The 110,579-nt window shown below is 44.0% G+C and carries 82 protein-coding genes, 2 tRNA genes and 1 pseudogene; 21 read left to right on the top strand and 64 right to left on the bottom strand.

Annotated elements, in window-relative coordinates:
• Nucleotides 1-16: 16 nt before the first annotated feature.
• Together ACVBIK_RS06735 and ACVBIK_RS06730 are read right to left on the bottom strand one after the other, a co-directional pair.
• Nucleotides 17-514 carry an SPFH domain-containing protein gene (locus ACVBIK_RS06735; RefSeq protein WP_447169339.1) on the bottom strand — a complete coding sequence of 166 codons (498 nt, stop codon included), beginning with the start codon at nt 512-514 and terminating at the stop codon, nt 17-19.
• A gap of 101 nt (nt 515-615) precedes the next feature.
• Complete coding sequence (locus tag ACVBIK_RS06730; RefSeq protein WP_447169338.1) at nt 616-2,043, bottom strand: class II fumarate hydratase; 1,428 nt, start codon at nt 2,041-2,043, stop codon at nt 616-618.
• 775 nt (nt 2,044-2,818) lie between these two features.
• Here ACVBIK_RS06730 and ACVBIK_RS06725 point away from each other — a divergent pair.
• From ACVBIK_RS06725 to ACVBIK_RS06715, 3 genes are all read left to right on the top strand, one after another.
• Nucleotides 2,819-4,786, top strand: a complete 1,968-nt coding sequence (locus tag ACVBIK_RS06725) for an alkyl/aryl-sulfatase (RefSeq protein ID WP_447169337.1) — start codon at nt 2,819-2,821, stop codon at nt 4,784-4,786.
• 568 nt (nt 4,787-5,354) lie between these two features.
• The gene (locus ACVBIK_RS06720; protein WP_012156237.1) at nt 5,355-5,612 is read left to right on the top strand and encodes a YfhL family 4Fe-4S dicluster ferredoxin; all 258 of its coding nucleotides are present in this window, start codon (nt 5,355-5,357) and stop codon (nt 5,610-5,612) included.
• Nucleotides 5,613-5,860: 248 nt separating this feature from the next.
• Nucleotides 5,861-7,615: a pseudouridine synthase gene (locus ACVBIK_RS06715; RefSeq protein ID WP_447169341.1), complete on the top strand. Its 1,755-nt coding sequence runs from the start codon at nt 5,861-5,863 to the stop codon at nt 7,613-7,615.
• A 316-nt stretch (nt 7,616-7,931) separates the two neighbouring features.
• Here the strand turns inward: ACVBIK_RS06715 and ubiT are convergent, their stop codons facing one another.
• Nucleotides 7,932-8,444 carry a ubiquinone anaerobic biosynthesis accessory factor UbiT gene (gene ubiT, locus ACVBIK_RS06710; protein WP_447160080.1) on the bottom strand — a complete coding sequence of 171 codons (513 nt, stop codon included), beginning with the start codon at nt 8,442-8,444 and terminating at the stop codon, nt 7,932-7,934.
• Between the two features lie 132 nt (nt 8,445-8,576).
• On the opposite strand from ubiT, the gene ubiU reads away from it, so the two are divergent.
• On the top strand, nt 8,577-9,578 hold the full coding sequence (ubiU, locus tag ACVBIK_RS06705; RefSeq protein WP_447160081.1) for a ubiquinone anaerobic biosynthesis protein UbiU: 1,002 nt from the start codon (nt 8,577-8,579) through the stop codon (nt 9,576-9,578).
• 9 nt (nt 9,579-9,587) lie between these two features.
• Nucleotides 9,588-10,445 carry a U32 family peptidase gene (locus tag ACVBIK_RS06700; RefSeq protein WP_447160082.1) on the top strand — a complete coding sequence of 286 codons (858 nt, stop codon included), beginning with the start codon at nt 9,588-9,590 and terminating at the stop codon, nt 10,443-10,445.
• 33 nt (nt 10,446-10,478) lie between these two features.
• Here ACVBIK_RS06700 and ACVBIK_RS06695 read toward each other — a convergent pair whose 3' ends face one another.
• Nucleotides 10,479-11,114, bottom strand: coding sequence for a DUF998 domain-containing protein (locus ACVBIK_RS06695; RefSeq protein WP_447160083.1), 636 nt, complete (start codon nt 11,112-11,114; stop codon nt 10,479-10,481).
• Nucleotides 11,115-11,528: 414 nt separating this feature from the next.
• On the opposite strand from ACVBIK_RS06695, the gene ACVBIK_RS06690 reads away from it, so the two are divergent.
• The 4 genes from ACVBIK_RS06690 to ACVBIK_RS06675 all read left to right on the top strand — a co-directional run bounded on the left by ACVBIK_RS06690 (nt 11,529) and on the right by ACVBIK_RS06675 (nt 17,624).
• On the top strand, nt 11,529-13,073 hold the full coding sequence (locus ACVBIK_RS06690; protein ID WP_447160084.1) for a methyl-accepting chemotaxis protein: 1,545 nt from the start codon (nt 11,529-11,531) through the stop codon (nt 13,071-13,073).
• Nucleotides 13,074-13,430: 357 nt separating this feature from the next.
• Complete coding sequence (locus ACVBIK_RS06685) at nt 13,431-14,786, top strand: YjiH family protein (RefSeq protein WP_447160085.1); 1,356 nt, start codon at nt 13,431-13,433, stop codon at nt 14,784-14,786.
• 158 nt (nt 14,787-14,944) lie between these two features.
• A complete protein-coding gene (locus ACVBIK_RS06680) occupies nt 14,945-15,829 on the top strand; it encodes a UDP-2,3-diacylglucosamine diphosphatase (protein ID WP_447169336.1) in 885 nt (294 codons plus the stop codon).
• A 46-nt stretch (nt 15,830-15,875) separates the two neighbouring features.
• Nucleotides 15,876-17,624, top strand: coding sequence for a GNAT family N-acyltransferase (locus ACVBIK_RS06675; RefSeq protein WP_447169335.1), 1,749 nt, complete (start codon nt 15,876-15,878; stop codon nt 17,622-17,624).
• A 143-nt stretch (nt 17,625-17,767) separates the two neighbouring features.
• On the opposite strand, the gene ACVBIK_RS06670 is transcribed toward ACVBIK_RS06675, so the two are convergent.
• Nucleotides 17,768-19,126, bottom strand: a complete 1,359-nt coding sequence (locus ACVBIK_RS06670) for an NCS2 family permease (RefSeq protein ID WP_447160088.1) — start codon at nt 19,124-19,126, stop codon at nt 17,768-17,770.
• 386 nt (nt 19,127-19,512) lie between these two features.
• Nucleotides 19,513-20,754: a DEAD/DEAH box helicase gene (locus tag ACVBIK_RS06665; RefSeq protein ID WP_447169334.1), complete on the bottom strand. Its 1,242-nt coding sequence runs from the start codon at nt 20,752-20,754 to the stop codon at nt 19,513-19,515.
• Nucleotides 20,755-21,220: 466 nt separating this feature from the next.
• Between ACVBIK_RS06665 and ACVBIK_RS06660 the strand changes: the two genes are divergently transcribed.
• Complete coding sequence (locus tag ACVBIK_RS06660) at nt 21,221-21,766, top strand: YgjV family protein (protein ID WP_447160090.1); 546 nt, start codon at nt 21,221-21,223, stop codon at nt 21,764-21,766.
• 175 nt (nt 21,767-21,941) lie between these two features.
• On the top strand, nt 21,942-22,307 hold the full coding sequence (locus ACVBIK_RS06655) for a PilZ domain-containing protein (RefSeq protein ID WP_447160091.1): 366 nt from the start codon (nt 21,942-21,944) through the stop codon (nt 22,305-22,307).
• Nucleotides 22,308-22,559: 252 nt separating this feature from the next.
• On the opposite strand, the gene radA is transcribed toward ACVBIK_RS06655, so the two are convergent.
• Nucleotides 22,560-23,933: a DNA repair protein RadA gene (gene radA / locus ACVBIK_RS06650; protein ID WP_447160092.1), complete on the bottom strand. Its 1,374-nt coding sequence runs from the start codon at nt 23,931-23,933 to the stop codon at nt 22,560-22,562.
• Between the two features lie 164 nt (nt 23,934-24,097).
• Here radA and ACVBIK_RS06645 point away from each other — a divergent pair, with 164 nt between their 5' ends.
• Nucleotides 24,098-26,521 carry a PilZ domain-containing protein gene (locus tag ACVBIK_RS06645; protein ID WP_447163347.1) on the top strand — a complete coding sequence of 808 codons (2,424 nt, stop codon included), beginning with the start codon at nt 24,098-24,100 and terminating at the stop codon, nt 26,519-26,521.
• A 103-nt stretch (nt 26,522-26,624) separates the two neighbouring features.
• On the opposite strand, the gene ACVBIK_RS06640 is transcribed toward ACVBIK_RS06645, so the two are convergent.
• The gene (locus tag ACVBIK_RS06640; protein WP_447169333.1) at nt 26,625-27,104 is read right to left on the bottom strand and encodes a DUF2127 domain-containing protein; all 480 of its coding nucleotides are present in this window, start codon (nt 27,102-27,104) and stop codon (nt 26,625-26,627) included.
• A 525-nt stretch (nt 27,105-27,629) separates the two neighbouring features.
• Here ACVBIK_RS06640 and ACVBIK_RS06635 point away from each other — a divergent pair.
• Nucleotides 27,630-28,385 carry a DedA family protein gene (locus tag ACVBIK_RS06635; protein WP_447160095.1) on the top strand — a complete coding sequence of 252 codons (756 nt, stop codon included), beginning with the start codon at nt 27,630-27,632 and terminating at the stop codon, nt 28,383-28,385.
• Nucleotides 28,386-29,137: 752 nt separating this feature from the next.
• Here the strand turns inward: ACVBIK_RS06635 and nrfD are convergent.
• The 4 genes from nrfD to ACVBIK_RS06615 all read right to left on the bottom strand — a co-directional run bounded on the left by nrfD (nt 29,138) and on the right by ACVBIK_RS06615 (nt 35,109).
• Nucleotides 29,138-30,085: an NrfD/PsrC family molybdoenzyme membrane anchor subunit gene (gene nrfD / locus ACVBIK_RS06630; RefSeq protein ID WP_447160096.1), complete on the bottom strand. Its 948-nt coding sequence runs from the start codon at nt 30,083-30,085 to the stop codon at nt 29,138-29,140.
• Nucleotides 30,082-30,654, bottom strand: a complete 573-nt coding sequence (locus ACVBIK_RS06625; RefSeq protein WP_447160097.1) for a 4Fe-4S dicluster domain-containing protein — start codon at nt 30,652-30,654, stop codon at nt 30,082-30,084. Before ACVBIK_RS06625 ends, nrfD begins: the two co-directional genes overlap by 4 nt.
• Before the next feature lie 12 nt (nt 30,655-30,666).
• The gene (gene phsA / locus ACVBIK_RS06620) at nt 30,667-32,943 is read right to left on the bottom strand and encodes a thiosulfate reductase PhsA (RefSeq protein WP_447169332.1); all 2,277 of its coding nucleotides are present in this window, start codon (nt 32,941-32,943) and stop codon (nt 30,667-30,669) included.
• Between the two features lie 375 nt (nt 32,944-33,318).
• Nucleotides 33,319-35,109, bottom strand: coding sequence for a sensor histidine kinase (locus ACVBIK_RS06615; protein WP_447163343.1), 1,791 nt, complete (start codon nt 35,107-35,109; stop codon nt 33,319-33,321).
• A 248-nt stretch (nt 35,110-35,357) separates the two neighbouring features.
• On the opposite strand from ACVBIK_RS06615, the gene ACVBIK_RS06610 reads away from it, so the two are divergent.
• Entirely contained in the window at nt 35,358-35,969 is a 612-nt protein-coding gene (locus ACVBIK_RS06610; protein ID WP_447163342.1) for a response regulator transcription factor, read from the top strand.
• A gap of 102 nt (nt 35,970-36,071) precedes the next feature.
• On the opposite strand, the gene ACVBIK_RS06605 is transcribed toward ACVBIK_RS06610, so the two are convergent.
• Nucleotides 36,072-36,980 carry an alpha/beta fold hydrolase gene (locus tag ACVBIK_RS06605; protein ID WP_447169340.1) on the bottom strand — a complete coding sequence of 303 codons (909 nt, stop codon included), beginning with the start codon at nt 36,978-36,980 and terminating at the stop codon, nt 36,072-36,074.
• A gap of 284 nt (nt 36,981-37,264) precedes the next feature.
• Nucleotides 37,265-38,272, bottom strand: a complete 1,008-nt coding sequence (gene serB / locus ACVBIK_RS06600; protein ID WP_447169331.1) for a phosphoserine phosphatase SerB — start codon at nt 38,270-38,272, stop codon at nt 37,265-37,267.
• A 78-nt stretch (nt 38,273-38,350) separates the two neighbouring features.
• Between serB and ACVBIK_RS06595 the strand changes: the two genes are divergently transcribed.
• Entirely contained in the window at nt 38,351-39,649 is a 1,299-nt protein-coding gene (locus ACVBIK_RS06595; RefSeq protein WP_447169330.1) for an AhpA/YtjB family protein, read from the top strand.
• Nucleotides 39,650-39,763: 114 nt separating this feature from the next.
• Here ACVBIK_RS06595 and deoD read toward each other — a convergent pair whose 3' ends face one another.
• The 11 genes from deoD to pnp form a co-directional block, all read right to left on the bottom strand.
• Nucleotides 39,764-40,474, bottom strand: a complete 711-nt coding sequence (gene deoD / locus ACVBIK_RS06590) for a purine-nucleoside phosphorylase (protein WP_447160103.1) — start codon at nt 40,472-40,474, stop codon at nt 39,764-39,766.
• Between the two features lie 100 nt (nt 40,475-40,574).
• A complete protein-coding gene (locus ACVBIK_RS06585) occupies nt 40,575-41,795 on the bottom strand; it encodes a phosphopentomutase (RefSeq protein ID WP_447160104.1) in 1,221 nt (406 codons plus the stop codon).
• 13 nt (nt 41,796-41,808) lie between these two features.
• Entirely contained in the window at nt 41,809-43,140 is a 1,332-nt protein-coding gene (deoA, locus tag ACVBIK_RS06580; protein ID WP_447160105.1) for a thymidine phosphorylase, read from the bottom strand.
• Nucleotides 43,141-43,302: 162 nt separating this feature from the next.
• Nucleotides 43,303-44,076: a deoxyribose-phosphate aldolase gene (deoC, locus tag ACVBIK_RS06575; RefSeq protein WP_447169329.1), complete on the bottom strand. Its 774-nt coding sequence runs from the start codon at nt 44,074-44,076 to the stop codon at nt 43,303-43,305.
• Nucleotides 44,077-44,655: 579 nt separating this feature from the next.
• Nucleotides 44,656-45,489 (bottom strand): nucleoside-specific channel-forming Tsx family protein, encoded by an 834-nt coding sequence (locus ACVBIK_RS06570; protein WP_447169328.1) that lies wholly within the window; start codon nt 45,487-45,489, stop codon nt 44,656-44,658.
• A 340-nt stretch (nt 45,490-45,829) separates the two neighbouring features.
• On the bottom strand, nt 45,830-47,089 hold the full coding sequence (locus tag ACVBIK_RS06565; RefSeq protein ID WP_447160108.1) for a NupC/NupG family nucleoside CNT transporter: 1,260 nt from the start codon (nt 47,087-47,089) through the stop codon (nt 45,830-45,832).
• A gap of 179 nt (nt 47,090-47,268) precedes the next feature.
• Complete coding sequence (locus ACVBIK_RS06560; protein ID WP_447169327.1) at nt 47,269-48,063, bottom strand: TatD family hydrolase; 795 nt, start codon at nt 48,061-48,063, stop codon at nt 47,269-47,271.
• Nucleotides 48,060-48,395 (bottom strand): hypothetical protein, encoded by a 336-nt coding sequence (locus tag ACVBIK_RS06555; protein ID WP_447160110.1) that lies wholly within the window; start codon nt 48,393-48,395, stop codon nt 48,060-48,062. The genes ACVBIK_RS06560 and ACVBIK_RS06555 overlap by 4 nt, the downstream gene beginning before the upstream one ends.
• Before the next feature lie 155 nt (nt 48,396-48,550).
• Nucleotides 48,551-50,131 (bottom strand): peptide chain release factor 3, encoded by a 1,581-nt coding sequence (gene prfC / locus ACVBIK_RS06550; protein ID WP_447160111.1) that lies wholly within the window; start codon nt 50,129-50,131, stop codon nt 48,551-48,553.
• Nucleotides 50,132-50,290: 159 nt separating this feature from the next.
• Nucleotides 50,291-51,181 carry a lipoprotein NlpI gene (gene nlpI / locus ACVBIK_RS06545; RefSeq protein ID WP_447169326.1) on the bottom strand — a complete coding sequence of 297 codons (891 nt, stop codon included), beginning with the start codon at nt 51,179-51,181 and terminating at the stop codon, nt 50,291-50,293.
• A 169-nt stretch (nt 51,182-51,350) separates the two neighbouring features.
• Complete coding sequence (pnp, locus tag ACVBIK_RS06540) at nt 51,351-53,456, bottom strand: polyribonucleotide nucleotidyltransferase (protein ID WP_447169325.1); 2,106 nt, start codon at nt 53,454-53,456, stop codon at nt 51,351-51,353.
• Between the two features lie 202 nt (nt 53,457-53,658).
• Here pnp and ACVBIK_RS06535 point away from each other — a divergent pair, with 202 nt between their 5' ends.
• On the top strand, nt 53,659-55,695 hold the full coding sequence (locus tag ACVBIK_RS06535; protein ID WP_447160114.1) for a putative bifunctional diguanylate cyclase/phosphodiesterase: 2,037 nt from the start codon (nt 53,659-53,661) through the stop codon (nt 55,693-55,695).
• 148 nt (nt 55,696-55,843) lie between these two features.
• Here ACVBIK_RS06535 and rpsO read toward each other — a convergent pair whose 3' ends face one another.
• From rpsO to rlmE, 14 genes are all read right to left on the bottom strand, one after another.
• Nucleotides 55,844-56,113, bottom strand: a complete 270-nt coding sequence (gene rpsO, locus ACVBIK_RS06530; protein WP_012156278.1) for a 30S ribosomal protein S15 — start codon at nt 56,111-56,113, stop codon at nt 55,844-55,846.
• 121 nt (nt 56,114-56,234) lie between these two features.
• Complete coding sequence (gene truB / locus ACVBIK_RS06525; RefSeq protein WP_447163337.1) at nt 56,235-57,182, bottom strand: tRNA pseudouridine(55) synthase TruB; 948 nt, start codon at nt 57,180-57,182, stop codon at nt 56,235-56,237.
• Nucleotides 57,182-57,610, bottom strand: a complete 429-nt coding sequence (gene rbfA / locus ACVBIK_RS06520) for a 30S ribosome-binding factor RbfA (protein WP_447160116.1) — start codon at nt 57,608-57,610, stop codon at nt 57,182-57,184. The genes truB and rbfA overlap by 1 nt, the downstream gene beginning before the upstream one ends.
• 60 nt (nt 57,611-57,670) lie before the next feature.
• The gene (infB, locus tag ACVBIK_RS06515) at nt 57,671-60,361 is read right to left on the bottom strand and encodes a translation initiation factor IF-2 (protein WP_447169324.1); all 2,691 of its coding nucleotides are present in this window, start codon (nt 60,359-60,361) and stop codon (nt 57,671-57,673) included.
• 28 nt (nt 60,362-60,389) lie between these two features.
• Nucleotides 60,390-61,889, bottom strand: a complete 1,500-nt coding sequence (gene nusA, locus ACVBIK_RS06510; RefSeq protein ID WP_447160118.1) for a transcription termination factor NusA — start codon at nt 61,887-61,889, stop codon at nt 60,390-60,392.
• Between the two features lie 27 nt (nt 61,890-61,916).
• Nucleotides 61,917-62,372 carry a ribosome maturation factor RimP gene (rimP, locus tag ACVBIK_RS06505; RefSeq protein ID WP_447160119.1) on the bottom strand — a complete coding sequence of 152 codons (456 nt, stop codon included), beginning with the start codon at nt 62,370-62,372 and terminating at the stop codon, nt 61,917-61,919.
• A 159-nt stretch (nt 62,373-62,531) separates the two neighbouring features.
• Nucleotides 62,532-62,608, bottom strand: a tRNA-Met gene (locus ACVBIK_RS06500).
• A 103-nt stretch (nt 62,609-62,711) separates the two neighbouring features.
• Nucleotides 62,712-62,798: transfer RNA gene (locus ACVBIK_RS06495), tRNA-Leu, on the bottom strand.
• Nucleotides 62,799-62,912: 114 nt separating this feature from the next.
• Complete coding sequence (gene secG, locus ACVBIK_RS06490) at nt 62,913-63,248, bottom strand: preprotein translocase subunit SecG (protein WP_447160120.1); 336 nt, start codon at nt 63,246-63,248, stop codon at nt 62,913-62,915.
• A gap of 1 nt (nt 63,249) precedes the next feature.
• The gene (tpiA, locus tag ACVBIK_RS06485) at nt 63,250-64,032 is read right to left on the bottom strand and encodes a triose-phosphate isomerase (protein WP_028769143.1); all 783 of its coding nucleotides are present in this window, start codon (nt 64,030-64,032) and stop codon (nt 63,250-63,252) included.
• Nucleotides 64,033-64,228: 196 nt separating this feature from the next.
• Entirely contained in the window at nt 64,229-65,566 is a 1,338-nt protein-coding gene (gene glmM, locus ACVBIK_RS06480) for a phosphoglucosamine mutase (protein ID WP_447160121.1), read from the bottom strand.
• Nucleotides 65,567-65,662: 96 nt separating this feature from the next.
• The gene (gene folP, locus ACVBIK_RS06475; protein ID WP_447163335.1) at nt 65,663-66,505 is read right to left on the bottom strand and encodes a dihydropteroate synthase; all 843 of its coding nucleotides are present in this window, start codon (nt 66,503-66,505) and stop codon (nt 65,663-65,665) included.
• A 58-nt stretch (nt 66,506-66,563) separates the two neighbouring features.
• Nucleotides 66,564-68,507 (bottom strand): ATP-dependent zinc metalloprotease FtsH, encoded by a 1,944-nt coding sequence (ftsH, locus tag ACVBIK_RS06470; RefSeq protein WP_447160123.1) that lies wholly within the window; start codon nt 68,505-68,507, stop codon nt 66,564-66,566.
• Between the two features lie 69 nt (nt 68,508-68,576).
• The gene (rlmE, locus tag ACVBIK_RS06465) at nt 68,577-69,206 is read right to left on the bottom strand and encodes a 23S rRNA (uridine(2552)-2'-O)-methyltransferase RlmE (RefSeq protein WP_012278226.1); all 630 of its coding nucleotides are present in this window, start codon (nt 69,204-69,206) and stop codon (nt 68,577-68,579) included.
• A 93-nt stretch (nt 69,207-69,299) separates the two neighbouring features.
• On the opposite strand from rlmE, the gene yhbY reads away from it, so the two are divergent.
• Complete coding sequence (gene yhbY / locus ACVBIK_RS06460) at nt 69,300-69,599, top strand: ribosome assembly RNA-binding protein YhbY (protein ID WP_447160124.1); 300 nt, start codon at nt 69,300-69,302, stop codon at nt 69,597-69,599.
• Nucleotides 69,600-69,694: 95 nt separating this feature from the next.
• Here yhbY and secF read toward each other — a convergent pair whose 3' ends face one another.
• The 11 genes from secF to dnaK form a co-directional block, all read right to left on the bottom strand.
• Nucleotides 69,695-70,603 (bottom strand): protein translocase subunit SecF, encoded by a 909-nt coding sequence (gene secF / locus ACVBIK_RS06455; RefSeq protein ID WP_447160125.1) that lies wholly within the window; start codon nt 70,601-70,603, stop codon nt 69,695-69,697.
• A gap of 1 nt (nt 70,604) precedes the next feature.
• A complete protein-coding gene (secD, locus tag ACVBIK_RS06450) occupies nt 70,605-72,419 on the bottom strand; it encodes a protein translocase subunit SecD (protein ID WP_447160126.1) in 1,815 nt (604 codons plus the stop codon).
• Between the two features lie 372 nt (nt 72,420-72,791).
• A complete protein-coding gene (locus ACVBIK_RS06445; protein ID WP_447160127.1) occupies nt 72,792-73,247 on the bottom strand; it encodes a hypothetical protein in 456 nt (151 codons plus the stop codon).
• Between the two features lie 216 nt (nt 73,248-73,463).
• Nucleotides 73,464-73,940, bottom strand: a complete 477-nt coding sequence (gene greA, locus ACVBIK_RS06440) for a transcription elongation factor GreA (protein WP_447160128.1) — start codon at nt 73,938-73,940, stop codon at nt 73,464-73,466.
• A gap of 326 nt (nt 73,941-74,266) precedes the next feature.
• Nucleotides 74,267-77,488 carry a carbamoyl-phosphate synthase large subunit gene (gene carB, locus ACVBIK_RS06435; protein WP_447160129.1) on the bottom strand — a complete coding sequence of 1,074 codons (3,222 nt, stop codon included), beginning with the start codon at nt 77,486-77,488 and terminating at the stop codon, nt 74,267-74,269.
• 28 nt (nt 77,489-77,516) lie between these two features.
• Nucleotides 77,517-78,689 carry a glutamine-hydrolyzing carbamoyl-phosphate synthase small subunit gene (carA, locus tag ACVBIK_RS06430; RefSeq protein WP_447160130.1) on the bottom strand — a complete coding sequence of 391 codons (1,173 nt, stop codon included), beginning with the start codon at nt 78,687-78,689 and terminating at the stop codon, nt 77,517-77,519.
• 173 nt (nt 78,690-78,862) lie between these two features.
• A complete protein-coding gene (dapB, locus tag ACVBIK_RS06425; protein ID WP_447160131.1) occupies nt 78,863-79,678 on the bottom strand; it encodes a 4-hydroxy-tetrahydrodipicolinate reductase in 816 nt (271 codons plus the stop codon).
• A gap of 62 nt (nt 79,679-79,740) precedes the next feature.
• A complete protein-coding gene (locus ACVBIK_RS06420; RefSeq protein ID WP_447160132.1) occupies nt 79,741-80,358 on the bottom strand; it encodes an FKBP-type peptidyl-prolyl cis-trans isomerase in 618 nt (205 codons plus the stop codon).
• An 83-nt stretch (nt 80,359-80,441) separates the two neighbouring features.
• On the bottom strand, nt 80,442-81,242 hold the full coding sequence (locus ACVBIK_RS06415) for a M48 family metallopeptidase (RefSeq protein ID WP_447160133.1): 801 nt from the start codon (nt 81,240-81,242) through the stop codon (nt 80,442-80,444).
• 135 nt (nt 81,243-81,377) lie between these two features.
• The gene (gene dnaJ, locus ACVBIK_RS06410; RefSeq protein ID WP_447160134.1) at nt 81,378-82,511 is read right to left on the bottom strand and encodes a molecular chaperone DnaJ; all 1,134 of its coding nucleotides are present in this window, start codon (nt 82,509-82,511) and stop codon (nt 81,378-81,380) included.
• A gap of 90 nt (nt 82,512-82,601) precedes the next feature.
• Entirely contained in the window at nt 82,602-84,518 is a 1,917-nt protein-coding gene (dnaK, locus tag ACVBIK_RS06405) for a molecular chaperone DnaK (protein WP_447160135.1), read from the bottom strand.
• Between the two features lie 306 nt (nt 84,519-84,824).
• On the opposite strand from dnaK, the gene ACVBIK_RS06400 reads away from it, so the two are divergent.
• Nucleotides 84,825-85,739 carry a DMT family transporter gene (locus tag ACVBIK_RS06400; RefSeq protein WP_447160136.1) on the top strand — a complete coding sequence of 305 codons (915 nt, stop codon included), beginning with the start codon at nt 84,825-84,827 and terminating at the stop codon, nt 85,737-85,739.
• Between the two features lie 453 nt (nt 85,740-86,192).
• Entirely contained in the window at nt 86,193-86,540 is a 348-nt protein-coding gene (locus ACVBIK_RS06395; protein WP_447169323.1) for a hypothetical protein, read from the top strand.
• 70 nt (nt 86,541-86,610) lie between these two features.
• Here ACVBIK_RS06395 and ACVBIK_RS06390 read toward each other — a convergent pair whose 3' ends face one another.
• The 7 genes and pseudogenes from ACVBIK_RS06390 to ACVBIK_RS06360 form a co-directional block, all read right to left on the bottom strand.
• Nucleotides 86,611-87,879 carry a glutamate-5-semialdehyde dehydrogenase gene (locus tag ACVBIK_RS06390; protein ID WP_447160138.1) on the bottom strand — a complete coding sequence of 423 codons (1,269 nt, stop codon included), beginning with the start codon at nt 87,877-87,879 and terminating at the stop codon, nt 86,611-86,613.
• Nucleotides 87,876-88,994: a glutamate 5-kinase gene (gene proB, locus ACVBIK_RS06385; RefSeq protein ID WP_447160139.1), complete on the bottom strand. Its 1,119-nt coding sequence runs from the start codon at nt 88,992-88,994 to the stop codon at nt 87,876-87,878. The genes ACVBIK_RS06390 and proB overlap by 4 nt, the downstream gene beginning before the upstream one ends.
• Nucleotides 88,995-89,237: 243 nt before the next feature.
• Entirely contained in the window at nt 89,238-90,527 is a 1,290-nt protein-coding gene (locus ACVBIK_RS06380; protein ID WP_447169322.1) for an NCS2 family permease, read from the bottom strand.
• Nucleotides 90,528-91,577: 1,050 nt separating this feature from the next.
• Nucleotides 91,578-91,904 carry a hypothetical protein gene (locus ACVBIK_RS06375; RefSeq protein ID WP_447169321.1) on the bottom strand — a complete coding sequence of 109 codons (327 nt, stop codon included), beginning with the start codon at nt 91,902-91,904 and terminating at the stop codon, nt 91,578-91,580.
• Between the two features lie 22 nt (nt 91,905-91,926).
• Complete coding sequence (locus ACVBIK_RS06370; protein ID WP_447169320.1) at nt 91,927-92,457, bottom strand: HlyD family efflux transporter periplasmic adaptor subunit; 531 nt, start codon at nt 92,455-92,457, stop codon at nt 91,927-91,929.
• A 273-nt stretch (nt 92,458-92,730) separates the two neighbouring features.
• Nucleotides 92,731-93,725: pseudogene (locus ACVBIK_RS06365) on the bottom strand (transposase).
• A 253-nt stretch (nt 93,726-93,978) separates the two neighbouring features.
• A complete protein-coding gene (locus ACVBIK_RS06360; protein WP_447163327.1) occupies nt 93,979-95,730 on the bottom strand; it encodes a sulfatase-like hydrolase/transferase in 1,752 nt (583 codons plus the stop codon).
• A gap of 174 nt (nt 95,731-95,904) precedes the next feature.
• Here ACVBIK_RS06360 and ACVBIK_RS06355 point away from each other — a divergent pair, with 174 nt between their 5' ends.
• Nucleotides 95,905-96,882 (top strand): helix-turn-helix domain-containing protein, encoded by a 978-nt coding sequence (locus ACVBIK_RS06355; protein WP_447163326.1) that lies wholly within the window; start codon nt 95,905-95,907, stop codon nt 96,880-96,882.
• Here the strand turns inward: ACVBIK_RS06355 and ACVBIK_RS06350 are convergent.
• The 4 genes from ACVBIK_RS06350 to ACVBIK_RS06335 form a co-directional block, all read right to left on the bottom strand.
• A complete protein-coding gene (locus ACVBIK_RS06350; RefSeq protein WP_447169319.1) occupies nt 96,869-97,720 on the bottom strand; it encodes a bile acid:sodium symporter family protein in 852 nt (283 codons plus the stop codon). The two genes, ACVBIK_RS06355 and ACVBIK_RS06350, sit on opposite strands and share 14 nt — an antisense overlap.
• 83 nt (nt 97,721-97,803) lie before the next feature.
• Nucleotides 97,804-100,041 carry a multiheme c-type cytochrome gene (locus tag ACVBIK_RS06345; RefSeq protein WP_447163324.1) on the bottom strand — a complete coding sequence of 746 codons (2,238 nt, stop codon included), beginning with the start codon at nt 100,039-100,041 and terminating at the stop codon, nt 97,804-97,806.
• Between the two features lie 166 nt (nt 100,042-100,207).
• Complete coding sequence (locus ACVBIK_RS06340) at nt 100,208-100,993, bottom strand: class I SAM-dependent DNA methyltransferase (RefSeq protein WP_447169318.1); 786 nt, start codon at nt 100,991-100,993, stop codon at nt 100,208-100,210.
• 1,983 nt (nt 100,994-102,976) lie between these two features.
• Nucleotides 102,977-104,512 (bottom strand): M17 family metallopeptidase, encoded by a 1,536-nt coding sequence (locus ACVBIK_RS06335; protein WP_447169317.1) that lies wholly within the window; start codon nt 104,510-104,512, stop codon nt 102,977-102,979.
• 309 nt (nt 104,513-104,821) lie between these two features.
• Here ACVBIK_RS06335 and ACVBIK_RS06330 point away from each other — a divergent pair, with 309 nt between their 5' ends.
• Nucleotides 104,822-106,282, top strand: a complete 1,461-nt coding sequence (locus ACVBIK_RS06330; RefSeq protein WP_447169316.1) for an aminoacyl-histidine dipeptidase — start codon at nt 104,822-104,824, stop codon at nt 106,280-106,282.
• 235 nt (nt 106,283-106,517) lie between these two features.
• On the opposite strand, the gene dinB is transcribed toward ACVBIK_RS06330, so the two are convergent.
• The 3 genes from dinB to ACVBIK_RS06315 all read right to left on the bottom strand — a co-directional run bounded on the left by dinB (nt 106,518) and on the right by ACVBIK_RS06315 (nt 110,265).
• On the bottom strand, nt 106,518-107,594 hold the full coding sequence (gene dinB / locus ACVBIK_RS06325) for a DNA polymerase IV (RefSeq protein WP_447163320.1): 1,077 nt from the start codon (nt 107,592-107,594) through the stop codon (nt 106,518-106,520).
• A 211-nt stretch (nt 107,595-107,805) separates the two neighbouring features.
• Nucleotides 107,806-109,806 carry a methyl-accepting chemotaxis protein gene (locus ACVBIK_RS06320; protein WP_447169315.1) on the bottom strand — a complete coding sequence of 667 codons (2,001 nt, stop codon included), beginning with the start codon at nt 109,804-109,806 and terminating at the stop codon, nt 107,806-107,808.
• A gap of 240 nt (nt 109,807-110,046) precedes the next feature.
• The gene (locus ACVBIK_RS06315) at nt 110,047-110,265 is read right to left on the bottom strand and encodes a hypothetical protein (protein WP_447163318.1); all 219 of its coding nucleotides are present in this window, start codon (nt 110,263-110,265) and stop codon (nt 110,047-110,049) included.
• Between the last annotated feature and the right edge of the window lie 314 nt (nt 110,266-110,579).

Genomic DNA, 110,579 nt, shown 5'->3' with positions numbered 1-110,579 from the left:
AACAGACTTTGCGATATCAAGACCAATTGTAGTAATGTTCATAGTGGACCCGTCCTCTTTCTGATGAGTTTAAGCAAATACATCGTGGCCCATTGCGAGGCCGATTAAAAGTGGATGGGTCCATTCCATTATCCATGGAGCCTTGAAAGGGATCTCTGGCTCCAGGGGTAGTAAAACCAAACTCTTGCTTTAACTGTCGCTTGACCGGAACAATCGTCGCTTTATCAATACCTAAAGGAAATTTGAAGTGTAGACCCGGTTGTATTTCTAAATGGAACTTACCAAAACGCTGCACAACTGCGACAGAGTCACTAGGGACGGTATAAACAGCCTGCCAAAAGAGCGTAACGATAATCAAAAGTAATGCGATTAAGAGCACATTTTTCATACCGCTGCGGGTGAAAAACTGTTGAGTCTCTATCGCATGGTTTTTTACGCTTTTTACAAAGCTGCTATAGGGAGCGGCATTGTCTGAACTGTCTTCAGGTGGGAGAGGGTCATTAGGTGACGACATGATTGTGACCTTGAGGCTATGGCAAGAAAATCTTGTCATAGTAAAGTCAGGTTCACTTTAGGTGATTTATCAAGCTAGCCGGCTGACTTGTAAACTTGTCACTACTTAGGCAACATTTCATCTAGTTGTTTTTGTAATAACAATTGGAATTGTTTCTGGTCCATCAAATTTAGATATTCAGCCGCTTGAGCGAGAGTGATATTCCTATGTGCTGCAGTCTGAACAATTTTCGTCGCTTTATCATATCCCAATATGGGCATTAGCAATGTTATGACAGATAAATTGTTCGACATATTCTTGTCAATTTGATCCAGATTCTGCCGTAGCCCTCGCACGCAATTTTTAGCAAAAGACACCATAGCGTCAGATAACAGCTCTATACTTTGCAATACATTATGGATAATTACCGGGCGGTAAGTATTCAGTTGCAATTGTCCATTGGAACTCGCTAGCGATACCGTAAGGTCGTTGCCAAATACTTGCAAACACACCATGCTTAATGCCTCACATTGAGTAGGGTTAACCTTACCTGGCATGATTGAGCTCCCAGGCTCATTTGCGGGCAATAACCATTCGTTTAAACCACAACGTGGCCCACTGCCGAGTAAGCGGAAATCATTTGCGACTTTCTGTAATACTGCAGCTAATTGCTTAAGGGCGCTGCTGTAGCGCAATAACGCATCCTCACCCGATACTGCAGCATACAAATTAGCTGATTGCATGAATGGCTGACGATAATGTTTAGCCAGTAAACTGATGACCTGTTGGCCAAATGATGGCGGAGCATTCGATCCAGAACCTATCGCCGTTCCCCCTAGCGCCAATTGATATAAACCCTTCAGGCTCTCTTGTATCGCTTGCTTTGCAAAAGTAAGTTGACTCCCATATGCCGATAGACAGGAGCTGGCATTGATAGGTAGCGCATCCATTAAGTGTGTTCGTCCAACTGTATACTCCCCCTTGAATTCATTTTGCTTTGAGGAGAACTCGCACTCAAGTAAGTCTATGGCAGGTAAAAGAACATCTTGAGTTTGCTGCGCCACGATAATATGCATAGCAGTGGGAAACACATCATTAGAAGATTGAGATAAATTGACGTGATCATTAGGGTGAATACTGTTGCTTGGCTGCCCTATAGCTTGACCATTAAGCTCTGCAGCAACTAAATGGTCACTAGCCAGGCGACTTATCACTTCATTGACATTCATATTGGTCTGGGTACCAGAACCTGTCTGCCAAATAGAAAGTGGAAACTGAGCGCCATAGTCACCCTGTATAATTTCATCGCAAGCAAATAAGATTGCACTGTGTTGGCTAGCAGAGAGTAAGGAGTGACTGTAATTTATTTCAGCGCAAGCACGCTTAATGTTAACAAGCACTTTAATGAAGCCTAGATCAAAATGCTGACTTCCAATGTTAAAAAATGCTAGCGAGCGCTGTGTTTGCTCGCCCCACAAAGCACCTTTTTGGACGTTAATTTTTGCAAAGCCAACCTGCTCTGACGTGTTTCTTTTCGATGTTTTCCTCATACTTAACCACTCTCGTTTTGATGCATCAAAAAGTACTCAGCAATATTGCAGCCAACCTCTAACACTAATTTGGATTATGACCAAAACGACTTAACTAAATTATGTCCATCTGTTTGTATGAGGTCGCATTGTCGCCGTTACGTGTTGGTAGCGCGGAGTTCATGATGATGAACCTCTTAACGGAAACTCATTAAGCGCTATAAAGGCCTATGTTTACCTGTACTTCACCTAACACGACTCACTGTGAGCACCTAGTAACGACTAATCACTTACAGGTACAGTCGATAGAGTCTCATCTTGCACTTATCACTTATAGCTGAGGATGGGAGAGTAACCCAAATAAAGCAAGTCTTGGGCTTGTTGTTTACTGCCCGAAATTGCCCCCAATGTTGAACAAGACAATTGTATGTTCAGCCATTAATCGGGGCAGCCACCGTTCACAGATAGATGGTGAGCGGGCTTAAGCGTGTTACAAGGGAGATTGCCACAAGGCCAAGCACCCCGAGTCCACATCATGCGAGTAACACCCTAGATTAATGCTCTAAATTAATATCCTATTTTTATTAATGCTTTAGATTAATGCTCTGGCTTACTTCAGAATAAAAAAGACCGCCCCCCATTAAACTGCAAATATGTATCCCTTTCCCAAAAAGTCACGATAGAGAAGACTAAGCTACATTAGCTATTGATAATTCAATCACTTCCGGCTAAGTTGATTATACTTTGTGCACATTTTTAAATAGCTTTCCGTTATCCGTTATAAAAGGAATTTGTAATGAATAGATCCAAGCTTCCCCTACTGGTCGCATTTTCTCTGGTGCTATCTAACTCGAGTATCGCAGCGACACAATCAAAACCCGCAACCGAATTTACCAAAACAGAAAATGCTGCCGTCCTTAAGGCACTGCCCTTCAGTGACAAACAAGATTTTATCAATGCGCAGCGTGGGTTTATCGCCAAACCCGACACGGTCACCATTAAAGATGCACAGGGCAACATCGTCTGGGATCTAGAACAATATAAAAACTATATCAGTATCGATAAAGAATCCCCTGATACTGTGAACCCTAGTTTATGGCGTAATTCTCAACTTGTAATGCAACATGGTTTATTTGAAGTCACTGACAATATTTACCAAATTCGCGGGTTCGATCTAACCAATATCACTTTTATTAAAGGCAAAACAGGTTGGATAGTCTTCGACCCTCTCATCTCACCCGAGACAGCCAAAGCCGCGCTTGATTTTATCAATGAACAACTAGGTGAGCGCCCCGTTGTTGCTATCGTCTATAGCCATAGTCATATCGATCACTATGGCGGCGCAACCGGGATTGCAACGGCAGAAGATGTTGCCTCAGGCAAGGTACAAATTATTGCGCCCGAGCACTTTACCGAACATGCAGTTTCAGAGAATGTGATTGCAGGTAACGCTATGGGGCGGCGCGCAGTATATATGTACGGTGCCTTACTGCCTCGTAATGCTAAAGGAGGTGTCAATGGTGGCCTAGGAATGACGGTGTCAACAGGGCTTGCGGGCCTATTACTGCCAAGTCATGAGATCACAAAAACCGGTGAAAAGCTCAACATTGATGGCGTTAACATGGAGTTTCAGCTCACTCCAGGTAGTGAAGCACCAGCCGAGATGAATACCTGGTTCCCAGACATGAAAGCACTATGGATGGCTGAGAATTCCACTAACACCATGCACAATATCCTAACCCTACGTGGCGCTCAGGTGCGAGATGCATTGATCTGGTCAAGCTTTCTGGACGAAACCATTGATACTTGGGTGAACCAGGCTAAAGTGAAGTTTCAAAGTCACCACTGGCCAGTATGGGATAGTGAAAATATCATTCCATACTTTAAAAAGCAGCGTGATATCTACAAATTTACCCATGACCAATCTGTTCGCCTAATGAACCAAGGCTATACAGGTGAAGAGATCTCCGAAATGATAACGCTCCCTGCGGAGCTTGAGCAAAATTGGCCAACGCGCGGATATTACGGCACCTTACGCCATAACAGTCGCGCGGTATATCAAAGGTATATGGGCTGGTATAACGGTAACCCTTCGAACCTCAATAACCTACCGCCAGAAATGGTTGCAAAAAAGTATATAGAGTTTATGGGTGGTGAGGCCGCGGTGCTCAAGAAAGCACAGGTTTCATTTGATCAAGGAGAGTATCGCTGGGTCGCAGAAGTGATGAAGCATGCAGTATTTGCTAATCCTGACAATCAAGCAGCTAAAGAGCTGTTAGCCGATGCTTTTGAGCAGCTTGGCTACCAAGCTGAATCAGGCCCTTGGCGCTCAGTGTATTTACAAGGTGCTTATGAGCTGAGAAACGGCGTACCATCAGCTGGAGGTACGCAAACTGCAACGCCTGATACCATTAGAGCGATGACACCAGAAATGCTGTTTGACTTCTTAGCGGTAAGGCTTGATTCAAGCAAAGCTGAAGGCAAGTTACTCAATATCAATATTGATTTTACCGACCTTAACAGCAAGTACACGCTGACATTAGAAAATGCAGTGCTGCATCATAGTAAAAATCAAGTCGATAACCCCGATGTGGCTCTAGAGATGTCAATGAAAACGATGAACAGTATTCAACTGAAAGAACTCAGCTTTGATGAGGCGATTAAAAACGGCGATGTGAAGATCACTGGGGACAAACAGCAGTTTAAAGCGTTTCTCGCTATGCTAGATGATTTCAATTTCTGGTTTAACGTGGTTACGCCATAAGGTGCTAGGTCATCTTAGGCACCTTAGTTGAACAGCTAAGGATGAAGGTTTTTCGTCCTTAGCGCTTCTATGAGCACTGCTATCTTGTTATTGGATCTAGCAGTGCTTTTTGCCGTAACACACGCTTTATGAGTGTAAGCTAAATGAAAAAGCGATATGTATGCGTTAGATGTGTGAACCAGCATATCTGGGCTGATGGCTTTTTCATTTGGCTATTTAATCTAGCTGTTTAATCTAGCTGTTTAATTTAGCTTTCCATTTAGCTTGCCCACTTCACGAGTGCCATCTTGTAATCAGATAAGCTAGGTTTGTCCACACCCTGTGATATACTTGACCTCAAGAGACTTTTTCCATTCTTTTTTCGGTAATATTCGGTAAAAAATTTCACTAATGACACACTAGATATCACCCAAACTAGGCTTAAGTTTGTGTTGCTATTTGTGTCACTTACATAGTGAAATCAACGTAAATAATCCGCTGTTAACCGGGAAAAAGAAAAGCAATTACCCTCATAAGGAATGTACGTAAGCGCTTATTATGAATGATTTTTATAAGGTATATTAATTAGATGGCATTATTAATCGACGACAGCTGTATCAACTGTGACATGTGTGAGCCAGAATGTCCGAATCAGGCGATTACTATGGGTGAAGAGATCTATGAGATTGACCCTGTACTTTGCACCGAATGCGTCGGTCATTATGACAAGCCAACCTGTATCTCGGTTTGCCCTATCGACTGTATTGCTGTTGACCCAGACCACAAAGAATCAGATGATGAGCTATTAATTAAATACCACATCATCACAGGTAAGCCTGTCGAATAAGCCTAGTGTTACTGATTAACAATGGAGCCTAATGGCTCCATTTTTGTTTTTGGGCGAGTCAATTAAGTATCACGTAAAAACGTCCGCCGACTAATGACTTCATTGAGATGACAGCGTAAAATCTCGCCTCACTCATTACCGTGCTAGCTCAATTTAACTTAAGTTAACTTAAGTTAAATTAGGTTGATTCAAGTTAACCTAATTGAGTTTAGCGCTCGTTTATCCTTGCCAAAAGTTGTTAAATGCCCATGTACTCAGCTCAGCAATGCTTTACCGCTTTCAAATCACCTATCGATAGCTATGAGCTGCCAAAACGTTTTACCTTTCCCTTTTACTACCAGCCACACCCACTGTGTTTGTTGGCCGCGAAAGAGTTGCAAACCTATTTAAGTTCGCAAACAGACTGGCAGCATAACTTTGGTTTAGATAATAGTTTTGAGAATGGCTCAGACAATAGTTTAGACAATCATTCAAATAATGGTTTAGGCGATGATAAAACCGAAGCTATTGGCAAGATGTTTGGAGTATTACTCGTTCGTAATAAAAGCGGGGAGCTTGGTTATTTAGCCGCGTTTTCTGGAAAATTAGCCGAGCAAAACTTACTCAATGGCTTTGTACCACCGGTTTTTGATATGTTGGCCGAAGAAAGCTTTTTTCATGCCGGAATGCAAGCACTTAACCTGTTAACTGAGCAGCTCAAAGTCGCTGAAAGTAACCCTAATATTTCAATATTAACCACTGAATTAGCCACATTACGCCTTCAGGCTGAGGGCGAGTTAGAGGCTATACGAGCGCAAATTATTGAAAATCGCAAAGTGCGCAAATTACGCCGTACTTGCGCTGAAAAAGAGCAGAATCAAGCTGTACTTAACGAGCTTAATATTGAGTTAGGTAAAGAGAGTGTCGCCGAGAAATTTAAGCTTAAAGCGGTAAAACAGGACTGGGATAGTCGATGCCATGAAGTTTCAAGCCAACTCAATAGTCTGCTTGATGAAATAACTCAAATAAAAGCGACGCGCGCCCAGCAGTCTAACCGTTTACAACAACAGATCTTTGCCCAGTATCAATTTTTAAATCAAGCTGGCGAGCTTAAAGATCTCAACCAGATCTTTAAAGATAGCCCTACGCAGCAACCGCCAGCGGGTGCTGGTGAGTGCGCTGCGCCTAAACTGCTGCAATTTGCCTTTAGTCAAGGCTATACACCATTGGCAATGGCGGAATTTTGGTGGGGAGCATCACCAAAGTCTGAGATCAAGCAGCATAAAAACTTTTATGGTTCTTGTCAGGGAAAGTGCCAACCCATTTTAAGCCACATGCTTGCAGGCATTGAGATGGATGCCAATCCTTTACTCACCAATCCTGCCGAAGGCAAATCTATCGAGATTTTATACCAAGATGAAGCGATGGCAGTGGTTAATAAACCTGCCGAGTTTCTATCAGTACCGGGTAAGAATGTGACTGACTCTGTTTATGCTCGCATGAAATCGATGTTTCCTCAGGCGACAGGTCCGCTGATTGTGCACCGCTTAGATATGTCCACTTCGGGCCTTATGGTCATCGCGCTAACCCGTGACGCCAATAAGTCTCTGGCGCAGCAGTTTATTGCACGAACAGTTGAGAAACGTTACGTGGCACAGGTAGCAGGCCAAGTACAAGGTGATCAAGGGGAGATTAGCCTGCCTCTTAGGGTAGATCTCGATGACAGACCGCGCCAATTGGTGTGCTATGAGCATGGTAAGCATGCCCACACCCTATGGCAGGTAAAATCTCGCAGCGCGAAACACACCATGCTATATCTGTACCCTCACACGGGACGGACACACCAGCTGCGGGTGCATTGTGCCCACCATGATGGCTTACATCTGCCCATCATTGGCGATGACCTTTATGGCTGCAAAGCGAATCGATTACACCTCCATGCCCAAAGGTTGGTACTTAATCATCCTGTGACTAAGGAGCGCTTAACCTTTGAGGTCGACGCCGACTTTAGCTTAGAGGCTTAATCTTTTGCTTGAGATGATGTGGGTTAATCTAAATGTTTAACCCACATGCTTATCTATGACGTTATCTATGCCGCTCTCTAATCTGCTGGACGAAATAGTTTCTAAATCCTTAAGCCAAAACTCGAACGCTTAACTCACATCTAACCCAGAGCTTGGTTTATCGGCTCTAATAAATCGCCTCAAACAAATAAACTCAAACAAATAAACTCAAACAAATAAACTCAAACAAATAAACTCAAACAGTTTTAAATGAATAAGTTCAAACAAAGAGCCCTAACAAATAGCGCTAACGAATGAGCGCTAAAAAGTGAGTCATTTATGCAAAGCTCGGCTGTGCTTTGGCCTGTAAAGTTTGTAGCGCCTGCGCTAACTTTTCAATTGTCACTCTAATGGCAGCAGGCATAGCATCAAACTCAACACTTAACAGTAAGTTTTTCACCTCGAGCCCAAGCTCGGTATCGCCTTCAATGCAAAGCTTACGTTGGAAAAACAGTGTATCTGGATCTTCCTTAGCCGCCGCGATTAATAACAGCTCTTTAGATTGACCAGTAAACGTCACTTCAGCATCTTGTTGCGGTCGTACATGCCAACATTCATCAAACGTCACTTCGAAAGTTAACCCTAAATCTTCAATATTAATCGCAACCCAACGGCCCGCTAAAAAGCTCAATTCATCGTCTTCAGCTTGCTCTGAAAGTAATAAACCTAAGATGCGTTTTAGTAGCTCAGCCTTCATCGCAAACGGCACAATGGCTAATGGGCGAGCAATAACTTTAGGCCCAATTTCGAGTATTTGTTGCGCTAACTTATGAGGAAGAAAACCTTGCATGTAAAAATGTATCCAAAATGTGGCAAAGAAAGGAATATTACCTAGATTTTATGATCACAAACCTGTTTTACATCAAAAATTTGATCTTCATTCCCTTTTAAACTCCTGTTTCATTATTTTTGGAGCAACTACATGGAACTGCTGTGCCCCGCGGGAAATCTCGCTTCACTGAAAACCGCCCTAAACTCAGGTGCAGATGCGGTCTACCTGGGCCTGAAAGACGACACCAATGCGCGCTCGTTTGCCGGATTGAACTTTACACCTAAGAAGTTACAGCAAGCCGCCGAATACACTAAGAAATGTGGCAAAAAGATATTTTTAACCATCAATACCTTTCCCAAGCCTGGTGAAGAAAGTCGCTGGTATCAAGCGATTGATCTTGCTGCTGACACCGGTGTCGATGCGTTAATCATGGCTGATTTATCGTTACTCGATTATGCACACAGTCGCTACCCTCACCTTCCTTTGCATCTATCGGTACAAGCTAGTGCAACTAATTTAGGTGCACTGAAGCTGTATAAAGAAGAGTTTAATATTGAACGTGCGGTATTGCCGCGAGTGCTTTCAATGAAGCAAGTACGCGATCTTGCCAAAGTGACACCCGTCGATTTAGAAGTGTTCGCCTTTGGCAGCCTGTGCATTATGGCCGAAGGCCGTTGCCACCTATCTTCTTACGTCACGGGACAATCGCCCAACACTGGCGGCTCATGTTCACCCGCTAAGCACGTACGTTGGCAGGAGTCTGGCAGTGATCGGCTGACATTGCTAAACGATGTATTAATCGATAAATCAGGTTTAGATGAGCAGATGGGCTACCCGGTTGTTTGTAAGGGCCGTTACACCACAGCTGAAAACAGTAAGCCAAGTCATATTCTTGAATCGCCCACCAGCCTTAACACTTTAAGCTTGCTGCCAGAGCTGGCTAAAGCCAATGTGGTATCGCTTAAAATTGAGGGACGCCAGCGTAGCCCAGCTTATGTTGAGCAAGTCACTAAGGTGTGGCGTGCAGCTATCGACAGCTATATGTCTGCACCTGAAAAGTACCAAACGCAGCAGTCTTGGGATCAGGCGCTAGCAAAAGTATCTGAGGGACAAACCACTACTCTTGGCGCTTATGAGCGTAACTGGCAATAAGGATTAATGATGAAAACGTCACTCGGACCACTGCAATATTGCTGGGAAAAAGAAAAAGTTAATGCTTTTTATCAGCAGGTTGCACAAAGTAATATCCCTTTAATTTATTTAGGCGAAACCGTATGTAGTCGCCGTCGACAGCTTAAGTTTGCAGATTATTTAGCATTAGCTCAAATGCTCAGAGAGTCTGGCAAACAAGTGGTACTTTCAACGCTTGCGCTGCTCGAGGCGCCATCTGAATATACCGAGCTACAAAAACATGTCGATAATGGTGAGTTTATTATCGAAGCCAATGACATGGGAGCGGTGCAAGCAGCCAAAGAGCGTAACTTACCCTTTGTTTGTGGTCCAACCGTCAACAACTATAACTTTGCAACGCTAAAGAAACTGCATCAATGGGGCATGCAACGTTTTGTGATGCCGATTGAACTGTCTAAAGAGTGGTTAACCAACGTTATCGAAACGGAAAAGCCTATCCCTTTTGAAGTGGAAGTCTTTGGTCATGGCTATTTGCCACTGGCTCACTCTGCACGATGCTTTACCGCTCGCCAGTTGGGACTGCAAAAAGATGATTGCCAAATCGTGTGTTTGTCCCACTCTAAAGGGTTACTCGCACAAACCATGGATGATCAACCTCTGCTTCGGCTTAACGGTATTCAAACCCAATCAGCAAGCTTAATTGATCTATCCAATGAAGTTGAGCAGATGAAACAGATGGGAGTCGACTATTTTAGAGTATCGCCACATAGTCTAAAGAGCATAGAAATCGCAGAAAATATCTTGCTGCAACCAATAGCGGATAAGGACTCATCTTGTAACGGCTATTGGCATCAATCAGCCGGATTTAGCCAAGTTCCAGCGCTATAAGCAACAATTTGAAAATGAGTTAACCCCATTGTGCTAATGAAAGGTTTTTTTCAGATCCTTAATCACCAAGGCACTCCAGGTTAAGAAGGTGGCTACGCCAATCCATTGCACGACGGCGGGCCACCACATTTCAGGGCGAAAGGGAGCGAGTAGCATCTCATTATAAAATGCGCCATCACCTTCTGTTAAATCCAAGCTAAGTAGAGGCAGTAACAGAAATGCACTCATAGACACAAATGCAACCAATGCACTTATCTGGGTCAAAATAGAGAATCTAGCCTCTTTCGCCATCAATTGAAAACCGATGTAAGACACCAGACTACAGCAGCCAAAAATAAAGAAGTATTTGATCGCGATAATATGTAGGTGGTAGACATTAATCGGAAAAAGACCTGTCGCAGCAAAGGCTAAATAGGTCAGCCCAAGACTAATGAAAAAAGGGTAACGCCAAACTGAGTCGCCAAGTTGCAGGCTCAGTAAGCAAAATAGCACTACACACAGGCCACCAAAAAACAGCCCACCATTGACGATAACGGCATAACGAGAGTGTCCATAACTGCCTAGCTCACTCAATGTGTGGTTTAAAAAGCTATATCCCTGACCGTCAAAGTGCTCGAACATCACAATAGATAGCACTAGGCCTAGTACTTGGCCAAAAATACCCAGCATGCCAAACCTAAACGCTAACCTTGACACTTTATTGTATTTATTAACGAGCATAGTTACCTAATTAACCTCTTTATTAACGTTTATTAATGTATATCGAATTGGCTTACTGTAACGAGGTCTAGCTCAGAGTTTTAATAAACATTTATGACACAGGAATGTAACGCATTTGTTATTTTTATAGCCTGTGAAACAGAATATCAAGCTCTTTGCTAAAAACAATCCAAAAATCATAGGATAAAAAGATTTTAAACCCAAAAAGTTAGCTTAAATCAGTCAACAAACTTGTTATTCAAAAAGATATACAAAAAATTACATCCGACAATTTAAACAAGTGTATTAATGAGATACCCTACAACATTGTGTTAATGCATTGCTGTGGAATTGCGATGCTTTTTGCTGTCACTCGGAATAATAATGACAAGAAAACAGGTAAGCCTTATCAATCAGGAAGTTAAGTTAACCCCGACAGATCAACTCATATCGACCACTGATAGACGCGGTGTTATCACCTACGTAAACCAAAGGTTTATTGAAGTGTCAGGCTTTAGTGAAACAGAGCTTATCGGCAACAATCATAATATGGTTCGTCATCCAGACATGCCCAAAGCAGCATTTAAAGAGATGTGGGGGAAATTAGAAGCGGGTATATCCTGGCGCGGCGTGGTTAAAAACCGCTGTAAAGATGGTCGATACTATTGGGTCGATGCATTTGTTTCGCCCTTATTTGAAAAAGGTCAGCTCATCGGCTATCAATCGGTTCGCATGGCGGCAAGCCCCCAACTCACCAATAAAGCCACAGAAATCTACCAGCGTCTCAATCAAGGTAAACGTGTCGATGACCCCATCAGCTTAGCCAATAAGAGATTGCTCTCAGCAATCTGTGCAAGTACAGGGCTATTGATTGCCGGTGCAATATGGGGCTGGGCGGTCATCATTGCAGGCATCATCTTAATGGCCGTCAACCTGGCCATTTTTTATGACGAGGCGTTTAAAGTACCTGCAAGATTAATGAAGATGAAACAAGAGTACGACTCTATCAGCCGCTTTATCTATTGTGGTCGTGACACTTCATCTTTACTCGATTTTCAACTTATGATGAAAGATGCCAAGCTACAAGGCGTGCTTGGTCGCTCACAAGACAATGCCGAGCATATTGAAGATATTGCGAGCCAGCTAATAGCTGCGGCACAGCAAACCCATGTAGGTCTAAATCTTGAGAACCAGCAGATAGAACTTATTGCCAGTGCCACCGAAGAGATGGGATCGACAATTAGCGAAGTCGCTAAAAATACCCAATCAACTTCTGAAAGCATTCAGCAAACCTATCAAGTTTGTCACGATAGCCGCGAAATGATGCAGCAAAATGCCGTCAGCATTAATCACCTTTCAAACTCTGTTACTCAAGCAGCAGAAAATGCCCACCTATTAAATAAAGAAGCTGAACGCGTTGCCAGTGCGATGTCTGAAATTGACTCCATTGCAGAACAAACTAACTTGCTCGCACTTAATGCGGCAATCGAAGCCGCCCGCGCCGGAGATCAAGGTCGAGGGTTTGCAGTGGTTGCCGATGAAGTCAGAGCGCTATCGAGTCGCACTCAGCAATCAACGACCAGCATATCGAAAAGCGTCGATAAAATGTTTTCCATGCTAACCGAATGGTCAAAGCAGATGGATAACAGTAAATCTAAAGCATTATTATGCAGCGAAGATGCCGAAAAATCTGCTAATAAAATCGATACCATCTATCAATCAATGAAAGAAATTCAAGCTTTAGCGGTACAAAATGCGGTTGCGGCCGAGCAACAAACTTTAGTTGTTGGTGAGATTAACCAAAATATCACTCAAATTAGCCAGGCATCGAGTGAAAACCTATGCGCGGTTAATCTAGTTGAGGCCTCTGTTAAAGAGTTAAAGTTCAATGCAGAAAAAGCAAAATCTTTGAGAAAAACATTTAGTTAAACCTTCTGCAAAAGCCCATTTTGCCGTCACAAAATAAACGTGACGGCGAAAACAGCACACGACAAATCAACATCTGCGCATCATTTGCAAACATTTGTTTTAAAAAGAGTTAACCGCAAAAAAGTTTTGTGCTTTTTTGCAAACTTCCGATACAATATAAATAATCATATTGAGCTAATAACTATTCGCCCGTAGTGAATTACACTACATAATAATAGAATGGTGTTATTAAGATATTTTATGGCGGTTCGCTCGCCAACTAACAGTTGAATGGATATTCAATAACTTATCTGTTTATGCATAGACGTCTGTTTATTGTCATTAAGCAAAATCTCGTTATTTAGGGTGTTAATTAAAGTGTCAGAAAAACAAACCCACAATATTAAAACAATACTCACATTTATCGTGCCATCTTTGATTGGTCTATTGCTGTTTATGATGCCAATCAGTTATCAAGATGCCCTCACGATCCCTATCGCGATCATCTCGAAAGGATTACAGAATCTATTGAGCGGTGTAATCGTCGCAATGGTGACATTTGTGGTTATCTTCACAGCGATTGCTTCGCTTCTGACCAAAGTGTTTCAGCCACAATTTATTGTTAAACATCGTTTTCTTAACTCGTTATTTAACGTCAGCCCTATCTGGTTAGTGGTGCGTTTACTTGGCGCAATCTTTATCACGCTAACCTTCTTTGGTGTTGGCCCTGAGGCCATACGCTCAGGCGGAACCGGGGCGCTGGTTCTAAATGACCTATTACCTGTGCTGTTTTCAGTATTCTTATTTGCAGGTATGTTGCTGCCACTACTTCTGAACTTTGGTCTTCTTGAGTTATTGGGCACCATGTTAACCAAGGTTATGCGCCCTATCTTTAACCTACCAGGTCGTAGTGCTATCGACTGTCTGGCGTCATGGTTAGGCGACGGTAGCGTCGGGATCTTGATGACCACCAAGCAATATGAGGCTCGCTTCTATACCCAAAGAGAAGCGGCTGTGATTGGTACCACTTTCTCAGCGGTTTCAATCACCTTCTCTCTCGTTGTGATCTCTCAGGTTCAATTGGAGCATTTGTTCGTCCCTTTCTACCTCACGGTGTGTCTTGCCGGTTTTGTTGCCGCGATAGTGGTACCTAAACTGCCACCACTTTCTTGGAAGAAAGACATCTATATTGATGAGACGCCTCGTCACTCTGATGATGAAATGATCCCTGAAGGCTATAACGTATTTACTTGGGGTTTGCATCAGGCACTTAATAAAGCGTCTCAAGCTGGCGGTGTTAAGCACACTTTGATTGATGGCGTGAAGAACGTCGTTGATATGATTTTTGGCGTGATCCCTGTGGTAATGGGCATTGGTACTATCGCCTTAATGATTGCCGAATTCACCCCAATTTTTGAATACTTAGGAATGCCTTTCATTCCACTGCTTGAGCTATTACAAGTTCCTGAAGCAACAGCCGCGTCAAAGACGATTATGGTTGGCTTTGCAGATATGTTTATCCCTGCAATTTTAGCCAGTTCTATTGAATCAGATATGACGCGCTTTATTATCGCAACCTTGTCTGTGACTCAGCTTATCTACATGAGTGAAGTGGGTGCATTATTGATTGGTAGTAAAATTCCGGTCAACTTCCTTGAGTTGTTTGTCGTGTTCATTCTTAGAACATTAGTGACGCTACCTGTTATTGCAGGTGTGGCTCACCTTATTTTCTAACTCTCACGACATTAAGTAAAAAAGGAGCGAATTATCGCTCCTTTTTTTGTGCTTCACACCGTAGCCAATTCTTGTCATAAATTCGCCACAAATCGTTCATCAACCAGTCAATAAGCCGTTCTAGTCTAACTGCAAGTCATCGTTTACATGGCAAGCCAATGAGCAATAAGCCCAGAGAAAAAACACGCTTAACCTCCACCTCATCAATCAGCCCGATCCCCCCCGTAACGACTCAGCCGAGTTTCAATGCCGTATGGTTATCTGATGTGCACTTAGGCAGCAAAGACTGTAAAGCTGAGTACCTTTCACAGTTACTTAAACACATGCAGACTGAGTCTTTATACCTTGTTGGCGATATCTTTGATATTTGGGCATTGAAGCGACGGGTTTATTGGCCTGAATCCCATAATCTCGTGCTGCAACAACTGCTTAAAATGGCTAGAGATGGGGTCAACATTGTTTATATTCCAGGTAACCACGATGAAGTATTAAAGCCATATAATGGTTTTCACCTTTGGGATTTATCCATTGCGGCCGAATATATCCACACCGGAGTTACTGGCCGAAAGTTGCTTATGCTGCACGGCGATCAGTTTGACTCAGAAGTTTGCATAGGCCGCGCTTACGCAAAGCTGGGCGATCACCTATATGACCTCTTACTGCTTCTAAACCGTGGGCTACACAAGCTCCGCACGTGGTTTGGCTACCCATACTGGTCCTTAGCCAGTTACGTCAAGCTACGTATCAATAAAGCCCAGCAAGCCATTAACGACTATCAGGCTGCAGTTGTGCGCTACGCTAAACGCAAGCGTGTCGATGGTGTTATTTGTGGTCATATTCACCAACCTGCCCTGTGCATCAACCAGCAGCTCCTTTACGCCAATGATGGTGATTGGGTGGAGAACTGCACCTTAATAGCTGAATCCCTACAAGGCGACATTCAACTACTGAAATGGAATGAAACCACTGCAGAGGCTGAACTGATCCAGTCTTACTCTTTTGACGATAACCAGAAAGCCGCTACCCAGCAGCGTGTTGCTTAAGCCAGTTAAGCGAAGTTAATCAAGTGAACTCAATTTAGGTGAACTCATGATATTTACCGTCGACAATGTAGTAGAACAAAAGCTGCCAAAAATTAATAAAACCCCCTGGTTATCAACACCGACTAAAGCCATGCTGCGCTACCTATTAAACGAAAAAAAGTGTAACGCTATCGCTACACAGTTTTCTTATTTAAAAGGGGTGGACTTTGTTGAGCAAGTACTTGCCAGCTTTAACTTTAATTACTCTGTACCAAACAGCGAGATTGAAAATATCCCCCATGAAGGTCGCGTAGTGATTTATGCCAACCACCCTATTGGATCCCTCGATGCCCTTGCCATGATAAAGCTCATCAGCAAGGTCAGACCCGATATTAAAGTGGTTGCCAACGAGTTATTAATGGCACTCGAACCCATGCATTCGATACTGCTTCCAGTACGCAATATGTCGGGCGGAACCCCAAAGCTACATCTAGATAATATCCATCAACACCTTAAAAATGAGGGAGCGGTATTAATTTTCCCCTCAGGTGAAGTGTCACGCTTACGCCCCCGTGGTGTAGTGGATCTTCACTGGCATTCAGGCTTTGTTAAAATAGCCAAAGCTTGCCAAGCGCCATTATTGCCCATGTATGCTGACGCTAAAAATTCGGCTGTTTTTTACGGCGCATCAATGATCTACAAACCGTTAGCAAGCTTACTCTTGATCAAAGAGATGTTTAAGCAAGCTAAGAAAACCATGCCCATTCGTATCGGCGAGCTAATCCCCAAAGAAGTCGTAAACAGCACCGACTTTCCGTTAAAAACCAAAGTGAAACTGCTGAAAAACCACCTCTATCGCATAGGCAAAAACCGTAGCCCTTTGTTTAGCACTCAAAATGCCATCGCCCATCCTGAACCACGTGCAGAACTGGTGGCGGCATTACATCAATGTGAGCTGCTCGGTGAAACTCAAGACAATAAAAAAATCTATCTGTATCAACATAAACAAAGCAGTCCAATTATGCGTGAAATTGGCCGCCTTAGAGAAATCGCCTTTCGTGCCGTTGGCGAAGGCAGTGGTAAGCGCCGTGATACCGACAAATACGATGCCTATTATCAGCACTTAGTCTTGTGGGATCCGAGTGTACTCGAAATCGTAGGTTCCTATCGTTTTGCCGGCGCTAAAGAGGTGCATCAACTGCAAGGGGAAGATGCCCTATACAGTCAGTCTCTATTTAATTATCACGATAATTTCGCGCCCTACTTTGAGCAAGGATTAGAGCTTGGTCGCAGTTTTGTGCAGCCTAAATATTGGGGTAAGCGTAGCTTAGATTACCTATGGTTTGGCATTGGCGCATTTTTAGTTCGTAATCCACAATACCGCTATCTATTTGGACCGGTCTCCTTGAGCGATCAAATTCCGGAGCGCGCCAAAGAGCGTCTGATCCATTTTTATAAAACCCAGTTTGCCTGCGAGCAAGCACTCGCTCACTCCTACAGCCCATTTACTTTTGGTGTAAACCGCGAAATAGAGCTTGAACAAGGCTACTCTCATTTAGACTACACAGAGGGCTTTAAACAACTAAAGCTAACAATGGCAAGCATGGACAGCGCCATTCCAACACTTTTTAAACAATATGGTGAGCTGTGCACTCAAGGTGGGGTAACGTTTCTCGATTTTGGCATTGATGTCGAATTTGGTGATTGTATCGATGGCTTAGTGTTAGTTGACACTCACAAACTTACCGCTAAGAAACGTAGTCGCTACTTGGATTGCCACCGACCAGAGTTACAACTTGGCGATGAGATAAAATGAGTCTTAACTTAGCGACTAATTTAGCCTGTGAACTTAACCCACTAATTTAACTCTGTGGGGCTAACAAGAGACAAAAAAGCCAGTCAACAAGGACTGGCTTTTTGACGTCTGTTAATATGGAGGTTAACTCTATTTCGTTTAAGCTAGATAGCCCAGCCGCCCATATAAAATGCCACTAAACCAACGGTAATAGCCAGTACGCCCGGCTTTATTTGACGCCATTCACCACTACATAGTCGGCCAATAACTAAGGTCACAAAACCCAGCATAATACCTGTCACAATGTTACAACTAAGAATGATAAATACCGCACAGGTTAATCCGGCCATAGCATCGACTTTGTCGTTAAAATCAAGCTTAGTCACGTTACTTAACATCAATAGTCCCACATACATTAGCGCTGGCGCTGTGGCGTATGCCGGTACTAAGTAGCTTAATGGTGCAAGAAACATCATCAGCAGAAATAACACACCTACAATCGTGGCCGTTAAACCCGTCTTGCCGCCAGCTGCGGTACCCGCAGCAGACTCGATATAAACAGCAGCTGGAGCGCCGCCAACGGCACCTGCAAAGATACTGCTTACAGAATCAGAGGTTAACGCCTTACCGCCACCAATAATATTGTCTTTGTCATCCAGCAGCTCTGCTTGGCCAGCTACGGCGCGAATGGTACCTGTTGCATCAAAAATAGCGGTCATCACCAATGCCAGAACAATCGGTAACACGACTGGATTTAATGCACCCATGATATCAAGCTGGCCGATAAGCGACTCATCAGACATCAGATCAGGAAAAGCAAAAAGCCCTTGATACTTAACACTTGGGTCGAATACTAATCCAAATACCGACAGTGCAATAATCACCAACAAAATACCGCCCGGCATGCCGCGGCGCTCAAGGCCTATGGTTGCTGCCAGACCGATAATGGTCGCGATAACGGGGAGACTATGGATATCACCTAGCGCAACAGGTAAACCTGTATCGTTGGCAACAATCAATTGCACGCTGTTGGTGGCAATCAGCAATAAGAATAAGCCGATACCAATGCCTGTACCGTGAGCAATGCCCTTAGGCAGATTAGTCAGTACCCACTGACGAACACCTGTGACACTCACAAGAGTGAACACGATACCCATCAAGAAGATAGCGCCCAACGTGACCGGGATTGAGATCCCCTGGCCAAGCACCATGCTAAAGGCGGTAAATGCCGTCAGTGAAATTGCGCAGCCGATAGCCATTGGCAGGTTTGCCCACAAGCCCATTAGCAAGGAACCAAATGCCGCAATTAAACAGGTGGCGATAAATACTGCACCAGTGTCGAATCCCGCAGCACCTAACATATTCGGTACGACAATCACCGAATACACCATAGCAAGAAACGTCGTTAAGCCCGCGATCACTTCACGTCTTAATGTGCTTCCACGGGCTGATATTTTGAAATAGCGATCCAAGACAGAATCGGTAGGAGTAGCAGAGCTTGCAAGAGTCTGTTCAGACTTCATAGTAGTGATACCTTTTGATCTCTTAAATAGGGTTAACCAATTGAGTTCAATTGGCCACTTGGCTATGGCAGGAAGAGCCCCGACTAAAAATGTCGGGTGAGAGATCCACCTTATGTATATTAAAACGAATATTTACACAAAGTGACCTGCGAGCAATATGCCTGGTAAAATTTACTTTTACCAACACAGCCGTTGTTGGCGCGGAGTTTACAGCAATCAACAACGGGGAAATAGTTCACAAAGAAGATTTTTGATTCGTATCAACAAAAAATATGCCAATCGCGATTCATATGAAGGCTTTTCAGGTCGAGGGCGCTAAAAGGTAAAAAGTAACACTAAAGACTTAATTGTTAGTGTTACTCATTCATGCCAAATAGCACGACTGCTTATCGGCGACGTTTATTAGCGCCTAACGCACGCTTCTTTGCTCTTTGGCGCTGAGCGGCTTTACTGTTCTTGCGCGTAATAGGCTCAAGCTTAGTTAAGTCGGGCTCAAACCCTTCTAACCATTGCTGCGGCAAACGCTTATCTAACACCGACTCAACCTCTTCTAGCAGCAAGGCGTCATCTTCACTGTAGAGCGTTATCGCTTTACCGGTGTTCCCCGCACGGCCGGTACGGCCAATACGGTGGACATAGTCTTCTGCCACAAATGGAATTTCATAATTAACAACGACCTTTAACTCGACAATATCCAAGCCACGGGCTGCCACATCGGTTGCCACCAGCGCTTTAATCTTACCTTGCTTAAAGTCATTAAGTACTTGCTCGCGGGCGCCTTGGCCTAAGTCACCATGAAACGCCTTAGCCTCGATCCCTGCCGCTATCATTTTTTGCGCGATAAGGTCAGCCGTTTGCTTTTTACGGCTAAAGATCAGCACCTGTTGCCACGCGTTCTTATTAATCAGATGGCACAAAAGCTCTGTTTTACGTTCACTATCAACAGCGAAAACCACTTGCTCGATACTACTTGCGGCACTATTGGCTTTATCGACCTCTATTCTAATCGGCTTTTGGAGTAACTTTTTACTCAAGTCAAAAATGGCCGAGCTAAAAGTGGCTGAAAATAATAGAGTCTGACGCTTGGCTGGCAGTTGCTTTAAAATCGCATTAATTTCATCCATAAATCCCATGTCTAACATGCGATCAGCTTCATCAAATACCAAGTATTCGATACCGGATAAATTGAGTGTCCCACGGCGCACATGATCCAGTAATCGCCCGGGAGTCGCGACAATAACATCTACACCTGCTGCAAGTTTTGTCGCCTGGGCATCAATACTCACACCGCCATATATCACCATGCTAGTAATATCGGTATTAACCGCATACTGACTAACGTTGGTATTAACCTGCACCGCAAGTTCACGAGTTGGCGCCAATACCAGCACCGAGGCCTGTTTGACTATACTCTGTTCCTCGCTGGAGGCTTTATCGATTAAGCGCTGCAGTAAAGGCAAGGTAAACGCCGCGGTTTTTCCGGTCCCAGTCTGGGCACTTGCCATTATGTCATGGCCAGCCAAAATAGCAGGAATAGCCTCAGCCTGGATGGCTGTTGGCTGCAGGTAACCTTTTTGTGCTATCACACTAAGCAGTTTTTCACTTAAAGGCAGAGATGAAAATGACACGTCGGTATTCCTTGATTTAAAACATAAATATTACAGTGCTGCAGGCTTCTCAGTGTTGAAACAAGCCAGAGCATTAAACATAGCAAACAATTTCTCGTAGGTGGCGACTTGCACTTACAAGTGCTATTGCATTCTAAAACAATTGTGCTCAATGAACGCCATCGGCCTAAGACCGAAAAGCTAGCCTCAAATTGCGACTTCAAGCCGTTACACCGAAAGCCCATATTAGCTATCGAGCAAAAGTGAGTCCGCTATTTTACCTTTGCCGCTTATTGATAAGCTATCAATTAACGTCCTATTTGAATATGACAGGTTTAGCCTGAACAGATTTTAAGCGATCTGGCTCACAAGTCGCTATAAAACTGCACCGATAAATCCGAGTAAGCCACTTGAGATCACAGTTTCCCTGCGCAAAAAAACGACAATAGCAATCCGTTTTTTAATGTCTTTTAGGTTTTGCAGTTTAGTGTTCGAATTATCACATCAAGGGTTACTTTGGGTCCAAGCTTTAGGTTTTATTTCAATGGCCATTGGTTGGTGGGCCAACTCTCAAAAAAATGATCAACAATTGCTATCAGGCAGCCTCATCGCATCTGGTCTCACAGCAATCCACTTAGGGTTACTTGGCAGCACATTGGGCATGCTCAATCAACTTGTTAATGCTGTGCGCTTTGCGACGTGTCGACATAGCTCAAGCCGGGATAGTTACTTTAAGATGATTCTGCCTGTGCTGTTTTCAAGCATTGCGATTCTACAAGGCGTTATATGGGCCGAACACTGGAGCGAATGGTGCACTGTTGCCAGCGCTGTAATGATGAGTTTTGCGCTATTTTATTCAAGCGGTACAAAATTACGCTGTGCTATTTTACTTAGCAACCTGCTTAACTTAACGCTTTCTGTGTACCTTTTGTCTTGGTCTGGAATGTTATACCAGCTAGTGACCGTAGCGATTTTAACACACGGCTTATTACCCCATAGACAACCTCAATATCGCAGTGAGCAAACGGCTTAAATACGTTAACTCACGAGTATTTAAAAACGCTAACGCTTAGTGTCCGCAAGTTTGTTGGCGGCAAATTTGTACAAGAATAATCTTGTAGCTTATGATTACGCCCATAGATCATGAATACAAACATAGCAATATTCGCGTCGCAGCAACTCAATATGCTAAAGGGTCAAGGATCGATATGGATGAAAGACGGTTATTTTCGCGGTTACTATTTACCACAGATGTTAAGCTCATTAGCCATGATTGCAGCTGGGGAACCAAGCTATTAGATATTAGCCTTAATGGCGCCCTCATCGAGCAGCCAACCCAGTGGGAGCCGAATATAAAGTGCGCGAAACTCGAGATTTTAATTCCTGACTCTGAAATCACATTGCAGATGCAAGTGCAGATAGTGCACCAAGAAAACCAACAGCTTGGGCTAGCTTGCAAGCACATTGATGTTGAGAGCATTAGCCATCTACGACGGTTGCTTGAGCTCAACCTTGGTGATGCCGCATTATTAGATAGAGAATTAGAACGATTATTCGTGCCAAATAATCCGTAATCCGTAATCCGTAATCCGTAATCCGTAATCCGTAATCCGTAATCCAGCGACTCTACACTCCAGCCACGACAAGGCAAGATACTGACTTTCATACCTAAAACACCGCAAATCATGCGGCGTTTTTTTGCTGTTTTTTATTTTAGTAGTTTAACGTACTAGTACTTTAATGTTTTAGTACTGGGGCAAAGACTCAGCCAAAATACTCTACTCAAATACGCTAATCAAAATCCGCTACTCAAAAAATCAGCCCCGCTAATTAATCAGCTCAAGCAGTTCATGGATAGTCTTCACCGGAATAATCTTAGCGCCAGAACCTTCCATTGATTTATGGTAATTACGAAATGGAATATAGATTTCTGTAAAGCCATGTTGAACCGCCTCTTTAACCCTTGGTACACCGCTATCAATGGGGCGAACGTCGCCGTTTAAACTGAGCTCCCCCATAATGCAGGTCGTTCGCGGGACAACAAAGTCATTCAAACTACTGAGTAAAGCCGTCACCAAAGCCAGATCAATACAGGTTTCTGACTCATCAATTTTAAGGCCACCTACCAAGTTAAAATAGGTATCGTGGAAAATTTTAGTCTTAGTATGTTTACGCAAGATCCCTGTCAGCATCTTAATGCGGTTCATATTCAAACCGACACAAACTCGCTGTGGAAACTCAGCTTCAGTTTCTGTCGTTAAGCACTGGATTTCAAGTAACAGATTTCGATTGCCTTTACGGATGCAGGTGATAGCAGCCCCTGGCGACTCGGTAGTTGAGCCTGAAAGAAAAATCTCACTTGGATTATCAACACTTATCATACCGCGCTCGGTCATTTTAAAAATACCGACGGTATCCACATCACCAAAACGGTTTTTATTCGCTCTCAGTGTGCGGATCTGTCCGTCGTTACACTCGATATGCGTTAAACAATCGACGATATGGATCAGTGTCTGTGGGCCGGCGGTTTCATTATTCTTATTGACGTGCGCGACTAAAAACATGGTCACGTTATTTTGCTTACAATACTGAGTTAGCGCTTGAGCGCTACTTTTAACCTGTGACGGTGAGCCTGGACTCCCGTTGGCTAAATCGGTAACCACTGCTTGAATTGAATCGATAACCGCAAACTTAATTTTTTTCTCTTCAAGCTCTGCAATAATGGCTTCAACGCTGGTTTCAGCCATTAAATATAAATTGTCTTCATTGCAATCTAACTTAAGACGATTAACACGGTTTTTAAACTGAGATAATGACTCTTCGGCAGTGCAGTAAAGTGACGGCATTAACTGCGACATACGCGAGACTAAATCCGACAAAATCGTGGTTTTACCGGCTCCCGGATCGCCAGAAATAATATTAACTGAGCCTGTGGTTAAACCGCCGCATAACACACGATCGAGCTCACCAATACCGGTCAGCATCTTCTGCGCTTCAAACTCTTCAATCTCTTTTAGCTTCTTTGAACCACCGCCAACAGAGCCCGCATAACCAGAGACGCTGCTACGCGCAGGCTTAGATGCAGAAATTTTAAGTTCACTAATGGTATTCCACTCCTGACAAGCGCTACACTGTCCTTGCCAACGAGGGAAATCTTGACCGCACTCATTACATACGTAAGCTGTTTTATTCTTTGCCATAACTCTTTTTAGATCGCATTTTTAGATCGTATAAAATCAGTAAAGTAACGCCAATATTGGCCGATACTTATTTAAGATAGCGGGAATAGAGAATATCCCCCTCAAATATTGGTCCATGAGCCTACCAGCCATTGGTCTTTTTAGCATCCCAAAAGAAGTGATTAATGACTTTAGATTTGCACAAAGCACTTGTTGAGCAGTTAAAACCCCTATTAATGGAACCGGAATTCTCAGAACTGTTCGAACAGCTTACTGTTGATGAAACCAATTCAACACGCTTTTTGCTCAAAATGGAGCTCAATAGACTCGCCTCCAGTTGTACTCGAAAAATCGACTTACGCAATAAAACTGAACTCGAATGTGAAATATTTAGTTTTGCACAGCAGCAGCACTACCTCGATGCGCCAGCGAAAGAAAGCTTTTTAGAAGCCCTCGCCCTTTATCGCGAACAGTACACCTTAGGAGTGTATGAGCAAGTCATTGATAGCCATAAACAACGAATTACTAAACAGCGACGATCGGGTCAAAATGAGCCCGTTGTAAATTCATCGCCGTTTGTCGCCGATGGTGTGGTATTAGGCAGCTACTTTGCCCGCAGTGAAGAGCGGATGAACTACAGCATGCGCATCAATGTGACTCAAGGCCACCTCAATCTTGATGGTATTACTGTCGATCTCTCTGTGGGCGGCGCACGCATCCGCCTGAAGGCAAAACATAGCCTACAAACCAATATGCCTATTCGGGTTAAGCTGCTTGAGCTAAGCGACGAGTACTATCATCAAGATCTGCAACAAGGCGTGGACTATCAAATTGTCGACGTAGAGCACAATCAAGAGTACAGCTGGCTTAGACTGAAACGGCTATCAGGCACAGATGCCTTAGCCGATATGCTAGAAAAGCTGATCCGAGGCTATAAGTTCCGTTACAAAGTCGATGTTAATGACGTATTAACGACCACTAAAGGGCTTGGCTTTGAGCGTCATTATCTACCGCACCTACCCCATCTGCCGTTATTTGTTGCAACGAAGGCAAACCCAGAGGCTAATCTCGACTCGCAATTGGTACTCAGCCATAAACTATTGAGCCGTGATAACCAGGCCATTAGCGAATATTTCAAAGATGAAGAGGACATTAGCCAACTAAGCAGCTTTCTCACGCCAGATAGACTAAAGCGCATTATAGATTCGGCTGATGATAACCAGCATAGCCAGTTCTTCTGCTTCACCTTCACTGTACAAGGCGCAAAATTCTTTTATTCAGCGAGCTTGGCAGAGCTTAATTCTCGTGGTCTGTTAGCGCTATTTTTAAGTTTTGCGGCGACTAAGCCTAGCTTTAAAATATTTAAAGTCAGCAAACAAACTATCGATCATCAACAATCTTATAAAGCCAGTATTTTACCCGGCGATGAAGGGCGCTACTCAGCGCTAACAGAAACGCAACTGAGTGCTTTTAGCCATGTATTACAGATCATTGATATGACGCCCAGTAAGGCGAGTGAATTATATCAGAGCTGGGCCAAAATCAACCAAGACACAGATAACCAAGCTAATGTTAATGAGTTAAAAATCTTTGGGCAAAAGAAAATATCTGCGCACACCATTAAACTTATCTCACTGCAATTTAGCGAACGACGTAATGAGTCACGCTTTGCCTTTAAAACCGCAGCACTGCTTAGCCAAGGCAAGCTGAATGTGGTGGCAAGTACCGATGACATTTCAAGCCGGGGTATGAAACTTAGCATCATAAAGCCTGTAAACTTCAATCTGGATGAGCCTATTTTAATCAGCTTTCCTAAGCTACAACCTCTGGCCGGCAAGACATCTTTAGCATCACTTCCTTATCGGCTGATCCGTACTCGTAAAAACGGCATCACCTTGCACCTAGCAGCGCAAGTTGGCCATACACCTCATGTCGGCGTGGAGTTTTTAAACCGCTTGATTGAGCACAATCGGGACAAACTGCAAAAAATCACCGAAAATAACCAAAATGTGAAAGAGCTGGCCGATGGGATGAAAAATATCATCATGCGCAATCTGGTCTCTGTCCCCTTTTATCTTGAGCGCACGGTGAAGTCGGCTTATATCTCGACATTAGGGATAGGTAAACAGCAAAACCATATTGCTAACCTGTTTGCCTCTCAAAGCGACAATACACTCGCCTATGATTTAGCGCCGCTGCTAAATGACGGTAAATTAAGACGTGACTTTATTACGCCTATTCGCACGATGAAGCCTCAGCATGGTTTATCTCATTTTGAAGTCCTGGTGCAGATCTCACGTATGTCTCAAGGACAGATTAAAGTCCGCTGCATTAGCGATAGTGATATGCCTCAATACGCGCAGCAGCTTAGCTTTATTCAGCGCAGCCAACATCTAGGCGAGTTTTTAGCACTGCGAGTTTACCGCGGAGCCACGGGGAAACCCGACTTAAACTACATACGTCGCGAACTGGAATATATTGCGATTCACGCCCCTCACAAGGGCAAGAAACTCGAACAACAACTATGGAACATCATAGGCGTAGGTGAGCTTTTAGATATCACTCAAGAAGTGTTACTGCGGTTCCCAGAGCTGAGCGCTGAAAGTTAACCTCCAGTTTCATCTCAATCCAAATGTATCTTATTTCAGGTGCACCTTATTCCAAGTGCATCTTATTTCAGGTGCATTTGTTTAAGTGCACCCAATTCTAACCTTACGATATCAAGCTTTTAGGCTTAATCACTCGGTACATGTAACCCACAACCACAAGATTAATGACTAAAACTGCAGCGGTTAATAAACTGGGTTTAGTGAACATCTCGTAGGCCTCAAATGGTAGATAGATCCCGCCGCTAAGCAAGGCAAACCACTCTGTCCACACTAAACTGTGCCACAAGCCATAGGCTTCAATAAATCGCACAGCCCCATACAATAAAGCGCCGGCCATAACCAAACTAATATTACTTGCAGTCACCTTGCCCGCCTCGCTAATGGCCTCTTGTACTAAATGATTGGCAGGATTTAAGTGAGAGTGGCTGAGCAGCGCCTCAACAAAATGCTGAATATTGTCCCCGGCTAATGTATGCAGCCCAAATACAACCAGTACCGATAACAGGCCTTTTGAGGCTTCAAGTAGCGCGACAGCTTTTAGCCCCTTCTTTTTTGACGACATAGTGACTGTTCTTGATGACATAGTAACCTTTCTTGGTGACCTAATGACCCTAAGTACTGATGATGAATAAATGCCAGTTATTAAGGACTAGCGGTCATGGATAATAGAAAATTAGACTGTAATCTTACGCCATTTTAGTGCCTTTTGTGGCGGATGAATGATAATTCACTCACACCTCGCCAGTGCAGGTTAAAACCAACCTTTTATCACTCTATTCTTATAAAAATAGAACAATTAATCACTAATGATTAATTAACAATGAACTGAAGATGTATTTTTATTAATGAAGCTGAATAGTTAATTTGCGCCATTACATCCTGATGTATAGTGCTAACTCAGGCGAGTTGCGCATAAAGACTGGAGAAAACTCCACCCTTATCGTCCGCTAAAACGCCACACTAGTAATACACTTAAGTCACTTTTGAAAATCATTTTCGTCAGTCACTTTACAGAGTAATCTTAATGAACCACTCTAAGTAACCTACTCTAACGATTGCAATAATTGGCTGCCGCCTTGAGTACTTGGCCCATTTAGGAACACCGACAATGCTAGATTCATTTGTCTCAGTCATCACTGCCCTTTGGCAGCAAGACTTCGCTTTACTGCAAAGCCCTGGCAGTGCTGCCATGATATACCTCTGTATATTCACCTTAATTTGGCTAGAAAGCGCATTGCTTCCTGCAGCGCCTATGCCCTGTGACAGCGTAGTGATCCTGTCAGGCAGCTTGGCTGCTGCTGGCATTATTAGCCTGCCAATGGCGTTTGCCGCATTAGTTGTCGCTGGCGCAACGGGAAGCTGGGTCGCCTTCATTCAAGGTCGATGGCTACATAAACTACCAAAAATTCAACGCTGGATAGATGCCGTCCCAGAAAAGCGCATGAAAACGGTAGATAACTTGCTTAATAAGCATGGTTTATTAGCCCTATTTACCGCGCGCTTTATTCCTGTCGTTCGCCCTTTACTGCCGTTAATGATGGGGCTGCACATTAAAAAGGTGTCTCACTTTCATTACTTTGCATGGCTAAGCGCTGCAATTTGGAGTGCACTATTATTGGGCTTTGGCTACTCACTATCTTATCTACCTGAGAATATAGCGAGATTTGTAACTATGGCGCTCATTATCGCCCCTATGATTACCTTAGGCGTTGCAATCATCAGTCTATTAAGCAGCTTTTTAATTAAGAAAAGACGCGCTAAAAAGTCAGTAGTGACAGACGTGCTTCAAGAAAAAATCCACGAAAAGATCCAAGAAACGGTAATGGCAAAAAAATCATCTTTGTTGAAAAACCCGGTCGAATAACCCCGTTGCCCGATAAACTTTAACATAGGTGTGACAGAGTCCGCCTTCGCAGGAGGCAGATTGTTATTATTTGCCTTATAAGCAGCCAAAGCGCACTGATGTAAACAGCTCCCAAAAGGGAGCTGATTGATATTTAAATACCAATCTAAGTACTAATCTAAGTACTAATCTAAGTACTAATCTAAGTAGCAATCTAAGTAGCAATCTAAGTAGCAATCTAAGTACTAATCTAAGTACTAATCTAAGTAGCAATCTAAGTAGCAATCTAAGTAGCAATCTAAGTAGCAATCTAAGTAGCAATCTAAGTATTGACCTAATTACCAATCTAAGTGTTGTTGTAATGGTCAAATGTGTGACATGAAGCGTAATAATCCAAACTCACTCTTCTAACCCCAATGCTCCATCCCCTATGCCCCGCGATGGCTCCAAATACTCCTTCAACCGCCTTTAAAAGTACTCTTTCAACTTTTATTATTCATCTTTTCTTATGCACCCTTCCTTATTCAAAGCTTCTTGTTCAATCGTCCTTGTTAAAGTCCACTTTCAGTGAGGCCAGCCATTCTTATTTAAGATCAGCTATCCGTTTTGTCAGAGCCAAGCTAGAAGATAAAAGCTAGCCTTCAGGTGTTAGGTTTTGGCTGTTGTTTTTTGGTTATCGATGACAGGGGCTAAATTAAAAAGCCCAAACGAATGTTTGGGCTTGTGCGATTCAATTGGCCTAAGCAAATTGAAGGACAATTAACGACTTTGAGTTAGCTGATATAACTCTGGCCAGCGTAAACCACAAAGTGTCTCAGTGCTAATACGCCTAGAATGGTGCTGCACGATACCGTGATCAAGAAGCCTTTAGTATGTCGCCAAGCCTTAGGTGCTAATGTACTCGCAAGAACGGGGACCACAAGACCTAAGCCCACTACGCCAAGCCAGAACACACTCGCCCAAGTACCTGTTGTAATTGCTGCTGTTGCCGCTTGCGCCGCTGGGCCTGAAAAGTTAAGCCCGACAAACAGCAGTACCAAACAAAGTGCTTCGTTAAAGGCCACTGGGTACTCGATACGGTGCACCTGCTCGATACAATCTGATTCTTTCTTACTAAAGAACAAGGTCGCCACCAAAATGTTACCCGCTGAGCCCACTGATAAGGCGGATGCTAAAAACAGCGCAGGCAATACCGCCGTGTTTAAAATAGGGTAGCTAATCAAGGCTGAAAGTAAGAAACCGGTATAAACCCCAACACCTAGACCTAGGGCGAAAATCAGCTTATTAATGCTATTTTCCAACTGGCGACAAACTTTTAATGTTCCTGCAAGCCAAGGTGCGTAATGCAGCACTTGTTTTTCAAATACGATTGCTGCAAAAACAAACACTAACGGAATATAAACCAGCAGTGCTATCACCCCCCATGCCATCACTGACGTCAGGTTGTAGTTAAGCAGGATGTGATAAAACTCAAACGGTTTAGTCAGATCCAGTACCAGCAGCGCCATACCTAAACTGATCGCCACAGGGCCAATGACCGCTGCCGCCTTAATCACAGGTAAACCTTCGGTTGGTTGACCACGACTTTGCTTGTACCATTTAAGTCCAATGGCTACCAGCATAGAACCTGCTGATAAGCCTGCCATAAACAAGTAAACCGCGATAATCCAGTTCCACACTACCGGATCGTATTGTTCCATCGAGCCCCAGATATTGTTCATGCTTTGATCCCTCCTTTACGGCTAGGAATGCGGTAGACCCGCGGTTCAGTGCCTAGGTTTACCTTTTGTTGGTAGTGCGGTTTGGTGTCTAACACTTTACGCACTTCAGAGTTCATGTCATTGGCATCACCAAAGGTTAATGCTTGAGTTGGACAAACGGTGACACATGCAGGCTCTTCACCGCGGGCTAAACGTGTCTCTTTACAGAAATCACACTTATCTGGCACCCGAGTTTCTGGGTTAATAAAGCGAACCTTATAAGGGCAAGCCGCAACACAATATAGACAACCAACACACTTGCCTTCATTGATGGAAACAATGCCATCATCATTCACATAGGCCGCGCCCGTTGGGCAAACTTTAACGCAAGGTGCATTTTCACACTGCTCGCAAGACACACGATTATATTTAAAATGTAAGTGTGGGAAGTTACCGTACGGCCCCTCGATTCTGACCTGAATTCGAGTCACCGACTCAGGCACATTGTTTTCACTGCGGCAAGCCACGTTGCATGCTTGGCAGCCAATGCACTTGTTTTCATCGTGCACGAGAACATAACGCTTAGTCATAATTAACTCCGATTAAATCTTGGCAATCTTGACACCGGTAGTATGCAGATTCATACCTGTTACCGGAGACGTCACATGAGGAAGTAAGTTACCGCAATGCACACCTTTACCGGTTGCACGGGCAAGCTCTTTATTCTTTGAGCCGCAGCCCATATAAGCAAATACGGTGTCTGGGCGAATACCTGGTGTCACGAGGGCATGACCTTCTTCGCTACCGGTATCGTTATAGATCCGAATCTTGTCGCCACTTGAAATATTCAACAGACCCGCTGTGATCGGATGGATCCACACCGCGTTGTCAGACATTAAATTTGCCAGCATGGGTACGTTTTGCGTACCCGCATTGGTATGTACAGCCACTTTGCCTTGAATAAAGAACAACTCGTCGGCTTTTTTCATGGTGACTTCGCGGTAGCGAATAACCCCGCGGCCCGGCGCCATCTTCTCCACTTTATCTGAGCTAAGCTCAATCTTGCCCGACGGCGTTTTAAAGCTTAACTGGCTAGCATAAGTGCCATCTTCATCAACGGCTTTTGCATTGGGGTACGCAGCAACAAAGTCTCTTACCATGCCGCGCTCACGCAGCATTAACGGCTTACCGAAGCTAACAAAACCTTCATCTTTAATTTTTCTGAGTAAATTCACATCACGCTGTACTTGGAACAGCTGCAATGTTTCCATATTTTCCCATGGGAAGAACTGACCTTGACCTAACGCTGTCGCAAGCTCTTTCCAGATAAGCCAGCTAGGTTTAGTGTCACCAATGGTTTCAACCACACGCTGACGCACGTAGTAAGCAGGGTTCTTACTCGACTTATCGGCGATCTCTTCGTCACGCTCAAGGTAGGTTGATTCGGGTAAGAAAATGTCGGCGTAAGCGGCAGACTCGCTGATATAGATATCGCAGGCCACGATAAAGTCGAGCTTTTGCATTGTTTCAACAATACGTGCTCTGTCTGTCATGGTTTGCATTGGGTTAGTACGGCTCATTACCCACGCACGTAACTGGTATGGAACCGCATCTAGAGTAGAATCGAGAATCGTCTGGTAAATACCACCCGATGACCAGGTTAATGCATACTGTTCATCGACCATATCAATGCGCTTAGCATCAATTTTTGGCATACCATCCACACCTGGTTTCGCTAACGTCGGTGCGACTTTATCACCAGCAAACTTGTTATAACTAGATGCTTTCTTACCAAAGTAAAGACCGCCTTTACGCTCGATATTACCCACTAATACGTTAGCGGCATAAAGTGCCCGGCGCATCTCAAACTCTTCTGTTGTAAACGATGAACGGTGACCAAAATCGACTAACGCATGTGGCGCAGCGGCTGCGTATTCGTGAGTAATGCGGCGAATATCTTCAGCTGGCACATCACTAACAGATTCTGCCCACTCAGGTGTATAAGCCTTAACTTCTTTGGCAAACTCGTCAAAACCTGACACATATTGCGCCACGAAGGCTTTGTCGTATAAGTCATCTGCGATTAGGGTATGACAAATTGCCAGTGCAACCGCAACGTCAGTGCCCGGCTTAATCGCATACCACTCATCGGCTTTATCAGCCACAATCGAGAAGCGCGGTTCAAATACCACCAGCTTAGCGCCCTTTTCCATTTGTGCATTCATCATGCCTCTGGTCTCAGACATGTTAATGCCTTCGTAAAGGTTATGTCCAAAGTTGATGATGTACTTAGAGTTGCTTAAATCGCGCTTGATTTTGCCGCCAAACATCGCTTTAGCCGCAATCACATAACTGCCCGGACAGGTAGACGCGTGAGTAAAGGTATTTGGGCTGCCAAAGGCTTTAGCTAAATGAAACAAGTGACCAGACAGAGAGCCTGATTTTGATGAGAAGGCTACGGTTTCAGCGCCGTGCTCAGTTTTAATCTTATTGAGGTTTTTTGCAATGATACTGTAGGCTTCATCCCACTCAATCTCTTGCCAATTACCTTCTCCGCGCTCACCAACACGCTTAAGCGGCTTAACAATACGTTGCTTATCATAAAGTTGGCTGTGACCTGCACCACCACGGGCGCACACAGCTCCGCCAAATGATTTAGCGTTCTTATTACCAAGAATTGATACGTTCTTGCCATTTACGACTCGGGCAGAGATTGGACAGCGGGTTGAGCACATTTCACAAATACTTGCGATAGACTCTGCACTACCTTGCAGCTCAGAATGTCCAAGGGCAGCCAAAGAGCCTGGAAGCGATGCTAATGCGCAAGTCGCTGTGCCGGCTCCGGCCCCTTTAATGAAGGTTCGCCGATCTAGTTTCATGTTAAATCTCCCAATGACAATGATCCTTAGGAGAGCGATGAATTAAGCCCTGTGTTAATCGCTATTTGCAATCAACTCATTCCTAAGGTTTTCCTCATTGTTATTGAGCCTGCAGAGATTGAATATTGTGGTAAACCACATACCGACTATGTGGTGCTGGTGTTTGTGAGGCAATTCACAGTTCAATTTTACGCCAACACAGCGACTAAAAACTGTAAATTGTGGTAAACCACATACCGTAAAAAAGTTTACCTTTTTGCTGGTTACAACGTGTTTTTGATACAAAATGTGCGGCTCGCTTATATAAAGCCAAAGACCGCACATTGCTACTATTAGATAGGATTAACTGCTTGCCTGAGCAGCTAAATTTAACGTTTAAATAGTAACTGCCTGTTCACTGCCACGCTTTTTCAGGTGCACTCTTGCTACGCAGCCAGATTGTTCATCACAGCGATTAGCCAACACAAAATGCCCGTCATGCTCCTTAATCACCTCTCTGCAAATGGCTAAACCAAGCCCTAATCCATCCACTTTGGTGGTGTAGAAGGTTGCCATTAAGGTATCGGCTTCTAATGCTAAGCCAGGACCATTATCAAGGATGGAGATATTGACTTGAGACTCTTTAAAGTCGAGTACTATACTAATTTGTCCTGTGCGGGCATTATCAGAATCGGCTATCGCGTCTAAGCTGTTTTTTATTAAGTTAATCAACACTTGTAAAAGCCCAACTCGGTCAGCGGTAATAAAAAAGGGTTCGCCTTTAATTTGGGTAGCAACCTGGATCTCTCGCCTTGCAAGCTCAAGTCTCAATAGTGAGGCGCTCTCCTCCACTAAGGTGAGAATATTAACATCCTCCATCACCGCCTCGCGGCGCTTAAGTAACCCACGTATACGATGTACTACTTCCCCCGCGCGAGTCGATTGCTTATGGATTTTCTCTAACAGTTCAATACAAGCATCGACATCTGCTTGCTGCCGTCCCTGCAACCGCATAATACCGCCTTCGCTATAACTGGTAATGGCTGCAATAGGCTGATTAATCTCATGGGCAAGCCCTGCACCAATCTCACCAATAATCGATGCACTTTGCAGTCTTTCGAGGGCAATAGCTTGCTGCTTTAACTGGCGCTCAGATTCTATCAATGAGCTACTTTTTTGATGGAAACGATATTCAATCCACAGATGATATAGGGTTGCGATAATAAAAATTAAAACAGATAAAATGCCCCAATGACGGTTTTCTTCTAACCACTTTTTAACGGCATCCCAGCGGCTGCTATCCGGTGATTTTACGTGCAACTCTTTAAATAATTTAATCACCGCTAACTGGCTAATCGGCGAGGTCCATCCCTTTAGGTTCGCCTGAATTGCCGCGGGGTCATTGGCACTTAAATCCAGTAACGCTTGCGTGATCTCCTTACTGAGTTCAGTGCTGACACCTTCTGTCGCTGCAAACGACCAATTGGGATAAAGGTTAGTGCTGCATTGACACTCGATCCCCTCTGGGCGGCTAGGGTTCAACACTCGAAAGCTAGCCCGGTTAATCAAGCCACGTTCAACCATATCCTCTAAGGTACATAAAGGCGTAATCGCCGCATCGACATTGCCGTCTCGAACTTGATATAACAGCGGATCAAGAGGAAAGCCTAAAAACTTGGTTTGACCAAAATAAGTGTCTGGGTTCATCCCCAACTGATGCATTAAACCGACAGTGGCTTGATAGCCGCCCAGTGCGTGGGGGTCGCTAGCGGCGACAATCTTGCCCTTTAAGTCATATAAAGTGCGATAGTCGCTGTCTGCCTTGACGATAATTGCCGAGCCAATCGCCGAGGTGCTGCCGTTATGTCGCTTTGAGCGCATCGTTGCTAGCCATGACAAAGGGTATTGATTAGAGAGATACAGGTATTGGCCAGGGTTGGTAATAATAAACTGGATTTGCCCCAGTTCCATCGCTAAATTGAGTGCTTCAAAGTTACCTGGGTATACATGAAACTCAGCCTGAGGCACCTGTTCATTGAGGTACTCCATCATAGGTTTCCAGCGCTCAATTGCTTGCTGGTGCCCCCAATTTGAAAGCACGCCAACATAAAGCTGCTGAGGCTTAGACCAAGTGGCAGATGAGAAAAGCAGTACAAATAGACAGAACAAAATCTTAGGCAATTTCATTTCCTTAGGCTCCACTGACAAACTTATTCCCCTACCGAACATCTCCCGACATTAGTTAAAGAGATTGTTATCTAGCGGAAAATAAAAGCACGTTAATCGAATAGAGGAATTGTGTTGATTAGCGATAGCTTACGCTAGGTCCACTTTTTTGCTGCGTGATGCAATTCATGGTTTATGAAAAATAGTTCGCTAAAAACTGGGAACTGGGATATCTATCATTTATCCCCGTATAAATATGAGAAGACACTGTGCAACAGCAAATCAACGGCCCGGTCTATTTAGTTGACGATGACGAAGCAATTGTTGATTCCATCAGCTTTTTAATGGATGGCTACGGCTATAAGCTAAGCTGCTTTAGTAGTGGCGTGCGCTTTCTTGCAGAGATTGATTTAAGCCAGGCTGGCTGCGTGATCTTAGATGCCAGAATGCCAGGACTTACCGGCCCACAAGTGCAGCAACTGCTCACACAAGCTAAAAGCCCTTTATCTGTCATATTCTTAACGGGTCACGGCGATGTGCCTATGGCTGTGGATGCCTTTAAAAATGGGGCTTTCGACTTTTTCCAAAAACCGGTTCAAGGTCATTTATTGTCACAATCTATCGCTAAAGGCTTAGCGTACAGCGTCCGCCAACATTGGAAGTTAACCCATCAAGCCTTGATTGACACATTAACTGAACGAGAGGCGCAAATTTTTGATTTAGTCATTGCCGGTAATACCAATAAGCAGATGGCAAATGAACTCTGTGTGGCGCTAAGAACGATTGAGGTGCACCGCTCAAAACTGATGAGTAAACTCGGGGTCAGTAATCTAGCCGAGTTAGTCAAACTCGCGCCACTACTCTCCTCACAAAGTGACTAGAGCCGTTGACGTTGCGGCCATATCACAGCTCAAACTAACCGCTAGCTAACAGCAAACAGCAAACAGCAAACAGCAAACAGCAAACAGCAAACAGCAAAATCGTTAGCCGTTAAAGCTGTGGTACCAGTCTTTGATCCGAGGAAAGTGATCTGCGACAGCATCTTTGTGAGTTAACATGCCGCCGTGGTCATAATCATGTTTAAACCCCTGCTTCTTCGATAACAAGGTGTAGTCGACCTGCTTGATATGACATTCTTTTATCATTCGCTGCACATCACTTGGGTTACCTAATACCTTATCGCCCTTACCAGCGATAAACCAAGACTTAGGCCAGTTGGCCTGCTTGGCAGCACTGGCGTAATCAAAACCATCATCATTATCTATCCAATGCCCGCCAACCCACTCGATAGTTTGCCTTAATGATGCTCGAGACTCATTGTCCATCCCTATCTTAAGTTTGTCAGCTGGGAGGTAACCACTGCGCCAAGCAATCAAGGGCGCAAGTTTATTCCACACCAGATTAACCGTAAGCCATTTCTGTAATGACTTAACTTGTATGCGTCGCTTACTGCCAAAGGTCACCAGTGACGCTACAGATTGCTGTAAATGATCATAGCGAGCGATAGCACTCGCCATCAATACTCCACCCCATGAATGGGCGCACCAATGTACGGTTTTAACATTTGGGTGAAGTGATAAAATATATTGCTGAATAAGAGGTAACTGCTCTCTAATGACCTCCCCCTGCCCCCCAGTAAAACCACGAGCCAGTTTAGGCTCACTGAGCCCCCGACCTTGTGTGTCGAGTACATAAACCACCACGCCAGAATCTGCTAAGTAGCAACCAAGCCCCTTGCCAGAATCGCTATAAAACACTCGGCCATTAGACATTGCGCCATGTAACATTAACACTGGCAGCTTATTCATATCAGCTTGAACTGGCACTATCTGCCTAAGATGAAGGTGACCATGCTTATAGGGTACATAAAAGGATTTTTGTTGGATATTCAACGGCAAGTACTCATCTTTTTTTAGATAAGCTACTGAAGTCATAACACAAAGACAAGAGTAAACACTCTAATTAAATGGTCGTAAACAGGTTTAATTCGTCATTAAAACAGCTTTGAAGATGTATCAACTAAATGAATCAAGATGATAGCTGTGTTTTAAAACAAAAGCTCATAACGGAATAGTCATGAGCTTTTTAGTTAAACCGGCCTATGTAACAGCAAAAGGTTGCAGCAAGAGAGTACAACATGCATGTTCAGGCAAGAGTCGCAACAACACCGAAGAGATCACTTAAGCTGAAACAGATAAGGCAGCGTCTTTAAATCTAACTTATTAATCTTTGCATCTGCCACCTGAGCTAGCTTAGGCTTAGCATGATAGGCGATACCAAAGTCTGCAGCATGGATCATCGGAATATCATTGGCACCATCACCAATAGCGACTTTTTGCCCAGCCTCTATTTGCCATTGCTGTGCACAGTTAAGCACGGTATCGGCCTTAAACTGCGCATCGACAACTTGACCCGATACACTACCAAGCAATCTCCCCTTAGCAATATCTAGCTCATTGGCAAAAGCGGCATCGAGTGCCAACAGCTGCTTAAGGTGGTTAACAAATGGAGTAAAGCCTCCAGATGCGACCACCGTACGCCAACCATGACTTTTCAGCTCAGCAATCATCTCTTTAAGTCCAGGCATGAGTGGTAACCGGTCACACAAGGCTTCGATAATTTGCGCATCGGCATCGTTAAGTTTCGCCACTCGCGCCCTGAGGCTTTGCTCAAAATCAAGCTCGCCTTGCATAGCAAGCTCTGTCACTTCTGCAACTTCGGCGCCCACTCCAGCCATAACAGCCAGTTCATCGATGCACTCAATCTCTATCGCTGTGGAGTCCATATCCATCACCAGCAAGCCTGGTTGATTAATAACAGGAGCATTGGCAAATAACTCGAATAACTCAACACCAGATAGCGCATTGCAAGCAGCCTGTTGCGCTACAGTGAGTGAAGGTTCAAGACAAACCTCAATACAGGTCAAGTCGCAGTCTCGCTTGATTATTGCAAGGCTTAAATCAACACTTAATGAAGTCAGCCAGTTCTCAACAGCAATCAACTGCGCTTGCCATGCTTTATCGACCGCTTTTTGCGCTGAAAAAAATACCACTCGATAGCGTGAAAAGCTTAACGGGCACTCAGCTTCATTATGGCGAGAAAATCTTTGTTTCCCAGCAATTAAAGACGTGCTACTTTCGGTGTTTAACCAAGCAAAAACAGTAGATTGACTCGCATTTTTCATTAGTTATGACTCTCCAACTATCGAGTACAGACATAATCAATTATGATTAAGTGAGTACACAACAAATTAAGGGTTTCAGTGTTCTATTTAAAAGGCCTAAAAAAGAGCCATCGAATAAGTCGATTATTGCAGATCATGGTTGCTATCGCATTATTCATCGGTCTCGATCAGTTGTGGGAAACTAGCCTACTACAAGGGCAGCAGCTTCTAAAGTCCCAAACAGAAAAGATGGCAAGATTACTGGTGCAGCAAACCGCTTATGGCGCTGCACCGGCATTACAGTTAGAAAATGACGAGCAGCTGCAATGGCTTGCTCAAGCGCTTGTTTTAGATCCTAAAGTCATGTCTGCCAGCATCTTTAGTGAAGATGGCGTGAGACTCTCCTTTGCCCAAAGCGTTATCGATGAGGACTTAGAGCCAGAATCAACAGAGCTAACCAATGCATTAGCACAATACCCGCCTTATGTTGAGGCAGTCTCTCAAGATGGTAAAAACTTGGGTTATGTTGAGGTGCGCCTAGAACCTAGGTATTTCTTCAATGAAATAAAAGAGGCTCACCAAATCAACATGGAGCAGCAACAGATGATGCTGCTTATTGCTGGTTTGATTGGTATGTTGCTATCTCGTGCCCTGTCGTTTAAACGTGCCGATTTTGATAGACGTAAAGCCAGAGTCAAACTCAGGCAAATACTCACAAAGAAAAATGAAAAAGCCGCCGCGAAGGCTGCCAAGAAACAAGCTGCGGAAGATAAAAAGCGCGCAAAAAGCACTGAGACAACTGAAGTCACTTCCAGTATCGAGCCTAAGACCAGTGAAGCTAACTTAATAGAAATCAGTTCATCTACATCTGAGCAAGTAGGGAGTGGAAATGGAAATGAAACCGAAGTCGTAAAACACACGCCTAAAACAGAAACAGTAAAACCAAGCAATGCTAATGCTCAAATCGAATCTGAGCCAAAGCGGCGCCCTGGATTTGAGTCGGAATTTGAGTCGGAATCAAGCTCAAAGTCAAGCTCAAAGTCACAATTAGCGCCAAAGCTAACGTTAGAGCCTGAGCCTTCAGCAACGTCAGCAACGTCAGCAACGTCAGCAACGTCAGCAACGTCAGCAACGTCAGCAACAATGCTAAAGCCAGTCTCGACACCAGTCCCAAAAAAGGCAGCTGCGACTAATACCAGCCAGTTAAAAAAGCAAAGTGCTGCAGAGGAACCCCCTGCGGTGAAACCTAGAGCCAAGCCAAAGACGAAGGTAAAACCTAAGGCTAAGGCAGAATCTAAGACTGCAGAAAAGCCTAAAGCGCCTGCAAAACCAAAGACTAAAGCTGAGCCAGTAACAGAGGCCGAAGCTAAGCCAAAACCAAAGCCGAAGAGTGAGTAACAATAACTCTAGCGCTTTTTAAAAGCACCAGTACTTGCCTGTAGACTGAAAACAAAAACGGACGCATAAGCGTCCGTTTTTCACACTGCAGTCAACGACTGCGAAGTTTAGCGATTACAGAGTAATAGCAGCTTCTAGTGTCATTTCGATCATTTCGTTGAAGGTTGATTGACGCTCATCAGAAGAGGTCTTTTCACCTGTACGGATATGATCAGATACAGTAACAACACACAAGGCTTTAGCACCGAACTCTTTCGCTACGCCGTATAGACCAGCAGCTTCCATTTCGACACCAAGAACGTCCATCTTTTCCATCACGTCAAACATTTCTGGATCTGGCGTGTAGAATAGGTCTGCTGAGAAAACGTTACCAACGCGGTACTTAGTACCTTTTGCATCAGCAGCTTTAACAACAGCAGCTAGTAGGCTGTAATCACAAATAGCTGCGAAATCTTGGCCTTTGAAACGTAAACGGTTAACTTGTGAGTCAGTACAAGCACCCATACCGATAATCACGTCACGTACTTTAACGTCAGTGCTGATCGCGCCACAAGTGCCAACGCGGATTAGGTTCTTAACGCCGTAGTCTTTAATCAATTCAGTTGCGTAGATTGAGCAAGAAGGAATACCCATGCCTGAGCCCATAACTGAAATACGAACGCCTTTGTAAGTACCAGTAAAGCCTAGCATGTTACGTACGTCAGTCACTTGCTCAACGTTTTCTAGAAACGTTTCAGCAATGTACTTAGCGCGTAATGGATCGCCTGGAAATAACACTGTATCGCCAAATGCACCGTCTACTGCATTAATGTGTGGTGTAGCCATCAGAATAACCCCTATTTATATTTTTAGACCGTCGTAATCAACTTAAGTCTTGTTTACTAGCGGCCCAATCTGAGCCGCCAAATTTAAATTCCGTAACCGTTTATAAGCGAATAAATGATTCGCCATATTCCATTGGTTCGAGCTTAAAGTAGCTGGCAATGGATTGCCCCATATCAGCAAAGCTGTTTCGCAGCCCTAATGAACCAGGCTCAAGGCCTGCACCATAGGCTAAAACTGGTACACGTTCGCGAGTATGATCACTGCCTGGCCAAGTTGGATCACAACCGTGATCTGCCGTTAGCAGCAAGAAATCATCTTCATCGAGTAACGCTAAAATCTCAGGTAAGCGAGAGTCAAAATACTCAAGGCTACGTGCGTAACCCGCTACGTCGCGACGATGACCATAATGCGAATCAAAGTCTACGAAGTTAGTAAATACAATAGTATTTTCACCCGCTTGTTTAACTTGCTCTAATGTCGCATCAAACAAGGCTTCAAGACCTGTCGCTTTAACTTTTTTGGTAATACCGCAATGTGCATAAATATCAGCAATCTTACCTACGCTGACCACTTCGCCACCGGCTGCTTTAAGTTTATCAAGCACTGTGGGTGCAGGTGGCTCAACCGCGTAATCGCGGCGATTACCTGTGCGCTCGAAATCACTTGCGCAAGTTCCCACAAATGGACGCGCAATAACACGACCGATGTTGTAATCGCTAAGCTCTTCACGGGCAATGATACAAAGCTCATAAAGCTTCTCAAGACCAAAGCTCTCTTCGTGACATGCAATCTGGAAAACAGAGTCAGCCGATGTATAGAAAATTGGCTTGCCGGTGCGCATATGCTCTTCGCCAAGCTCTTCTAAAATTATCGTACCTGAAGAGTGGCAGTTACCAAGAAACTCAGTTAGACCGGCTCTTGCAAGGATTCTATCAGTTAGCTCTTTTGGAAAAGAGTTCTGCTTATCGCCAAAGTAACCCCATTCATAAAGAACAGGTACGCCAGCCATTTCCCAGTGCCCACTTGGTGTATCTTTACCAGAACTTAACTCGTCAGCATGGCCATATGCCCCAATGATCTCTACATCATCACCAAAGCCAGCAGGAAACTCACCGGTGCTCTCTTTTGATGCATGACCAAGACCTAGTCGAGCTAGGTTAGGCAGTTTTAATGGGCCTTCACGACCATCATTTGCCTTACCTTCAGCACACGCTTTAGCGATATTGCCAAATGTGTTTGAACCCACATCACCAAAGGCATGCGCGTCGTGCGCTTCACCTATGCCGAATGAATCTAGCATCATGATTATAGTACGTTTCATAAACTGTGCTCCGTTACAGATCTGACTCGCGGATATAACGATAAATTTCCGGAGTTTTGTCTGGTTTGGTATCGCCAATATGAATCGCTTTTTTCACTGCAGCTTGTGCTTCAGCAAAGGCGTCTTCAGATTGAGCATGAATAAATGCAATAGGCTTATCAGCGTTAATCTCATCACCTAGTGCGCAAACTTTAGAAAGTCCGACGCTGTAATCGAGAGTATCCCCAGGTTTACGGCGACCACCGCCCAAGGTAACGACTGCAAGTCCAAGTTCTCGGGTATCCATTGCCGATGCAAAACCGGCTTTGTCTGCATACACTGGACGAATAATTTGAGAATCAGGTAGGTACTTGCTGTAGTTCTCAACAAAATCTGCTGGACCGCCTAAACCTGACACCATGCGACCAAAGATCTCTGCCGCTTTACCGTTATCCAGTACTGCGTTGAGTTTTACGCGCGCTTCAGCCTCAGTACTGGCGATCCCGCCTAGCACTAACATCTCAGCACATAGACCCATGGTCACTTCATACAGACGCGGGTTACGGTAAGCACCCGTCATAAAGTCGACCGCTTCTTTCACCTCTACAGCGTTACCGGCACATGAAGCCAGTACTTGGTTCATATCAGTTAGCAATGCAGTTGTCTTAGTGCCCGCTCCGTTTGCGACTGCGGTAATACTGCGTGCGAGCTCTTCAGAGGCTTCATAAGTCGGCATAAATGCGCCAGTACCGACTTTGACGTCCATCGCCAAAGCATCAAGACCTGCGGCAAGCTTTTTAGAAAGAATAGAAGCTGTGATTAAAGAGATAGACTCTACGGTCGCGGTATTATCACGAATAGAATAGAAACGCTTGTCAGCTGGAACGAGATCACCTGTTTGACCAATAATGGCCACACCCGCTTCTTTTACAACTTTGCGGAACAGCGCACTATCAGGTTCGGTATTATAGCCAGGAATGGCATCGAATTTATCGAGCGTACCGCCTGTATGGCCTAGACCCCGGCCAGAAATCATCGGCACATAACCACCACAAGCAGCAGCCATTGGGCCTAACATCAAACTAATGACATCTCCCACACCACCGGTTGAGTGCTTATCAATAATTGGACCATTAAGGTCGAGCGATTTCCAGTCTAGTACTGTGCCAGAATCGCGCATCGCCGTAGTAAGCGCAATTCGTTCATCCATGTTCATGTCGTTGAAATAGACCGCCATGCCTAGGGCTGCGATCTGACCTTCTGAAACAGTATTGTTGGTGATACCGTTGACGAAGAATTGGATCTCTTCAGTCGAAAGAACTTCAGCATTACGTTTTTTACGAATAATTTCTTGAGCTAAAAACATGTACTACCTCCAAGAGTGTAACTGAGTTCCTAATAAATAGTGCTTTCAGTTAGCATTCCGCTAAAGGGAATCAAAAGTCGTAATATTGTTACATACTAACGAACTTTTGATACACCTAATTAGATTTAGATCACACTTAACAACAAGCTTAATCAGTAAAGATTAGTAACCTTGTGCACCTTGTGGTGCGTCACCTAGCTCGAGTGTATGAAGAAGGTTAGTCAACAGGCTTGAAGCGCCGAAACGGAATGTCGCAGGCGTCGCCCAGTCATCACCTAGAAGACGAGCCGCAACACCTAAAAACTCTGCAGCAGCTGCAGCATCTTTTACGCCGCCAGCTGGCTTAAAGCCAACTTTAGGGTTCTTTTCGCTGATCACTGTCATCATGATCTCAGCGGCTTCCAGTGTTGCGTTAACAGCAACTTTACCCGTAGATGTCTTGATAAAGTCAGCACCCGCATCGATTGATAGCTCAGATGCTTTACGGATAAGAGCTGGATCGGCTAATACGCCAGACTCGATGATAACTTTTAGAATTGCATCTTCACCACAAGCTTCTTTACAGGCTTTAACTAGCTCGAAACCAACCGTTTCGTTGCCAGCCATTAGTGCGCGGTATGGAAATACTACGTCAACTTCGTCGGCGCCGTAGGCAACTGCTGCGCGAGTCTCTAGTACTGCGATAGCAATATCGTCGTTACCGTGTGGGAAGTTAGTCACTGTTGCGATTTTAATATCGTCGCCATCAATTTCATTTAGGGTTTTACGCGCAATAGGAATAAAGCGAGGGTAAATACAGATAGCGGCAGTGTCGCCTGCTGGCGTCTTAGCTTTATGACATAGGTCGATTACTTTTTGTTCGGTATCGTCGTCATTAAGCGTTGTAAGGTCCATTAAACTAATGGCTTGTTGTGCTGCTTTTTTTAAGTCGCTCATAATAGCTCTCCGAGAAAGATTCAAATAATTAATTTAAAACAGAAAATTATCGCACGGCGATGCCTTGAACTGGCTTATTTTGATTATTGTTATGGGCCGGGCCTTCGGGCATTACCGAATTACATGTTAAGCATCATTTAACGCTTAACATCAAAATACTATTCAGGTATCCAACGTTGTAAACTCAATTGAGCGCAACCATCCTGACACTAGTGTCACGACTTGAATCCATGAAGACCGGGAAGGGAAATTGAAACTGCTTATTTCAGCCTTTCCGCGAAAAATCCATTTTAGCGCGTAGTAAATCTTATCAAACTAACAATAAATTACTCATCATATTTTGTGATGAGTCATTAATGCTTACATAAACAAACTGTACTTAAACACTTATTAAAATAAGACTCTTAAATATAGCTGATGCTTAGGTAAAAATTAACCCGTTGACATGACAATATTAGTTCAAATTTACAATAATATTTAAACGTTAAAATAGTTGGATTTGAGTTGTAAGATAGAGCCGCGAATATCGCGGCTCTGTCGTCTATTTACACAGTTTTAAGCCAACGCTTTAAGCGATGCTTAGAACTTGTAAGTAGCTGAGAAATAGTGGCTTACACCAGAAGATTCAAAAGCATCAGAATCTTTGATCAAGTAAATATCGTTATAAGCTTTTAGACCGTAACCCAGTGCGAATTGCTCTGAATGCCAGTAAAGGCCAAAGAATGCTGCGCCACCAGAAGTAGCTTGTGAGTTACCACGGTATTCGTTGTCAGCACCGAACTGGTAATCAACATAACCCTGGAAAGAGATGAATGAACCATTATCAAAGTTGATGAAAGGCTTGAACCAGTTAGCAGAGAATTGGTAACCGTTCCACTCTTTAGCGTTTAGGTCATAAAGGCCGTATAGGTTCATACCAGTCTTGCCTAACCAAGGTACTTCAACATCGGCACCAACACCCCAGAAAGAGTTATTTACGTAACCAAAAGCTGGATTTTGATCATAACCACCACCCCAGTTAAACAGAGTAGAGATATAAACCTCTTTGATTGGGCCAACTGATAAATCCATGCCAGTCAATGCATCTAGCGAGATACGTGGCGCAAACTTCATGAACATTTTTGCTTTGCCGGTTTTATCACTTGAGTCACGCTCAGAAGGGTTAAACACGTCAACATAACCGTATAGGTCAAAAATGCCTGAACGACCACCGAATTCCATCTCTAGGTAGTCGTGACCACTTGGTGCATCTGGAGAGCGAGGTAGCTCTTCAAGAGCATACATGTAGTTAAACTGCATCCAGCTGTAATCACCAGCATGGATATCATCACCACGGTCAGCAGCGAAAGTAGGTGCAGCAAAAGTAGCGGCAACAGCAGTAGCAGCTAGTGCTAAAGTTTTAACGTTTTTCATCATCAACCCCATTTTTATTTATGGTTTGCTGCGCTTCTTTATTGAAGAGTCAGCGTTTCTTTTTTATGGCGCGCATTCTACTTTATTTACGTCAAACATCAACATGATTAATGTAAAAATGCGAACACTAAGTTTTAACATTCGAACAACTTTGTGATTTTAAGGCCGAATATGCTGCCTAATCACTATTATTGTCTTATTTAAGTCGAAATAATCCCTAACCCTAGTTATTGATCATTTCAAAGAACACTTAGTTTGGAAAACGATTGATTTAATATAGCGCTAGCCAAAAGGTGGATAGCGCTTAGACTGGGCAATGAATGCCCAGTCTAATAGAGGCTTACAACGCTAAGAATAAACCAGCGAGTGTTGCGCTCATTAAGTTAGCTAGAGAACCTGCGATAACCGCACGGATACCAAGCTTAGCTAGGTCATGACGACGAGTCGGAGCCATAGAACCTAGACCACCAAGTAGAATCGCAATTGAAGATAAGTTAGCGAAACCACATAGAGCGAAAGAGATAATCGCTTTAGTACGGTCAGACATTGCTACACCAGTCTCAGCAACAACCATACCGCCATCAGCAAGATCTTTTAGGTATGGAGCAAAGTTTAGGTAAGCAACAAATTCGTTAATGACAATCTTCTGACCGATGAAAGAACCAGCAACAAGTGCTTCGTTCCAAGGTACACCGATAAGGAATGCTAGAGGCATGAAGATATAACCTAGAATTAATTCTAGTGTTAAGCCTTCCATACCGAACCATCCACCGATGCCACCGATAATGCCGTTAACCATAGCAATCAAGCCAACGAATGCTAAAAGCATTGCACCAACGTTAAGTGCTAAATGCATACCAGATGAAGCACCTGCAGCCGCAGCGTCAAGAACGTTAGCTGGCTTATCAGGATCTTCTGGTAAGTCGCTCATGTCGTTCTTTGCTTCTTCAGTTTCTGGGTGCATCAGCTTAGCCATTAATAGACCAGCAGGTGCTGCCATGAACGAAGCCGCAACTAGATACTCAATAGGTACACCCATCTGCGCGTAACCAGCCATTACTGAACCCGCAATAGATGCAAGACCACCCACCATTACGGCGAATAGTTCAGAGTTAGTCATAGTCGCGATAAACGGACGAACAACAAGTGGAGCTTCAGTTTGACCAACGAAGATGTTAGCAGTCGCAGACATAGACTCTGTACGACTTGTGCCCAATGCTTTTTGTAGCGCACCACCGATAATACGGATGATCCACTGCATAACGCCTAAGTAGTAAAGAACTGCGATTAAAGAAGAGAAGAAAACGATGATTGGTAGTACGTTAATGGCAAAAATAAAGCCAACTTTAAAGTTAGCTAAATCACCAAATAAGAAACCAATACCGCTTTGAGCGTATCCAATAACACTAGATACTGCATCTGACATTCCTTGCAAAATGTCTTTACCAACTGGAACGTACAAAACAAAACCACCGAAAGCGGCTTGAATTGCTAACGCACCAAAAACGGTACGCTTGTTAACTGCTTTTCTATTGTTTGATAACCCGAAAGCTATCGCTAGTAAGGTGACCACCCCTACTAAACTCATTAAAATATCCATTAACCATCACCCTATTGTTAATACTTTTTAATTATGTTGTTAACCAACCTTTTTTTACGACCCCGATTATACCCGACCACGTCGGTAAAAGCGTCGTATTGATCAAGTTTTTGAGGTTTTATTTCAATGATTTCGTTGGAATTTCCGGTGCGCGGAACATCTGTTTGAACAGAAAAAAATTAAAGGTCAAAGAGTTGCGTGACATTGAAAAACATCTGTTCGGAAATAAGAACGGCTGATTTATTTTGTAAATTTGCTATTTTTTTGATTATTTCAGGCAAAATTAGCGGGGTATTACGATTCGTTTGACTGCGTTTAGGGGCCATAGCAGGTGAATCGGTTTCTAAAACGAATGATTCTAGCGGTAACTTTGCTACTGTTTGTTGCAGCTTAGGTGCATTATCATTGAGCAACAAACCCCCAATGCCTAGCTTGTAACCTAAATTAACATATTGCATTGCTAGTTCGGGGCCACCATAGAAACCATGAATGACGCCCGTTTTCACTAAGCTCTCGCTTCTAAGGCACTTAATCACTTCTTCATGTGCTCTTACCGCATGCATAATGAGAGGCAACTCAAATTCTTTTGCTAAGCTGATTTGAGCTTTAAACACCATCATTTGTGTTGCGAAATTACTTTTATGTAACTTATCTAGGCCACATTCACCGATTGCAACTAATCTAGGGTCATCTCTATAGTAAGTAAGTAAAGCACGTAACTTTTGAATGTCATTATCTGTTGTACTTTCGCAATACCAAGGATGGATCCCTAAACTAAAAAAACAGTTATATTGCTTAGCCACTTCGATTTGCCGTCCCCATCGCTCAGGAGAGACACCTGGGATAACAACCGCCTTAATACCTGCAGCTTGCATATCATCAAATAGCGAGCCCCTATCGCAATCAAACTCTGGAAAGTCGATATGGGCATGACTATCAATAATAGGCTGTACGTAAACACCCGCATTAGTCATCGCTTGAGCTCGCTTACGTTATCTGCTGACTGCTGATAAACGCCATGAAGCTGTTGCTTATCATGTTCAGTTTTAGACTCTGACTGCACTGTGGATAATTGAGCTGGAGTTAACTGCGCTGGGGGTAATGGTACTTGTTTTAAAGGTTTCCCATTGACCACTACTTTTGCTTCTACTTTAGCTGAACCGCAACTTTTTGAGACCGGCTTTGTTGTTCGCGGAAGCTCAGGTTCTGATAGCAGTGGTGCACAACAACGGCGATTTTCAAGCGTTAAGCCCATCCGATCACACCATTGAATGTATTTATGCCATAACCGTCTTATATATCGCATACACCCTCCTCAAAACGCTGATAGAGTCAATCACAAGCTGATAACTATTACATAATTAGTATACATAGCATAAGAGCCACTGAGCTTAAAAACAAAACCCCAAGCTAGGCTTGGGGTTAAAAATAACAGCTTAATATAAAAAGCGCGTATGACTGTTAGTTTTCGCGTGTCTTAGCGAACTCAATATCAGGATAACGTTCCATCGACAGATTAAGATTAACCATAGTCGGTGCAATGTAAGTCAAGTTATCACCACCATCCAACGCTAAGTTCATGCTGCACTTACGTTTGAATTCATCAAGCTTCTTGTGATCATCACAATAGACCCAACGAGCGGTAGCCACACTGATAGCCTCGTAAATAGCTTCTACTTTATACTCAGTCTTTAAACGACCGACAACAACTTCGAACTGAAGCACACCCACGGCGCCTACGATCAAGTCATTACTGTCCAGTGGTCTAAATACCTGTACGGCGCCCTCTTCTGAAAGCTGGACCAGTCCTTTAAGCAATTGCTTTTGCTTCAGAGGGTCACGTAAACGTATGCGTCTAAACATTTCTGGTGCAAAGTTTGGTACACCAGTAAAGCGAAGCTTCTCACCTTGGGTAAAAGTATCACCAATTCGAATCGTACCATGGTTATGTAAGCCGATAATATCACCAGGATATGCAGCCTCAGCACGGTTACGATCGCCGGCCATAAAGGTCAACGCGTCGCTCACGTTTACGTCTTTACCTAGACGTACGTGATGCATCTTCATGCCCTGCTCATAACGACCTGAACAAATTCGCATAAAGGCCACACGGTCACGATGCTTAGGATCCATGTTTGCCTGGATCTTAAACACGAAACCACTGAACTTTTCTTCATCAGGCAGCACGTCGCGCACTTCTGTTTCGCGGGGCTGAGGTGTTGGAGCCCACTCAACGATACCGTCAAGAATATGGTCAACACCGAAGTTGCCTAACGCTGTACCGAAGTAAACAGGTGTCAATTCGCCTTTTAAGAATAGTTCGTGGTCAAATTCATGTGAAGCGCCAACAACCAATTCCATCTCATCGCGAATTTCAGCGGCATAGCTACCAATCGCTTCATCAAGCTCTGGGTTATCCAAACCTTTAATGATACGAGAATCTTGAATGGTATGACCCATGCCACCTTTGTACAAGATCACTTCATCGCGCAATAGGTGATAAACACCTTTGAACTCTTTACCTGCACCGATTGGCCAAGTGATAGGGGCACACTTAATGTTCAGCACCTCTTCCACTTCATCCATCAATTCGATTGGATCGCGAATATCACGGTCAAGTTTGTTCATGAAGGTCACAATAGGCGTATCACGTAGGCGTGTAACTTCCATTAGCTTAATAGTACGTTGCTCTACACCTTTAGCAGAGTCAATCACCATCAGACATGAGTCAACCGCCGTTAATGTACGGTAGGTATCTTCAGAGAAGTCTTCGTGACCAGGCGTATCTAGCAGGTTCACCAGCGCATCGTGATAAGGAAACTGCATTACAGAAGTCGTAATTGAGATCCCGCGATCTTTTTCCATCTCCATCCAGTCAGACTTAGCGTGCTGACCTGATTTCTTGCCCTTTACGGTACCCGCTTTTTGTAACGCGTTGCCGAATAAAAGAACCTTTTCAGTAATGGTGGTTTTACCCGCATCTGGGTGAGAGATGATGGCGAAAGTGCGACGTTTGTCGACCTCAACTTTATTGCCTGACATGTTTACCTGTAATTCTGGGAGTTCACAAAGGCCGCAATTATAGCCGTTCACCTATATTTTGGCTACCAAACTAGAGCGTAAAATCAGTATGGGGAGGATTTGTAAATGACGGCCTATAAAAAAGCCTCCATCAGGAGGCTTATTTATAGGCAGCCCGCGCTAATTTGCCGCAGGCTGCAATATTTGGTTTATTCTGGCAAGCTCGAGTCGAGCGTACCTATGCTCAACAAAATCATAGATATTAGTGGCTAATGCTAATCTGAAATAGTTCGCAGCTTCGACGTTTTCGCCACGTTTTTGCGCTATTTTCGCCATATAAAAATACGCTTCACAAAGGCGCTCAGCATATTCATTCGGGTGTTTTAATCCCTCTTTTGCCAGGCTAAAGATCTGCTCTTTACTCTTTTGCCCTAAATAATAATCCACCAAGGCAGTTGCCCAAGCATTAGCTTGCAGCTTAGTGCGATTATTCGCTAATTGCGTTTGAGCAGCCAGTTCATCCACTTCACGTTCGGCTAAGTATAACCACAACACTCGATAACCATCTGATGGATCACGAGCATAAAAGTCGTTCATATCAGAGACAGCAAGTTCCATCCTTTCGCCATAATAAAGTGAAATCCCTCTATTAAGGTAAGCATAGTCATAACCTGGTGACAGCTCTAAAACAGCGTCAAATGCTTCATAAGCGCTTTCAAATTCACTTTCTTGAGTGTAATAAATACCAAGGAAGTTATAGGCATCTGCGAGATTAGGTTGAAGTTTTAGCGCTTGATGAAAATCAATGCGGCTTAGTATACGCAGGCCCACGCGGTCATAGATAACACCACGGTCATAATGAAATCGTGCGCGTTGTTCAGGCGTTAGCTCAACAGATGCCAAAATCTCATTCAATTTTGCTAAGGTGATTTCTAATTTATAATCAGGAGAAACCGGCGCGACTTTAATCGAAGCTTGTTGTTCGCTTTCGGAAGTTGATACACATCCTGTTAGCAGCATACTCACGCTTGCCATAGCCACGACCACGGCAGTTCGCATCTTTTGATTCATCCATTTAACCTTTTGAGTTCACCAATAGCTCCAATCATAGCAACCCCTATTCACTACTGCTATCAAGGATTTGAAAATATTCCAATTAGTGTTGCTTATTTCATCAAGATATTTTTTACAGGCACAAAAAAGGAGGCCATAGGCCTCCTTTTATTTAAAGTGCTAGTGCTTACTCAGCAGCTGGCGCTTCAGCTTTAGGTGCAGCTTCTTTCATAGAAAGACGTACACGGCCTTGGCGGTCAACTTCCATCACTTTAACTTTAACGTCTTGACCTACTTCTAGGTAGTCTGACACATTCGCAACACGCTCTTCAGCGATTTGTGAAATATGAACTAGACCATCTTTACCAGGAAGAATCGTTACGAAAGCACCGAAGTCTACGATACGAACAACTTTACCGTTGTAAACTGTACCCACTTCAACTTCTGCAGTGATCTCTTCAATACGACGGATAGCTTCTTTAGTCGCATCACCGTTTGAAGAAGCAATTTTCACTGTACCATCGTCATCAAGTTCGATTGTAGTACCGGTTTCTTCAGTAAGTGCACGAATTGTCGCACCACCTTTACCAATAACATCACGAATTTTCTCTGGATTGATCTTGATTGTTGTAATACGTGGAGCATGCTCAGAAATATCACCACGGTGACCTGAGATAGCTTGGTCCATTACGTTTAGGATATGAACACGTGCGCCGTATGCTTGCTGTAGAGCAATCTGCATGATCTCTTTAGTGATACCTTCGATCTTGATATCCATCTGCAGCGCAGTAATACCGTCGCGAGTACCAGCAACTTTAAAGTCCATGTCACCTAAGTGATCTTCATCGCCTAGGATGTCAGAAAGAACAACGAAATCGTCGCCTTCTTTAACTAGACCCATTGCGATACCCGCAACAGAAGTCTTGATTGGAACACCTGCATCCATAAGAGCAAGAGACGTACCACAAACTGAAGCCATAGAGCTTGAACCGTTAGATTCAGTGATTTCAGATACAACGCGAACGCTGTATGGGAACTCTTCAGCTGTTGGCATAACAGCGTTAATACCACGCCATGCTAGCTTACCGTGACCAATTTCACGACGCTTTGGAGAACCAACCATGCCTGTTTCACCAACAGAGTATGGAGGGAAGTTGTAGTGAAGCATAAAGCGGTTAGTGTACTCGCCCATGATGCTATCAATCTTCTGTGCATCACGTTCCGTACCAAGAGTACAAGTTACTAGCGCTTGAGTTTCACCACGAGTGAATAGTGAGCTACCGTGAGTACGTGGAAGAACACCAGCCATCACGTTAAGTGCACGAACCATATCTGGTTCACGACCATCGATACGTGGGTTACCCGCGATAATACGGCTACGAACCACTTTCTTCTCTAGGCTAGCTAGAAGACCGTCGATTTCACGTGTATTAGCATCTGGATTTTCAGCCAACAATGCTTCTTTAGCTGCTGTTTTAACAACACCTACTTGAGCGTAACGATCTTGCTTAACTTCAATCTGGTAAGCTTCAGTTAAACCTGCTTCAGCCAAACCTTTGATCTTAGCAACAAGCTCTTGGTCTTGAACTGGTGCAGCCCATTCCCATACAGGCTTGTTCACTTCAGCTTGTAGCTCTTTGATAGCTTTGATAACAACTTGCTGCTGGTCGTGACCATAAACAACCGCACCTAACATGACTTCTTCAGGCAATGCGCTTGCTTCAGACTCAACCATCAATACTGCACTTTCAGTACCGGCAACAGATAGCTCAAGCTGGCTGTCAACTAACTGAGATACAGTTGGGTTTAAGATGTATTCGCCGTTTACATAACCAACACGAGCTGAACCTAGTGGACCGTTAAATGGAATACCAGAGATAGACAGTGCTGCAGAAGTACCAATCATAGAGATAACTTCTGGGCTGATTTCTGGATCAACTGAAACAACAGTAATGATAACCTGAACTTCGTTTTTAAAGCCGTTCGGGAATAGTGGGCGGATTGGACGGTCAATTAGACGTGCAGTCAGCGTTTCACCTTCAGATGGACGACCTTCACGCTTAAAGAATCCACCAGGGATCTTACCGGCTGCGTATGTTTTTTCCTGGTAATTAACGGTTAGCGGGAAAAAGTCACGGCCTGGCTCTTCAAACTTCTTGCCAACAACAGTTACTAAAACTGTTGTATCACCCATACTTGCCAAAACAGCTGCATCTGCTTGACGCGCGATAACCCCAGTCTCTAATGTGACTGTGTGCTGACCATATTCAAAACTCTTTACGATTGGATTCACGTGAACCATTCCTTAATATTTAATTACCTTAATTACGCGCGTAAGTATACTGCAAGTTTATTCAATAGATAAAGAGAATAGATTGATGACAAAGCGGAATCTTTTCTCTAAAGTGGTTTCATTCGGTAAAAAACATGTACAACGTAAACATAAAGCAATCAACACTACAAAAATAAGTCATTGATATAAAGGACAAGAGTTGATGGAGCAGCGCTTTAAATCCCTCACGTGGAAACAGACTATTTTGGTCGTATCTGCAACGCTATTTTTTGCCGTTGCCATCTTTCTTATTGAGATTTCTCTGCTCGTTATTAACGCCCGCCATGAGTTAACCGATACCCAGCGCGAACTACTGGATTCCGTCGAACAACCTGCAACAAATGCAGTCTGGGCGTTAGATGATGTACTTGCCGTGCAAACAATACAAGGGATCTTAAAAGTTGAGCATGTAAGCTCTGCAATAATGGATTTAGAAGACGGTAGTCGGTTCGTGTCAGTCAGTAACGGTCCCGGAGCGGCTAATGCTGAAGTGTATAGCGAAATTAGCGCTGCGCTTTTTGGTGATTTCAAACAGCTATCCCGCTCGCTGTATCGACCATTTTATGTTGACAGTAATGGTAACGAAGAACTGATTGGTACCTTAACGGTCTTTTATGACACCCAAGAGCTCACCAGTTCATTAATATCAACTTTGCGCTTCAGCCTTTGGGCTACCTTAGCGAGAGCATTTTTGCTCACACTGGTATTGTCGGTATTATTTCACCGATTTTTAACCCAACCTATTGCTCGCATCAGTGAGTCTATCGACAACATAGACCCGGAGTCTCCTGCGAGAAACCTACTACCCATAGACAGTGCTCACTGTAATGATGAACTCGGGCTCGTCACCTCTAAGCTAAATCAAATTTTGGTTCAATTTGATAATACTCAAAATAAATTACGCAAAATGGCAACCCGAGATCCCTTAACGGGCTTGCCGAACCGCACTTTGCTTTTAGAAACCATCGCGGTAACCATTGGGCGAGCAAAAAAACAGCAATGTCAATTCGTACTGCTATTTATTGACTTAGACCGATTCAAAAATGTAAATGACTCATTAGGCCATGAGATTGGCGATCAGTTTTTGATCCGTGTAGCCCGTACCTTAGAGCTTGCTGTTGGCCAAATGGGCACTGTTGCTAGATTAGGGGGCGATGAGTTTGTGGTACTCGCGGATGGTTTAGAGTCACCAAGCCAAGCGGCTGAGTTTGTCGATAAGCTGCTAATACAACTGAATAACCCTATGCAACTCAATGAGCATACTGTGCACCCGGCGGCCTCGGTAGGTATCGCCATCTACCCAGACGATGGCCTGCGGGCAGAAGATCTAATTCGCCATGCAGATATCGCCATGTACAGTGCAAAAGCTGCAGGGTCGAACCAGTGGGCTTTCTTTAAATCCCAAATGACCGAAAGAGCAGCCGTTCGCTTAAGAACCGAAGCATCCTTACATGACGCACTAAAAAACAATGAATTCTTACTCCATTTTCAGCCTAAACTCGATATAAAAACCGGAGAGGTTATTGGCTGTGAAGCACTGATCCGCTGGCAAAAAGATGGACGTTTAATCAGTCCAATATCTTTCATTCCTGTGGCTGAAGAGACTGGTATCATTATACCTATCGGGCGCTGGGTAATTGAGCAAACCTGTAAGACGATTAGAGATTGGCAAATGCGTTATAATTTCTCACTACCTATTGCAATTAATGTCGCTCCTCAGCAGTTTCTAGACGCCAGTATTGTGCCCGATATTAAGCAAGCGACACTACGCTATCAAATCGCTCCAGAGCTGTTAGAGATTGAGATAACTGAGACCTCTCTAATGAGTGATATCGAGTCGTCCATTATCAAACTTAGAGAGCTAAAGAGTGCGGGGTTTGGGATTGCGGTTGATGATTTTGGTACCGGGTATTCTTCGTTGTCGTACCTTCGTCGCCTGCCCATTACCACCATGAAAATTGATCGTTGTTTTGTGTCCGATCTACCAGAGGAAAGTGCTATCGCGTCAACCATCTTGATGCTCGGTAAGCAGCTTGACTTAAACATTGTGGCTGAGGGAATTGAAAGTGAGCAACAACTAGCCTGGTTGCAGGAGCGTGGCTGCCAAATAGGCCAAGGGTTTTACTTTAGTAAGCCTTTGCCAATAGAAGAGTTTGAAGAAAAATACATTGCAACCAATCGAACTTCACTTATCAGCTAAAACGTTCAGGATTAAAACCAACAGGTATATCTTCAGCTAAAGCACCCTGCATACCAACAGCTATAAACTGGCGAATGGCGGCTTATAGCCGAAAGTCAGGCACAAAAAAAGGAGGCTTGGCCTCCTTTTAATAGATCAGACGTTAAAATTAACGACGTAGACCTAACTTCTTGATTAGCTCTTGGTAGCGAACGTTTTCAGTACGCTTAAGGTATGCAAGAAGCTTACGACGAGTGCTAACCATACGTAGTAGACCACGACGTGAATGGTGATCGTGGATGTGCTCTTTGAAGTGACCTTGTAGGTGGTTGATCTGCGCAGTTAGCAGAGCAACTTGAACTTCAGAAGAACCAGTATCATTTTCACAACGACCAAATTCAGCTAGGATTTGAGCTTTAGCTTCAACACTTAGTGACATTTCTATCTCCAAAATATTACATTAAAAAATCTTTAGCCGATCACTAACTCAGCCAAAGGGGCGCGCCATTCTACCCATTTAGACTTTGGGTAGCAAGATTAATCTAGGAATAAGTCCTCAATTAATCTTGTTGCTCTCTTAGTACGATAAGTCTCTTAGGGGCAAGCTGTCCATCATCGTTCATTTGTCCGATACCAACAAACTGACGAGATTCGCCGATAGTGATACGAACTAACTCATCAACCGGTAAGTTGGCCACCTGTACAGGGTTACCGTTCATCAAGTAAGTAGCAAGTTCGTCAGAGACGTTTATCTCTTTGAAACCACTTACCGCGGTATCCATAGGTAACAAGAGTGGATCGAGCACTTCAGACAGTGATAAAGACTCATCTTCAGCTTTCGTCACAAGTTCTTCAAGCTGTTTAAGCGACACCATCTTATCGTATGGGTAACCGGCAACTTGTGTGCGACGTAGCATGATAACGTGAGCACCACAGCCTAGCATCTCGCCCAAATCGTCAGTGATTGTACGGATGTAAGTGCCTTTAGAGCAATGGATATCCAAGGTCAACTCATCACCTTCAAGGCTGATAAAATTTAACTCAAACACATTGATAGGGCGTGCTTCACGGGGGACTTCAATTCCCTCGCGAGCGTACTTATACAAAGGCTGACCTTGGTACTTGAGCGCCGAGAACATAGACGGGACTTGCATCGTCTCACCGCGAAAATAATCCAGTGCTGTATCAAGCTGTTCTTGAGTGAAGTTAACTTCTCTTGTTTGAACAACTTCACCATCAGAGTCGCTGGTATCGGTACGTTGCCCAAGCTTTGCAGTCACTAAGTAACGTTTATCCGCATCAAGTAGGTGCTGCGAAAACTTCGTCGCTTCACCTAAGCAAATAGGTAACATGCCCGTTGCTAGCGGATCAAGAGCACCGGTATGGCCAGCCTTATTTGCATTAAAAAAGCGTTTCACTCTTTGTAATGCAAAGTTAGAACTCATACCAGTATCTTTATCTAACAGTACAATACCGTCGATAAAACGACCGCGAGAACGACGTGCCATTACTTATCGCCCTCTTCCTTTGTATCATCTTTCGCAGCATCAGGTTCAATACCGTGTTGCTTCTGCTTTGCTTCGTCATTGCTGATAACGCGGCTAACTAAGTTAGACATGCGCATACCTTCAACAAGCGAGCTGTCGTAGATAAAGCGAAGTTCAGGCATAACGCGTAACTTCATACGGCCGGCAACCAATGAACGGATGTAGCCTGCTGCTGCATCTAACGCTTCAACTTTCTCTTGAACAAGCTTTTCGTCTTCTTCAAAGAAAGTGACATAGACTTTTGCATAGCTTAAATCGCGAGAAACATCGACATCATTAACCGTCACAAACCCGATTCGTGGGTCTTTCATATCACGTTGTAGCACTTGTGCTAGCTCTTGTTGAAGCTGCTGTGCAATACGACGTGTACGACTAAATTCTTTTGCCATAATATATTTGCCATAAATATTAAGGGCGGCTAACGCCGCCCTTATAAGTAACTAGTTGAATTACAAGGTACGTGCAATTTCTACCGTTTCGAAGACTTCAATCTGATCGCCAACTCTGACGTCATTATAGTTCTTCACACCGATACCACATTCCATACCGTTACGAACATCGCTAACATCGTCTTTAAAGCGACGAAGTGATTCAAGCTCACCTTCGTAGATAACAATGTTGTCACGAAGAACGCGGATTGGAGCGCTACGCTTAATAGTACCTTCGGTCACCATACAACCGGCGATCGCGCCAATCTTAGGAGACTTAAATACATCACGAACTTCAGCAAGACCAATGATCTCTTGCTTAAATTCAGGAGCAAGCAGGCCACTCATTGCGTCTCTAACTTCATCAATCAATTGATAGATGATGCTGTAATAACGTAGGTCAACACTTTCGCTATCAACAACTTTACGCGCCTGTGCATCAGCACGAACGTTAAAGCCGACCATAATTGCATTAGATGCTGCAGCAAGAGTTGCATCAGTTTCAGTTAATCCACCCACACCACGTGCGATGATGTTAACTTTAACTTCGCCAGTTGAAAGCGCATTTAATGAATCACAAATAGCTTCAAGTGAACCTTGAACATCAGCCTTAAGCACGATATTCAACTCTTCGACTTCGCCTTCAGTCATGTTAGCAAACATGTTTTCAAGCTTAGACTTCTGCTGGCGAGCCAACTTAACATCACGGAACTTGCCTTGACGATATAGTGCAACTTCACGTGCTTTACGCTCATCACGTACTACCGTCGCTTCATCACCAGCCGATGGCACACCTGAAAGACCTAAGATCTCTACAGGAATAGATGGGCCAGCTTCAGTAATTGCTTTACCATTCTCATCTCTCATCGCACGGACTTTACCGTACTCAAGACCACATAGAACGATATCGCCCTGCTTCAATGTACCTTCTTGTACAAGAACTGTTGCAACTGGACCACGGCCTTTATCAAGCTTAGATTCAACAACAACACCAGCAGCCATACCTTCACGAACAGCTTTAAGTTCAAGTACTTCAGCTTCTAGAAGAATACCTTCTAATAGCTCATCGATACCATCGCCAGTCTTAGCAGAAACATTAACAAACATGTTGTTTCCGCCCCAATCTTCAGACATAACGCCATGCTGTGAAAGCTCAGACTTAACACGATCAGGATCTGCTTCAGGCTTATCCATCTTGTTAACTGCAACGATTAGCGGAACGCCACCGGCTTTAGCATGTTGAATCGCTTCGATTGTTTGAGGCATAACACCGTCATCAGCCGCAACCACTAGGATTACGATATCGGTAGCCTTAGCACCACGAGCACGCATAGCGGTAAACGCAGCGTGACCAGGAGTATCTAAGAAAGTGATCATGCCATTTTCAGTTTCAACGTGGTACGCACCGATGTGCTGAGTAATACCACCGGCTTCGCCTGAAGCAACTTTCGCGCGGCGAATGTAATCAAGTAGCGATGTCTTACCATGGTCAACGTGACCCATGATAGTGACTACTGGAGCACGAGATTCAGCTAATATATCGCCGTTACGATCAGCAAGTACTTGGTGCTCTAGTTCGTTTTCACGAGTAAGCACAACTTTATGACCCATTTCTTCAGCAACTAACTGCGCAGTTTCTTGATCTAGGACTTGGTTAATTGTAACCATAGAGCCCATCTTCATCATCTGCTTGATAATTTCAGTAGCTTTGATTGACATCTTAGAAGCCAATTCAGAAACTGAAACCGTTTCACCGATGCTGACATCAGCTTTAACCACTGCAGCAGGCTTAGTGAACGCGTGATCCATTGACTCTGGCGCAACGCTACGATTGTTGCTTCGTGAATTACGTGAGTTACGGCTATCACGACGGTTATCTTTACCGCGCTTACCTTTACCTGTTGGCTTACCCGCACCAGCGTTAGCATTCGCGTTAGGGTTATTACCCGCATTAGCAGAAGGCTTGCGTGGACGACGACCGCGCTTTTCAGCGTTCGCATCAGCTGTATCTTCAGCAGCACGTGCCTCAGTAGAGGTCGTCACGTGGTGATCAACTGACTTTTCAGCTTCTTTACGGGCTTTTTCTTCTTCAGCCCAACGCTTTTCGTTTTCTTCCGCTAAACGACGAGCAACTTCTGCAGCTGCTGCAACTTCTTCATCAGCTTTTGCTTTCGCAACTGCGTCTTGAGCGGCTAACAATTTTGCTTCTTCTGCTTTAGCTGCTTTATCTTCAGCATTTTCTTGAACTGGTTTTTCTGTTAACACTTTTGCTTTCGCCTTAGCTTCGGCATCAGCCTTAGCTTTTGCCTTTGCTTCTGCATCCGCTTTAGCTTTTGCTTCCGCGGCAGCCTTAGCTTCTTCAGCAACTTTAGCTTCTTCTGCTTTAGCCGCAGCAGCTAGTTCTGCTTCTGCCGCTTCGTCACGTTTTACGAACGTACGCTTTTTACGCACTTCGACTTTAACGTCTTTAGACTGTCCGCCACTACCAGCAACACTAAGTGTTGAAACTGATTTGCGTTGTAATGTCATTTTAGTTGGGGCTGCATCGCCACCATGTTGCTTCTTAAGGAAATCAAGCAACTGCTGTTTTTCAGTTTCAGAAACCGTATCACTCGCCGACTTCTTAATACCAGCCTGAGAAAACTGCTCGACTAAACGATCAGTGCTTTTCCCAACTTCCTGGGCTAGCTTGTCTACTGTAGTATCTGCCATATATTAAAACTCCCCTCTGCTGATCGACTTATGCTTCTTCGCCAAACCAACAGATATTACGGGCAGCCATAATTAGCTCGCCTGCTTTTTCTTCTGTTAATTCTTCAATTTCGATCAAATCATCAATGCCTTGTTCGGCCAAATCTTCAAGCGTAATTACGCCTTTGCTTGCCATTACGAATGCCAAGTGTCTATCTAGACCTTCTAGAGCAAGAAGATCTTCACTTGGTTCAGCACCATCAAGTGCTTCTTCAGTCGCAAGTGCACGAGTAGAGATCGCCGCTTTTGCGCGTTCTCTTAATGACTCAACGGTATCTTCGTCGAATCCATCAATTTCTAATAGCTCTGATTCTGGAACGTAAGCAATCTCTTCTAAAGAAGTGAAACCTTCGTCAGATAGTAGTTGTGCAAAATCTTCATCCACATCTAATGCTTGAATGAATAGATTGACTACTTTTGCGCTTTCAGCTTGATGCTTAGCTTTCATGTCAGCAACAGTCATCACGTTAAGTTCCCAGCCTGATAGCTGAGTAGCTAAACGGATGTTCTGACCGTTACGACCGATTGCTTGTGCTAAGCTGTCAGCTTCAACTGCGATATCCATTGAGTGGTTATCTTCATCAACGATGATAGAAGCCACATCCGCTGGTGCCATACAGTTAATAACGTATTGCGCTGGATTATCGTCCCAAAGCACGATATCTACACGCTCACCACCAAGCTCGTTTGAAACAGCTTGAACACGTGCACCACGCATACCAACACACGCACCTATTGGGTCGATACGGCGGTCGTTAGACTTAACGGCGATCTTAGCGCGAGAACCTGGATCACGAGCAGCGCCCATGATTTCGATCATCTCGTCTGCAATCTCAGGTACTTCAACACGGAATAGCTCAATAAGCATGTCAGGTTTAGTACGCGTTAAGAACAGTTGTGCACCGCGAGCTTCCGGACGTACAGAGTAAAGCAATGCACGAACACGATCACCAGGACGGAAAGATTCACGTGAAATCAAATCTTCTTTAAACAGCACACCGTCAGCGTTATTACCAAGATCAACCACTACACTCTCGCGGTTACTCTTCTTAACAACACCTACAATCAACTCGCCTTCACGATCACGGAACTGATCAACGATTTGAGCACGCTCAGCTTCACGTACTTTTTGTACGATAACTTGCTTAGCGGTTTGAGTGGTAATACGGTCAAATGCAACTGACTCGATTTCATCTTCGATGTAACCGCCCAGCTCAATTTCTGGATCGTCATACTTTGCAGCTTCAAGTGTGATCTCACGGAACGGGTTTTCTAATGGAACGCCCGCATCTTCAACTACCATCCAACGACGGAAAGTTTCATAAGCACCTGTCTTACGGTCGATTGCAACACGAACTTCAATGTCACCTTCGTATTTTTTCTTGGTTGCTGTGGCTAGTGCAATTTCCAGCGCTTCAAAAATCTTTTCGCGCGGTACACCTTTCTCGTTTGAAACCGCCTCAGCGACTAGCAGAATCTCTTTATTCATTGTCTTGCCTCGTTCACCTTGAATTCATCAAAACTTAGCGATTAAGTTGCCTTTACGGATATTATCCAAAGCAACAATAAGTTCGTTCCCATCTACCGACAGATTAAGCATTTGCCCATCAACGCCAGTAACGGTGCCTTTTAAATTACGACTGCCTGCTACAGGCATCGTTAATTGTACTTTTACAGTCTCACCGATGTAGGCCTTATACTGCTCAGCGGTGAACAGCGGTCTATCTACACCAGGAGAAGAAACTTCTAGCGTGTATTCAGATGTGATTGGATCTTCAACATCCAGCACAGCACTTACTTGGCGGCTTGCTTCGGCGCAATCCTCGATGAAGATGCCCTTTTCGTTGTCTATATATAAACGCAAGATAGAATGCTTGCCTGCTTGAATATATTCCAGACCCCAAAGTTTGTGGCCTAATGCTTCAACTGGTGCGTTGAGCATTTCTACCAGTTTGCGTTCTAATGTAGCCAAGGTTACCCCCAGAAAAACAAAAAAGGGCCTAATAGCCCCAGTACACGTCACCTTGAGTGACCGTTTTATAAGTTCCAGATAACAAAAAACCCCGTAATGACGAGGTTGATATATCCAGAACCTGTAACAGTATAGAAATAAATTTCTTTACTGGGAAGCTGGTTGCGGGGGCCGGATTTGAACCGACGACCTTCGGGTTATGAGCCCGACGAGCTACCAAACTGCTCCACCCCGCGACAACTTGTGCAAGTATATTGAGAATCCTCTCCACTTGCAATAATAAAGGGCGTTTAAACCACTTTATTATCTTCGACTCCGTCGTTAACGAACTCAAAGATTTGGTGCGGATGGGGGGACTTGAACCCCCACGAGCTTTCGCTCACCAGCCCCTCAAGCTGGCGTGTCTACCAATTCCACCACATCCGCATAAATCGTTACATCTGACTGTTATCATTGTTTGCTACATTGAGAGGGCGTAGCAATCTAACAGTCGGTACCAATCAATCTAAGATTGATACCATTCATAAACATTCTTATGAATTAGTCAGGGATTTTATCTTCTGACTTTTCAGCTTCTTGCTGAACTTGCTCAACAACTTGCGCTGCGTTGCTTCCTAAATCGTCCCATGCACCTTCAGCTTTAGTGTGATTTGCACTTAAGTTACCAATGGTAAGACTTAGAGCAAAAAACGCGACTGCTAAAATTGCAGTTGAACGAGTCAAAAAGTTACCAGAACCAGATGAACCGAACAGAGTACCTGAAGCACCGGCGCCAAAAGAAGCACCCATGTCAGCACCTTTACCTTGCTGGATAAGGATAAGTCCTACTAGACCAATCGCAACCAACAAGTAAACAACCATTAGAACTTCATACATATTATGCGCTCATCGCTATCGTACATAAACTGAGAAATTCGGTAGCATTGAGGCTTACACCACCAATCAAACCACCGTCTACATCAGGTTGAGCAAACAAGTCTGCTGCATTACTCGGTGTTACGCTACCACCGTACAAAATCCTGATGTTTTCTCCGATGAATGGAGATACTTCAGAGAGACGCTTGCGAATAAACGCATGAACTTCTTGCGCCTGCTCTGGCGTAGCACTCTTACCGGTTCCTACTGCCCATAATGGCTCGTAGGCGATAATTGCGTTGTCAAAAGCCATGGTGCCATTCTTTTCAATGACCACATCTAACTCTTCAGCAATCACTTCAAAAGTGCGTCTTGCTTCACGAGCTGGACCCGACTCACCAACACAAAGTATTGGGGTCAAACCATGTTTCTGAGCTGCGGCAAATTTCTCTGCCACGATATCACTCGTCTCTCCGTACATACGGCGACGTTCTGAATGTCCGATAATAACATATCGACATCCTGAATCTTTTAACATCTGACCAGATATTTCACCAGTATAGGCGCCGAAGTCATGTTGACTTATATTCTGCGTTCCCATTCTGACCAAACAACCATTTAAGGCTTCTTTGTTTTCATCCAGTAGCTGTCGTACACTTTCTAAGTAAATAGAAGGTGGACACAATACCACTTCCGCTGAATCATCTTGGAGCTTGGTAGCGAATTTCTTGAAAAGCTCTTGTGCAAGTTGCGCACTGCCATTCATTTTCCAATTACCAGCAACCATGGGACGTCTGAGTGCCATTACTGTCTCCTTTGAAAGCGGCGTGAATAATAGCGAACCACTTGTTAACTTACAATACCTAAAGACGTTATTTTTACGAATTAAGGCGAGAACGCGTGTTTTTTATGCTAACAAGATGTTGGCAGTACGATTAATAACAGCTTTGCAGCAAATTCAACCACGACTGCCTATAACATCCTGTTTATTTAACTAAATACTAAACTAAATTACGAACAGCATCCGCAATATAATTAGCATATTTGGTGACCGCTTCTTGCTCATCACCTTCTACCATCACCCTCAATAGCGGTTCAGTTCCTGATTTACGCAGTAACACACGACCGCGTTCACCCAGTTTCTGTTCTACTTCTGCCTTTGCAGCTAACACAATATCAGCTGCTAACGGGTCGTTATTACCCTCGAAGCGAACGTTCACTAATACTTGTGGCAACATGGTGATATTGGCAGTTAGCTGCTCAAGGCTGGCGTTTTGACGCTGCATAGCCGCTAGCACCAAGATGCCGGCAACAATACCGTCACCGGTTGTGCCATGGTCGAGATTCAAAATATGACCTGAATTTTCACCACCGATACGCCAATCATGCTCTTTTAGAAGCTCCATGACGTAGCGATCTCCCACTTTAGAGCGTACAAAAGGAATATTGAGCGCTTGTAATGCGAGGTCTAACCCTAGATTTGACATCAAGGTACCGACAACACCACCACGAAGGACGCCGCTTTTTTGCGCATCACAGGCTAAGATATAAAGAATTTCATCGCCATCAATAACACGTCCATGACGGTTAACCATCATGATCCGGTCGCCGTCACCATCAAGAGCAATACCTAAATCAGCATTTTCGGCTAAAACGGTTTCACAAATCTTTGCCATCGAGGTGGCGCCAACTTTATCGTTGATATTCAAACCATTTGGCTTATCACCGATAGCGATAACCTCAGCGCCAAGCTCTCTAAACACACTCGGAGCGATATGGTAAGTTGCGCCATGAGCACAATCGACAACAATTTTAAGACCGCTTAACGTCTGCTCTGCTGGGAAATGACTCTTACAGTACTCAATGTAACGACCAGCGGCATCATCAATACGAGCCACTTTACCTAACAGGTGAGACTCAACACAGGTTAATGATTTTTCAAGCTCAGCTTCGATTTCAAGTTCAACGTCATCGTCGAGTTTACTGCCATCGTTAGCAAAGAACTTAATACCGTTATCGTAATACGGGTTATGGGAAGCGCTAATAACAATACCGGCTTCAGCACGGAAGGTGCGTGTCAAATAGGCAACTGCCGGTGTTGGCATTGGGCCAATAAGCATCACATCAATCCCTGCGGCAGAAAGCCCCGCTTCCAATGCAGATTCAAACAGGTAACCTGAAATGCGAGTGTCCTTACCGATAATAACTTTATGGGTGCCAGCACGAGATAATACGCGCCCCGCAGCCCAACCCAACTTAAGCGCTAATTCAGGGGTCATTTTGCCCGCGCCTACTTTGCCTCGAATACCGTCGGTTCCGAAAAATTGTCTTTGCTTCACTTGAACTCCAAACTCACTAATCACGTAGATCTAAATCCATCGATTCTACCGTAAAAATACTAACCCTAGCTGAACAGCTGGCATCAAAGCCAACGATTAAGCTAAAGCGATATAATTCTTTGTCGCTGCTAAAACAGCAAGCATATCACTGGTTTCTTGCACATCATGCACGCGCACAATATTCGCGCCAGCTTGGACTGCCAGCATATTACCAGTAAGTGTACCACTTAATCTTTGTGCTACTTCACGTCCAAGTAACTGCCCGAACATACTCTTACGTGATAAGCCAGCCAGGATAGGTAAGCCCATAGGTAAAAATTCTGCCATACGATTTAGCAGCTCATAATTATGTGCAAGGGTTTTACCAAAACCAAAACCGGGGTCGAGCACTATCTGTTCACGTTTTATCCCAGCCGCAATACAGGCCTCAATACGTTGATTGAAGAACTCGGTGATATCGCTAATGATGTCACCATATTGCGGCGCATCTTGCATCGTCCTAGGCTGCCCCTGCATATGCATCAGGCACACAGGCACATTCAATGCCGCAGCGACAGCTAATGCACCCGGTTCTTGCAGTGCTCGCACGTCGTTAATCAGATGGGCACCCGCTTCTATTGCTGCCTGCATCACGGCGGCCTTGCTGGTATCTATTGAGATCCACACATTATGAGTACGGCTCACGTAATCGATTAAAGGCAGCACACGCGCCAGCTCGTCGTCAACAGATACATCTTTCGCACCAGGACGGGTGGACTCACCACCAATATCGATGATTTTGGCGCCATTAGCCACCATAAAATCGGCTTGTCTACAGGCTGTTTCGATTGAAGAATATTCGCCACCATCAGAAAATGAGTCGGGCGTGACATTGAGGATCCCCATCACAACTGGAGAACTTAAATCTAGAGATGCATTACCACTGGTTAATTTAGACAAAATAAAGTTCCGTAAACAAGAAAACCCCTAGAAGGGGTTTTCTTTATCTAACTAAAGATTACTTAGCGGGTGATTCGTCAGCATCACTGACATCAGGCTTATCTTCTTTAGCTTCCTTGATCTCTTCTTTCTTTTCAGATGAAGCGTCATTGCTATCGTTATCATTTGACTGCAGATCTTTTTCCCACTCAGCAGGCATACGCACTTCACGACGAGCCATTAAGTCATCAATTTGGTTTGCATCGATGGTTTCATACTTCATCAACGCATCCTTCATTGCATGAAGAATATCCATATTTTCAGTTAGGTAAGTAACTGCTCGACTGTAGTTAGCATCAATCAGCATTTTAACTTCAGCATCAATAACACGTGCAGTATCATCAGACATATGCTGAGATTTACCCATGCTACGCCCCAAAAACACTTCGTTCTCATCTTCAGCATAAAGTACAGGACCTAGCTTTTCAGAGAAGCCCCACTGAGTAACCATGTTACGTGCAATCGACGTTGCGTACTTAATATCTTGTGACGCGCCAGTTGATACTTTCTCGCTACCGTAGATAATATCTTCAGCAATACGACCACCGTAAGCCACAGAGATTTGACTCTCAAGCTTGCGACGACTCTGACTGATTGCATCTGCTTCTGGTAAGAAGAAGGTCACACCCAATGCGCGGCCACGTGGAATAATTGTTACCTTATGCACAGGGTCGTGCTCCGGTACCAAACAACCCACAATAGCATGGCCCGCTTCATGGTAAGCGGTCATCTCTTTCTCTTCTTCCGACATCACCATAGTGCGACGCTCAGCGCCCATCATGATCTTGTCTTTAGCGCTTTCGAACTCTTCCATACCCACAACACGGCGGTTGTTACGAGCAGCGAATAACGCCGCTTCGTTAACAAGGTTAGCAAGATCTGCACCCGAGAAGCCTGGTGTACCACGAGCGATAACGCTTGCTTTAACACCGTCAGCCAAAGGTACTTTACGCATATGTACCTTAAGGATTTGCTCACGACCACGTACATCAGGCAAGCCAACAACCACTTGGCGGTCAAAACGACCAGGACGTAACAATGCAGCATCGAGTACGTCTGGACGGTTAGTCGCAGCGATAACAATAATACCTTCGTTACCTTCGAAACCATCCATCTCAACTAGCATCTGGTTCAATGTCTGCTCACGCTCATCGTGACCACCACCAACACCAGCGCCACGTTGGCGACCTACGGCATCGATTTCATCGATAAAGATGATACAAGGAGCTGATTTTTTAGCTTGTTCAAACATGTCACGTACACGAGATGCACCAACACCGACAAACATTTCTACGAAATCAGAACCTGAAATAGTAAAGAAAGGAACCTTTGCTTCACCTGCAATCGCCTTAGCAAGCAAAGTTTTACCTGTACCTGGCGGACCCACAAGCAATACGCCTGTTGGAATACGGCCACCCAGCTTTTGGAACCTAGTGGGTTCTTTCAGGTAATCAACCAATTCTTTAACGTCTTCTTTAGCTTCATCACAACCTGCAACGTCACCAAAAGTAGTTTTAATTTGGTCTTCGCTCATCAATTTGGCCTTACTCTTACCAAATGACATTGCGCCTTTACCGCCACCGCCTTGCATCTGACGCATGAAGAAAATCCACACACCGATAAGCAGTAACATTGGGAACCAAGAGATAAATATCTGAGTTAAGAACCCTGACTCTTCAGCTTCTTCTCCCTTGAATGTAATCCCCTTGCGATTTAGTTCATTAATTAGATCTAAGTCAGGTAACGGCATTACAGTGACAAACTTTTCACCAGTACGCGTTGTTCCCTCAATAGTGCGCTGGTCACTCTTAACCGTTGCAGTATTGACTTGACCGTCTTTAACGTTATCTAAAAATGTTGAATAATCCATCTTCTGCTTAGTCGAAGAAGAGGGGGAATAGCCCTGAAAAACTGACATCAACACAACGGCGATGACAACCCAGAGAATTAAATTTTTTGCCATGTCACTCAAATTACTCGACCTCTTTTAAAGTCTTTCGAAAACTAATGTTAGAGTACTTAGGGTAGATTACTACAACTTGTACCCAGTCGCCACAAGATAGACTTCACGCGAACGTGGACGTGAAGAATCGGGCTTACGTGTTTTAACCGTTTTGAACGCCTCTTTAACCGCTTTCATGTATTCATCAAAGCCCTCCCCCTGAAAGACTTTAACAGCAAAACAACCATTAGGCGCCAACACTTGATGACACATATCTAACGCAAGTTCTACTAAATACATAGCACGCGGCTGATCAACACCACCTGTACCACTCATATTCGGTGCCATATCAGATAGCACCACATCAACCTTGGCATCACCCACTCGGGTTAACAATGCGTCCAGCACTTTTTCCTCGCGAAAATCACCCTGTAGGAAATCAACGCCAACAATCGGGTCCATAGGTAGAATATCACAAGCGATAACTTTACCCTTATCACCTGCCAATTTAACGGCTACCTGAGACCAGCCACCCGGTGCGGCCCCTAAATCAACAACCGTCATTCCAGGTCGAATGAGTTTATCTTTTTCTTGGATCTCTTCAATCTTAAAAGCCGCACGCGACCTTAAACCACGCTTCTGCGCTAGTTTGACATAGTGATCATCGAAATGTTCCTGCATCCAGCGAGAAGAACTGGCTGTTCGTTTTTTTCCTGACATTTAAAATCCGCAACAAAATTGAGAGTTACACAAAGCCTATATAAGGGTAGAATAGCGGGTTTTCAACAGTAACTCAGCATAAAGTTGGTATAAATGAACTTAACAACCAAACAAAAACAGCACTTAAAGGGCTTAGCGCATAGTCTCAAGCCTGTAGTGATGCTTGGTGGTAACGGCTTGACTGAGGGAGTGCTGGCTGAAATTGATAATGCACTTTCACATCATGAATTGATTAAAGTGAAAGTAGCCTCTGGTGACAGAGAGCTTAAAAACGCTATCGTAGATGCCATTGTACGTGAAACTAAAGCTGAAAAAATACAGCTTATCGGTCACGTTTTAGTACTGTTCCGTCAGTCTGAAGAAATGAAAATTGCAGTGCCTAAGGCAAAGTAATTAACAAAGACGTCTTCATTAAGATAAAGAAGCCTTTGTAAGATAAATAAAAAGAGCCGCTGATTATTCAGCGGCTCTTTTTTTATGGGCCTTTTTTATGGCGTTTCGCTAATAGGTTCGACTTTATAGTGCTCGGCATTCACTTTCAAATACTCGGGTAAGCAAGTACCTACAGATACCGATGACACCGTTCCAATCATGATCCCGAGAAACATCGCAATTGAAAATCCCTGCAGCGGCGCACCGCCCATCACCCATAAGGCGCCAACGGTAAATAGTGTGGTACCGCTCGTGATCATGGTACGTGAAAACGTGGCTTTTACTGCGCTACTGCACACTTTATCAATCGCCATCTTAGGTTTAGCAATCAGCACTTCTCTTACCCTGTCAGCAATGACAATCGAGTCATTCAGTGAGTAACCTAAAATAGCCAGTACCGCTGCCAAAATGGTCAAGTTGAACTCCATCTGCGTTAACGAGAAAAATGCCAGCACGAAGATAACATCGTGAAATAGTGCCAATAATGCGCCACTTGCAAGACGCCACTCAAAACGAAAACTTAAATAAGCCAGAATACATAACATTGCCGCAAGCAGTGCCAACCCTCCTTGCTCTGCGAGCTCTTGACCAATTTGCGACCCAACTATGCTAGAGTTGAGTACTTCAACATCATTAGTCAACGGCGCCAATATGGTTTTGATATCACCAGCCCCAGCATTGTCTATTTTAGCGTAACGCAAAATCCAACGACCTGGCTCACCCGCCGAAATAACACTGACCTCCTGCTCCGAGGTTGCTGACAATAGCTTACTAATTTGCGTGGCCTTAATATTCGAATCGAGTTTTACCTCAGTAACAATCCCTCCGGTAAAATCTAGCCCCCAATTAAATCCATTGACGACAATAATGCCAATAGATGACAGCATGATCAGCACAGAGAAGACACTTGAGAGGTAACGTGCTTTTGTTAATTTACTCAACTTACTTAAATGATTAAAATTCATATTATACCTTCACGTTACGACTAAAATTACGACCATATGCCCAGTTAACTAATGCTCTGGATGCAAAAATCCCGGTGAACATACTGGTTAGCAGACCTAACCCTAGGGTTAACGCAAAGCCTTGAATTGGCCCGTTACCGATAGCATAAAGAACCACTGCAGTGATCATCGTGGTAATGTTGGCGTCAACAATGGTTGAAAAGGCACTATCAAAGCCTCGGTCAATGGCATGAGCAAAGCTCCTCCCCTCCTTTAACTTGTCCTTAATCCGCTCAAAAATAAGTACGTTAGTGTCTACTGCCATACCAACGGTTAGCACTAAACCTGCGATGCCAGGTAAGGTTAAAACCGCGCCAGGGATCAGTGCCATTAAGCCAAATATAAGGATCATGTTGGCTAAAAGTGCCACGTTCGCTATCCAACCTAAACGTCGGTACCAAAGCCCCATAAACAGCAATGTCACCGCCATACCTAAGGCAAGCGCAGAGAAACCGTTGGTGATGTTTTCTTCGCCTAAGCTTGGCCCAATAGTCCGTTCTTCAACAATAGTCACAGGTGCCGTCATTGAGCCCGCTCGAAGTAATAAAGCAAGCTGCTGCGCACTGGCATAATCCCTAGAGCCTGTTACGCTAAATCGGTCTCCCAGCTGAGATTGAATTGTCGCTACACTGATAACTTCAGTGGTTTGTCTAATTTGTCCATTATCACCGCGGCTATACTCACTATATGAAGTCGCCATCGGCTTACCAATATTGTCGCGAGAAAAAGCCGACATGATTCTGCCGCCTTCTCGGTCTAGATGAATAACCACTTCAGGCTGCCCCATCTCACCGAGCGATGCTCTTGCGTCGACAATATGCTCACCGCCGAGTACCGCGCGTCTAGCAACATAGACAGGAGCCCCCAGCTCATCTTTCAATACCTTGGCATTAACAGAACCCTGTTGCTTAACTTGATAGAAAGCAAGGCTGGCGGTAGCACCTATCACTGACTTTGCAGCAGCAGGATCTTGTACACCCGGTAATTCTATTCGAATTCGATGCTCACCTTGACGCTGAACGACAGCCTCACTGATCCCTAGTTGCTCGATACGGCTGCGCATGATCTGTAAGTTTTGCTTCACGGTTAGGTCGCGAATATTCATTTTTTCAGCTTCTGACAGATCAGCATTTAAAGATTGCTCACCAGAGTTTGAGACTTGCCAATTAGGATATTGCTTAGTAACAAACTGTCTTATCGCTGTTTTTTGTGCTAAATCCGTAGTTGTTATGTTCACATTACCATCAGCCTGCTGCTGAATCGTGACACCATATAAGGACTGTTCACGCGCAAATTGCCTAACAGAGTCAATGAACGTGTTGGCGTGCAACTTATAGACAGGCTCAATTTCAACATCCAATAGAAATTGCACCCCACCTCGCAAATCCAATCCCAATTTAATCGGAGTAAAACCGAGCGATAATAGCCAGTTTGGCGCTGCAGGCGCTAGAGTAAGCGTTAGTTTTGAAGGATCCTTTACCTGACTTGCAAGCAAGGTTTTCAGCTGGCTCTGTTGTGAATTGTCGTCAAGCACAATCAAGGTTTGTCCATTAGCTTGATCGATACGCTTAACGGTAACACCTTGGGACACGAGCAGCTGATGTAATTCCAAAGGGTTAACTTTCAACCCGGCCTCGTCGCTAATCTGCACCGCTGCATCTTCACCAAAAAAAGTCGGTAACGCACTCAGTAACATAATGCTGATGGTGACGACTAACACTATGTATTTCCAAGCAGCATAATGGTTCAAAATTGCTGATTTTTTCTGTTCTCTCATATTTTTGCTCTTTAAATTCACTAAAAGTGTGATAGCAACTCACCATTATTCAAAGGCCACAGAAGTGAAACTGGACTTATTATTAAAAGGCTAACCCCAGCAGGACTAATGCCTAATAACATTGGTGCCTAGGAATATTGGGCGAGTATGCTTTAGAGCTATCGAGGTAAACGTTCACCGTTTCAATCACATGCTTGTGACGGAAATAAGTAAGCGGCTTATAGGGAGTGCACCATTAGCGGAATCAACAACAAAGTGAATAAACACCGAGTACGTCAATGCATCAGGGGAAAGTTAGTAATAACTAACACTGCCGAGCTCAATAGCTGCTTTAAAAACCAACCGATAACGAAGCCAAATGGCTATCGGTCGTTAGCTTAAGGAGCGAGACTGAGAAAAGCGGTAGAGAAGATTAGACTCTTTCCACGCGCAAAGTCGGTGGGAGCGAGTATCAATGTGCAGTGACCAGTCTACTGCTGGCGCAAAATCCATGCGATAACCAACGGTTAAAGAAGGCACTGCGGGGGAAGTAAATTCAAAGGCCAGCAAATAGTCGGGACGACTTTGCAGGGGATCATGTTGAGAAAAACTGATAAAGCGCTGCGAAACAAGTGGCGCATATTCAGAGCCATCTTTGTCAGTTTGCTTTGCCTGCTTATCTTCAAGCGTTAAAGGAGTATGTTTAGGTAAGCCAGAGGATTGCGTGCTTGTCATATCTGCGAGCATATTCTTATGCGGTGCAGCCTGTATAACGGTTATAACAGCCCCTGCAGGTTCCACTGAGCGCATATCATTACTTTGAACATTTTCAGATGCACTTGCAGACATAGGTGTGAGAAATAATCCCCCTATGAACAACAAGATGAAGCCTAATCGCCAAAATGACAGCACTAATTACCTATTTTAAGTCTATTTACTATGTCGAATATACTAAACGTAGCACAGCCTCGATACAAACGATTATTCACTGTTTTGGCGCTACCGGTCACTGCGTCACATAAAAAAACCGCTAAAAAGCGGTTTTTTTAGTTCTAACGGGTTAGATTAGATATATTCAACTTTGATAATTTCAAAGTCAGTTGTGCCACCAGGTGTCACAATAGAGATCTCATCATCTAAGCTCTTACCAATTAGACCACGGGCAATTGGAGAACTCACTGACAACAAGTTTTCTCTAATGTTAGCTTCGTCTTCACCCACAATGCGGTAAGTCACTTCGTCTTCAGTATCTACATTTAAAATAGTCACTGTAGAACCGAAAATAACGCGGCCGTTATTTTCCATTGTGGTCACATCGATGATCTGTGCGTGAGACAACTTACCTTCGATATCTCTAACGCGCGCTTCGCTTAATCCCTGCTCTTCACGGGCAGCATGATATTCAGCGTTTTCTTTCAAATCGCCAAGCTCACGGGCTTCACCAATTGCAGCGGCAATTAGCGGACGGCGCTCAAACTTAAGAAAATCTAACTCTTTACGCAGTCTTGCAGCACCGACTATGGTCATTGGAACCGTACTCATAAGCTCTTTCGTCTCCTTTAAAACAAAAGCATGTCCCACTGAGAACAACATCAGTGAGGTAAAATCAGGTGGAATTACGTTATTGTAAACGCAGAGGGCATTCGATGCACTCTAATCTATACTTGCTCGCGATCTAGCTATCATTAAGGCTGAGTAAACCGCCTTTTTTTCGAAGCAAATCACGACTTGAGACCGTAGAGCTTACTTAACCTTTGCCAGACTTGCTAGCAATGGAAGATAAATTTTTATTTATCGCTGCCCTGCTCAATCAAAAGGTCAAGCCAATAAAAAAGGCCGCTTTAAGCGGCCTTCTGTTTTAGCTCAACTTATTTCGTAATACGCTTATGCAGCTCTTGCACTGATGTCACGTTCGAACGGTCATCCGCCGAGTGTGCCATACAAGTTGCAAATGCAGCATTCAGAGTCGTGGTGTAGTTCACTTTATAACGTAGTGCACCGCGGCGAAGTTGACGTGAGTCTTCAATCGCCTTACGACCTTCTGTGGTATTGACAATATAGGTGTACTCACCATTCTTGATACGGTCAAGAATGTGTGGGCGACCTTCATGTACCTTGTTCACTAGGCGTGGGTTAATACCCGCTTCGCCCAAGATAACTGCAGTGCCGTGAGTCGCATCGATTTCATAACCCAGTGCGATTAGCTGTGCCGCTAAATCTGCTACACGTGCTTTATCGCTGTTACGAACAGACAATAGCGCGCGGCCAGACTTAGGCACTTCAGATGTCGCACCAAGCTGTGCTTTAGCATAGGCTTCAGCAAACGTGTCACCGACACCCATCACTTCACCCGTTGAGCGCATTTCAGGGCCAAGCAGAGGGTCAACACCTGGGAATTTGTTAAACGGCAATACTACCTCTTTTACAGAGAAGAATGGCGGAATAACTTCCTTGGTGAAGTTCTGTGACTTAAGGCTTTGACCTGCCATCACTCGAGCTGCAATCTTAGCTAATGGAACGCCAGTCGCTTTTGATACGAATGGTACTGTTCGCGCAGCACGTGGGTTAACTTCAATCATGTAGATCTCGTTATCCTTCACCGCAAACTGCACGTTCATTAGACCAATTACACCAAGTTCCATTGCAAGCTTACCGACCTGCTCACGCATGCGGTCTTGGATTTCTTGGCTAAGGCTATATGGAGGTAATGAACAACCTGAGTCACCAGAGTGAACACCAGCCTGCTCGATATGCTCCATGATTGAACCAATAACAACGGTTTCGCCATCGCATACTGCATCGATGTCGATTTCAATCGCGTTATCTAGGAAACAATCCAATAGCACAGGAGATGCATTCGAAACACTTACCGCTTCGTTAAAGTAGCGACGTAAGTCTTGCTCGTCATAAACGATTTCCATCGCACGGCCACCAAGTACATATGATGGACGAACCACTAACGGATAACCGATACGCTCACCAGAAATCACTGCACCTTCAACCGTTGTAACGGTATCGTTTTCAGGCTGCTTCATGCCTAAACGCTGAATTGCTTGCTGGAAACGCTCACGGTCTTCAGCACGGTCAATCGCATCAGGACTTGTACCGATAATCGGTACGCCTGCGGCTTCTAGGTCGCGAGCAAGTTTAAGCGGCGTTTGACCACCGTACTGCACGATAACGCCTTTTGGCTTCTCGATACGCACGATTTCAAGCACGTCTTCAAATGTCACTGACTCGAAGTACAAACGATCTGACGTGTCGTAATCGGTAGAAACCGTTTCAGGGTTACAGTTAACCATGATGGTCTCGTACCCGTCTTCACGTAGCGCTAATGCCGCATGTACACAACAGTAATCAAACTCAATACCTTGGCCAATGCGGTTTGGACCACCACCTAAAATCATGATCTTGTCACGATTTGATGGGTTCGCTTCACACTCTTCTTCATACGTTGAGTACATGTAAGCAGTATCGGTTGAAAATTCTGCAGCGCAGGTATCAACGCGCTTATACACTGGGTGAATTTCAAAACGAGTACGTAGCTTACGTACTTCTGTTTCGCTCACACCTGCAAGTGCTGCTAAACGTGAATCAGCAAAGCCTTTGCGCTTAAGCTTACGTAGAACATCTTCATTTAGACCAGCAAGACCGATTTCAGCAACTTGCGCTTCAGACTTAAGCAAGTCTTCAATTTGTACCAAGAACCATGGGTCAATATTGGTTAGTGCGAAGATATCATCTACCGACAATCCCATACGGAACGCATCGGCAATATACCAAATACGTTCTGCGCCAGGCTCTTTAAGCTCGTGACGAATACGTGATAGCGCTTCAGGATCTGCCAAGTCGATTTCTGGGCACAAACCATTTTTGCCCACTTCAAGGCCACGAAGGGCTTTTTGCAGTGATTCTTGGAATGTACGTCCAATCGCCATCACTTCACCCACAGACTTCATCTGTGTGGTTAGGCGGTCATTGGCACCGGCAAACTTTTCAAAGTTAAAGCGCGGGATTTTAGTCACAACGTAATCGATGGCTGGCTCAAATGATGCTGGTGTTGCGCCGCCAGTAATGTCGTTGCTTAGCTCATCAAGAGTGAAACCTACCGCTAGCTTGGCGGCAATCTTAGCAATCGGGAAGCCGGTTGCTTTTGATGCTAATGCCGATGAGCGAGATACACGTGGATTCATCTCGATGATAACCATACGGCCATCTTTCGGGTTGATACCAAACTGTACGTTTGAACCGCCAGTTTCAACACCAATCTCACGTAATACAGCAAGAGATGCATTACGCATCAACTGGTATTCTTTATCGGTTAGTGTCTGCGCTGGCGCAACCGTAATCGAGTCACCCGTATGCACGCCCATAGGATCGAAGTTCTCAATCGCACAGACAATGATACAGTTATCATTACGGTCACGAACTACTTCCATCTCGTACTCTTTCCAACCAATCAAAGATTCGTCGATAAGGAGTTCGCTAGTCGGTGATAATTCAAGACCTTGAGAACAGATATCCTCAAACTCTTCTTTGTTATAAGCGATACCGCCACCACTACCGCCCATGGTAAATGAAGGACGGATAATACATGGATAGCCCACTTCAGCTTGAACAGCACGAGCTTCATCCATTGTATGAGCGATACCAGCACGAGGACACTCAAGGCCAATCGACTTCATTGCTTTGTCGAAACGGCTACGGTCTTCCGCTTTGTCGATTGCATCAGCTGTCGCGCCAATCATATCAACATTAAACTCTTTTAGTACGCCACGGCTTTCAAGCTCAAGTGCACAGTTAAGTGCAGTCTGGCCGCCCATTGTTGGCAAAATCGCATCTGGACGCTCTTTTGCAATAATGTTGCGCACGACTTCCCAATGAATTGGCTCGATGTATGTTGCATCGGCCATCTCAGGATCGGTCATAATGGTTGCAGGGTTAGAGTTAACAAGAATAACTCGATAACCTTCTTCGCGTAGGGCTTTACAGGCTTGTGCGCCTGAGTAGTCAAACTCACAGGCTTGACCAATGACAATTGGTCCAGCACCTAGGATAAGAATACTCTTTATATCTGTACGTTTTGGCATTGCTTAAATCTTCTCCCGGATGAGGTTACTACTTGGCGTTTTGACGGTACAAATCAATCAAGTCAATGAAGTGATTAAACAGTGGCGCCGCATCATGTGGTCCAGGACTCGCTTCAGGGTGTCCTTGGAAACTAAATGCAGGCTTATCTGTAAGGTGTATACCTTGCAGTGAACCATCAAATAGTGACTTATGTGTCACTTTAATATTGGCTGGCAAGCTTGTTTCATCCGCAGCAAAACCGTGGTTTTGGCTGGTGATCATCACATTACCTTGCTCAATATTGCTCACAGGGTGGTTAGCACCGTGATGACCAAACTTCATTTTCAGTGTTTTAGCACCTGAAGCTAATGCCAGCAGCTGGTGACCAAGACAGATACCAAAAACTGGAATGTCAGTCTTTAAAATCTCTTGAATCGCAGCAATTGCATAATCACATGGCTCAGGGTCACCAGGGCCATTTGATAGGAAAACCCCATCAGGATTCATTGCAAGTACTTCTGCAGCAGGAGTTTGAGCTGGTACAACAGTGACATCACAGCCACGGTCAACCAACATGCGTAAAATATTACGCTTCACGCCATAATCATAAGCAACGACTTTATATTTAAGCTCAGCTTCAGGCGTATCAGATGGCAAACCGCCAACTAAACGCCAGCTACCGCTGCGCCATGAATATGTTTCGTTTGTGGTGACTTCTTTAGCCAAATCCATGCCTTTAAGGCCTGGGAAGGCTTTAGCTGCAGCTAGCGCTTTAGCTTCATCTAAATCACCCACCATGATACAACCGGCTTGAGCGCCTTTTTCACGTAGGATACGAGTTAATTTACGAGTATCGATATCAGCAATACCAACAACGTTGTTAGCGATCAAATAATCGCTTAAAGATTGCTGATTACGAAAGTTACTTGCGATTAGCGGCAAGTCTCGAATGATAAGGCCACATGCATGAACAGAGCTAGACTCTGTATCTTCATCATTGGTACCAGTATTACCAATATGTGGATAAGTGAGGGTTACCATTTGACGTGAATATGATGGATCAGTCAAAATTTCTTGGTAACCGGTCATTGAAGTGTTAAAAACGACTTCACCAACAGACATCCCTTCAGCACCAATTGCAGTGCCAGAAAAAATGGTTCCATCTTCAAGTACGAGTAAGGCAGACTTTGTCAACGCGACCTCCGGAAAGAGCCAAATCATTGAAATTAATTGTTTTTTATATGTTTTTAAAATACCAACTTTCGCTAAAATGCAAAATTTTGACAAATTCCGCCGATTTTATATGTAAAAGCAAAACCTGTCTATAGATGAAGAAAGTATTTTATCAAAAAAATTTCAAGCAAAAAAAAACCGCTGATAGCGGTTTTAAATAATTATGCCTTCAAGCCTAAGACTTGCTGCATATCGTAAAGCCCTGCATTTTGCTCGACTAACCAGGTTGCGGCGCGCATAGCACCATTTGCAAAGGTCATTCGGCTCGATGCTTTATGGGTGATCTCTAGTCGTTCACCCATATCGGCAAATAATGCGGTATGCTCACCCACGATATCGCCAGCACGCACAGTAGCGAAACCTATGGTTTCTCTATCACGCTCACCAGTAATCCCCTCGCGGCCATACACTGCACACTTTTCCAGATCACGGCCTAAGGTTTCAGCGATCACTTCACCCATCTTCAGCGCGGTACCTGACGGTGCATCTTTCTTATATCTATGGTGAGCTTCTATGATCTCGATATCGCTGTATTGGCCCATCACCTCTGCGGCCACTTCAAGCAGTTTCCACATAAGATTAACGCCAACCGCCATATTTGGCGCCATGACAATCGGTATCTGATCAGAGTAGGCAGAAATTTGCTCTTTCTGAGCATGATTGAACCCGGTGGTGCCTATAACGATTGCTTTGCCATTCTTTGCACACCAGTCTGTATGCACAACACTGGCTTCAGGTGAGGTAAAATCGATAAGCACATCAAAATCATCAACCGCTTTATCGAGAGAGTCGGTAATGGCCACATTCATCGCCCCAACGCCTGCAAGTTCACCCGCATCGACGCCCATCAGAGTCGAACCAGCTCGTTCAATCGCCGCGCCCAACAAAATCATTTCATTTTGTTTTGCCGCTTCAATAAGAGTACGTCCCATACGGCCACTGCCGCCTGTTATTGCCACTCTTACTTGTTCAGTCATCTCAGTACTCCCTGCAAATGTCAAAAAAAAGCCTAAGTATTAACTTAGGCTTATTGTCTAACTTAGATAATGTCTAACAATTCAACTTCGAATACCAAAGTTGAATATGGCGGGATTGCAGCACCTGCGCCGCGCTCACCGTATGCTAGGTGCTGTGGTACAAATAGTCTCCACTTAGAACCTGTAGGCATAAGTTGCAATGCTTCAGTCCAACCAGCGATAACGCCAGATACTGGGAATTCTGCTGGCTCGCCACGAGCAACAGAACTATCGAATACGTCACCAGAGATGAAAGTACCGTGGTAGTGAGTACGTACTGTAGAGTCGTAACCAGGCTTATCACCGTTACCTTCAGTAATGATTTCGTACTGTAGACCTGAGTCCAAAGTCACAACACCTTCACGAGCACCATTATCAGTAAGGAATTTTTCACCTACTTCTGATGCAGCCGCAGCAGCAGCTTCTTGAACTTTCTGGATACGCTGGCTGATTTCAGTGAAAGCAACTTGCATATCTTGCATAGACACTAGGCTTTCTTTACCTTCGAATGCGTCAGATAGACCCAATTGAACAGCAGAAATATCGATACCTTCAAACGAGTTTGCAGCTAGTTGCTCACCTAGTTGACGACCAACACCGTAGCTTGCTTGCTCTTCAATTGTACTGAACTTATCAGACATAATGATTGTACTCTCATTGATTCAATTTAAATTTCGCGCGAAACTTTATCATAATTTCTGTGATATTGCCCTAAAAACCGTAGCTATTTTGGTCTTTGGCAAGAATTTTTCATACTCGCGTTACTGGCATTATATAGAGGTTGGGCTTTCGCCTGCATTTGTTGTAACTGTGCAATACGCTGCCCATGGGATGGATGAGTAGAAAGCAGCTCTGGCCCCTGCTCGCCGCCCGCTTTAGACATATTGCGCCACAGATCGACACTCTGAGCTGGATCAAATCCCGCTTTGGCCATCAATTCGACACCTATCATATCGGCTTCTGATTCTTGGTCACGACCATAGGGGAGTATGTATCCAACTTGTACACCTAAACCAAGGGCTGCCATATAAAGTTCTTTATCCGCAATCCCCCCCGCGCCTAAGGCAAGATCTGCCAGTTGCATGCCTGCACCTGTCATCTGTGCGCGCGACACTTGCTCGTTACTGTGGTTTGCCAGTACATGAGCCACCTCATGACCAATCACTGTGGCAAGCTGGTCAGGGTTGGTCGCCACGTTTAGCAGACCGGTATAAACCCCTATATGGCCACCAGGCAGCGCAAACGCGTTGACTTGCTCTGACTCAAATACCACGACCTCCCATGGCAAACTCTGATCGGGTAACGCTTGAGTAATACGCTGTGCAACGCAATTAACATAGCTGTTTATCGCTTTGTCTTGGCTAACTATCTCTTGCTGCTTGAGCTGAGCAAATGAAGTATCACCAAGCTGCGACATCTCTTCTGATGAAAACAGCAAGGTTTGCCCCCGCCCTGTTGGCGATTGATGAGTAGCGCAGCCCGTACACAATAATACAGCGCTAAGCAGTAATAGTATTCCTTTCATATAAGCTTAACTCCCTTCACGTAAAACATAATATATAGCTTTAGTGCAAATAACCTAAGTACAAATAGCTTCAGCACATATAACAAAAAGCCCCGCATTCGCGAGGCTTAAATTATATACTGAACGAGCTCAGATTTAGCTATTCAGATCTTGAAAAAACTTCTTCACGCCATCGAAGAAACCATCAGCCTTTGGACTGTGCTTCTTTGATTGACCCGTTAACGTATCTTCAAATTCACGTAGTAGCTCTTTTTGACGCTCATTAAGGTTGACAGGTGTTTCCATGACGACCTTACATAGCAAGTCACCCACTGCATGACTGCGAACAGACTTAACACCTTTACCGCGCATACGGAACATGCGTCCAGTTTGGGTTTCAGTTGGGATCTTAAGATTAACCTTACCATCAAGTGTTGGCACTTCAATCTCGCCGCCTAACGCCGCTTTGCTGAACGAAATAGGCACTTCACAATAAAGGTTGTTGCCATCACGCTGGAAGATGGCATGTTCACGAACACTCACCTGAACATATAAGTCACCTGGTGGTGCACCAAACTCGCCCGCTTCACCTTCACCAGAAAGACGAATACGATCGCCTGTATCAACCCCTGCTGGGATCTTAACTGATAAGGTCTTGCTCTTTTCTACGCGACCTTCACCATGACACTTGTTACAAGGATCTTTAATGATCTTGCCACGGCCATGACAGGTTGGACAGGCTTGCTGCACTGCGAAGAAACCTTGACGCATCTGTACTTGGCCTTGGCCATGACAGGTACCACAAGTGGTTGGCGAGGAGCCTTTCTTAGCACCGCTGCCGTCACACACATCACAAGCCGCTAATGTTGGAATACGTAGTTCTTTGGTTAAGCCGCGAACCGCCTCTTCTAAAGACAACTCTAAGTTGTAACGTAAGTCACTTCCGCGCGCAGCTTGACGTTGACCACCGCGGCGTCCGCCGCCGAAGATATCGCCGAACACATCACCAAATACGTCGCCAAAATCACCGCCGCCGCCAAAACCACCGCCGCCACCACGATTAGGATCAACGCCAGCATGACCAAACTGGTCATAGGCCGCTTTCTTATCGCTGTCGGTTAGAATTTCGTAAGCTTCTTTAACTTCTTTAAAGCTTGCTTCAGCTTCTTTGTTACCCGGATTGCGGTCTGGGTGAAATTTCATTGCTAAACGCTTATAAGCTTTCTTTATTTCGCGTTCGCTGGCGTCACGTCCGACACCTAATACTTCGTAAAAATCGCGCTTTGACATAGTTTTTAATACTTTTTGGCTAAAGTTGCACAAACGGGCGTTAGAGTTTCCTCATAACGCCCGCTACAATAATTTAGGAATTACCCGTCATTATTTTTTGTCGTCTTTAACTTCTTCAAACTCAGCGTCAACTACGTCATCTTCAGGCTTAGAAGCTTGTGCTTCGCCTTGAGGTTGACCTTGCTCAGTTTGAGCCTTAGCTTGAGCGATTTCCATTAATTTAGAAGACGCTTCCATTAGCTCTTGAGTAGACTTTTCAATCGCTTCTTTGTCATTGCCTTTAACAGCTGTGTCAACGTTAGCCATTGCAGCTTCAATCTTCTCTTTCTCGTCCGCTGGTAGTGCCTCACCCGCTTCTTCGATCTGCTTCTTAGTTGCGTGAACCATGCCATCAGCCTGGTTACGAGCTGTAGCTAGCTCTTCGAACTTAGCATCTTCATCAGCATGTGCTTCAGCGTCACGAACCATAGCGTCCACTTCCTCATCACTTAGACCAGAAGAGGCTTTAATCGTGATGTTTTGTGCTTTGCCAGTCTTCTTGTCTGTAGCAGATACATGCAAGATACCGTCAGCATCGATGTCAAAAGTCACTTCGACCTGTGGCATGCCACGTGGTGCAGGCTCAATACCTTCTAGGTTAAATTGACCTAAAGACTTGTTACCGCTTGATTGCTTACGCTCACCTTGAAGTACGTGAATAGTCACAGCACTTTGGTTGTCGTCAGCAGTCGAGAATGTTTGTGACGCTTTAGTCGGGATAGTGGTGTTCTTCTCGATAAGCTTCGTCATGATGCTACCCATAGTCTCAATACCTAGAGACAGTGGCGTAACGTCTAGTAGCAGTACATCTTTAACTTCACCTGATAGTACACCAGCTTGAACCGCTGCACCGATAGCAACCGCTTCATCAGGGTTAACATCTTGACGTAGCTCTTTGCCAAAGAATGCAGAAACTTCTTCACGCACTTTAGGCATACGAGTCTGGCCACCCACTAGAATCACTTCGTTGATGTCAGAAACTGAAAGGTCAGCATCTGCAAGTGCAACTTTTAGTGGCTCAAGTGAACGTTTAATCAAATCTTCAACAAGTGACTCAAGTTTTGCACGAGTGATTTTAACCACTAAGTGCTTAGGACCTGTTGCGTCAGCTGTGATGTAAGGCAGGTTAACTTCAGTTTGTGTTGTGCTCGATAGTTCGATCTTCGCTTTTTCTGCCGCTTCTTTTAGACGCTGCATCGCTAGTGGATCGTTACGTAGGTCAAGACCTTGCTCTTTTTTGAACTCGTCAGCAAGATACTTAATCATACGGTTATCAAAGTCTTCACCACCTAAGTGAGTGTCACCGTTAGTTGCAAGTACTTCGAACGTTTGCTCGCCATCAACACTGTCGATTTCGATGATAGAGATATCAAATGTACCACCACCTAAATCGTATACAGCAACGATATTGTCGCCTTGCTTCTTATCGATACCGTAAGCAAGTGCCGCCGCTGTTGGCTCGTTGATGATACGCTTAACTTCAAGACCTGCGATGCGACCCGCATCTTTAGTTGCTTGACGTTGTGAATCGTTAAAGTAAGCAGGAACGGTAATAACCGCTTCAGTCACTTCTTCACCTAAGAAATCTTCTGCCGTTTTCTTCATCTTCTTCAAGATTTCAGCAGAGATTTGTGGTGGAGCCATTTTCTTGCCTTGTGCTTCAACCCATGCATCGCCATTGTCAGCGCTGATGATTTTGAATGGCATGATGTCAACGTCACGCTGAACTTCGTCATCTTTAAAACGACGGCCAATTAGACGCTTAATAGCAAATACTGTGTTCGTTGGGTTTGTTACAGCCTGACGCTTTGCAGACTGGCCAACTAATGTTTCATCAGCAGTGTATGCGATGATTGAGGGTGTCGTACGATCGCCTTCAGCATTCTCCAATACGCGTGCTTTGCCGCCATCTAATACTGCAACACAAGAGTTAGTTGTGCCTAAATCGATACCAATAATTCTACCCATGGAGTCCTCCGAAAAACTTTTAAAAACTAAATTTGTTATCTGGTTTATGAAGTGGGGACAGACTTAATACTTTTCAAGTCTTTTTTATCACCCTAAATCTTCTCATAAACCCTATATTGGGACGTTTAGAATGAATACAAGGGATAAATTTAAATTTTATCTTAAGAGTGCATTAATTTGATCTAGGACGCGGTTAAAAAACCGGTAAAACGTATAATGAATACAATCTTAAAGATGGCGCACGATATCAGAGCTAAAACTGGATTATGCGCTTTGTCATCATCTTGTTGTATAGAGTAGTAAACATTGAAATCATCCCATCAAGCATACGTATTTGGCATTGGCGCCATTTTCTTGTGGTCCACTGTCGCAACGGCGTTTAAGTTAGCTTTGGCGCACTTTACACCCTTACAATTGGTGTTTATTGCCGTGACTACATCTATCTTTGCTTTAGGTGCGATATTAATCGCCCAAAAAAAGCTGTCACTCATTAAGCAGCAATTTTGGGGGCGACCTTGGTTTTATTTGCAAACAGGCCTGCTCAACCCGTTTCTGTATTATCTAGTCCTGTTCAAAGCCTATGATCTTTTACCAGCTCAGCAAGCATTGTCCTTAAATTACACTTGGGCGATTTTGTTACCTTTATTATCAGTGCCATTACTGGGGCAAAAATTAAGAAAGAGTGACATTACGGCCGCACTGGTAGCGTACTGCGGTGTATTCTTTATTGCGACAAAAGGTAATATCACCAACGTTCACTTTGAAAGCATGACTGGTGTAGTGCTTGCGTTAACCAGTACCCTGCTTTGGTCGCTTTACTGGATAGTGAATACTAAAGATAAGGGCGATCCCGTTGTTAGCCTATTATTAAGCTTTTTGGTCGGGCTGCCTTTTATTGTGGTGGCGCTGTTATTGACTCAGTCATTACCCACTTGGGACATAAAAGCCATATTCGCTGGCGTATATGTTGGGCTGTTTGAAATGGGCGTTACTTTTGTGCTTTGGTTAATCGCCTTAAAGAAAGCAGAGCGCACTGCGAGTATCAGCACACTAGTATTTATTACGCCAGTGATGTCGATAGGCTTTATCGCTTGGATTTTACAAGAGAGCATTGAAAAATCGACATACATAGGCTTAGGTTTGATTATATTCGCGCTGGCATTACAGCAAATATTGCCTAAAGTCGGTCAGTGGCGCGCAAAAAAGCGTATCCCTGTATAACATCTAGGCATAATATCTAGGTATGAAAGACTAACGCCAATCAAGGGAGGGCTGCACTAGTCCTTCCTCCCCGTTCTAACACCATGGATCTAATATCATGGCTTTAAAGCAATGCTTAGCACTATGGTTTCAAAACAAAGCCGACCTTGAGTCGGTTTTTTCATCTGTTTAATGTACATTGGACTAAACTAAATTCGAGATAAAATAGATTCGGTCTAAATAAAATTAGACTAAACAGAATCGGGCCAAACTAAAGCTGAACTAAAAATAGAACTGAACAAAATGGGGCTAAACACGAAGAGTTAGTAGCAGGTCAACACAGCTAACAATCATTCTTTTACCCATTTAATGTTATTCATCTACAACTTATGGACTTTTTTTCTATGGCCAATTGTAAATAAGTTCAAGCTTAGGTATAAGTGTAACAACTGCGTAACAATACGGAAATTAGTTATGTATTACAAATATATGGATGCATTAAAGTTTTTTAGGCAAGCTAAAGTCGTTAAGTTTATCAGGCTGAGCTCAATGGCATTTGCTATTGCTATGCTAATACATGAATTACAACAAGAGCGTTCGTACACTTGGTACTTCGCATTTTTGTATTGCTTTTTCTTGCTGCCATCACTCTATTTTACCCGGGAGATCCAATACCGTCATTTTTTCCATATGCGAGTTTTTCTCACCCCCTTTAGGATCTACACCTCGGTGATGGCAATCGTCTACTTGGTGCTATACCTGCACCAAGTCATCACTTATGAGCCGCTCGTATTCCCACCTTTACCCACTTATACCCATTAGTGTAAGAAAATATCAGCATAAAAAAGCTGCTCAATGCGGCTTTTTTATGCTGATACAGAAGCGAATTAATTTAACTTCGAATGGTATAATCGCCCCACGCTAACCACTTATAGGTTGTCAGTGCTTCTAGTCCCATAGGTCCACGAGCATGCAACTTTTGGGTGCTTACCGCCACTTCGGCACCTAGGCCAAATTCGCCACCATCGGTAAAGCGAGTGCTAGCATTAACATAGACGGCTGCCGAGTCGATAGCATTCATAAACTCACTGGCTATATGGATATTGTCAGTCAAAATCGACTCTGAATGTCCGCTTGAGAACGTACGAATATGTTCTACCGCTTGGCTTAAGTCAGCAACAACCTTAATCCCGAGTGTTAACGATAGCCATTCAGTGGCAAAACTTTCGTCGTTGGCAGCACAAACCTCAATCCCTTGCGTGTTTAACATCGCTTGCGTCTGGTCGCAGCCATAAAACTTAACCCCAAGGCTTGCAAGGTGCTTGCATAACTGAGGAATAAACTGCTTGGCATGGCTTTGATGAATAAGCACGGTATCAAGCGCATTACATACTGTAGGTCGTTGAACTTTAGCGTTTTCAATAACTGCAATCGCTTTTTCTAAGTTAGCCTCAGCATCGACATAGATATGACAAATACCAATCCCGCCCAAGATCACCGGAATCGTGGCTTGCTCGGCGCATAAACGTTGTAAATTTTGACCACCGCGCGGCACTATCATATCGACATATTTATCGAGTTTTAATAATCCAGATACCAAGCTTCTATCAGGGCTATCAATTAGCTGCACACAATCTTCTGATAAACCGTGCTCGACCATAGCGCTACGGATCACAGTGCATAGGGCTTTGTTCGACGCTAACGTTTCTTTACCGCCACGCAGAATCACCGCATTACCGGTTTTAAGGGCTAGCACTGCAATATCGACGGTAACATTTGGACGCGCTTCATAAATAACGCCAATAACCCCAAGCGGCACACGCCTGCGTGATAAGCGCAAACCGTTATCTAAAAGGCGGCTATCAATTTCGCTTCCGACTGGATCGGTCAAGCCAATCACGTTATCAATATCGCTAATCACGCCCATCAGTCTGGTTTCATCAAGCAACAAGCGATCGATCATCGCATCAGATAGGCCATTGGCTTTAGCGGCAGCAACATCTTGCAGGTTTGCATTGACTATGTCTGCTTTTGCGGCAGTCAGCTTTTGCGCGATGCACTTAAGCAGTGCAGATTTCTGGTTGCCAGAAAGTGTCGCTAATGCATAACTTGCCTGCTTAGCATTTTGCCCTAAAGCCGTTAAATATTCTTCGTTATTCATAACACCACCATGTCGTTGCGGTGAACTACTGCATCACCATAATCGTAGCCAAGCATCTCTTCGATGCTATCAGAGTGCTTACCAGCAATTTTACTGACATCTAGTGAGCCGTATCGACTCATGCCTTTGGCGTAAACCTTACCCTTTGTATCAACAAGCTCTATGGTATCACCGCGCTGAAAAAGACCGTTAACCTCGATGATCCCTTTAGAGAGCAAGCTTCTGCCTTTCTCGGTGACTGCGCCAATTGCGCCGCTATCAAGTACCAGCTGTCCACGAGCCTTAGGCCCTGCCAGAATCCACTGTTTACGACTCTCAAGCGGGTGCTCAAGCGCGGTAAAATGAGTACCGACAGGTTTTGAGCAGACCACGTTTTGAATCACATCTTTATGATGTCCTGACGCGATGACCACTTCAACACCAGCACGGCGTGCAATGTCTGCAGCCTCGAGCTTAGTCGCCATGCCACCAGTGCCCAGCCCAGAAACAGCGCCACCAGCCAGCATGCGTAAACTATCATCAATATTTTGAACTTCAGTGATCAGCTTTGCATCCGGATTTTTACGCGGATCAGCATCAAACAAACCTTTTTGGTCGGTCAATAAGATCAATAGGTCCGCATCACATAACAGTGCGGCTCTGGCAGACAAATTATCATTGTCGCCCACTTTAATCTCGGCCGTTGCTACGGCGTCATTTTCGTTAATAATGGGAATAATGCCATTGTTAAGCAGCGCATTAAGAGAGTCTCTCGCGTTTAAGTAGCGCTCTCTGTCATGCAGGTCGGCGCGGGTCAGCAATAGCTGGCCGACATGCAAACCATAAATACTGAATAACTGAGACCAAGCAAGAATAAGTTGGCTTTGCCCTACCGCAGCGAGCAGCTGTTTACTGGCTATGGTATCGGGTAGTTTGGGGTAGCCTAAATGCTCTTTACCCGCAGCGATTGCTCCCGAGGTGCACAAAACGACTTCTACGCCAGCTTTCATCAAGCAAGCCATCTGTCGTGCTAATTCAACCATGTGTGCTTTATCTAACTTTAAGCTGCCAGATGTCAGTACACTTGTTCCCAATTTAACCACTACGCGGCGGTAACTAATCTCACTTAAGTTCATTATTTGCTAACAAAATTACATTGAATAAAACCTTATACCCAATCTAGGTTTGAATTGGTAGTAAGCACCAACAAAGAAACTGAAAAAAAAGGCTGAATTAGGGGTTTCTCGTAAAAATGGCAGGAAATTTAGCAGAATATTGAAATTTAACGCGAGATTTTTTAACAGTCAGAGCTAATACCCATAAACACAAAAGCCACAGCGAGTGCGGCTTTTGTGTGTGCAGCTTAAGTCAATTAAGCGCTAGCCATAAATAAACTTAGCAATAAATAGAGCTGCTAATATCACCACGCCAACGCTTAAGTCCTTATAACGTCCACTCATCAACTTAATGACCGCATATGAGATAAAGCCCATCGCAATGCCTGTAGCGATTGAAAATGTCAGCGGCATTAAAATACACACCACAACGACTGGCGCTGCCTCGGTAATATCTTCCCACTCAATATGAACCAGCCCAGACATCATTAAGATTGCCACATAAAATAGCGTTCCAGCAGTCGCATACGCAGGCACCATAGCAGCCAAAGGAGAGATAAACAGCGAGCCGAGAAATAACAAGCCAACCACAATAGCCGTTAACCCTGTGCGCCCGCCCGCACTCACACCGGCGGTACTCTCAATATAACTGGTAGTGGTCGACGTACCGAGCATGGCACCGGCGATGGTGGCTGTGCTATCTGCAGTCAATGCACGATTAAGGCGTGGCAGGCGTCCTTTATCATCCAAGAAACCACCACGCTGAGCCACTGCAACTAAGGTGCCGGACGTATCGAACAGATCGACAAACAAAAAGGCAAACACCACCGACAACATACTGATCTCAAGCACACTCGATAGGTCCATCTTCATAAAAGTCGGTACTATTGAAGGTGGCATAGCAACCACTCCTTGATACTGCACATCACCCAATAATAGCCCTAATGCGGTAACGGCAAGAATACTAACAATAACTGCCGACTTCATACCTCGGTGCACCATGGCAATAATCAAGAAAAAACCCAGTACCGCCATAACGGCAGGAAATGCAGTCACATCTCCCATGGTGACTAAGGTTGCAGGACTCGCAACCACAATCCCCGCACTTTTCAGCCCGATAAGCGCTAAAAATAGGCCGATACCCGCTGTAATACCAAAACGCAAAGACATAGGGATGCTATTGACTATCCATTCACGGATCCGCACTAAAGACAGCACTAAGAAGCAGATCCCCGATAGGAAAACCGCACCCAGCGCGGTTTCCCACGAATAGCCCATCTCGCCAACAACCGTATAGGTAAAAAAAGCGTTTAATCCCATACCTGGTGCCAGCGCAATGGGATAGTTGGCAACGAAACCCATGATAAAGCAACCAATGGCGGCAGCTAAACAGGTCGCAACGAATACGGCTCCATGATCCATACCGGCATCAGCGAGCATCATAGGATTAACGAAAATAATGTAGGCCATGGTCAAAAATGTTGTTAGGCCCGCAACGACTTCTTGTTTTAACGAAGTTTGGTTTTGTTTTAATTTGAATATTTTCTCTAGCATGGAGCTGAGTCCCTTATTTTTTATTATATTGATTTGTAGGGTGTACTCATTGAGAGCACTTAAGTATGACTTTTCTTTTTATGAAACAATAATAGTTTTATTTACAGGGAGTCTAGGTTGATAAAGCACGCATATAGAGGTGTACAATAACTGTCCAACTTGTACATTTCGAAGCGATTATACGGAGGCTTTAGGCCAGAGGCTAGATATTTAAAACGCATGTTTATTTTTGAGTCTGGCAATTCGGGAGGCTACTCAGTTCAGTTTTAGCCTGCTTCAGTGATCTGATTGTTTTGCTGTTGATAACAATTGGCATGTCAGCGATTAACGTTAGACTTCGTCTAAAAATTAAAGCAATCAAACTTCGTTTGATAAAAGATCGTGAACTTCCAAATCACTGAAGGATTTCAAGTTAGATTGCGTCGAACAACTAAAGTCGCGGCGCTTCGCCCGCACCCGAGAGATTGTATAGCATAGCCATAATGTTATTTTTAGGCCAAGCATGACAATCAGCTAAAGTGGTTCCAATGGCCTGCGGCCAGCGCATGTGCAGACACTTCTGAGGCACGCTACAAGTACGTCTGACCTCCATGGATGGAGGAAATGCCAAATTCTGTATGGAACAGAATTGGCCCTGTGAGCTCGACGATGACGAATAGCATCCCTGCTAAAAAGCCAGTTCGGCATCCTACCTCTCGTTCGAAAGCTTGGTAACTGCGTTACCTCTCACCATGCCATCGAAGGCCTCAGCCGTATCTACACTTGGTTAGAAAAGCACAACTTTTGACATTGGAAGTTATGGCTGTCCTATTTTTTCATGGCGATTGAATCGTCATAATTAGTTCCCTCTAAATTATTTTTTATAAAATGTATTTCTAACTAAACCATAATGGGATGAACTATAAACAAGCTGGTCATACTCATTTTTCCTCTTTGGACAAGAGTCTCTGTCGGTTATTCCTAAAATCACTCCTTTTGCTAACCAACCTTTTTGATTGTGAATATTCACGGACTTACTCAATACCGTACCATCCGATTTTCTTACTATGATCATCTCTTGGATATAAATAGGCCCAATTTGTGACAAAGTTTTTTAACCCAATTAATCTTAAAATCTTGCATAAAACGCTGTTTATCTATTAATAGTTTTCTATCATCGATAAAAAAACCATTATCAACACGCACAAGTTCACGTCTATCTTTAGGTATTGGTATAAAATACTCGTCCCCTAACCCGACACGCTCGTAAATAAACTGGCCAGTACGCCCCTCTTCATTACAGTACCTATCAAACAATAAGTTAGATAAAACCCTATCGCCATAGCAACCTGCAAAGCTGCCGACGATAAGAATTAGAAACCAAGTAGAAGCTTTCATTAGTTTACTCCTTATTAAAAGACTAACGCTCTCTTGCCCCTTCACTAACACCTCGCATTAACGGCGCTAATAAAAACTCCATTAATCGGCGGGTGCCGGTTTTAACCTCTACCGTCACTGACATGCCCGGTTTCAATTTAACCCACTTACCATTGACATTGATTTCATCGGTTGCTAATGACGCTTTGAGCGGAAACAGTAAACCAAGTTGTTCATGTTCAATGGCATCGGCAGAAATGTCGGCAACCTCGCCATCGATGACCCCGTATTTAGTAAACGGGAAGCTGTCTATTTTTATTTCCGCAATTTGCCCAATATGGACAAAGCCAATGTCTTTATTTAATAATCCAGCCTCGACCTCTAGTTGTTGCCCGCCATGTTCACTAATGGGCACAATCTTAAGGAGCTCCTGAGCTGGGGTAACCACACCACCAATCGTCGCTATAACCAACTCTTCTACGACTCCATCAACGGGTGAGACCAATACCCGCAACCGAGTTAACCGTTCTGCTTTGGTTAGCTCCAGCTTAGCGCTCTCACTTTGCCGAGTCACATCATAAAATAACCATCATAACTGAGACAGCCATTATTATTTGCAGTACTTATGGCCCATAACTGAGACAGCCATTATTATTTGCAGTACTTATCGTCCTCAATCACAACTCAAATGGCCACGGATTTTTACTCATGCCCTTGCCTAAGCACTGTAATCACAAGCTAAATACCACTTATGAGTAAACTTTCGGAAAATTAAAGAAAATCACACAGCAGAAACGCCAAACATCTGTTTGGTAACGTAATATGGGTTAAGCAGGTTTAAAATAAACTAACTACAATCTAGCCATCGGTGACAATTGGCTGCACCTTGTCGTCGTTTACGCTCTAGGTGTTCACAATACGTCGATAATTCTTGAGTGTTGCCCACTGCGCCTTTGAAGATTTTCGTGAACTCGGCGGTCATTTTAAGCCAGTTCTCGGCAGGTATGTTTAAGCGGTGCAACAACTGCTGTGAGGATTGGCTGATAGCACCTCGTTTATCATGACGTTGGATTCGACCTGTATCATCAATGAGTTGTAGATAATCTTTTGCATTAAACATCAGTCCTTTAGGCATATCTTGATGCCCATCGCCTACAAAAGGGAGTAGCGATTTAGGTTGTTCGCCTTTAACTGCCGCTTTGATGCGCATTTGGATACTGGTGAAGTCTGAGGTGTCTGGAGATTTCGCTATATTGGCTCGGATAGGATTGAGGTCGACATAGGCCATACAAGCCAGCACCGCCGCGTCATCAAGTAACGCTTGGGACTTAAAACGCCCCTCCCAAAACCGCCCCTTGCACTTATCTTCAGCATTGGCCTTTCTGGCTATCGGTTCATTAAGTGCCCGCAACTCTTTTGAATGCGTTAGCAAGAGATATCCATTAATCGAAGTCGGTACTCTTTTATCCGCTTATTGATGATGGTTTGTTGATAAGATTCAAGCGGCTGGGCTTTTACAAAGTCGTGATTCAGGCTATCGCCTTTGAACAGTTTTTGCCATTGGAAAACAACCTCGATATCTGACCAGCTCTTCGCTAACTCAGCATCGACCCGCAATACAAGGTGTAGATGATTACTCATGACTGCAAAAGCACAAATATCAATTGCGAACACTTCAGCTAGCTGCAACAGCCGACTTTCGACCCAGTCACGCCTATGCTCATAAGATTGTCCCGTGTGAATATCAACCCCGCACAGGAATGCCTTTCTAACACAGCGACTTATGCAGTGGTAATAAGGTGTATCCTCCAAGCTTACTAACGCTTTTCTTGGCGTTGGCATAACAAACTCCTCTGTTCAACCTTAACTAAAGCCTAGTAGAGGAATCTCTATCCAACAATTTTGGGTGTCTCGGTTATCACGTTGGTCAGGCGCAGCCTGATACTTTACTAATGTGGGCGAAGCGCCACGTCTTTAGCTGTTAGACGAAGTCTAACTTAAGGCTCAGGTGCAGCCTGATTTCTCACCTTAAATCCAAGGCAAAAAATGCCAGCAATGAATCATTGTCTGGCATTTTTTTCAAGCTAGTTAAGTTTTAGTGAGATGAGTGACGAGTACTATTTTTTAATACTTGCGTTAAAGGGTTATAACCATCAGGAACGGGGACTAAAGAGTTTTCTTTTTCATATACAGCATACGCAGCTTTCAACTCTTCCACTAACTCAGGCATTTCTTGAGCTAGGTTATTAACTTCCGATGGGTCTATGCTTATATCATAAAGTTCCCATTCCCCATTTCCCTTAGGTGCTGGGTTATTAGATAACTTATATTTACCTTGAAATACTGCACTACTACCAGCCAGTTCGTAACCGATTACGTCTTTCTCTCCATGTACGGACGGCTTATCCCCCATAAGAACTGATAATGCACTTTTACCATCAGGGACATGTATTTCTTTACCGTTATAATTACGACTCGGCAAATCAACACCCGTCACCTCTAAAATGGTTGGGTAAACATCTTTAACAAAAGCAAAGGTATTAACTTTACTGTTTGCTGGAATTGTTTTAGGAAAACGTGCAATAAAAGGAACACGTAATCCCCCTTCACTTGAGAACGTTTTGAAGTAACTGTTAGGGGTATTCGCTGCTGCTGCCCAACCCGGACCATAGTCAGCATACGAGCCTTTTTGCCCCATTGTAGAGTAGTCACCTTCATAATCATCCATGTAGGTATACTTGTAATTCTTACGGTACCAAGCTTCATACTCAGCTTTCGCAGACAGTAAGTTAGGATCGGTACCGTTATCAGATAAGAACAAGATAAACGTATTGTCTAACTCACCGATATCTTTTAAATAAGTTAAGATTTTACCAATATTATGATCCATGTTATCAGCCATGCCTGCGTATGTTTGCATACGACGAGCATTAAACTTTTTCTCTTCTTCGCTCAGAGTGTCCCAATCAGGTAACTGCCAATCTTCGAAACTTGTTTTATCGAAGTTTTCTGCCAGTTTAACTTCCTTAGGAAACAGTCCCATCTCTGTTTGGCGTGCCAGACGACTCTTTCTTAACTCCTCCCAACCCGCGTCATAAACACCGTTATATTTATCAATAAACTCTTTAGGTGCTTGATGAGGATAATGCACTGCTTGGTATCCTACCCAAGCAAAAAAGGGTTTGTCATCTTTACGATTACTCTCGATATTGTCGATGATCCTCTGTGTATAAAAGTCAGAGGAAAAGTAATCTTTGGTTGGCAGTTCGACTTCTTTGCCATTTTCAAAATAATGAACACGCTCATACATTGGAGCATACGGCTGCTCAACCCAATTGTCTGCACCGCTTTCTGCTAGAGCGAATGATTGTTCAAAACCACGAGCATGAGGAATAGATTCAGGGTTGCCACCTAGATGCCATTTACCTGCCATATAAGTGTGGTAGCCCGCATCTTTTAAGACGGTTGCGAGAGTAACAACAGAGTTATTCAAATACCCTTCATAGCCGGGCTTGCCAAATTGGTTATCAGCCATAATTTCATGCATATTACCCAATCCTGCTAGATGGTTATCTACACCACTAATCAGCATCGTTCGTGTTGGAGAACACGTTGCACCCACATGGAAGTTTGTAAAACTAACCCCTTCATTGGCTAACTTATCAATATTAGGCGTTTCAATTTCACTACCAAAAGCACCGATATCACTATATCCCATATCATCTGCGATCAAGACCAGTACATTAGGGCGCTTTTCTTCCTTTAATCCCCCAACATCTTCAGGTGCTTCTGTAGAACAGGCACTTATTGCTAGCACGATGAGTGGGCTTAATAACTTCAACTTCATTCTAGTTCCTTTAGTTTGATTTTCTCTTAGCGGCGCAAAGAAAAAGTATCTAACATTCACATTGAAATTATTCATCACATTAACCATGCGTAACTTCAACCCGAACCTTGCTATAAGATCAGCATTTGATACATTAACAATACATTTACATAGCGGTAACGGTAGCAGTTTTTTATGGCCAGCAATATGCAATTCCCGCAAACACCATTCGGCTTAAGTGAACAAAAGATTCAAACTTATTACTTGAGTGATTTAGCGACATTTCAAAGCAGAAAAAACAGAAGTTATACCCAATTAAAGCCGGGTGATGGCCAACACTGCTATATGGAGGCAAATTTAGGTAGTGTTCAATTACTACGTGAACAGTTAACCACTGCGACACATATCCACGCAGCGCCACCCAAACAATTTCTGCCCATTGCCGTCCCCTTGCCGAGTAGTAAACCTCTTAGGTTTTGCGGCCGAGAGAGAGAAGAATATACCTTGTTACAAGCAACAGGAGACGAGTGGGACATTTGTACTGAAGGTTTTTTAGACTATGCCGGATTAGTGTTTGATTACGATACGCTAAACCAGCAGTATCAACATTTATATCAACGAGAAATCCCCTCTCAATGGCTGTTAAGCAAAGCCATTAAGAATAGAAAAGAAAGTTTAGATCTGTATACAAATAGTATTCTTTATATATTCAAATTAATTGCAAGTACTGACAACCTATTTCAATCAGTAAAAACTTGCGAGTTTATCGCCAATTCAGTCACTCAAATCACCTTAAAGACGGTGCTAAATAGTGAACATAATACCAGCACCTTAAGCCCTCATTCACGCAGGATAGCAGGTGTTTATCGAGTAATAGACTATCTTCAATCATTTGCATCATGCTTGCCTTCAATATCTGAGTTGTGCACAGTGGCAAACCTCAGCGAACGCAGTTTAGAGTATGGTTTTCGTGAATACTTAGGAATAACACCGATCCGTTACCTTAAGGTCGTTCGACTAAATGGAGTCAGAGAAACGCTATTAACTAGCGATGCTTCAATCACGGTATCGCATGCTGCACTGCAGTGGGGATTTTTAGAGCTAGGCCGTTTTGCATCAGAATATCGCCAACTATTTGGTGAACTTCCTTCTCAAACACTTAAGCAAGGCTAACCCATCTTCTCCCCCACCAGACAGACAACAACATAAAGGGGGTTTGAATCACCAAAAATAAAGCTGCAAATAACAAATAATCTGAGCGAGCAAAAACATTTACAGCAACAAAGGTCGCGACAGCCAAATTTCGAACCGGGAATTCAAAAAGAATGCTTAGGCTCATTGTTATTGTTAACTTAGCTAATCGGCATAAGCAAGAAGCTAACAACATAGCCAGTAGCGTAAAAGTGCTAGAAAGAATAATCAGTAACAGTAACTGTTCACCAATCGCCGCAAAATTATTGACCAATATCCCTGCAATAAGTAATAACAAACCGATAAAACCACATCGCTCAAGTTGTGCTAATCGAGGTATTAGCTTAATTTCAAACTTATTTCGGATGAATATACCCATCATCACCGGCAGCAATAGCGTCAAACTGAGTTGAACCGCTTGTGTGACAACCACGCTTGATAATTGAGATGAGCTGACACTAAATTGCGAGTAGAAAAATATCAAAATAATAGGTAAAACAAAGACGGAGACAAAACTACTCACAGCCGTTAACGTTAATGATAGCGCCGCATCCCCTTTAGCCATTAGGCTATAGAAATTCGATAATGCCCCACTTGGAGAAATCGCAACCAGCATCATACCAATAGCAATAGATTCTTGAGGTTTAAACAGCAATATTAATAGGTAAGCCAATAACGGTAGCATGACTATTTGAGCGACGGTGATGCCAAGCACTAAATAGGGATGGCGTTTGATACGCCGTAAATCCTTCATGGTCAGATTCAACCCTATCAATAACATAAGGTAAAAAAGGATGCTTTGCACTGCAATGTACACCATGACTATGACTCCTCACACTGTACCAATAGCATGCTCATTAGTAGGCCTAAAATCAGTCTCATAAAATATTGCGAAGAGTACCGCTATTGCAGTTTTCTTTTGAGCGCTTTCACGGCGCCTACTGGCACCAGTTTTTCTAATTGCTCAACACAAACAGCCGCATTCTTGCGTTTATTCCGAATAAGAAAATCGCATTGTTGGTATAAATACTGTGGGTCATGACTTAATTCATAAGCCGTTATTAATGCTTGCTCAGCTTTTACTCGGTCATGAGACTCAACAGCTAATGCATAAATGTAATGGAAACGTGCATTAGCGGGTTCAAATATGGTTGCGTTAAGTAGATGTTCCGTGGCCACTTTCATGCGTTTGTCTCGAATATAAGCTAACCCCAATGCATGATGTAAAATCCCACTTTGCTTAACCACTAACAGACCTTGCTTTAATATCGCTATCGCTTGGTCATTGCGCTGCAAACTCCGATAAAGGTCGGCTAGATTAATATAAGAAAGTACATAAATGGGTTCGACTTGTATCGCGCCTAAATACTCTTCTTCCGCTTGAGCCAACAAGCCTTGGTGACGATAAACATTCGCAATATTCGTTCTACCCGCGCGGTCGCTATTGTAATGTTGAACCGCTAAATACTCGTCTAAACTCGGCTTAAGCAGAGTCTGTTGCTGCTTAGTCAGCCTTGGCCATTGTGGTACCAGTAAACTTGCCGTAAGAAGCCGTATACTGAGCACGGGATCATTTAACATAGGGCTTAATGCGTACCACTGCTGCTCTGGTGAATAGGGGGCCATTGCTTGCACAGCACCAAAACGGACTAGGCTACTACTATTGTTTAAAGAGGCTAGACTCGTTCTATAAGCCACTTGCCCTGGATATTGTGCCAACCGCTCTAAAGCAGACGCTGTAATAATTGAGCTTAGTTGCTTATTTTCCACAACCTCCTTTAATCGCCTCTCCGCTCCTTGATGTAGATTATCTGCGGCAAAAAAAGCCTGTGAGAAATGAGCACTATTTTGAATGGCAGAATCTGGAAACCATTTAGCTAATTGTGTACTTGCCCATTTATTATCTTTCTGTTTATGACAACTGACACATGCGTTTGGTACACCCATTTTCTCACTTAAATCGGGGCGTGGAATTTGCCAGCTATGATCCTTGCGAAGATCAACTTGCATGTACTTTTCTTCAACCATATGACAGTCACTGCACAAACTGCCTTCGGTACCTGACTCATGGCGAGAATGCACTTCAGCGGCGTAGTGGCTTGGACTATGACATTGCAAGCACAAAGCTGGCTCTGCCATTTTAATCTTTCCTGTGTGGGGGTTATGACAATTAGAGCAAACAACCCCTGCCTGACTCATTTTTGATTGAAGAAAGGAGCCATACACATAGTTTTCATCATAGATTTGCCCATCACTATGGTAAAGTTCACTGTTAATCAGTGTTAACTGTTGCCTATCTAAATATTCATTATTTTCAATGTTATCATAGCCTTCATTAAGCTGTACGCCTCGGCTATGACACTGGGCACAAGCTGTTAATTGTTGGCTAGGTTGCAAGCCTTGAGGCTCGAGAATACCGGTTCCGCTGTCGCCCCAATTCGTAACACTTGGCTGTAAAGTACGGTCAAATCCCTTATTGGCACTTTTATTTTTTTGACCAGCCCATTTTACATGCTCGAAAGCGGCACCATGACAAGCTTCGCAAGCAACATTGATTTCCGACCAGGTCGTTTGGTAAGTGTTTTTTTGTTTGTCATAGCCTTTCTTTATATTGGTAGAATGGCAATCCGCACACATGTAATTCCAGTTTTGCCCTTCATTTAACCAAAAAAACTCATCAGACTGTTGAGTAAATTGCGGGTAGAGATGATACCAGCGCTGACCGCCCTCCTCTTTACTGCGAGCATCCCAAGTATAAGGAATAAGCTGGACTCTACCGTCACCAAACTCCACCATATATTGCTGCAATGGGTATACACCAAAGGTGTACTTTATCTGATAATCAAAGAACTGATTATTGAGGCCTTCTATATTCACCCAAAACTCTTTCCCTTTGCGGAAAAAACGATTTTGTTTGCCTTGAAACATAAGTGATGCTTGATCAAAATCCGCTAATACGGTCTCATCACTCGCGTGGCTCATGGCCTGAGCATGTTGGGAGGTCTGCCATTCTGCCACCTCTTTTTGATGACATTCAACACACTTAGTCACTCCTACAAAATTAGTCACTCCTACAAAATTAGTGCCATGTACAGAGTGGCTTATCAAGGCTATAAAAAATATAAACAGCGCACTTTTCATCAATTACACCAAATCCCTTTGTTTAATCATCATTCATACCCAGTAGCAAAAAGCGCACCTAACATAGCGGTAAAAATGACAGCGTGATTCCATTTATCCCGGTCGCAAATAACGCTCGAAAATAGTTGTCGTAAATTGCTCCCGCATACATTAGCAACTTCTGGTATTACGCACTTTGTTTGGACTGATATGAGTTAGATTTCTTTGCAACAACGAACCTAACATTCTCTCGCTTTTGGTGATGCTCAGAACTAAGACTGGTAAGTAGTTCATCGCAAAATTCAGTGTATTGCGTCCCTAACTCTTCTTTTAATCTCTGCATTCTATCGAGCCTTGCTACCCAACTCTCAATAATTTCTGTCGGCGCTGCACCGGAGAAATTTAACTCTGGATCGACAACATCATTGTCAACATAGACGATTTCGAATCCGGCATTTTGCAATAAGTTCTGCATTTTGGCACCAAAATCAAAGTCATAAATGCCAGACTTGTATGATTCAAGTTCAAAGCTCCTCACCTTGTCGTAGTACTTACTATTGCTGCTGAGATTCCCAGAAATAAAGCAGGAGACATCGAGTAATGCTATCCAAGCTCCCTGGTTCATTTTTGAATATACAGAGACTAAAAAGTCGAGTGGATTGCTAAGATAGGAAAGGGAAAAGCTGCTCCAAATTCCGTTTACAGCTCCAACGGGTAGGTAATCTAAACTCAGAATATCAGTGCATATGAAGGTTTCATTGCTGACTTTGTTTGACTCACAGAAATCAATGAATTCTTGATTAATATCGACACCTAAAACATTTTTGACTCGATACGAAAAAAGGCGGGACACATCTCCAACAGAGCAACCAAGATCAACCATCGAGTCATCTTGACTCACAGGTATAAACTGAAGATAGCGCTGCCAGTTTCGCCAACGCTGTTGTTTTTCATATTCTTGAAGAAGATTCACTAACAGCTCCGTGTCTTGTTGAAATCTAACGTCTAGCAATATTACTAAACCACCCGCAATATAACTAACCCCCCTAATGTAGAATCAACAAGATACTACATTTTTAGACTCCAAGGCATGCCACGTTGTCGGCTCATACTTTTACAGGAGTCATTTAACAGTGACGAGACTCGAGCTGGCGATACATCACTCTATAACGTAATGAGTTTTAAGTCGTAAGCATTGCTTTATCTTATGCTCTATAAAGCAAAATAATTTAAGGGATGATTAAACTTATCTGAAAATATTGGCAACAACAAGTGAATTACCGCTTGATGATATTAGTGATTACTCGACTTTTTTGCGGCCAAACTAAACACCACTGCAGTGTTGGCAATGCTTATAAAATGAGAGTTCTAAATCCAAAGCAGAAAAACAGCTCAAAGAGCTGGCAAAACATGTTTCAACTATCTCTAACAAAGCGCTATAAGGAAATCGGCATAATGTTGCTGGCGTTAATTCATTGCAATATCGGTATTGACGCCCACCAGCCTTTAGCATCCATTAAAATTTAGGCAAAAAAAACCAGCTCAAAGAGCTGGTAAGACATGTTTCAAGTGTTCCATAAGGAAATCGGTTAGCGCGCCAGCGTTAATCAATGGCATATCAACTGTGTCAATATACAACTTGAGGTCTAAACACACCCAAAGGGTGTTATAAGGTTGATGGATGATGGAACTACTTTTAAGGAGGGTTAGCCCTTAAAAGTCATGGCGTATAAACCGCCACGCAAAACATTTGAATTAAACCAAGTGTTTTGCCAGTAAATCGTAGTTTGCCCTGTATAAGGCATAGTCAGTACTCCTAACAAAGTTGTTAATATCATCTCAAATTAAATTAGCCAATGGGGTTGAGCCAAACTAATTTAATGAGTCAACTTGTCGCTCGATTCCTTGGAGAATGATCCGTCCTGGATAGACTTACAAACTGGAAAGCTCTGCTTAACCAGTGAGAGCAATTATAAGCCCGTGTAATTTTATTACAAGTATTTATTGTAAATAATGCTCAAAAACTGTCACAGCGGTAATTTTACGACACAGCGTAGTGACACGTATCACAAAACACCCGTGTATAATGTGAAGCTTCACAACCCGCTATCTTTCGCGATCAAAAACACTACAACTATCGAACAGGATTTAAGCGTTTAGCAGGTAAAAGTGCAAGTTTAAGCTAAAAAAAAGCCCGCTCAATGAGCGGGCAAGACATTTCAAGTGTTCCTAGTGGAAATTGGTTAGCGCGCTAGCGATAATCAATGGCAAACAGCGGAAGTATACTAACTCGGGCTATCTGCGACTTGGTCTATAAGTATCTAAAAGATACAATAAAGGTTGATGGAAACTGATGCGACTTTATATAAGGAGGGTTAGCCCTTAAAAGTCATGGCGTATAAACCGCCACGCATACTCTCAGTGTTTAACCAAAAGCTTTGCGAATAAATAGTGTTACTAAAATACATAATTAATACTCCAAACAAAGTTGAATTCCTAATGCTCTACTTTCGTAAAAGCCGTTCGCTGGCTTGTAGAGTCAACTTGTCGCTCGATTCCTTGGAGAATTATCCATCCTGGATAGACTAAGTGTCGTTAAGCACCATTGCTTATCCGACGAAAGCAATTATAGGTATTTGTAGTTTTATTACAAGCTTTTTTATTAAATAAGCGTAAAAAAGCCACTTTACGTTATTTTATTACAAAACCTAACTGTAACTCTGCTCTATTTGAGTCATTTTGTACCTTTATCTACAGCTATCGCAGAGGCTGAACGAAAAGATCTGAAATTAAGGGAGCTAAATCGAGCGGGGCTAAATAGAGGTAGCTCAATTTGTGCTTATTTCAGGCCTAAAATAAAAAAGCTGGCACTTGAGCGCCAGCTTTAAGCAAACTATCAAGCGCAGTTAAGCGCTAGACAGTTAGAGGTTGTTGCTTGAGAGCAATCTTGCTCGGTTTAACTTTCCGTTATGTATTTAAACAATCCAACTAATGGTGTGGCGGTTGGTGATCCATATTGTGGATGACCTTCCGTTGCACTACCGGCAATATCTAAATGTGTGTAAGCAATCGGCAGAGCCGCATTTAAACCATGACCACTCAATCCAGAAGCTTCAATCAAAAATGCTGCTGGATACTGATGGCCACGCGCGGTGACAGAAGATGGCGCGTTGTTAGACGACAACATGTCTGCGGCTGCCGACGGGTCGACAATTTTACTAAAGTCATCACGGCGTAACTGAGATACCTCGATAGGCTCCCCCCAAAGTGCGGCCTGTTGCTGCATAACAGATGCGACATTAGCCTGCTTGGCAACACTGTTTTCCACCGCTGCGGTATATCCGCCGAAACAGCGAACCACATGGCCGGTCAATGTGGCCACTGAAAACATTTGTGGCTTGACGGCATTCACGGCTTTTAAACGTAAATGTGATAATAGATCGGCTAACACCAAACGCCCTTCTGCGTCGGTATTACCAATACGCACCCGCTTGCCTGCGTGGCTGGTGATAATTTCATCGGTAACAAACGCCTCACTACCTATGCTATTTCTAACGAGCCCCAGCTCAGCAACGATGCGTATACCTTTAGGTTTTAGCATACCAATAGTTTTCATTAGTCCAACTACTGCTGCCGCACCACCTTTATCGCGACTCATGCCAGCCATACCACCAGCAATTTTTAAGTCTGCTCCACCAGTATCATAAACCACACCTTTTCCAGCGAAGAAATAGCTACGCTCAATTGGGCCTTCACCAACATATTCAAGCTTTACTACGCGAGGCTGATGCCTTAGTACGGCAAACGATGAGCGACCAACGGCACTTAATAGCGGGTAGTCTCGCTCAAGAATATCTCGGTCTTCAACCACGCTGATTGCCAGCCCAAGATCGTGTAACGCATCTAGACAATAATCCGCAAAGGCTGGCGCTGACATACGCTCAGGCTCTGTACCACATAAGTCACGAGCCAGGCTACGACCAGCCTCAATCGCCGTTAACATTTCACCTGTGTGTTCGCTGCCTAATAAGCCAATTGCCTCTAACGGCTCATCGGCTCCACCGGCTTCTCTAAGCTCTAGTGCTTGCCAAAGTTCCTGCCCACAAGCGAGCGCTGCAACCTGCTCGGCATGTTGATAACGATGCTCAGCTAAGCCATTAACGAGTAACAGCGGTCGTCTTGCCCCCGCCTCTTTAGCAAGCTTGATCCCTTGCCTTGCTGCATCAGCAAACACCCGCACATCTTGATAGTCATCATCAGCCTTTGTAACCGGTGCAACAATAAGACGTCCACCCGCCATGCCTGGCGCAAAAAGCAGAGTGGCTGATTTGCCAACTCGCTTATCCACCTTCTGGCCATGATTAGCCAGCAAGGATATCTCTTCAAATTGTATCGAGTCCAAGTCCGGTGTAACCACCACCAGCGCATCCCAACCATGACCTTCAAAAATAGCATCTTGTTCAACTACATCAATAAACTTAACTGACCCCATAACCCTTCCTTATTATATTTTATATTGCCATTTTGCCTCATAACCCATTTGGCAAAACGACTCATTTGCTCAGGCATTATTCCTCTATTGTGCTTAGATTACCAACGACTTTAATGTGCATGAAAATGATTATGGAAACTTTGCCTGCCACGTAAGATTTAAAGCCATTGCAAACGACTCCGCGGCGCCCAAAGACTATGCTAGACTGTGTGCATTTTCCGCCACACCCGCACCAGCGCGCTATCGATTTAAATAAAATCGACGACTTAATAGCACTTGGGTGATTTTATTAGAACAGGGGATTTTTAAGTGACCACTTTAAACCAATTACAACCACAAGCACTTTGGCAATGGTTCGAGCAGATCTGTGCTATTCCACACCCATCTAAACATGAACAAGCATTGAGTGCGCATATTCAAGCTTGGGCTAAAGATAAGCAGCTGAGCGTTGTCGAAGATAAAGTTGGCAACCTGATCATCAAAAAGCCCGCAACCGCCGGCATGGAAAACCGCAAAATCGTAGTGTTACAAGCCCATATTGATATGGTGCCACAAAAGAACGCAGACAAAGTTCACGACTTTGAAACAGATCCTATTGAAGCGTATGTTGATGGTGACTGGGTCAAAGCAAATGGTACAACTTTAGGTGCTGATAACGGTATTGGTATGGCATCTGCTCTGGCTATTTTAGGCGCCGATGACATTGTTCACGGCCCACTAGAAGTACTGCTGACAATTGATGAAGAAGCAGGCATGACTGGGGCGTTTGGTCTAGAAGCTGGCATGTTAGATGCTGAAATCTTGATCAACACCGACTCAGAGCAAGAAGGTGAGATTTACATGGGCTGCGCTGGCGGTGTTGACGCACAGTTATCAGTACCTATGGTTTGGCAATCGCCAGAACCGACCAATGCCAGCTATAAGTTGTCAATCTCGGGCCTAAAAGGGGGCCACTCAGGGGTTAACATCCATTTAGGTCGTGGTAATGCTAACAAGCTTTTAGCCCGCTTCCTGTTTGACCATGGCGATGAACTGGCTATTGAGTTAACTCAGTTTACTGGCGGCTCACTGCGCAATGCCATTCCACGTGAAGCAGACGTTAATTTTATGCTTCCTCCTGAAAACTTGGCTTTACTGCAAGAGCGTGTTTCAGCGTTTCAAGCCTTAGTTCGTCAAGAGTTAGCCATCGCCGATCCAGGTACGATTCTAACGCTAGAAGAGATCCCAGCAGAAAAACAGGTCATGAGTGAAGAGTCACAACAGATCTTAATTGACGTGCTTAATGCTTGCCCTAATGGCGTCATTCACATGAGTGACGAAGTAGAAGGTGTTACAGAGACATCACTTAACGTGGGTGTGATCAGTACCGATGACAATAGCGTGCAAATCTTATGCTTAATTCGCTCTCTTATTGATTCAGGTCGCGAAGAAGTTGAAGGCGTATTGAGCTCACTGGCTAACCTTGCTGGAGCGAATGTTGAATTTAGTGGTGCATACCCAGGCTGGAAGCCAGACAATAGCTCACCCGTTATGGCAAGCGTACGCGAAACCTACGAGGCAATTTATAACAAAGAGCCGACGATTATGGTGATCCATGCAGGTCTTGAATGTGGTCTATTTAAGAAGCCTTACCCTGAAATGGATATGGTTTCTATTGGCCCAACCATTCGCTACCCACACAGCCCTGATGAAAAAGTTAACATTACTACTGTTGGCCAATACTGGAAGCTATTGTTAGCGGTACTGGAGCGTACACCAGTTAAAGGCTAATCAATAAAACAGCTTTATAAGAATAAGGCCACTTAGTCATAAGTGGCCTTTACTATCTATAGCAGAGGATAAGGTATCAATTGGCGCTTTAGTCCTAAGTAATTGTTACCCACACAGCCCTGATGAAAAAATTAACATTACCGTTAACATCACAACTGTTGGCCAATATTGGCAGCTATTATTAGCCTTTAACGTCGAAGTAAAACTAAAATATGAGCTATTTCTGACGGTGTGCTTAAAAACCTAAATCCATCTGCGAGCTATCTATATCATCATGCTCAGAAGCGACACTATTCGAGGCGAGACCGACCGATACACCCAATAAGCGAATACCTCGCTCATTTTGCCTTTCCATCGCTTGCTCCAGTAGCTGATAAAACAGATTCACCGAGATCTCATCGCTGCGATGCTCAATCGTGGTCTGCTTAAAATCTTCAAATTTTAGCTTAACCACTTGCTTGTTGATCACTCTATCCTTAGCGCTACGGCTCACCCGCCCTGCGAGCTCTTGAATAAGTTGTGGCATCACCGCACGGCATTGCTCAAGGGTATGGATATCTTTAGCCAGTGTAGTTTCAACGCCGACTGATTTTCTCTCACGATTGGGCGAAATCGCTCGCTTGTCTATCCCTTTAGCGCGCTCAATCAGCACTGCTCCAAATTTACCAAACCCTTCTATTAGCTTAGCTTCAGGATAAAGCTGAATGTCGCTGCAGGTATGCAGCCCCAGATCGGCTAACTTTTTAGCGGTCACCTTGCCAACACCGGGAATTTTTATCAGTGGTAAGGTTTTTATAAACTCATCAATCATGTCTGGGCGGATCACATATTGTCCATTCGGTTTATTTAAATCGGATGCTATCTTGGCAAGAAACTTAACTGGCGCGATGCCTGCCGAAGCAGTTAAACCGGTCTCGGCTAAAATATCGGCTCGAATAGCCTCGGCCATCAAGGTCGCAGAGCCTTTACAATGGGGACTCTCTGTCACATCAAGATAAGCCTCATCAAGGGATAAAGGCTCTATCAAGTCAGTATATCGTTCAAATACAGCCCTAATCTGGCTAGAAACCTCTTTATATACCTGCATACGCCCAGGGACTAATATCAAGTCAGGACAAAGCTTTAGCGCATAGCCTGACGCCATGGCTGAACGAACCCCAAATTCTCGAGCTTCGTAATTACAGGTACTGATCACGCCACGGCGATCACTGCGTCCTCCCACAGCAATAGGTTTGCCTCTTAACTCAGGAAAGTCGCGCATCTCCACCGCTGCGTAGAAGCAGTCCATGTCGACGTGAATAATTTTTTGCAAGCCAATATCCTCCGTACAGAATACTACTGTATATAAAAACAGTATTCAATAAAAAGCATACCTTTAGCCTGTTTTAAGCTAACCATTCGCCCTTGTTGATCAGGGCGATCGATTAATCCTAGGCAATAAAAAGGGAAGCCGTTTGGCTTCCCATTTCAACACTCAGTCACATGTAAACTCAGTCAGATTTCAAAACGCTGTCATTTTAAGTCTAGATCTTAAACTGCTTAATGTTGTCACCGAGGGATCGACTCACCTGTGCAAATTCGTCAAAGTTATTTGATAGTGCCTCACTCGCTGCTAACGACTCATCCGATAACGCGCGAACATTTTCAACATTACAAGCAACCTCTTCGGCCACAATCGCTTGCTGACCTACAGCGGTGGAGATCTCTATGGTTTGCTGCTGAATCGCTTCGATGGCACTCGTGATGCTATCCAGTGCCACTTCAACTTTAGCGGTAAGACCTTGCCCCATATTGGCTTGCTCAACCCCTGACTCCATCACTTGCTCAGCCTCATTGGCATTTTGTTGTAGTGTCTGGATGATCTCTTGAATGTTTGCGGTCGAGTCTTGCGTGCGAGATGCTAAGGTTCTTACCTCATCCGCCACAACGGCAAAGCCTCGGCCTTGTTCACCCGCTCTCGCCGCTTCAATCGCTGCGTTTAGTGCTAACAGGTTTGTTTGCTCTGCGATACCACGAATAACATTAAGTACCTCGCCAATCTGCTCAGAACGGGTTCTAAGTTGCTTAACCACCTTTGCCGCATCAATCACCTGTTTAGATAACGCCTGCATGCCTTGAGTCGCTTGAGCGACAATCTCACTGCCTTCACTCGACTGAATCTGCGCCTTATCAGCAAATTCACTGGCTCTTTGGGCACTTGCGGCCATCTCTTGGCTAGTGTGTGCCATTTCGGTAGCGGCCGTGGCCACAGAAGCTATCTCTTGTTTTTGCTGACTCACCGACTGCAATGCTTGACGACTCACAGCAGACGCATCATTCACACCTTGCTCTACTTGCAGCGTTAGCTCACGAGTCTCCTGCAGCATGCCCTGCACCTTCGCCGCAAAACGGTTAAATGCATCACCGAGCTTACCCAGCTCATCTTCTCTATTCATGTCGATGCGCTTAGCAAGATCGCTATCTCCCTCGGCAATGTCTTCCATCGCTAACAATAAATTATTTACCTGCTTTCTAAAGGGTAATAACGTGGTCCAAACTGTCATCCCAACTAATGCCATAATCAAAAATGACAATAATATCGAGCTGACAATCGCATCGGTAACAGGTGCTTCTATAACTGCGGTTGGCAGCATGAAGGCTAGGTGCCATTTTTGCTCAGGATAACTCCCGCCGACCTCTATAAAGCTGACCCGCTGAGCCTCGCCGTTAAATATAACCTCGCCAAATCCCGACGCCTGTGTCTGCATCTGTTGACTCAACTTGGCAAAGCCTTGGGTATCATTAAACTGGCTATCGACTAAAGCAGCGTTAGAGCCTGGGGGGAAACCCTCAGAAAAGCCTGGGAAGTAGACCAACTTGCCTGCATTGGTCATTAAGAAAGCTTGGCCCGCATCCTGATACTTAATCGGTGCTAACAACTCACTGCCGATGGTATCGATGAGAATATCCATACCACCAATACCAATAAAGCGGCCAGACTCATCTTTAACAACGGTTTTTATGGTCGCCGATATAGAACCATCATTAGCATCTACGGCTGGATCGCCGACGAACATGCCGTTTTTATCTATGGCTTCTTGCCACCAAGGGCGCTTATTGGTGAAGTACTCACTATCGTTGTAGCGCCCATTAAGATCAAAGTACTCAAAGGTATTGGCTGAGCCAAAGAACACTGACTTAATATCGCTATCCTGAATTGAAAAATACTTAAAATAATCGATGATAGATTGATAATCTTGATCAGCTGAAACATCACTTAAGCGGCTGTTATATTGGCTAAACCAATCTACAACTGTTGGGTTAGCAAACACCGCGTGAATAAGTTGACCTTTGGCCGCAAAGTAACTGCGTACTTCGTTAGACTTTAATTGGACTAGGCTGGTTAAGTCATTATCGATTTGTTGACGTGTGCTGGCGCTTTCATTTTTGACCAGTAAAAGCGCAACGACGGTAAATAACACTGCAAGTGCACCCACTATCGTAACCACCAGCTGTAGACTCAATGAACGTTTAAACCACTGCATCGACTCCCCTCTTTGTTATATTTTATGAGTAGATTTTGTTATCAGGCAGTCATAAATCTAACAGAAAAAGATGTAGATTAAAGGGGGAAATAAGCACTGAAGCGTATCGACAGGCTATCGAAGAAAGTGGCATAAGTTAACTAGGTAACGATATAAAGCTAAAGCCTTTCATTTACGCAAGATATTAGGTGAGATCGACTACATAGAAAGGCAAAAGGCAAAATAAATCGCTAGCCAATTTTAGCGTAACTTAAATAAGCCTGTGAGCATCGTTATCTCGTCGCTAGATAGAATATTTTGCACACTATAAACGCTCGACTTTTTACTTGAAGCTTTTGAGTTGAGCTCATTGTCATTTTGCTGTTTTTCAAATGTCTCAATGCATTTAACGAGATACTCAACCTGGATAAGACTTTGCGCATCGAGGTCAAACCGAGGTGATTTTGCAGAAATAAACATAAGTTCGCCCCTTAATCATTCACTAACATGGCTATACAACAGTGATACAGAGAGTGGCTTGATCCTTGTCTGTCGTTATATGAAAATTAAAACGACGAATGCAACTAGCATAGACTGCACTAGCTGAATATGGGCTGTACAAACGTCCCTGTACAAAAATCATCCGAAACAATATGTAATCCTAGTCTATAAATAAAAGTTTGCACAAAAAAAGAGACGTATATAAACGTCTCTTTTTGAGGGTGTAACAGATTCTGTGTAACTGCAGTTTTAGTTAATATGTTTCACAAGTCTGTCTTCAAACTCAATAATAA

This window comes from Shewanella sp. 125m-1, assembly GCF_052977065.1.
This window is presented reverse-complemented; position numbering and strand designations above follow the sequence as displayed.

Coding starts and splice junctions, on each gene's coding strand:
- ACVBIK_RS06735 (WP_447169339.1), bottom strand. CDS start 514: ATGTCGTCACCTAATGACCCTCTCCCACCTGAAGACAGTTCAGACAAT.
- ACVBIK_RS06730 (WP_447169338.1), bottom strand. CDS start 2,043: ATGAGGAAAACATCGAAAAGAAACACGTCAGAGCAGGTTGGCTTTGCA.
- ACVBIK_RS06725 (WP_447169337.1), top strand. CDS start 2,819: ATGAATAGATCCAAGCTTCCCCTACTGGTCGCATTTTCTCTGGTGCTA.
- ACVBIK_RS06720 (WP_012156237.1), top strand. CDS start 5,355: ATGGCATTATTAATCGACGACAGCTGTATCAACTGTGACATGTGTGAG.
- ACVBIK_RS06715 (WP_447169341.1), top strand. CDS start 5,861: ATGTACTCAGCTCAGCAATGCTTTACCGCTTTCAAATCACCTATCGAT.
- ubiT (WP_447160080.1), bottom strand. CDS start 8,444: ATGCAAGGTTTTCTTCCTCATAAGTTAGCGCAACAAATACTCGAAATT.
- ubiU (WP_447160081.1), top strand. CDS start 8,577: ATGGAACTGCTGTGCCCCGCGGGAAATCTCGCTTCACTGAAAACCGCC.
- ACVBIK_RS06700 (WP_447160082.1), top strand. CDS start 9,588: ATGAAAACGTCACTCGGACCACTGCAATATTGCTGGGAAAAAGAAAAA.
- ACVBIK_RS06695 (WP_447160083.1), bottom strand. CDS start 11,114: ATGCTGGGTATTTTTGGCCAAGTACTAGGCCTAGTGCTATCTATTGTG.
- ACVBIK_RS06690 (WP_447160084.1), top strand. CDS start 11,529: ATGACAAGAAAACAGGTAAGCCTTATCAATCAGGAAGTTAAGTTAACC.
- ACVBIK_RS06680 (WP_447169336.1), top strand. CDS start 14,945: ATGAGCAATAAGCCCAGAGAAAAAACACGCTTAACCTCCACCTCATCA.
- ACVBIK_RS06675 (WP_447169335.1), top strand. CDS start 15,876: ATGATATTTACCGTCGACAATGTAGTAGAACAAAAGCTGCCAAAAATT.
- ACVBIK_RS06670 (WP_447160088.1), bottom strand. CDS start 19,126: ATGAAGTCTGAACAGACTCTTGCAAGCTCTGCTACTCCTACCGATTCT.
- ACVBIK_RS06655 (WP_447160091.1), top strand. CDS start 21,942: ATGGATGAAAGACGGTTATTTTCGCGGTTACTATTTACCACAGATGTT.
- radA (WP_447160092.1), bottom strand. CDS start 23,933: ATGGCAAAGAATAAAACAGCTTACGTATGTAATGAGTGCGGTCAAGAT.
- ACVBIK_RS06645 (WP_447163347.1), top strand. CDS start 24,098: ATGACTTTAGATTTGCACAAAGCACTTGTTGAGCAGTTAAAACCCCTA.
- ACVBIK_RS06640 (WP_447169333.1), bottom strand. CDS start 27,104: ATGTCATCAAGAACAGTCACTATGTCGTCAAAAAAGAAGGGGCTAAAA.
- ACVBIK_RS06635 (WP_447160095.1), top strand. CDS start 27,630: ATGCTAGATTCATTTGTCTCAGTCATCACTGCCCTTTGGCAGCAAGAC.
- nrfD (WP_447160096.1), bottom strand. CDS start 30,085: ATGAACAATATCTGGGGCTCGATGGAACAATACGATCCGGTAGTGTGG.
- ACVBIK_RS06625 (WP_447160097.1), bottom strand. CDS start 30,654: ATGACTAAGCGTTATGTTCTCGTGCACGATGAAAACAAGTGCATTGGC.
- phsA (WP_447169332.1), bottom strand. CDS start 32,943: ATGAAACTAGATCGGCGAACCTTCATTAAAGGGGCCGGAGCCGGCACA.
- ACVBIK_RS06615 (WP_447163343.1), bottom strand. CDS start 35,109: ATGAAATTGCCTAAGATTTTGTTCTGTCTATTTGTACTGCTTTTCTCA.
- serB (WP_447169331.1), bottom strand. CDS start 38,272: ATGAAAAATGCGAGTCAATCTACTGTTTTTGCTTGGTTAAACACCGAA.
- deoD (WP_447160103.1), bottom strand. CDS start 40,474: ATGGCTACACCACACATTAATGCAGTAGACGGTGCATTTGGCGATACA.
- ACVBIK_RS06585 (WP_447160104.1), bottom strand. CDS start 41,795: ATGAAACGTACTATAATCATGATGCTAGATTCATTCGGCATAGGTGAA.
- deoA (WP_447160105.1), bottom strand. CDS start 43,140: ATGTTTTTAGCTCAAGAAATTATTCGTAAAAAACGTAATGCTGAAGTT.
- deoC (WP_447169329.1), bottom strand. CDS start 44,076: ATGAGCGACTTAAAAAAAGCAGCACAACAAGCCATTAGTTTAATGGAC.
- ACVBIK_RS06570 (WP_447169328.1), bottom strand. CDS start 45,489: ATGAAAAACGTTAAAACTTTAGCACTAGCTGCTACTGCTGTTGCCGCT.
- ACVBIK_RS06565 (WP_447160108.1), bottom strand. CDS start 47,089: ATGGATATTTTAATGAGTTTAGTAGGGGTGGTCACCTTACTAGCGATA.
- ACVBIK_RS06560 (WP_447169327.1), bottom strand. CDS start 48,063: ATGACTAATGCGGGTGTTTACGTACAGCCTATTATTGATAGTCATGCC.
- ACVBIK_RS06555 (WP_447160110.1), bottom strand. CDS start 48,395: ATGCGATATATAAGACGGTTATGGCATAAATACATTCAATGGTGTGAT.
- prfC (WP_447160111.1), bottom strand. CDS start 50,131: ATGTCAGGCAATAAAGTTGAGGTCGACAAACGTCGCACTTTCGCCATC.
- nlpI (WP_447169326.1), bottom strand. CDS start 51,181: ATGAATCAAAAGATGCGAACTGCCGTGGTCGTGGCTATGGCAAGCGTG.
- ACVBIK_RS06535 (WP_447160114.1), top strand. CDS start 53,659: ATGGAGCAGCGCTTTAAATCCCTCACGTGGAAACAGACTATTTTGGTC.
- rpsO (WP_012156278.1), bottom strand. CDS start 56,113: ATGTCACTAAGTGTTGAAGCTAAAGCTCAAATCCTAGCTGAATTTGGT.
- truB (WP_447163337.1), bottom strand. CDS start 57,182: ATGGCACGTCGTTCTCGCGGTCGTTTTATCGACGGTATTGTACTGTTA.
- rbfA (WP_447160116.1), bottom strand. CDS start 57,610: ATGGCAAAAGAATTTAGTCGTACACGTCGTATTGCACAGCAGCTTCAA.
- infB (WP_447169324.1), bottom strand. CDS start 60,361: ATGGCAGATACTACAGTAGACAAGCTAGCCCAGGAAGTTGGGAAAAGC.
- nusA (WP_447160118.1), bottom strand. CDS start 61,889: ATGAATAAAGAGATTCTGCTAGTCGCTGAGGCGGTTTCAAACGAGAAA.
- secG (WP_447160120.1), bottom strand. CDS start 63,248: ATGTATGAAGTTCTAATGGTTGTTTACTTGTTGGTTGCGATTGGTCTA.
- tpiA (WP_028769143.1), bottom strand. CDS start 64,032: ATGGCACTCAGACGTCCCATGGTTGCTGGTAATTGGAAAATGAATGGC.
- ftsH (WP_447160123.1), bottom strand. CDS start 68,507: ATGGCAAAAAATTTAATTCTCTGGGTTGTCATCGCCGTTGTGTTGATG.
- rlmE (WP_012278226.1), bottom strand. CDS start 69,206: ATGTCAGGAAAAAAACGAACAGCCAGTTCTTCTCGCTGGATGCAGGAA.
- yhbY (WP_447160124.1), top strand. CDS start 69,300: ATGAACTTAACAACCAAACAAAAACAGCACTTAAAGGGCTTAGCGCAT.
- secF (WP_447160125.1), bottom strand. CDS start 70,603: ATGAATTTTAATCATTTAAGTAAGTTGAGTAAATTAACAAAAGCACGT.
- secD (WP_447160126.1), bottom strand. CDS start 72,419: ATGAGAGAACAGAAAAAATCAGCAATTTTGAACCATTATGCTGCTTGG.
- ACVBIK_RS06445 (WP_447160127.1), bottom strand. CDS start 73,247: ATGTCTGCAAGTGCATCTGAAAATGTTCAAAGTAATGATATGCGCTCA.
- greA (WP_447160128.1), bottom strand. CDS start 73,940: ATGAGTACGGTTCCAATGACCATAGTCGGTGCTGCAAGACTGCGTAAA.
- carB (WP_447160129.1), bottom strand. CDS start 77,488: ATGCCAAAACGTACAGATATAAAGAGTATTCTTATCCTAGGTGCTGGA.
- carA (WP_447160130.1), bottom strand. CDS start 78,689: ATGATTTGGCTCTTTCCGGAGGTCGCGTTGACAAAGTCTGCCTTACTC.
- dapB (WP_447160131.1), bottom strand. CDS start 79,678: ATGACTGAACAAGTAAGAGTGGCAATAACAGGCGGCAGTGGCCGTATG.
- ACVBIK_RS06420 (WP_447160132.1), bottom strand. CDS start 80,358: ATGTCTGATAAGTTCAGTACAATTGAAGAGCAAGCAAGCTACGGTGTT.
- ACVBIK_RS06415 (WP_447160133.1), bottom strand. CDS start 81,242: ATGAAAGGAATACTATTACTGCTTAGCGCTGTATTATTGTGTACGGGC.
- dnaJ (WP_447160134.1), bottom strand. CDS start 82,511: ATGTCAAAGCGCGATTTTTACGAAGTATTAGGTGTCGGACGTGACGCC.
- dnaK (WP_447160135.1), bottom strand. CDS start 84,518: ATGGGTAGAATTATTGGTATCGATTTAGGCACAACTAACTCTTGTGTT.
- ACVBIK_RS06395 (WP_447169323.1), top strand. CDS start 86,193: ATGTATTACAAATATATGGATGCATTAAAGTTTTTTAGGCAAGCTAAA.
- ACVBIK_RS06390 (WP_447160138.1), bottom strand. CDS start 87,879: ATGAATAACGAAGAATATTTAACGGCTTTAGGGCAAAATGCTAAGCAG.
- proB (WP_447160139.1), bottom strand. CDS start 88,994: ATGAACTTAAGTGAGATTAGTTACCGCCGCGTAGTGGTTAAATTGGGA.
- ACVBIK_RS06380 (WP_447169322.1), bottom strand. CDS start 90,527: ATGCTAGAGAAAATATTCAAATTAAAACAAAACCAAACTTCGTTAAAA.
- ACVBIK_RS06375 (WP_447169321.1), bottom strand. CDS start 91,904: ATGAAAGCTTCTACTTGGTTTCTAATTCTTATCGTCGGCAGCTTTGCA.
- ACVBIK_RS06360 (WP_447163327.1), bottom strand. CDS start 95,730: ATGAAGTTGAAGTTATTAAGCCCACTCATCGTGCTAGCAATAAGTGCC.
- ACVBIK_RS06355 (WP_447163326.1), top strand. CDS start 95,905: ATGGCCAGCAATATGCAATTCCCGCAAACACCATTCGGCTTAAGTGAA.
- ACVBIK_RS06350 (WP_447169319.1), bottom strand. CDS start 97,720: ATGGTGTACATTGCAGTGCAAAGCATCCTTTTTTACCTTATGTTATTG.
- ACVBIK_RS06345 (WP_447163324.1), bottom strand. CDS start 100,041: ATGAAAAGTGCGCTGTTTATATTTTTTATAGCCTTGATAAGCCACTCT.
- ACVBIK_RS06335 (WP_447169317.1), bottom strand. CDS start 104,512: ATGGGGTCAGTTAAGTTTATTGATGTAGTTGAACAAGATGCTATTTTT.
- ACVBIK_RS06320 (WP_447169315.1), bottom strand. CDS start 109,806: ATGCAGTGGTTTAAACGTTCATTGAGTCTACAGCTGGTGGTTACGATA.
- ACVBIK_RS06315 (WP_447163318.1), bottom strand. CDS start 110,265: ATGTTTATTTCTGCAAAATCACCTCGGTTTGACCTCGATGCGCAAAGT.